This is a genomic window from Pseudooceanicola sp. HF7 (assembly GCF_011806405.1).
In the GTDB taxonomy this organism is placed as follows: domain Bacteria; phylum Pseudomonadota; class Alphaproteobacteria; order Rhodobacterales; family Rhodobacteraceae; genus Pseudooceanicola.
Map to the genome: position 1 here is coordinate 112550 of NZ_JAATOW010000003.1, position 110046 is coordinate 222595.

Genomic DNA, 110046 nt, shown 5'->3' on the forward strand with positions numbered 1-110046 from the left:
GGAGGGAACGACTTTCACGCCGTTGTCGTAGGTCTCGGTGTCGTTGATCTCCGGCTCGGTGCCTTCAAGCACGGCTTCCGCCATGTCCACGGCAACACCGGCAAGCTCGCGGGTGTCCTTGAACACGGTGGAGTACTGCTCGCCCGCGATGATCGACTTCACGGAGGGCAGCTCGGCGTCCTGGCCGGTGACGATCGGCATCTTCATGTCGCCGGAACCGTAGCCCACGCCCTTGAGCGAGGACAGGATGCCGATGGACAGGCCGTCGTAAGGGGCCAGCACACCATGCACCTGCTTGTCGGTGTAATAGGCGGACAGAAGGTTATCCATACGCGCCTGTGCCACCGCGCCATCCCAACGCAGGGTACCGACCTTCTCCATGCCGGTCTGGCCGGAGACGATGTTGATGGTGCCGTCGTCGATCAGCGGCTGCAGGACGGACATGGCGCCGTTATAGAAGAAGTAGGCGTTGTTGTCGTCCGGGGACCCGCCGAAGAGTTCCACGTTGTAGGGGCCATCGCCGAAGCGTTCCTTCAGGCCGTCCACAAGAGAGGTCGCCTGCAGGACGCCGACCTGGAAGTTGTCGAAGGTGGCGTAGTAGCTGACGTATTCGCTGTCACGGATCAGGCGGTCGTAGGAAATGACCGGGATGTCCGCGTAATGGGCATTCTCAAGAGCGTTCGACAGCGTGGTGCCGTCGATCGCCGCGATCACCAGCACGTCGACGCCGCGGGTGATCATGTTTTCGATTTGTGCAACCTGGTTCGGAATGTCGTCTTCCGCGTATTGCAGGATGGTGTCGTAACCAGCTTCCTCAAACTGGGCGACCATGGATTCCCCGTCAGAAATCCAGCGCGCCGAGGACTTGGTGGGCATCGCGATGCCAACGGTCTCGGCATAGGCGCCGGTGGACAGGATGAGAGCGGCGGCCGTGCTGGCCACGAGTGTCTTGAGAGTCATAGTGCTCCTCCACTACGTGCGTCCCCCAGCGGATGATCCGCCTTTCGCGCACTTGTTTCTCTTGGCTGGTCTCCTCAACCGCATACTGGCTATGCGTCAGGAGCATAACTGTAAAATGCAAATATTGCTGGAAACGATATCAAAAATGGTATGATGTGGGCGCATGGATCTGATCAGGCGGCTCAAACCCACGCATCTGCGGCTCATCGCGGAAATTGCCCAGCGGCAGAAGCTCCAGCTTGCCGCAGAGGCACTGGCGATGTCTCAGCCCGCGGCCAGCCGGATGCTGGCCGAAATCGAATCGGAAGCCGGGGCGCCGCTCTTCATCCGCCATCCCCGCTGGATGGAGCCCACCCCCATCGGCCTTGTCTTCCTGCGCCATATCCGGGTGATCCTGACCGAACTCGACAGCCTCCAGACAGAGGTGGAGAACCTCAACATCGGCCAGTCGGGCGAGGTCCGCGTGGGGGCCGTGACCGGCCCGGCGATGGGCTACCTCATGCCCGCCATCCGCAAGATCAAGGAAGAGGCCCCCGATATCGAGGCCACGATCGAGGTCGGCCCCTCAAGCCAGCTCGTGCGCGGCCTGAAAGAGGGGCGCTTCGACTTCATCATCGCCCGCCTGCCGACAGACGAGGATCACGGCGAATTCCGGGTCTACCCGGCGCGCTCGGAAGGGGTGAAGCTGATGGTGCGCTCCGGCCATCCGCTGGCCGGGCGGCGTGACCTGTCGCTGGAGGAGCTGGCGCGGTACGAATGGGTGGTGCAGGAACGCGGCTCCCCGATCCGCCGCGCTGTAGAGGCGGCCTTCTTGGAAACCGGCAAGGCGGTGCCGCGCAACGTCAACAACTCTTCCTCCCTGCTGGTGGTGCTGGCGCTGCTGTCGCGCTCTGACGTGATCTCACCGCAATCCGAAGAGGTGGCAGAGATCCTGACCCACGAAAGCCTGGGCGCGAAACTCTCGGTGCTGGACCTGAACCGGGACATCCGCGTGTCGCCCTATTTCGTGCTGGCCAATCGCGGCCAGCAATTGCCGCGCATCTCCGAACGGGTGCTTCAGGAGGTGCTGCGCCGGCTGTGATCGCCCCTCGCGCGCGACCTAGCCGCGCGCTGACCCCCTTGAACCAGCCGCTCTGGACCCCCGAAAAAGGGGGCGAATGCCGGTAAATGGCGACTTTTGCCATCTTGCCCGGGCGCGCAAGGTATTGGATTCATTGGGGCGGCCAGGAAAGTGCGAAAAGTGACGATACGGCAAGCTGGACAGGATTTCACACCCGTGAAACCCTGATTTGAAGCGGCCCTTGCAAGGTCCCAGTTCAGGCATACATGCCTGTCTTGACCAGACGCGTGATCCAGCGACGACAACGCGTAACCAGAGATTTCTCACACCGCGGGGCCTTCTACCTTGAACGACCAGATGTTTCAGCATTTGCCATTTTTGCCCGGCAATTGCGACATGGCGAAAGACATTGCCCTCCATGACTGGTCCTCCACCCCGCTCGGGCCGCTGGAAGACTGGCCCGTGGCCCTCAAGATCACCGTCAGCACCATGCTGAACTCTGCCTTCCCCAAGTGCCTGTGCTGGGGCGAAGAGCTGATCGTGATCTACAACGATGCCTTCCGCGCCATCCTGGACCGCAAGCACCCCTGCCTGGGCCAGTCCTTCCTGGATGTCTGGGCAGAGACCGTCGACTCCATCCGCCCGATCACGGAAAAGGCCATGCAGGGCCAGGCCACCTTCATCGAAGACTTCCGCATCGTCACCAACCGCTCCGGTGAAAGCCGAGAGGCCTTTTTCACCTTCTGCTACGGCCCGGTGCGGGATGAAAACGGCACGGTGCGCGGCATGCTCGATACCGTGGTGGAAACCACCGACAAGGTGCTGGCCGAACGCTCTGCAGAGCTGCGCAACCAGGAGCTGGTGCATCGCTCGCGCAATGCCTATGCGCTGGTCTCCGCGCTGATCAACCAGACCTTCCGGGGTTCCCTGCCGCCCGAGCAGATCAAGATGGCCCTGCAGGACCGCATCAGCGCGCTGGTGCGCGCCCAGGACACCCTGACAGAGGACAACGCCGCCGGCGGCCTGATCGAGGTCGTCGCCCTTGGCGCGCTGCAACCCTTCATGAACGACTCCCAGCGGGTCACGGTCTCCGGTCCGCGGATCCTGCTTGGCCGCGAACAGGTCATGGCGCTCAGCCTGGCGCTGCATGAGCTGGCGACCAATTCCACCAAGTACGGCGCGCTCAGCGCGGATGCCGGGCAGGTGGCGCTCAGCTGGGCGGTCGAAGGGCAGGGCGAGGGCACGCAGTTCCGGCTGGTCTGGCAGGAAAGCGGCGGGCCGGAGGTGGTCGCGCCCAAGGGCCAGGGCTTTGGCAGCCGGATCATCGCCGGCGTGCTGCCCAGCGCCTTCAGCGGCACCGTCAACCTGGAGTACGCGCTGCAGGGGCTGACGCTGCAATTGCTCAGCAATGCCGCCAGCCTGATCTCTGCCGATGACCGGCTTGCCGCCGATATCCGCCTGACCGGCGCCTAAGCCCACATCCCCCATCCATCTGACCGCGTCCCCCTGACCGCGTCCCCCTGACCGCGTCAGACCCGGGGCACTCTTGTGACAGGCCGCCGCGGATTTCGCGGCGGTTTCCGTTTCCCCTTGCTCCCCGCCTATACGCAGGCAAATCTTTGCCCGGCTTCGCGCCGGATCCGTTCCCGGACCCAGCCAGGCCGCCGGAACAGGACGCAAAGGACCCCCCATGAAGATCACCCTGACCCGAGGCGTCACCTTCCAGGTCTTCCCCCTGCTGCTTGGCCTGCTGCTTTTCGCGGCCTCGCTCTCTCCCTCGCTCATCCCGCGAAGCTGGGTCTTCGAAGGGGTGCTGGGCGGGGTGCTGACCGCCATCGGCTACCTGGTGGGGCGGGTGCTGCAACTGGCCTGGCTTGCCGCCGGTCTGCCCTCTCCGCGCTCGCGCAGCGCGCGGATCGCCCTGGTGATCTTTGCCATCCCGGTGCTGGTGCTCTGGATCTACGCGCTGTGGAACACCACGGATTGGCAGAACTCCATCCGTGCGCGGGTCGGCATGCCTCCGATCGAAAGCACGGACTGGACCAAGCTGCTGATCCTCTCCGTGCTGGTCTTTGCCGCCTGCTACCTGCTGGGGGTGCTGGTCTCCCTGCTGTTCCGGACGCTGCGCAATCGGCTTTACCGGATCATGCCGGCGCGCACGGCCAACCTGCTGGGGGTGCTGCTGGCCGTGGCGCTGCTGTTCGTCATGACCATGGACGGGCTGGTGCCCTTCGTCATCCGCACGCTCGACAGCTCCTACGAAGAGGCGCAGCGCCTGTTCGACACCGCCCCGCCAGCGCCCCGGGATCCGCGCCGCGCCGGCAGTGCCGAAAGCCTGGTGGGCTGGCAGCAGATGGGCCAGCCGGGGCGCGATTTCATCCAGAACGGCCCCGGAGCCGCGGCCATCACCGCCGTAACCGGGCGCCCCGCGCTGGACCCGATCCGCGTCTACGTGGGCCGCGCCCAGGACAATGATCCTCAGGTCCGCGCCCAGGTCGCGCTCAAGGAGCTGATCCGGCTGCAGGCCTTTGACCGCGCTGTGCTGGTGGTGGCCTCTCCCACCGGGACGGGCTGGCTTGACCCCAGCTCCTTCGATCCGCTGGAATATATCCATGACGGCGATATCGCCACGGTGGCGGCGCAATATTCCTACATGCAATCGCCCATGGCGCTGATCTTTGAAACCGATACCGGGCTGGACCAGGCCAAGGCCATGTTCACCACTGTCTACGACTACTGGAAGGACCTGCCGCCCGACAGCCGCCCCCGGCTTTATGTCCACGGCCTCAGCCTGGGGGCCTGGTCCTCCATGTATGCGGTGGACCTGCTGCGGATCTTCGACGATCCGATCCAGGGGGCCTTCTGGGTGGGCTCGCCCTTCCTGTCGACCAAGTGGCGCGATGCCACGGCGGCGCGCAACCTCGGCTCTCCCTTCGTTTCGCCCGAGGTGGGCGATGGCGCGCTGATCCGCTTCTTCACCCAATACGGCGGGCTTGAGCGCGCCACGGCGGACTGGGCGCGTATGCGGGTGATCTACCTGCAACATGCCTCTGACGGGATCGTCTTCTATGACCCGGCCTCGCTTTGGCGGGCGCCGCCCTGGCTGCGTGAACCGCCCGCGCCCGATGTCTCGCCTGAGATCCGCTTCCTGCCGATCGTCACCCAGTTCCAGCTGGCGATCGACATGATGCTCTCGCTGGGGATGCCGCTGGGCTACGGCCACAGCTACGCCCCGCGCGAATACCTGACCGGCTGGATAGAGCTGAGCGATCCCGCCAACTGGACAGATGCCGATACCGCCCGCCTGATGGAGCGCTGCTCCGGGCGCAGCGAAACCGGCTGCGACAACCGCTGACGCCTGAGGGCTGGCGAGATCGGAAAGGGCAGGGCGCGCGGGCAAGGCACCGTGCGCCCCGTTAATCTTCTTGCGATACCGACGTCCGCACCGACGCAATACCGACGTGATACCGACGCAATACAGACGTGGGTTAAGACGCCCCAATTGCCTGATTAACCAAGGAAAACATTATCTGAAGGCCTGTGGCGCGCAAATTCTTACCGCGCTGCCCCCTCAGAGGCCGTTAATCGCCCCGGACGGGGGCGGGCGGCGCCGTGTCCGGGGTGTCAAAGGGCCGAAAGCCCGGCGTTCGTGTTCAGCATGAACTGGGCAAAGATCGGGCTGCTGGCGGCCCCGATGCTGCGGGCGTTCTCGCCCACGCTGGCGGCCTCTACCCTCGGCGTGATCAGCCCGCGCGTGTCCTGGGTCACCAGGTAGCGGCGCACCCGTTCCACCAGCGCGTTGCGCACCTCGGGCGGGAAGGCCCCGTCGATCAGGATCGCCTCGAAATCGATGACCGAACAGACGGAAAGCGACGCCTTTGCAAGCTCTTGCGCGGTTGTGCCGATCCATGGCTCCACGTAGCGGCCCAGGCCGCTCCAGTCCTGGGGCTTGTGCCAGAGCACCTGCGGATCGATGCCCGCCTCGACCAGCCGTGCCTCAAGCAGGTGGATGGAGGCCGTGTCGATCAGCTGCTGGCTTTCGCCCAGCGGCCCGGTGGTCCGCATGGAGCCCAGCGCGCCCGCATTGCCTTGATTTCCCTCGAAAACCGTCCCATTCAGCGCCACGCCGCCGCCGATGAAGGAGCCTATGAAGAAATAGGCGTAATCGCGGAATTCCTGGCCCCGGCCATACAGGTGCTCCGCATGGCAGGCAGAGGTGGCGTCATTGACCACGAAGACCGGCAGATCGCAGAAGCCCGCGACTTTGCTGGCAAAGTCTATGTCCTTCCAGGAGCGGAACTTTTCCGCCGCCACACCGATCAGGTCATGCCAGCGCCACAGCTCGAAGGGGGTGCCGATCCCGATCCCGCAGACCCGCGCCCGCAGCGTCGGGGAAAGCTCTTGCATGAAGCCAGCTAGCCCCTCTTCAAGAAAGCCGAAGACCGCGTCGGGCATCGGGTAATCATAGGTGGTATAAACCTGCTTGCGCACCTGTCCCGCCAGGTCCAGCAGCAACAGGTCTGCACTTCTGCGCCCGATCTTCAGCCCGCAGGACAGGGCCCCGTCCGGGTCCAGCTCCATCGGGACAGAGGGCTTGCCGACCTTGCCGCGCACCGGCTCTCCCTTGCGCACCAGCCCGTCTTCTTCCAGCGCGCGCAGGATGGTGGACACCGTGGGCCGCGACAGCCCCGTACGCCGCGCCAGGTCGGCCCCTGACAGCGCACGGTGGCGTTGCAGAAGTGATAAGATCAATCGTTCATTATAGTCGCGAATGCCGCGCTGGTTCACACCCGCGCTGCGTTCCCTGAGATTGGCACCATCCATGTGGCCGACCATAGTTCTCCTCCCGCTGGTTGGGAAGATAGGGTGCTCTCCTTAGTTAGTAAAGTTTACTTACTAATTGACAGTGCCATGAGAATCGGGCCTCTTGGGCTGCAACCTGTAGGGGAGAGGACGTTGCAGGTTCCGGTGCGGAGACGCCCCGCATCCAGGCTCAAGACCGATTTCAATGGGAGGAAACCATGAAGAAGCTGATGACATGTTCGGCAGTTGCCCTGGCCACGATGGCCGGTGGCGCCTATGCGCAGACCAATGCCTGCCTGATCACCAAGACCGATACCAACCCGTTCTTCGTCAAGATGAAGGAAGGTGCTTCTGCCGCTGCGGCGGAGAACGGCATCAACCTGTCGACCTTCGCCGGCAAGTACGACGGCGATGTCGAAACACAGGTCGCGGCGGTGGAAACCTGCATGGCCTCCGGGGCCAAGGGCATCCTGATCACCCCCACGGACAGCCGCGCGCTGGTGCCGGTCATCACCCAGGCCCGCGAAGCCGGCGCGCTGGTGATCGCCCTCGACACCCAGTTCGAGCCCGCCGATGCGGCCGATGCCACCTTCGCCACGGACAACTTCAAGGCCGGTGAGCTGATCGGCCAATGGGCCAAGGCCACCATGGGCGCAGAGGCAGAGAACGCCAGGATCGCGCTGCTGGACCTGAATGCCTCTGAGGTTTCCGTGGATTACCAGCGCGATAACGGCTTTCTCAATGGCTTCGGCATCGACATCAAGGACCCCACCGACATCGGGGATGAGGACGATCCCCGCATCGTCGGCAACGATGTCACCGATGGCTCCCCCGATGGCGGGCGCACGGCGATGGAGAACCTCCTGCAGCTCGATCCCGATATCAACCTGGTCTACACGATCAACGAACCCGCCGCGGCTGGCGCCTACGAGGCGCTGAAATCCTTCGGCAAGGACGAGGGCGTGCTGATCGTCTCGGTCGACGGCGGCTGCCCCGGCGTGCGCGACGTGGCCGGCGGCGTGATCGGCGCCACGGCCATGCAGTTCCCGCTGCTCATGGCCTCCAAGGGGATCGAGGCGATCAAGACCTTCGCGGAAACCGGCGAGAAGCCGCAGAACAGCGACGGCCTTGATTTCTACAACACCGGGGTCGAGCTGATCACCGATCAGCCGGTCGAGGGTCTGCCCTCCATCACCTCCGAAGAGGGGCTGAAGAAGTGCTGGGGCTGAGCCTTGGCTGACACGGCCGGCGGGGCGCTCCTGCGCCCTGCCACCCCACCAATGGTTCACAATTTTGACGGAATCTGATGCCGCCGCTACGCTCGCCGGCGAGGGAGAGAGTCATGTCGGAAACGACCAAACCGGGCCACAAGGGCCAGGACTACGAACAGACGCTGGATCGCAGCGACGCGCGGGTGGCGGCCTTTGACCGCGGCCAGCATTCGCCGCTGGAGCGTGTGCAGCACGTCTTGCACAACAATCCGACGCTGGTGCCCGTCATCGTGCTGCTGGTCAGCCTGGCGGTCTTCGGACTGATCGCGGGCGGCAAGTTTTTCTCTGCCTTCAACCTCAGCCTGATCCTGCAACAGGTCTCCATCATCGGGATCCTGGCAGCGGCGCAATCGCTGATCATCCTGACCGCAGGCATCGACCTGTCGGTGGCGGCCATCATGGTGCTGATGTCTGTGATCATGGGCAACCTCGCGGTCTTCGCGGGCGTGCCGACCGGCATCTCGATCGTCATCGGGCTGATCGGCGGGGTGGCCGCCGGGGGCATGAACGGCTGGCTGATCACCAAGGTGAAGCTGCCGCCCTTCATCACCACGCTGGGCACCTGGTCGATCTTCTACGCGCTGCTGCTCTGGCTGTCCGGCGCGCAGTCCATCCGCGGCCAGGATATCGACGCCAATGCGCCCTTCCTCAAGATCTTCGGGGCCTCTTTCAACATCGGGGGCGCAAGGATCACGCTCAGCGCGCTGCTGATGATCGCGGTCTTCCTGGTGCTCTGGTACATGCTGAACAAGACCGCCTGGGGCCGCCACGTCTATGCCATCGGCGATGACAAGGAGGCCGCGCAGCTTTCCGGCATCCGCACGGACCGCACGCTGCTTTCGGTCTACGGGCTGGCCGGGCTGGTCTGCGCGCTGGCCGGCTGGGCCTCCATCGGGCGGGTCGGCTCCATCTCTCCGCAAAGCTTTTACGAGGGGAACCTGGACAGCATCACCGCCGTGGTGATCGGGGGCATCTCCCTGTTCGGCGGGCGGGGCTCCATCCTGGGGGCGCTCTTCGGGGCGCTGATCGTGGGGGTCTTCCGCTCCGGCCTGCGCCTGTCCGGTGTCGACGTGCTCTGGCAGGTCTTCGCCATCGGCTGGCTCATCATCATCGCGGTCGCCATCGACCAATGGATCAGAAGGGTTTCGGCATAATGAGCACACCTGTCGTCCAAGCCCGCGGAATCGTGAAGCGCTACGGCCACGTGACCGCGATCGACCACTCCGACTTCGAGCTCCGCAAGGGAGAGATCCTTGCCGTGATCGGCGACAACGGGGCCGGCAAATCCTCCATCGTCAAGGCGATCTGCGGCGCCACCGTCCCCGATGAGGGTGAGATCCTGATAGAGGGCAAGCCGGTGCGCTTCACCTCTCCGATCCAGGCGCGGGACATGGGGATAGAGATCGTCTACCAGAACCTCGCCCTGTCGCCGGCCCTGTCGATTGCCGACAACATGTTCACCGGCCGCGAGATCCGCAAGCAGGGCTGGATGGGCAAGTACCTGAGGATGCTCGACAAGCCCGCGATGGAGGATTTCGCCCGCGAGAAGCTGACAGAGCTTGGGCTGATGACCGTGCAGTCGATCAAGCAGCCGGTGGAAACGCTTTCGGGCGGTCAGCGCCAGGGCGTGGCCGTGGCGCGCGCGGCGGCCTTTGCGACGAAGTTCATCATCATGGATGAACCCACGGCGGCCCTGGGGGTCAAGGAAAGCCGCAAGGTGCTTGAACTGATCCAGGACGTGCGGGCGCGCGGCATCCCGATCATCCTGATCAGCCACAACATGCCCCATGTCTTCGAGGTCGCGGATCGCATCCACGTTCACCGCTTGGGCAAGCGCCTCTGCACCATCGACCCCAAGGACTACACCATGTCCGATGCGGTGGCCTTCATGACGGGCGCGAAGGAGCCCCCGTCAGAGCACGCCGCATGAGCACGGCCGAAGACAGGGCAGAGGCGCTGCTGGGCCCGGTCCTGGCCGCGCCACGCGCCGGGCGGCGGCGCCTGGTGGCGCTTGCCGGGCCGCCGGCCTCCGGCAAGTCCACCGTGGCAGAGCTGCTGGTGGCCCGCCTCAACGCGGCGGGATGCTCGGCGGCGGTGGTGCCAATGGATGGCTTCCACCTGGACAACCGCATCCTGGAACGGCGCGACCTGCTGGCCCGCAAGGGCTGCCCGGAAAGCTTCGATCACGGCGGTCTGCTGCGGCTGGTGCGCGCGCTGTCTGACAGCCCCCAGGTCTTCTACCCGATTTTCGACCGGGCGCGCGATATCGCCATCGCCGGCGCCGGAGAGGTGGCGGCGGACTGCGACACCCTGGTGGTAGAGGGCAACTACCTGCTTTACGACGCGCCGGGCTGGCGTGACCTGCAGCCCTGCTGGGATGTCTCCATCCGGCTGGACGTGCCCGAGGCCGTCCTGCATCGCCGTCTTGTCGACAGGTGGCTAGGCCATGGGCTCAGCCCCGATGCCGCGCGGGCCCGGGCAGAGGGAAACGATCTCCGCAACGCAAGGCTGGTGGCCGCTGCCGCGCTGCCGGCGGATGTGACCCTTTCGGGCTGAAAGGGTCTGGATCCTGCGCAAGTCATTGGAAGCGTAGGGATTAAGGTTCCGTTACCGCCGCGTCCGCAAGCCTGGCCTGCGGCGTTCGGTCCCCGCGCATCCCTGTCCCAAACAGCCCATCTTCCAGCTTGCGGAAGACCGCGCTAGGAAGGGGCCATGGCAGAGAACGACAAAAGCACATGTTGCGTGAAGGGCTGGGGCGCTGGCCGGGATACCGCTGTGGCGCCCGCCGGTTGGGCCGATCTGCCCCGGGCCGACCCGGCAGAGCAGCAGGCGCTGCGCGACGCGCTGGTGCCCATTCCCGGTGGGATCTTCGAAATGGGCACGCGCCACTCGACCTACCCGGAGGATCTGGACAGCCCGCGCCGCAAGGTCCGCGTCTCGCCCTTCCGCATCGGTGCCACCACGGTCACCAATGCGCAGTTCGCCCGCTTCATCGAGGCAACCGGCTATCGCACCGTGGCCGAAAAGGAAGGCTGGAGCTTCGTCTTCCACCTGCTTCTCGACCGGCCCGAGGACTGGCCGCTCAGCCCTGGCCGCCTGACCTGGTGGCGCCGGGTCGACGGGGCCTGCTGGGCCGCGCCCGAAGGCCCCGGCAGCGAGTGGCAGGACCGGCCGGATCACCCGGTGGTGCAGGTCTGCTGGTACGATGCCATGGCCTATTGCCAATGGTCCTGCCTGCGCCTGCCGCGCGAAGCGGAATGGGAGCGCGCCGCAAGGGGCGGACACGCCCGGCGCAAGTTTCCCTGGGGCAATGCCCTGACGCCCGAGGGGCGGCACATGATGAACGTCTGGCAGGGCGACTTCCCGAATGTGAACACCGCAGAGGACGGCCATGTCGGCACCGCCCCCGCGCGGTCCTATGAACCCAATGACTATGGCCTCTACGCCATGACGGGCAATGTCTGGGAATGGGTCGGGGATCGCTACGGCCCGCGCCCCGCGCCCGGCCGCATGCCAGAGGTCGATCCCGAGGGGCCCGATGAGGGCGCCTCCCGAATGCAGCGCGGCGGATCCTTCCTGTGCCATGCAAGCTATTGCGATCGTTACCACGTTCATTCCCGCACGGCGAACGACCCCGACAGCGCGACCAGCAACGCCGGCTTCCGGGTCGCCGCCTCTGCGTGATCCGAGTCGCCGGAGGTCCCGTTCGCAGGTGACGCGACAGGCCCTGCGATCAAGTCAGCAATAGAGCGGAAGGAAATGGGGCATAGGGCTTCGGACCACTGGCAAGCAGGGGTCCCGGTCTGGCCTGCGCAAACCGCCGGATCGGACCTGTTCGGTCACGATCTGCGGTTCAGCTCATAAGAGAGAAGTGGCTGGGGTGGTAGGATTCGAACCTACGGTACACTGTACCAAAAACAGTTGCCTTACCACTTGGCTACACCCCAACGTGGAGCGCTGATTACTCCGACATCGCGCGGGGTTCAACCCCTTTTCGAGCGAAAAATGCAGCTCTTTTTCATGCTGACCTCTGGGAATGTTCCGGCAGCGATGACAGGCCCAATGGACCCTGCGTCACTCGACGATCTCGTCCTTGCCCACACCCCAAAGAGCGGTCTTCGGGGCCCAGCCGGAATAGCCGGCGACAGAGACCTGGCACCAGTCGGCTTCGCATTCCTCAAGGTCCGCGATGACGCCTGCTTCCAGCTTGGCGGTCACGCGGGAATTGGCACCGGGGCGGAATCGCAGTTCCAGCAGGTTCTTCTCCACCAGCACGGTGCGGTGACCGGAGATCAGCGCGTAATGCACCCAGCCGCCCATGCCGTCATGGTCGCGGATTCGGCGCCAGTGGCCATATTCGGCGATGATCTCGACGGGCAGGCCCTTGCGCAGGAATTCCCAGTCGATCCGGTGAGTCTTGGACGGGCCGCGGCGCACGTTGGCGCGGCTTGATTTCATCGACACGAACCGGGGCAGGGGCAGGTTGGTCACCGGCCCGACAGAGGCCGCCGGCTCCGGCGCGGGCAGGGGGTCCTGCATCGCCAGAGAGGCGGATTGCTGCCCGTTTTCCGTGGCTTCCTGGGTCGGGCTGTCTGCCCCCTCCAGTCCCGGAACATCCGTTGCCGCCCAAAGGGTGGCCCCTGAGAACAGGGTCACTACCAGCGCGCATGCGCTTGTCCGCCAATGCCTCATGATCTTGCCTGCTCTGCTTTGCATGGGGGTTCTTGTGCCCCGCTGCTGTTTCCGTCACTTTGCCCCTGACCGCGCCGTTTGGGAAGACGCAGGAGAAGCTGAATGCCATCTCGACGCCTGACTGTTGTTGTTACGCGACGCCTGCCGGGACCGGTAGAGGCGCGCATGGCGGAACTGTTCAATTTCACGCCGGGCCCGGAAGGCCGCCCCATGAGTCGCGAGGAACTGGTAGAGGCCGTGCGCCATGCCGATGTCCTTGTACCCAACTTGCGCGATGAGATCGACCAGTCCCTTCTGGCCCAGGCCGGGGATCAGTTGCGCCTGATCGCCAATTACGGCGCGGGTGTGGATCATATCGATATCCAGACCGCACGCCAGCGCGGGATCCTCGTGTCCAGCACGCCGGACGTGGTGACAGAGGATACGGCGGACATGACCATCGCCCTGATCCTGGCGCTGCTGCGGCGCCTCCCGGAAGGCCTGGCCCTGATGCAGGGCGAAGCCTGGGAGGGATGGAGCCCCAATGCACTTCTGGGCTCCCGCATTGCCGGCAAGCGGCTGGGCATCCTGGGGATGGGACGGATCGGCCAGGCGCTGGCCCGCCGGGCCAATGCCTTCGGCATGCAGGTCCATTACCACAACCGCCGCCGCCTGCGCGAAGAGACCGAAGCGGATCTGAAGGCGCGCTACTGGGAAAGCCTTGACCAGATGGTGGCACGGATGGACGTGATTTCCGTCAACTGCCCGCATACCCCCTCGACCTTTCACCTGCTGAATGCCCGCCGTCTCAGGCTGATGAAGCCGGAAGCGGTGCTGGTGAACACCTCGCGCGGGGAGGTGATCGACGAGAATGCGCTGACCCGGATGCTGCGCGCGGGTGAGATCGCCGGAGCCGGCCTGGATGTATTTGGCGGACGGCGCGATGCGAACCCCCGCCTCAAGGCGCTGAACAACGTCGTGCTGCTGCCGCACATGGGCTCTGCCACGCGGGAAGGGCGGATCGAGATGGGCGAGAAAGTCATTATCAACATCAAGACCTTCGCGGATGGCCACCGCCCGCCGGACCAGGTCGTGCCGGGGGTCCTTTGACCCGCGCGGCCCCCGGCGCCTTCGCGCTTGTCCTGGCGCTGCTCTGCGGCTTCCTGGCCCTGACGCCCCGCGCCAACCCCCTGGTCACCACGGCAGAGAAGTACCAGCAGGAGATCGCTGTCGCCAGCGGGGCGACCTATATCTCTCTGCGGGCGATCAACGCCGCGCTCTCCTTTGCCCAGGATGTGGAGGTCGGCGGCTCCATGGGGCTGTCGGCCAACGTCCAGCCCTTCAAGTGGCTTGAGCCCATCGACGACACGGTCGAGCGGATCTCTGCGGCGATCTTCGCGGTGGCGGTGCTGACCGGCGTGCTGTCGATGTCCTTGGCGCCCGTGGCCTCGGTCGGCTTCGTGCTGCTGGCGGTCGCGCTGCTGACCCGCTGCGGCTGCGACATGGCCGTGGGATGGCAGCGCACGGCGCCCGGCCTGCGCCGCTTCGGCGGCTCTTGCGGGATGCTGGGCTTTGCCTTCGCCATCGGCCTGCCCTTTGCCTATGCCCTGGGGGTCTGGGGCGGCGACATCCTGACCGCCTCCGCCGCGGCAGAGGCCAACGCCGTGCTGGACCACATCGCGGACAATGCGCGGCTTCTGATCGGGCTGGATGACGGCGGTCTGGATGAACGCGGCTGGCGCGAAAGCATCGAGGCCTATCGCAATGCCGCCGGGGACCTCTGGGAGCAGGCCGATGAAATGCTCTCGGCCTCTCTGACGCTGGTGGGGATCTTCGTGCTGCGCATGGTGGTCCTGCCGATGGTCCTGCTGCTGGCGCTGGTCTCCATTACCCGCAGGATCCTGAGCGCCTGAACTGCGGCCTGAGCGCAGGCAGAGCGCCTGCGTCAGGACTGCCGGAACAGATCCCGCCCGCAGGCGCGAAAGGGCAGGGGCCCCTTTACCGTGTCGCGCCGGGCACCCAAAGCACATCGCCTGCGCCGCCATCATTGGCCGCGCGCGAGGCCACGAAGAACCAGTCGCTGAGCCGGTTGAGGTACTTCACCGCGACAGCGTTGCACTCCTCTTCCGCCATCAGCGCGACGGTCAGCCGTTCGGCCCGCCGGCAGACGGTCCGGCACAGGTGCAGATGCGCGGCCAGCGCAGAGCCGCCTGGCAGGACGAAGCTGCGCAGCGGCTGAAGGTCGGCGTTCATCGCGTCGATTTCCGCCTCCAGGCGATCGACCTGCGATGCGATCATCCGCAGCGGCTCATAGGGGGCTTCGGAATCCTTTTCCATGTTCGGGCGGCACAGGTCTGCGCCAAGGTCGAACAGGTCGTTCTGGATCCGTGCCAGCGCCGCGTCCATCTCGCCTTCGGCATGCAGTCGCGCCAGGCCCAGAGCGGCGTTGGTCTCGTCCACCGTGCCGTAAGCCTCGACCCGAAGAGAGGGCTTGGTCACGCGCGATCCATCGCCAAGCGCGGTATCGCCGGCATCGCCGGTGCGTGTGTAGATCTTGGACAGTACGACCAATTCAGCCTCCTTGTCGGATGAGAACGAACAGCAGGATCAGGACCACGGCCAGGAACTGGGCGATGATCCGCGCCTGCATGAGCTTGTTGGAGCGCTTGCTGTCGCCGCCCTTCGCAAAGTTTCCGATGCCGAGCATCAGGATCACGGCAACCAGAAGGACAGCGCCTCCGGCAACCAGGAACAGGGGATCATTGGCCATGGAAAGCTCCTCTCTCTGCCTCTGGATGTAGAGGTTGGCGGGCGGAAAGCGAACCCGAAAATGGGGTCAGGCGTTGCGGACCAGGCGGTCGATCAGCCGGGCCGGCAGCAGGCGGCGCATGGCGGCGGCGACATAGGTCGGTGTGGTGACCATGTAGCGCGGCTTGGGGCGGGGGTCTTCCAGGGCGCGGATCAGCTTGGCCGTCAGCGCCTCTGGACCCAGTTCGAAGCGGTCTTCCTTGCCCGCCGAAGGGCCACGCTTGTAGAGCTTGTCGAGCAACCCGTTGCGGTAATCCTCTGCACGGGCGGAGTTTTCCCAGTCCACCCAGCGTTCGAAGGCCTTGATGGCATTCTTGCGAAAGTCGGTGCGGATGGGGCCGGGTTCGATCAGGATGACGTGGATGCCAGAGCCTTCAAGCTCCACCCGCAGGGTATCGCTCAGCCCTTCCAGCGCGAACTTGCTGGCATTGTAGGGGCCGCGCCAGGGTGCGGCGACAAGTCCCAGCACCGAAGAGCAGTTGATGATCCGGCCGGTGCCCCGCGCGCGCATGGCGGGCAGTACGGCGCGGGTCAGTGCATGGGGGCCCATGAAGTTGGTCTCGAACTGGACGCGCATGGCCTCTCGGGGGATATCCTCGACCGGGCCGGGAATGGCGAAGGCACCGTTGTTGAAGACCGCGTCCAGCGCGCCGTCGGTACGCTCCAGCGCCTCGGCGGCGGCGTACTCGACGCTGTCCTGGTCGGCGTAGTCAAGCTGCAGGGCCTCGAAGCCCTCGTCCGCCAGGCGGGCAACGTCTTCCGGTTGCCTGGCAGAGGCAAGGACTCGCCAGCCGTGCTGGCGCAATCCGCGGGCGGCGTCCTGTCCGATCCCGGAGGAACAGCCTGTGATGAGAATGGATTTGGTCATGCCCTGTTGTGCCGGTCGCCGGCAAACAGGGCAAGGGGGCGGCAGCGCAAGCGGTCAGTCCGCAGAAGCGCTGACCAGCCAGTCGGCCATCCAGCCGGTGGCGCCGGCGGGCAGCTTCAGGTTCACCCAGTCGCCTTCGGAGCCGATGACTTCGACCTCAGCGCCCTTGGTCAGGGTGGAGACCACGGCGTAGTTGGTGCCCGGTCCGGTGCGCATGTTAACGCGGTTGCCGGTAACTTCGCGGATGTCCGCAGATTGGGCCGGCTCAGGGGCAGACGTGGTGGAGGTCGCTGCAAAGGACTTGGCGCGGGGCAGGTTGGACAGGCTCATCTGTTCGATCTTGGCCAGCATTTCCGGCGTCAGCACGTCCGAGCTGGTAGAGGGGAGGTCGTTTGTTCCGGCAGAAGCGCGGGTCACCATCGCGGGATCGGCGGGCTTGGCTGCCGGCGCAACCCGCTTGGCGGGGGGCGGCGTGGGCGATGCAGGGACCGTGGCGACGGCGGCGGTTGCGACCGGTGCCGCCTCCGCAGCATTGGCTGCCATCAGCGGCTGCGTGTCAGTTGCCCTGGTACGGGGGGCCGCTGCGCGGGATCCGTCCATGTTCTGGGCAACGGCTTCGAATGAACCGAGGGGCTCGAAATCCGATCCACCACTCAACTCATAGAAGACCAGGAACATGGCAGTGATGGAAAGAAGTAGGAACTTGTTCATGATAATCTCCGCGGCAGCTGAGAGACTAACTACCCTTATAGTAATCGGTTCCCTGAATACTTGATATCTTTCTCGGGCCGCCTTTGCGTGAGGGCTTCCAAAAGAGCCCGGTGAAGCGCATCTGGCGGCTTTACCCGCCTTGCTTGCACGAGTATCACAACCGTCATGACCGACACGCCTGAAGACCCCGATATCGGCCCCGAGCCCGGTGACATCCAGCTTGCCGAACCGCTGCGCCGCGCCATTGGCGAGCGCTACCTGACCTATGCGCTGTCCACGATCATGCACCGGGCCTTGCCGGATGCGCGTGACGGGCTGAAGCCGGTCCACCGCCGAATCCTCTACGCGATGCGAGAGCTGAAGCTGGCCCCGAACGGGCGCTTCCGCAAAAGCTCCAAGATTTCCGGCGACGTGATGGGCAACTATCACCCGCACGGGGACTCCGCGATCTATGATGCCATGGCCCGGCTGGCGCAGGACTTCAACGTCCGCTACCCGCTGGTGGATGGCCAGGGCAACTTCGGCAACATCGACGGGGACAACCCGGCAGCCTCGCGGTACACCGAAGCCCGGCTGACCGTGGTCGCCGAAGCCCTGATGGAGGGGCTGAACGAGAACGCGGTCGATTACCGGGACAACTACGACGGCACGCTGACAGAGCCGGTCGTGCTGCCGGCCTCCTTCCCGAACCTGCTGGCCAATGGCTCTTCCGGGATCGCGGTCGGCATGGCCACCAACATCCCGCCGCATAACATCGTCGAGCTGTGCAATGCCTGCCTGCATCTGATCAAGACGCCCGAGGCGCGCGACGACACGCTGCTGCAATATGTGCCGGGCCCCGATTTCCCCACCGGCGGCGTGCTGGTCGAAGCGCCGGAGAATATTGCCAAGGCCTATGCGACGGGCCGGGGCTCCATGCGGCTGCGCGCCAAGTGGCACAAGGAGGACCTGGGCCGCGGCATGTGGCAGATCGTGGTCACGGAGATCCCTTACCAGGTCCAGAAATCCAAGCTGGTGGAGCGGATCGCGGATCTGATCCAGACCCGCAAGATCCCCATCCTTGCCGATATCCGGGATGAAAGTGCCGAAGACATCCGCATGGTGCTTGAGCCGCGCGCCAAGACGGTGGATCCGGACGTGCTGATGAGCATGCTGTTCCGGAACTGCGACCTGGAAGTGAAATTCGCGCTCAACATGAACGTGCTGATCGACGGGCTCACGCCCAAGGTCTGCTCCATGAAGGAAGTGCTGCGCGCCTTCCTCGATCACCGGCGCGAGGTGCTGCAACGCCGCTCGCAGCACCGGCTGGAAAAGATCGACCACCGGCTGGAAGTGCTGGAAGGCTTCATCACCGCCTTCCTGAACCTCGACCGGGTGATCGACATCATCCGCTATGACGATGATCCCAAGCAGGCCCTCATGCTTGAGAACTGGGAGCTGAAGCGCGCCCGGGCGACCTCGGAAGCGGATTATGTCTCTCCCATCGGGATCGACGAACACGGTGAGCTCTCCGAAGTCCAGGCAGAGGCGATCCTGAACATGCGCCTGCGCTCCTTGCGGCGCCTGGAAGAGATGGAGCTTGTCCGGGAACGCGATGCGCTGATGGAAGAGCGCATGGGGCTCGAGGATCTGCTGGCCACGCCGGAACGGCAGTGGGACCGCGTCGCAGAACAGATCCGCGACACCCGCAAGGCCTTCGGCAAGGATTACCCGGGCGGCGCCCGGCGCACGCTGATCGAATCCGCCGCAGAGGCCGAAGAGGTGCCGCTGGAAGCGATGATCGAACGGGAGCCGATCACCGTTGTCTGTTCCAAGATGGGCTGGATCCGCGCGATGAAGGGTCATATCGACCTGGCCCAGCCGGAGAAGCTCAAGTTCAAGGACGGGGACGAGGGGCGCTTCCTCTTCCATGCAGAGACAACGGACAAGATCCTGGTCTTCGGTTCCAACGGGCGGTTCTATACCGTCCAGGCCGCCAACCTGCCCGGCGGGCGCGGCATGGGTGAACCCCTGCGGCTGATGGTCGACCTGCCCAACGAATCCGAGATCGTGGAGATGCTGATCCACCGCCCGGGCGAGAAGCTGATCGTGGCCTCTTCTGCTGGCGACGGGTTCCTTGTGGCCGAAGACGAAGTGCTGGCCCAGACCCGCACCGGGCGCCAGGTGCTGAACGTCAAGGACGGTGTGCGGGCTTTGCTGGCCAAGCCGATCTGGGGCGATCACGTGGCCTGCGTGGGCGAGAACCGCAAGGTGCTGGTCTTCGCGCTGGAAGAGATGCCGGAGCTGGGTCGCGGCAAGGGCGTGCGCCTGCAGAAGTACAAGGATGGCGGCCTGTCGGACCTGACCACCTTCGTTCTGGCGGATGGCCTGTCCTGGAAGGATCCGGCCGGTCGCACTCGGACAGAGCCCGACCTGGGCGAATGGCTTGGCAAGCGGGCAGGCACGGGCCGGATGGCGCCGCGCGGCTTCCCGCGGGACAACAAGTTCACCTGAACCGCCGCTGCTAAGGCAGAGCTGACCTGAAAAGCGCCCTGGATGAAAATCCGGGGCGTTTTCCTTTGTGCTCTTCGAGGTTCAGCATGGGGGCCGGATCACTCCCTAGGGCTGGCCTTCAGCCAGACACCCCCTTCGGGTCGCAGCGTGAGGATCATAACGGGCGCGGGCTGCTGCCCGGCAATGGCGGTGAAGCGGAACCTGGACAGCAGGGTCGCCAGGATGATCACCGCTTCCTGCAAGGCGAAACTGGCTCCGATGCAGATCCGGGGGCCATCGCCGAAGGGCAGGTAGCTGTAGCGCGCAATGGCCTTCCGGTCGGCGAAGCGCGCAGGCACGAAGTCATCCGCATCCTCCCAGAGCAGCCGGTTCCGGTGCAGCGCGTAGATCGGCAGGATCACCGTATCCCCGGGCCTGATGTCGCGGCCACACAGCCGGTCCCGCTTCTGCGCGGTCCGGGAGATGATGCCGGCGGGCGGATACAGGCGCAGGGTCTCGTCGATGATCTGCCGCGTCAGGGGCAGCGCCTCCACATCCTCCGCCGTCGCGGCACGGCCTTGCAGGACGCCTCTGGCTTCCTCGCCCGCGGCCTCCTGGATCTCTGGCGCGAAGGCACAGAGATAGAGCGCCCAGCCAAGGGTCAGGGCCGTGGTCTCATGCCCGGCCACGATGAAGGTCAGCAGGTTGTCGGCCAGTTCCCCGTCCGACATGCGCCGCCCGGTCTTGGGGTCCTGCGCGGCCAGCAGCAGGTCCATCAGGTCCGGGATCTCCGGCCCCTCGGGCCTCTCGCGCCGGGTGGCGATGGCGTCATCGGCCACGGCCTTCATCTGCTTCAGCACGGGGCCGGAAAAGACCCGTCCGGGGCGCGGGACCCAGTCCGGCAAGCCCAGGATATCGAAGAAGGAGACCTTGCCGGCGCTGGCGATATAGGTCTCGATCGCGCGGTGCACGCCGTCCCGGTCAAACATCTGCCCGCCGGAAAAGGTCACATCCGCGATCACCTCGTAGGTGGCGCGCACCATCTCCTCCGCCACGTTCACCGGGCGCCCTTCGGCCCCCGCGATGCGGTTTGCGGCCTGTTCGGCGGCCCGCATCATGACAGGGGCCAAGTCCGTGACGTGGCGATGGGAAAAGACTGGGGCCGCGGCGCGGCGTTGCCAGCGCCAATGGGCGCCCTCGGCGATGAAAAGGCTCTCTCCGATGGCCGGACGCAGGAGATTCTTGGTCACATCCGATTTCGGGTAATCCGCCACCCGGTCCAGCAGGACCTGGCGGATCGCCTCCGGATCCATCAGCATGTGCCAGCGGACCCCGACCTTGCCAGAGACGATGGGTTGCTTCACCGAGAGCTCCGGCAGGATCTCAAGCAGGTTGCGCCGCGCTGCCCTGAGCGATCCCAGCAGGCCAAGGGGCTGGGTCACCAATGGCACATGGACGGGCAGGGGACGGGGCGGGGCGGGAATGTCGGACACGGAAATCCTCCGGAATGGGGTGGTAGTCAACCTAGGTGCCCCCTGCCGTTAGGGCAATTCACCACTTCGCGCGCCAGCTTGCCACGGTGGGCGCAAATAGCTCTCCTGTGAATTGAAAAGAGGGGGGGCATCGGCTATGCCCGACGGACGCCGCGCAATTCTTTCCGGGGGTCCAATGCACCGCATCCGCTCTGTCACTCGTCTCCCCGCCGCCCTGGTCGCGGCATCCGTGCTTCTCCTGAGCGCCTGCACCTATTCCGAAGACCTGCACAAACCGCCGGTTCCCCTGGGGGACTTCCGTCTTGGTCACAACGTGGTCGTCGCCTCGAAGATGCGAAAGGGCCCGCTGTCCCGCCACGTCGAGGAAGAAGAGATGGTCCAGGCCGTCACCGCCGCCGTGGAAGAGCGCTTCCGCCGCTACGACGGCTCGGGCCTCTACCACCTGGGTATCTCCATCGAAGGCTACGTGATCGCCGCACCGGGCGTTCCGCTGCTGCTCAAGCCGCGCTCGGCGCTGATCACCAATGTCACGCTCTGGGATGACAAGGCGAACAAGAAGCTCACGGAAGAACCCAAGCGCATCGAGGTGCTGGAAAGCTTCAACGAAGAGACCTTCATCGGCTCCGGCCTGACCATGGCCCGCGAAGAGCAGCTGCAGAACGTCGCGCGCAATATCGCCAAGGAAATCCAGAACTGGCTGGAGGAAAACCCCCAGTGGTTCGAGGCCACCCCCGAAGAGATCGCCGCCGATGAGGCAGAGCGCGCTAAAGCCTCCTCCAGCGCAAGGAAGGACGCGCCGCGCTATTTCGGCGAAGGCGTGACCTATGATCCCGAGGCGATCCTGGCCGCCGAAGAGGCCGCCGAGGCAAAGGCCGAAGCCGCCGAGCGTGCAGCTGACGCAGCGGAACAGGGGAACGCCCTCGGGGCGGATCCGATCCTGCTTCCCGACAGCGCGGAATAGGCCGGCTCAAGGCCTGCGGCGCTCCCGGCAGGCCGGGGGCGCGCCTGCCGCGGGGGTGCGCTGCCATGCAGCGCTGCCCACAAGGTGCAACAGCCGGTATCTGAACGCCAAGAGATGCTTGATTTTCCCCTTGAGACTCAATAAATCGCGCTCCGAGTGAAATCGGGCCGATGGCCCCCAGACCACAAAGGCGCCTGACCATGGGTAAGGAAAAGTTTGAGCGCGGCAAACCGCACTGCAACATCGGCACGATCGGTCACGTTGACCACGGCAAGACGACGCTGACGGCGGCGATCACGAAGTACTTCGGTGACTTCCGCGCCTACGACCAGATCGACGGCGCGCCGGAAGAAAAGGCCCGCGGCATCACGATCTCGACCGCACACGTGGAATACGAGACCGAAGCGCGCCACTATGCGCACGTCGACTGCCCCGGCCACGCCGACTACGTCAAGAACATGATCACCGGTGCTGCCCAGATGGACGGCGCGATCCTGGTCGTGAACGCCGCTGACGGCCCCATGCCGCAAACGCGCGAGCACATCCTGCTCGGCCGCCAGGTGGGTATCCCCGCCATGGTCGTCTTCATGAACAAGGTTGACCAGGTCGACGACGAAGAGCTGCTCGAGCTCGTCGAGATGGAAATCCGCGAACTGCTCTCCGAGTACGACTTCCCGGGCGACGACATCCCCGTCATCGCCGGCTCTGCCCTGGCAGCGATGGAAGGCCGCAACCCGGAAATCGGCGAAGAGAAGATCAAGGAACTGATGGCCGCCGTGGATGAGTACATCCCGCAGCCCGAACGTGCCGTTGACCAGCCCTTCCTGATGCCGATCGAAGACGTGTTCTCGATCTCCGGCCGTGGTACGGTTGTGACCGGCCGTGTCGAGCGTGGCGTCGTGAACGTCGGCGACGAACTGGAAATCGTCGGCATCAAGGACACCAAGAAAACGACCTGCACGGGCGTGGAAATGTTCCGCAAGCTGCTGGATCGTGGTGAAGCAGGCGACAACGTCGGCGTCCTGCTGCGCGGCATCGACCGTGAAGGCGTTGAGCGCGGCCAGGTGCTGTGCAAGCCCAAGTCGGTCAACCCGCACACCAAGTTCGAAGCAGAAGCCTACATCCTGACCAAGGATGAAGGTGGCCGTCACACGCCGTTCTTCGCCAACTACCGCCCGCAGTTCTACTTCCGGACCACGGACGTCACCGGCACCGTTCAGCTGCCCGAAGGCACTGAAATGGTCATGCCCGGCGACAACCTGAAGTTCACGGTTGAACTGATCGCGCCGATCGCCATGGAAGAGAAGCTGCGCTTCGCTATCCGTGAAGGCGGCCGCACCGTCGGCTCCGGCGTCGTCTCCAAGATCATCGAGTGATGATCGCGCCGGGTGCGTGCCCTGCACGCACCTGACGGGACGCCGAAAAGGACGCGTGACACCGTCGCGGGTCCGGCAACAGATCCAAGGAGCGGTCCCCCGGGGGGCCGCTCTTTTTCATTGCGCGCTTGCAGGGCAGCGACACTGAGCGGGCTTATCCGTGGGGTGAATGCAAAAAACCTCCCCTGATCTGCGCGGAATGGCCATACTCCGGCTGGTAAAGGCGACGCTGCGGGACATGTCGCAGGACATCGGAAGGGGCTTACATGAGCGACTGCATCCATTGTGCCTATATCCTCGAGGGGCCGGAAAAAGGCCGCAGCCTCGATTCCCACCTCTTGGGGACAGAGCTGAAGGGGCCGGCGGTCACCTGGGCGCACCTGGACGACAAGGCGCCCGATGTGCGCGACTGGCTGGCAGAGAACCTGCCGTTCCTGGAGGACTGGGTACTGGATGCCCTGGCCCAGCCCAACGCGCATTCCAGGGCCACCACGGTGGGGGAGGGGCTGTTCATCGTCCTGCGCAGCATCAACGTGAACGACGGGGCGGATCCGCTGGACATGCTGGCCCTGCGGATCTGGGCGGACAAGACGCGGATCGTCACCCTGTCCAGCCACCCGATCGATGCGCTGGACGAGGTCACTCACCAGGTCGCCCATGGGGATGCGCCCTCTACCCCCGGTGCCTTCATCGCCGCGATCGTGCGGCGCCTGGCCGACCGGCTGGAGCCGGCCGTGCTGCGCCTTGAGGACCGGGTGGGCGAGCTTGAGGAAAAGGTCGTCAACGCCCCGGACCCCGCCCTGCGCCGCAACCTGGCAGAGCTGCGGCTGGATGTGGTCAAATTGCGCCGACACGCCCCCTCCCAGAAGGATGCGCTGCTGGCCCTGCTGCATTGCGACAGCAAGATCCTGGCCCCGGTCGACCGCCGCGAGATCGCGGAGAATCAGGCGCGGATCAGCCGGTTGTCGGATTCCGTCGACCAGGTCCGTGATTCCCTGGTGGTGCTGCGCGACGACCTGAGCGGCCAGCTCGAGGATCGTCTGAACCGGCACATGTACACGCTGGCGCTGGTCTCTGCGATCTTCCTGCCGCTGATGTTCGTCACAGGTCTGCTCGGCATCAACGTGGACGGGATACCGGGCGCGCGCAGCGTCGATTCCTTCTGGGTGGTGACCGGGGGGCTGGTGCTTTTCGCCGGTTTCCTGGTGGCCATCCTGCGCTGGTTCCACTGGATGGAGTGACCCTGGCCCTGCCTTCCCGCAGGGAATGAGAAAAACCGCCTGATCCGGTGCAGTTGCTATTGATCTTCACCGCCCGCTGTCATATCCCGACGCACGGCCTAGGGGTATAGCTCAGTTGGTAGAGCATCGGTCTCCAAAACCGAGGGTCGTGGGTTCGAGTCCCTCTGCCCCTGCCAGTATCTTCCGAACATCGTGATACATGGCGCCTGGCCTGTCAGCGCCGCCCGGTGCCCGGCGCGCCGCGGCATTGGTCGCTGGCACCGATGACGCCAAGCCCCGCTTGAAATGCCTCGCATTGCGGCGTATGTCAGCCCGAACCGCGCGGGCACAGGCCCGTCTGAAGAGAAACCGAACCGAGGATGCCGAAGATGGCGAACCCGCTGCAATTCATCCAGCAGACCCGCGCCGAGATCGGGAAGGTCACCTGGCCCACCCGGCGCGAGGTTGTCCTGACGACGATCATGGTCTTCGTCATGGCCACGCTGACGGCTATCTTCTTCGCCCTCGTGGACCTGGGCATCCGCTCCGGCCTGCAGGGTATCCTCAGTCTTTTCGGCTAAGCCCGGGCCGCTAGGCCGGGTCAGGCTTGCAAGGGGCGGCGCATCTTTGTATGTGACGCCCTGTTCCCCTTGATCTGGCGCGCGGCGATTCGAGTCTCGCGCCGATTTTCTATTGGGGCAGCTGATTTGGGGGCGGGTTGTCGCCTGTCCCGACACGGAAGAAACCGGCCTTCGGGCTGCACGGAACACAAGGGTCGTTGCGACATGGCAAAACGGTGGTACTCGGTCTCGGTTCTCTCGAACTTCGAGAAGAAGATCGCCGAGCAGATCCGGACGAGCGTCGAAGAGAAGGGTCTTGAGGATCAGATCGACGAAGTGCTCGTGCCGACCGAGGAAGTGATCGAAGTGCGTCGTGGCAAGAAAGTGACCGCCGAGCGTCGCTTCATGCCCGGCTACGTGCTGGTGCACATGGAAATGTCCGACGCGGGCTACCACCTGATCAACTCGATCAACCGCGTCACCGGCTTCCTGGGCCCGCAAGGCCGCCCGATGCCGATGCGCGACGCAGAGGTGAACCAGATCCTGAACCGTGTCCAGGAAGGCGAAGAAGCCCCGCGGACGCTGATCCACTTCGAAGTGGGCGAGAAGGTGAAGGTCAACGACGGGCCGTTCGAAGATTTCGACGGCATGATCGAAGAGGTCGACGAGGACAACCAGCGCCTCAAGGTCTCCGTTTCGATCTTCGGCCGGGAAACCCCGGTCGAGCTGGAATTCACGCAGGTCTCCAAGCAAGGCTGACCTGGGCGAAGGTGGGGTCGCACCCACCCTGCGGGGTAATGCCCCGTTCATACGTGGGAGGCGAGGCGGTCGCGACCGTCGGACCTGACCACGCACAACAGACCCGGAGGGCGCGCCCGAAGGGTCAGGCGCAGGGTGGGAGCGATCCCACCGTTTCTGCGCGATGAACAAAGGAGAAGGCCCATGGCCAAGAAACTCGTCGGCAGCCTGAAGCTGCAGGTGCCTGCCGGTCAGGCAAACCCGTCCCCGCCCGTCGGCCCCGCACTGGGTCAGCGCGGCATCAACATCATGGAATTCTGCAAGGCGTTCAACGCCAAGACGCAGGAAATGGAGCCCGGTGCGCCGTGCCCGACCGTGATCACCTACTACCAGGACAAGTCCTTCACGATGGACATCAAGACGCCCCCCGCGTCTTACTATCTGAAGAAGGCTGCCAAGCTGAAGTCCGGTTCCCAGACCCCGGGCAAGGCAACTGCTGGCACCGTGACCGCCGCTCAGGTGAAAGAGATCGCCGAAGCGAAAATGAAGGATCTGAACGCCAACGACATCGAAGGCGCAATGCAGATCATCCTGGGCTCCGCCCGCTCCATGGGCATCGAGGTTAAGTAAGATGGCAAAGTTCGGTAAACGTACCCGCGCCGCTCGCGAAGCCTTCGCCGGCAAGGAAGACATCACCGTCGAGGAAGCCGTTGCACTGGTGAAAGCCAACGCAACCGCCAAGTTCGACGAAACCGTGGAAATCTCGCTGAACCTCGGCGTCGACCCCCGTCACGCAGACCAGATGGTCCGCGGCGTGGTCGGCCTGCCGAACGGCACCGGCAAGGACGTGCGCGTTGCCGTCTTCGCCCGTGGCCCGAAAGCGGAAGAAGCCCAGGCAGCTGGTGCGGACATCGTTGGCGCAGAAGACCTGATGGAAGCCATCCAGGGTGGCAAGATCGACTTCGATCGTTGCATCGCCACCCCGGACATGATGCCCGTCGTCGGTCGTCTCGGCAAAATCCTGGGCCCGCGCAACCTGATGCCGAACCCCAAGGTCGGCACCGTGACCATGGACGTCGCTGACGCCGTGAAAGCGGCCAAGGGCGGCGAAGTCCAGTTCAAGGCAGAGAAAGCCGGCGTCGTGCACGCAGGCGTCGGCAAGGCTTCCTTCGACGAAGCCAAGCTGGTCGAGAACGTGCGCGCCTTCGTGGACGCCGTCTCCAAGGCCAAGCCGTCGGGCGCCAAGGGTGCCTACCTCAAGAAGGTCTCCCTGAGCTCCTCCATGGGCCCGGGCGTCTCCGTCGACGTGACCTCCGCCACCGGCAACTGATAAGACTTCAAGTGAATTGAGAAAGGCGGCTCCCTGGGGCCGCCTTTTTCGTTTGGGGCAGGGGGCTGGCTGCTCAGCTCGGTGAATTGCCGATGTCTGCGCAGGTGTCTTCCAGTTCCGCGCTCTTGTGGCGGGCCTGTTTCAGGGCCTTGTCCAGCGCCACCCCGTCGATGGCGGCCGATGTGATCGTCTGCATGTTGTAGGTCGCCACCAGGGCCGTGCCCCGCATCAGGTCGCGCGACAGCGCCAGCACCGCCAGGTAGTCCAGGTGATTGCCCAGCATTCCGGATCCGTCCTCGTCCCCACCGGCCGCATTCTCGCGGCAGGCCTCCACATCCACGCTGATGAAGGACCGGCAGACGGTGGGGCGGGCGTCATAGGCGCGGCACAGGCGGGTCTCGGGGTCCAGCGCGGCGCAGGCATTGGCGTTCCAGGCGCGGCCATCGGGCTGCCCTGCAAGCGGTGCCAGCGCGCCATGCAGCTGGACCGCCTCGGCCTCCGTGATCAACCCGCCGTCGCCCTCCAACAGGATGCAGCAGAAGGCGCATCCTTCCGAGCAGGCGGCCTCCCGCAGCTGCTCGGGCTCTTCGGCGCGGATCTGCGCGCCGGTCATCTCCGCCAGCTTCTGCGCCACGGCGCCGGAGGCGATGTCCCCCGCCAGGGCGCGGGCCGGGCGGCCCTCTGCCTCAGCCGTGGCAAGATAGGCATCCAGCAGGCGGCGTCCGCGATCCTCAAGGAACCTGGGCATGCCACGGGCCCGGGCGCGCAGCAGTTTCCGGCGCAGGGCAGGGATCCCGCTGAGGGACCGCGCCCCGGGTTTCGCTGATTTTGCCGCCATTTCCTGCCTTTCCTGGGTGGGACGTCACTTCTGCGATGCCGCTTGTCTGATGTGCTGCAAGGCAGTACACTATCTCTCGGTTCGGAAGAATAGGTATCCCGGCTGCGCAGTCCAGCGTGGCTGTGGTCCGCCGTTGCATCAGTCACCCTATTTTTACACTTCACATCCCCGCACAAACCGCTTAGATACGCGCTTTGTCGGGCCGTCCGGGATTCGGACGGTTCGGCGATTCGTCCGAGACGGTGGGTGGCTGCATCCGTGGCCATAATTCCTGCCTGAGACGGGATAAGACCAGATTTCTTCGGATTCCGCGTCAGCGGCGCCCGGGGCGACCTTGGTGGACCCGTTACGGACCCGCTTGCCGGGACGTTCGTTCCGGCAGAACTGAGCCGGAGGGTCTGACCCTCCCTGATTGGAGTGAAACTGTGGATAGAGCCCAGAAAGAGAAAGTGGTCGACGAACTCGGCCAGATCTTCGAAAGCTCTGGCGTTGTGGTGGTTGCACACTACACCGGCCTCACGGTTGCCGAGATGCAATCGCTTCGTGCCAAAGCCCGTGAGGCTGGCTCGAGCGTGCGTGTCGCCAAGAACAGGCTCGCCAAGATCGCCCTGGAAGACAAGCCCTGCGCAAGCATTGCTGATCTCCTATCGGGCATGACTGTGCTCACCTACTCCGAGGACCCCGTGGCAGCAGCCAAGGTGGCCGAGGACTTCGCCAAAGAGAACAAGAAGTTCGAAATCCTTGGCGGTGCAATGGGTGAGAACGCTCTGGACCGGTCCGGTGTCGAAGCCGTGTCGAAAATGCCTTCGCGCGACGAGCTTATCGCTCAGATCGCTGGCATGCTCGGCGCGCCCGCTTCCAACATCGCCGGTGCAATTGGCGCCCCTGCTTCGAATATCGCCTCCATCCTGTCCACGATCGAGGACAAGGCTGCGGCGTAAGCAACCAAGAGACCGGCGTAGGGTTGAATGCCTTAACGTTGGAACACATCTAGAGATACGGAAAGAGTCACAATGGCTGATCTGAAAAAACTGGCTGAAGAGATCGTTGGTCTGACGCTTCTCGAAGCACAAGAACTGAAAACCATCCTCAAAGACGAGTACGGCATCGAGCCCGCCGCTGGCGGCGCCGTCATGATGGCTGGCCCCGCAGACGGCGCAGGCGCCGCTGCTGAGGAAGAGAAAACCGAGTTCGACGTCATCCTGAAGTCGGCCGGCGCTTCCAAAATCAACGTCATCAAAGAAGTCCGCGGCATCACCGGCCTGGGCCTCAAAGAAGCCAAAGAGCTGGTCGAAGCCGGCGGCAAGGCTGTCAAAGAAGGCGTGTCCAAGGACGAAGCCGAAGAGATCAAAGGCAAGCTGGAAGCAGCTGGCGCCGAGGTCGAAGTCAAGTAAGCACCTTCCCGTGGGTATCCTCACGGGATTGTCATCGCAGGGGTTCGCCCTGTGCGGTAGCTGAAAACAGGCTGAACGCGGACATCCGCGTTCAGCCGAACCTGTCTCAGAGAGGGCTGATGCCAGTTTTCTCTAAGGGAGGTTCTCGGATCGGGAGACCACCATTGGGCCGGTGGTCAGGCATTGATCCGAACTCCTGTCTCGCAGGGACGCGAGCGCCGGTGCCCCGACGGTGCGCGCTTCCGATGAGAAACGAAAGGTGACGTCCGTCATGGCTCAGACCTATCTTGGTCAGAAACGTCTTCGCAAATACTACGGTAAAATTCGCGAAGTCCTTGAAATGCCGAACCTCATTGAGGTTCAGAAAAGCTCCTACGAACTCTTCCTGAAATCCGGAGACCAGATCGATCCCGCCGATGGCGAAGGGATCAAGGGTGTCTTCCAGTCGGTTTTCCCGATCAAGGATTTCAACGAAACGGCTGTCCTGGAGTTCGTGAAATACGAGCTTGAGAAGCCGAAGTACGACGTTGACGAATGCATGCAGCGTGACATGACCTACAGCGCCCCGCTGAAGGTCACGCTGCGCCTGATCGTGTTCGATATCGACGAGGACACCGGCGCCAAGTCCGTCAAGGACATCAAGGAACAGGACGTCTTCATGGGCGACATGCCCCTGATGACCCCGAACGGCACCTTCATCGTGAACGGCACCGAACGTGTCATCGTGTCCCAGATGCACCGCTCGCCCGGCGTGTTCTTCGACCATGACAAGGGCAAGACCCACTCCTCGGGCAAACTGCTCTTTGCCTGCCGCATCATTCCCTACCGTGGCTCCTGGCTGGACTTCGAGTTCGACGCCAAGGACATCGTCTTTGCCCGTATCGACCGCCGCCGGAAGCTTCCGGTGACGACCCTGCTCTATGCCCTGGGCATGGATCAGGAAAGCATCATGGATGCTTACTACAACACGGTGACCTATACCTACCGCCGGGGCCAGGGCTGGGTTTCCAAGTTCTTCCCCGAGCGTGTGCGCGGCACCCGCCCGACCTTCGACCTGGTCGATGCCGACAGCGGCGAGATCATCGCCGAAGCCGGCAAGAAGGTGACTCCGCGCGCCGTCAAGAAGCTGATCGACGAAGGCAGTGTCTCCAACCTGCTGATGCCCTTCGACCGCATCGTCGGCAAGTTCGTGTCCAAGGACATCATCAACGAGGAAAACGGCGCCATCTACGTGGAAGCCGGTGATGAGCTGACCGTCGAATACGACAAGGAAGGCGAGTTGATCGGCGGGACCGTCAAGGACCTGATCGATGCCGGGATCACCGAGATCCCCGTGCTGGACATCGACAACATCACCGTGGGCCCGTACATGCGGAACACCATGGCGATGGACAAGAACATGAACCGCGACACCGCGCTCATGGACATCTACCGCGTCATGCGTCCGGGTGAGCCGCCGACCGTCGAAGCCGCGTCTTCGCTGTTCGACACGCTCTTCTTCGACAGCGAGCGCTACGATCTTTCCGCCGTTGGCCGCGTGAAGATGAACATGCGTCTTGCGCTTGAAAAGCCCGATACCCAGCGGACCCTCGACCGCCAGGACATCGTTCAGTGCATCAAGGCACTGGTCGAACTGCGCGACGGCAAGGGCGAGATCGACGACATCGACCACCTCGGCAACCGTCGTGTGCGTTCGGTCGGCGAACTGATGGAAAACCAGTACCGCGTCGGGCTGCTCCGCATGGAGCGCGCGATCAAGGAACGTATGTCCAGCGTCGAAATCGACACGGTCATGCCGCAGGATCTGATCAACGCCAAGCCGGCAGCCGCCGCAGTGCGCGAATTCTTCGGCTCCTCGCAGCTGTCGCAGTTCATGGACCAGACCAACCCGCTGTCCGAAGTGACGCACAAACGCCGCCTCTCGGCGCTTGGCCCGGGCGGTCTGACCCGCGAACGTGCCGGCTTCGAGGTGCGTGACGTTCACGCCACCCACTACGGTCGTATGTGCCCGATTGAGACGCCGGAAGGCCCGAACATCGGTCTGATCAACTCGCTGGCAACCTTCGCCCGCGTGAACAAGTACGGCTTCATCGAGACCCCCTACCGTACCGTGAAGGACAAGCAGGTCACCGACGAGGTGCACTACATGTCCGCAACGGAAGAACAGCGTCACGTGGTGGCCCAGGCCAACGCATCGCTGGACGCCGAGGGCAAGTTCACGAACGAGATGGTCAACACCCGTCAGGCCGGCGAATACACGCTGACCCCGACGGAAAACGTGGACCTGATCGACGTGTCGCCCAAGCAGCTGGTCTCGGTCGCGGCCTCGCTCATTCCCTTCCTCGAAAACGATGACGCCAACCGCGCTCTGATGGGCTCGAACATGCAGCGTCAGGCGGTTCCGCTTCTGCGGGCCGAGGCGCCGCTGGTCGGCACCGGGATCGAGGAAGTCGTGGCACGGGATTCCGGCGCGGCCATCATGGCCAAGCGCGGCGGGATCATCGACCAGGTGGATGCGCAGCGGATCGTGATCCGCGCGACGGAAGACCTCGAGCTCGGCGATGCCGGGGTCGATATCTACCGCATGCGCAAGTTCCAGCGGTCGAACCAGAACACCTGCATCAACCAGCGTCCGCTGGTGAAGGTGGGCGACAAGGTCGTGAAGGGCGAAGTCGTTGCAGATGGTCCGTCCACCGACATGGGGGAACTGGCGCTCGGCAAGAACGTCATCGTCGCCTTCATGCCCTGGAACGGCTACAACTACGAAGACTCCATCCTGATCTCCGAGCGTATCTCGCGCGATGACGTCTATACCTCGATCCACATCGAGGAATTCGAAGTCGCCGCACGTGACACCAAGCTTGGTCCGGAAGAGATCACCCGCGACATCCCCAACGTCGGCGAGGAAGCCCTGCGCAACCTCGACGAAGCGGGTATCGTCTACATCGGTGCCGATGTGGAACCGGGCGACATCCTGGTGGGCAAGATCACTCCGAAGGGCGAAAGCCCGATGACGCCGGAAGAAAAGCTCCTCCGCGCCATCTTTGGTGAAAAGGCCTCGGACGTCCGTGACACCTCGCTGCGCGTCAAGCCGGGCGATTACGGGACTGTCGTGGAAGTGCGCGTCTTCAACCGCCATGGCGTTGAGAAAGACGAACGTGCGCTTCAGATCGAACGCGAAGAGGTCGAGCGCCTTTCCCGCGACCGTGACGACGAACTCGCGATCCTGGACCGCAACATCTATGCCCGTCTGAAGGACATGCTCCTGGGCAAGGTGGCCGTGAAGGGCCCCAAAGGCGTCAAGGCCGGCTCCGAAATCACCGAAGACCTGCTCGGCATGCTGTCGCGCGGTCAGTGGTGGCAGCTGGCGCTGGAAGACGACAAGGAGGCCCAGATCGTCGAAGCCCTGAATGAGCAGTACGAGGTGCAGAAGCGCGCCCTGGATGCCCGTTTCGAGGACAAGGTCGAGAAGGTCCGTCGTGGCGACGACCTGCCGCCGGGCGTCATGAAGATGGTCAAGGTCTTCATCGCCGTGAAGCGCAAGCTTCAGCCGGGCGACAAGATGGCCGGTCGTCACGGGAACAAGGGTGTGGTTTCGCGCGTGGTGCCGATGGAGGACATGCCGTTCCTCGCGGATGGTACCCCGGTCGACTTCTGCCTCAACCCGCTGGGCGTGCCGTCGCGCATGAACGTCGGTCAGATCCTTGAAACCCACATGGGTTGGGCTGCACGCGGCCTGGGTCTGAAGATCGACGATGCCCTGGGTGACTATCGCCGTTCCGGCGACATGACCCCGGTGCGTGAAGCGCTGCGCATCGCCTATGGCGACGACGTCTACGAGGAAGGCTTTGCCGGCATGGAAGAGAACGAAGTTCTCGACGCCGCCGGCAACGTGACCCGTGATGTGCCGATCGCGACTCCGGTCTTCGACGGCGCCAAGGAGGCGGATGTGAACGACGCGCTGCAACGCGCCGGCTTCGACACCTCCGGCCAATCGGTCCTGTTCGACGGTCGCACCGGCGAGCAGTTCTCCCGGAAGGTCACCGTGGGCATGAAGTACCTGCTCAAGCTGCACCACCTTGTCGACGACAAGATCCACGCACGTTCCACTGGCCCGTACTCCCTCGTCACCCAGCAGCCGCTTGGTGGTAAGGCGCAGTTCGGTGGTCAGCGCTTCGGTGAGATGGAAGTCTGGGCCCTCGAGGCCTACGGCGCCGCCTACACCCTGCAGGAGATGCTGACGGTCAAGTCCGATGACGTGGCCGGCCGGACCAAGGTCTACGAAAGCATCGTCAAGGGCGAGGACAACTTCGAAGCGGGCGTTCCGGAGAGCTTCAACGTGCTCGTGAAGGAAGTCCGCGGCCTCGGCCTGAACATGGAACTCCTGGACGCAGAGGAAGAGGAATAAGCCCCTCGGACGGTAGGTTTCTCCCACTCTGCGCCAACGGCGTAGGGTGGGTGCCAACCCACCTCCGGCCGCTGCCCTCTCCAACGCTCCCTCATTGAGGAAAAAGACATGAACCAGGAACTGACGAACAACCCGTTCAACCCGCTGACCCCGCCGAAGGTCTTCGACGAGATCAAGGTGTCGCTGGCGTCTCCCGAACGGATCCTTTCGTGGTCCTACGGCGAGATCAAGAAGCCCGAGACGATCAACTACCGGACCTACAAGCCCGAGCGGGACGGCCTGTTCTGCGCGCGCATCTTCGGTCCGATCAAGGACTACGAGTGCCTCTGCGGCAAGTACAAGCGGATGAAGTATCGCGGCGTCGTCTGCGAGAAATGCGGCGTGGAAGTCACGCTGCAGAAGGTCCGCCGCGAACGCATGGGGCACATCGAACTGGCCGCGCCCGTGGCGCATATCTGGTTCCTCAAGTCGCTGCCGTCGCGCATCGGCCTGATGCTGGACATGACCTTGCGTGACCTCGAGCGTGTGCTCTACTTCGAAAACTACGTTGTCATCGAGCCGGGTCTGACGGACCTGCAATACGGCCAGATGATGACCGAAGAAGAGTTCATGGATGCCCAGGACACCTACGGCATGGACGCCTTCACGGCGAACATCGGTGCCGAGGCCATCCGCGACATGCTCGCCCAGATCGACCTCGAATCCGAGGCCGAGCAGCTTCGTGCGGACCTCGCCGAAGCCACGGGTGAACTGAAGCCCAAGAAGATCATCAAGCGTCTGAAGGTCGTTGAATCCTTCCTCGAGTCGGGCAACCGCCCCGAGTGGATGATCATGACCGTGATCCCGGTCATCCCGCCCGAGCTGCGCCCCCTGGTGCCGCTGGACGGTGGCCGCTTCGCGACCTCCGACCTGAACGACCTCTACCGCCGGGTCATCAACCGAAACAACCGTCTGAAGCGTCTGATCGACCTTCGTGCGCCCGACATCATTGTGCGTAACGAAAAGCGGATGCTGCAGGAATCCGTCGACGCCCTGTTCGACAACGGTCGTCGCGGCCGGGTCATCACCGGTGCCAACAAGCGCCCGCTGAAGTCCCTGTCCGACATGCTGAAGGGTAAGCACGGTCGTTTCCGGCAGAACCTTTTGGGTAAACGCGTCGACTTCTCCGGCCGTTCGGTCATCGTGACCGGCCCGGAACTGAAGCTGCACCAGTGTGGTCTTCCCAAGAAGATGGCGCTCGAGCTCTTCAAGCCCTTCATCTACTCGCGCCTGGAGGCCAAGGGCCTGTCCAGCACCGTGAAACAGGCGAAGAAGCTGGTCGAGAAAGAGCGCCCCGAAGTCTGGGATATCCTCGACGAGGTCATCCGTGAGCACCCGGTTCTGCTGAACCGCGCGCCCACGCTGCACCGTCTTGGCATCCAGGCCTTCGAACCCACGCTGATCGAAGGCAAGGCCATCCAGCTGCACCCGCTCGTCTGCTCGGCATTCAACGCCGACTTCGACGGTGACCAGATGGCTGTCCACGTGCCGCTGAGCCTTGAGGCCCAGCTGGAAGCCCGCGTCCTGATGATGTCGACGAACAACGTTCTGTCGCCCGCAAACGGCGCGCCGATCATCGTTCCGTCGCAGGACATGATCCTTGGCCTCTACTACACCACGATTGCCCGTGACGGCATGAAGGGTGAAGGCATGGTCTTCTCCTCCATCGACGAGGTCCAATACGCGCTGGATACCGGGGCCGTGCACCTGCACGCCAAGGTCACCGCGCGCATTCCCCAGATCGATGAGGAAGGCAACGAGGTCTTCGAGCGCTTTGAAACGACCCCGGGCCGCGTGCGCCTGGGTGAGCTTCTGCCGATGAACGCCAAGGCACCCTTCGAACTGGTCAACCGCCTTCTGCGGAAACGCGAAGTGCAGCAGGTCATCGATACCGTCTACCGTTACTGCGGTCAGAAGGAATCGGTCATCTTCTGTGACCAGATCATGCGCATGGGCTTCCGCGAGGCCTTCAAGGCCGGGATCTCCTTCGGCAAGGATGACATGGTCATCCCCGACAACAAGTGGTCGATCGTCGAGGAAACCCGGACCCAGGTCACGGACTTCGAACAGCAGTACATGGACGGCTTCATCACCCAGGGTGAGAAGTACAACAAGGTCGTCGATGCCTGGTCGAAGTGCAACGACAAGGTCACCGAGGCCATGATGTCCACCATCTCGGCGGTCAAACATGACGAGGCCGGTGCTGAAGAAGAGCCGAACTCGGTCTACATGATGGCCCACTCCGGTGCGCGTGGCTCCGTGACGCAGATGAAGCAGCTGGGCGGGATGCGCGGCCTGATGGCGAAGCCGAACGGCGACATCATCGAGACCCCGATCATCTCGAACTTCAAGGAAGGTCTGACCGTTCTTGAATACTTCAACTCCACCCACGGTGCCCGTAAGGGTCTGTCGGATACGGCTCTGAAGACCGCGAACTCCGGTTACCTGACCCGTCGTCTTGTCGACGTGGCCCAGGACTGCATCGTGCGTGAGCACGATTGCGGAACCGAGCGCGCGATCACCGTCTCCAACGCCGTCAACGACGGTGAAGTGGTCGCCACCATCGGTGAGCGTATCCTGGGCCGTGTCGCGGCAGACGACGTGATGCGCCCCGGTACGGATGAGATCCTTCTCAAGAAGGGTCAGCTCATCGACGAACGCACCGCGGACATGATCCAGGACGCCTCCGTCCAGTCCATGCGCATCCGCTCGCCCCTCACCTGTGAGGCCGAGGACGGCGTCTGCGCCATGTGCTACGGTCGTGACCTTGCACGCGGCACCATGGTCAACCAGGGTGAGGCCGTCGGCATCATCGCGGCCCAGTCCATCGGTGAACCCGGCACCCAGCTGACGATGCGGACCTTCCACATCGGCGGCGTTGCGCAGGGTGGCCAGCAGTCCTTCCTGGAGTCCTCCTCCGACGGTACCGTCGAATTCGAGAACGCCAACCTGCTGGAAAACTCTGCCGGTGAAACCCTGATCGTCGGCCGGAACATGAAGCTCCGGATCATCGACGAACATGGTGAGGAACGTGCGTCCCACAAGCTGGGCTACGGCACCAAGCTCTTCGTCAAGCATGGCGAGAAGATTGAGCGCGGCGCCAAGCTCTTCGAATGGGACCCCTACACGCTTCCGATCATCGCCGAGAAGAAGGGTACGGCCCGTTACGTGGACCTGGTGTCCGGTATCGCCGTGCGCGACGAGACCGACGATGCGACCGGCATGACCCAGAAGATCGTGATCGACTGGCGTGCCGCTCCGAAGGGCAACGAGCTGAAGCCGGAAATCCTGATTGTCGATGCGGATGGCGAACCCGTGCGCAACGATGCAGGCAACCCGGTGACCTACCCGATGTCCGTGGATGCGGTCCTGTCTGTCGAAGACGGCCAGGAAATCCAGGTCGGCGATATCGTCGCGCGGATCCCGCGGGAAGGCGCGAAGACGAAGGACATTACCGGTGGTCTGCCGCGTGTGGCCGAACTCTTCGAAGCCCGTCGTCCCAAGGACCACGCCATCATCGCAGAGATCGACGGCTACGTTCGCTTCGGTCGCGACTACAAGAACAAGCGCCGGATCACGATCGAGCCTGCGGATGAAAGCCTGGAGCCCGTGGAATACATGGTGCCCAAGGGCAAGCACATCCCGGTTCAGGAAGGCGACTTCGTTCAGAAGGGCGACTACATCATGGACGGCAACCCCGCGCCGCATGACATCCTTGCCATCATGGGTGTCGAAGCGCTGGCTGACTACATGATCGACGAAGTGCAGGACGTCTATCGACTGCAGGGTGTGAAGATCAACGACAAGCACATTGAGGTGATCGTTCGCCAGATGCTGCAGAAGTGGGAGATCCTCGACTCCGGCCAGACGACGCTGCTCAAGGGCGAGCACGTCGACAAGGTCGAATTCGACGAAGCCAACGCCAAGGCCGAGGAAAAGGGCCAGCGCCCGGCTTCCGGTCAGCCGATCCTTCTGGGGATCACCAAGGCATCGCTGCAGACGCGGTCCTTCATCTCGGCGGCCTCCTTCCAGGAGACCACGCGGGTCCTCACCGAAGCCTCGGTGCAGGGCAAGCGCGACAAGCTTGTCGGCCTAAAGGAAAACGTCATCGTGGGTCGCCTGATCCCCGCCGGGACCGGTGGCGCAACGCAGCGCGTGCGCAGCATTGCCGGCGCCCGCGACAATGTCGTGGTCGAGGCACGGCGTGACGAGGCCGCGGCAGCGCTTGCGGCTCCTTCCGCCGAAACGCCCCAGGTCGAGACCTTCGTCGAGACCCCGGAAAGCGGCGAGTAAGCCAGCTTCAAAACCTTTCGAAAGGCCCCCGCATCGTCGGGGGCCTTTTGCGTTTCTGCCCCCCTCGCCTGACGGACCGGCCTGGGCGGGGCAGGGACTGCGGCCTCTTGCGCCCGGTGGTGGCTCAGCGGTGCTCCAGCCCCACCCAGACGCGCCTTCCGCCTGCGGACAGGGCAGGGGGCAGCCGGGATCGCACGGCCCTCGGTGACCCGGGTTTGCGCCCTTCGGCTCAGCAAGCGATTGCACCGCGCCGCGTTTCTGCTAAAGCGCGGGGAAAGACCCGGATGGACCGCCCAGCATGAGCGACAATTTCAAGGCCGCGTTTCTCATGATGGCCTCACTGGCCATGCTCTCCGTCAACGACGCCTCCATCAAGGCGGTGGCGCTGGCCGTGCCCCTTACCCAGATCGTCATCCTGCGCAACGGCGTGACCACGGCTGTCCTGCTGGGGGCGCTGCTCTGGACCCGCAAGACCGCGCGGCTGTCACGCGGCGACCTGGCCCTGGCGCTTCTGCGCGGCGTGGGAGAGGCCGGGGCGGCCTGGTTCTACCTGCTGGCACTGGTCGCCATGCCTTTCGCCAACGTGGTGGCCATCGTGCAATCGGCCCCGCTGGTGGTGACCCTTTCGGCAGCACTGGTGCTGCGTGAAAAGATCGGCTGGCGGCGGCTGCTGGCGATCGTGGCGGGCTTCATGGGCGTCCTGCTGATCGTCCGGCCAGGCGGGCAGGGCTTTGATGTCTTCTCGCTCTACGTGCTGGCCTCGGTGGGCTTCATCACCCTGCGGGACCTGGCGACCCGAAAGCTCTCGCGCGAGGCGCCGGCGATGATGGTGACCGCGATCACCTCTGCGCTCGTGCTGCTTTTCTATATCCTGATCGGCCTGGGCCAGCCCTGGCAGCCGATGACGGGCGGGCAGCTGGGCCTTGTCCTGCTGGCCTCGGGCTTCGTGCTGGGCTCCTACCTGACGGCGATCGCCGCCATGCGGACCGGAGAGATTGCCTTCGTGTCGCCCTTCCGTTACACGGCGCTCCTCTGGGCCCTTCTGCTGGGCCTGGTGCTTTTCGGGGAATGGCCCGACATGATGACGCTGGCCGGCAGCGCGGTGATCGTGGCCTCCGGCCTGTTCACCCTCTACCGCGAACGCAAGCGCGCCGAGCCGGGGCAGGACCAGGACCAGGACCAGGTCTCGGGCTTCTCCGAAGCGGCCGAGCCTCCCGGCAGTCCGGTCCGTCCGGCGGCGGGGACGGAGCTGTCCGAACCGGCCCCGGCAGCGCCAGAGGCAAGCAGGGCAGGGCGCGGCGGCTGATGTGCCGTGGCGCCACGGCGCCCGCATCGTTCAGGTCTTGTTGACAACCCTGCCGACTCCCCCTATACGCGCCCCAATCAGGCGAGGGGGCCGCCCCTTTGCCTTCCAGGTTTGAAGTGGTCAAGATCCGGGCGCACTGCCCCGATCCTCTGGAAAACCCACCGCGTCGACCCCCGTCAACATGGGGCGGATGCGGTTTTTTACGTTGCGCGCAAGCGTGGCGAAAGTTTCTACGGCGCCTGCCAGCGCCCCAGGAACAGACCGTGTGAAAGCGCGGCAGGAACCGGTTCCGGCGGACGCGCCGGGGACCATTGGAAGGAAACCGCATGGGGACGGCCCCTCATGCAGCACATGTGTTAGAGACGGGAAAGTAACCCTATGCCTACGATCCAGCAGCTGATCCGCAAGCCGCGGCAGCCCAAAGTGAAGCGCTCCAAGTCCATGCACCTGGAGCAGTGCCCGCAAAAGCGTGGCGTCTGCACGCGCGTTTACACCACGACCCCGAAGAAGCCGAACTCCGCTATGCGGAAGGTGGCCAAGGTCCGTCTGACCAATGGCTACGAAGTCATTTCCTACATCCCCGGTGAAAGCCACAACCTGCAGGAGCACTCCGTTGTGCTTATCCGCGGCGGCCGGGTGAAGGACCTTCCGGGTGTCCGTTACCACATCCTGCGCGGTGTGTTGGATACCCATGGGGTCAAAGATCGTAAGCAACGCCGTTCGAAGTACGGCGCGAAGCGTCCGAAGTAAGAGGATCAACAGATGTCCCGCCGTCACGCCGCCGAAAAGCGCGAAGTTCTGCCCGACGCCAAATATGGCGATCGCGTGCTGACCAAGTTCATGAACAACCTGATGATCGACGGCAAGAAGTCGGTCGCAGAGAAAATCGTCTACAACGCGCTGGATCGCGTTGAAGGCAAGGTGAAGCGCGCGCCCGTGGAAATCTTCCACGAAGCGCTCGACAACATCAAACCCTCGGTCGAGGTTCGCTCGCGCCGTGTGGGTGGTGCCACCTACCAGGTTCCCGTCGAAGTGCGCCCAGAGCGCCGCGAAGCCCTGGCAATCCGCTGGCTGATCAACGCGTCCCGCGCCCGCAACGAGAACACGATGGAAGAGCGCCTTGCAGGTGAACTTCTGGACGCCGTGAACTCCCGCGGTTCCGCCGTGAAGAAACGCGAAGACACCCACAAGATGGCCGACGCCAACAAAGCGTTCAGCCACTACCGCTGGTAACCCCCAACGCCCGAAAGGCAGAGGCTCACAATGGCACGCGCATATCCGCTCACGCGTTACCGCAACTTCGGCATCATGGCTCACATCGATGCTGGCAAGACGACGACGACCGAACGTATTCTGTACTACACCGGCCGTTCGCACAAAATCGGTGAAGTCCACGACGGCGCCGCCACCATGGACTGGATGGAGCAGGAGCAGGAGCGCGGGATCACGATCACGTCCGCTGCGACCACGACCTTCTGGCAGTGGCAGGAAGATCCGACCGCTGAAGGGACCGATGACACGAAGTTCCGCTTCAACATCATCGACACCCCCGGCCACGTCGACTTCACCATCGAAGTTGAACGTTCGCTGGCCGTCCTCGACGGTGCGGTCTGCCTTCTCGACGGCAACGCCGGCGTTGAACCCCAGACCGAAACCGTGTGGCGTCAGGCTGACCGCTACAAGGTTCCGCGGATCGTCTTCGTCAACAAGATGGACAAAATCGGCGCTGACTTCTTCAACTGCGTGAAGATGATCAAGGACCGTACCGGCGCGACTCCCGTTCCCGTGGCAATGCCCATCGGCGCGGAAGATCAGCTGGAAGGCACCATCGACCTGATCACCATGGAAGAATGGGTCTGGAAGGGCGACGACCTCGGCGCTGGCTGGGTCCGTCAACCGATCCGTGACGAGCTGAAAGATCTGGCCGACGAATGGCGCGCCAACATGATCGAGAACGCCGTCGAAATGGACGACGACGCCATGGAAGCCTACCTGGAAGGCGAAGAGCCCGACGTGCCGACCCTGCGGAAACTGATCCGCAAGGGCTGCCTGTCGCTGTCCTTCGTTCCGGTCCTGGGCGGTTCCGCGTTCAAGAACAAGGGCGTGCAGCCCCTGCTGAACGCCGTGATCGACTTCCTGCCCGGCCCCCTCGACGTGCCTGCCTACATGGGCTTCTCCCCGGATGATGAAACGGAAACCCGTAACATCGCACGTTCCGCGGACGACGACGCACCCTTCGCCGGCCTGGCATTCAAGATCATGAACGACCCGTTCGTTGGCTCCCTGACCTTCACCCGGATCTACTCCGGCGTGATGAAGAAGGGTGACTCGATCCTGAACTCCACCAAGGGCAAGAAAGAGCGCATCGGTCGTATGATGATGATGCACTCAAACGATCGCGAAGAGATCGAAGAGGCCTTCGCAGGCGACATCATCGCGCTGGCCGGTCTGAAAGAGACCACCACCGGTGACACGCTCTGCGCCCAGAACGGCCCTGTCGTCCTCGAAACGATGACCTTCCCCGATCCCGTGATCGAGATCGCCGTCGAGCCGAAGACCAAGAACGACCAGGAAAAGATGTCTGCGGGCCTGGCCCGTCTGGCAGCAGAAGACCCCTCCTTCCGCGTGGAGACCGACCTCGAGTCCGGTCAGACCATCATGAAGGGCATGGGCGAACTTCACCTGGACATCCTGGTCGACCGCCTGAAGCGCGAATTCAAGGTCGAGGCCAACATCGGTGCGCCGCAGGTGGCATACCGTGAAACGATCTCCAAGGAAGTCGAGCACACCTACACCCACAAGAAACAGTCGGGTGGTTCGGGTCAGTTCGCAGAGGTCAAGCTGGTCATCACCCCAACGGAGCCGGGCGAAGGTTACTCCTTCGAATCCAAGATCGTTGGTGGTGCGGTTCCCAAGGAATACATCCCGGGTGTCGAAAAAGGGATCAAGTCGGTCATGGACTCCGGTCCGCTGGCAGGCTTCCCGGTCATCGACTTCAAGGTTGCCCTGATCGACGGTAAGTTCCACGACGTTGACTCCTCTGTCCTCGCCTTCGAAATCGCTGCTCGCATGGGCATGCGCGAAGGGATGCGGAAAGCCGGCGCCAAGCTGCTGGAACCGATGATGAAGGTCGAAGTGATCACGCCGGAAGAATACACCGGTTCGATCATTGGTGACCTGACCTCCCGTCGTGGCCAGGTCTCTGGTCAGGAACCCCGCGGTAACGCCGTGGCGATCCAGGCATTCGTGCCGCTGGCCAACATGTTCGGCTACATCAACAACCTGCGCTCCATGTCCTCGGGCCGCGCGCAGTTCACGATGCAGTTCGACCACTACGACCCGGTTCCGGCCAACATCTCTGAAGAAATTCAGTCCAAGTACGCATAAGCAGCGGTGCGGGGGAGACCCCGCACCCTACACCCCCCGTAGGGTGCGTCGCAGACGCACCGCCAGAAAGACAGGAGGCCTATCATGGGCAAGGAAAAGTTTGAGCGCGGCAAACCGCACTGCAACATCGGCACGATCGGTCACGTTGACCACGGCAAGACGACGCTGACGGCGGCGATCACGAAGTACTTCGGTGACTTCCGCGCCTACGACCAGATCGACGGCGCGCCGGAAGAAAAGGCCCGCGGCATCACGATCTCGACCGCACACGTGGAATACGAGACCGAAGCGCGCCACTATGCGCACGTCGACTGCCCCGGCCACGCCGACTACGTCAAGAACATGATCACCGGTGCTGCCCAGATGGACGGCGCGATCCTGGTCGTGAACGCCGCTGACGGCCCCATGCCGCAAACGCGCGAGCACATCCTGCTCGGCCGCCAGGTGGGTATCCCCGCCATGGTCGTCTTCATGAACAAGGTTGACCAGGTCGACGACGAAGAGCTGCTCGAGCTCGTCGAGATGGAAATCCGCGAACTGCTCTCCGAGTACGACTTCCCGGGCGACGACATCCCCGTCATCGCCGGCTCTGCCCTGGCAGCGATGGAAGGCCGCAACCCGGAAATCGGCGAAGAGAAGATCAAGGAACTGATGGCCGCCGTGGATGAGTACATCCCGCAGCCCGAACGTGCCGTTGACCAGCCCTTCCTGATGCCGATCGAAGACGTGTTCTCGATCTCCGGCCGTGGTACGGTTGTGACCGGCCGTGTCGAGCGTGGCGTCGTGAACGTCGGCGACGAACTGGAAATCGTCGGCATCAAGGACACCAAGAAAACGACCTGCACGGGCGTGGAAATGTTCCGCAAGCTGCTGGATCGTGGTGAAGCAGGCGACAACGTCGGCGTCCTGCTGCGCGGCATCGACCGTGAAGGCGTTGAGCGCGGCCAGGTGCTGTGCAAGCCCAAGTCGGTCAACCCGCACACCAAGTTCGAAGCAGAAGCCTACATCCTGACCAAGGATGAAGGTGGCCGTCACACGCCGTTCTTCGCCAACTACCGCCCGCAGTTCTACTTCCGGACCACGGACGTCACCGGCACCGTTCAGCTGCCCGAAGGCACTGAAATGGTCATGCCCGGCGACAACCTGAAGTTCACGGTTGAACTGATCGCGCCGATCGCCATGGAAGAGAAGCTGCGCTTCGCTATCCGTGAAGGCGGCCGCACCGTCGGCTCCGGCGTCGTCTCCAAGATCATCGAGTGATGATCGCGCCGGGTGCGTGCCCTGCACGCACCTGACGAGACGCCGAAAAGGACGCGTGACACCGTCACGGGTCCGACCGGATCGGGACGAAAAACGGCGGGGGAAACCCCGCCGTCTCTCATCCCGCAAAATAACGGAATTAGGGTCTGGACAGCGCGTCCTTTCCCATCTATTCCGCGCCAATTCCAAACGGCGGGCCGCCCTTGCCTGGCATAGCCAACAAGGGTCCGCCGTGGGTTCGACGAGGGGCAGAGATGACCTCTGCTCGTCCTATCAACTCCTACGCCGCGAAAGGCTGACACAATGAGCCAAACTATTCGCATCCGGCTGAAGGCATTCGATTACCGCGTCCTGGATTCCAGCACGCAGGAAATCCTGAACACGGCGAAGCGCACCGGCGCAACCGTCCGTGGCCCGATCCCGCTGCCCAACAAGATCGAGAAGTTCACGGTTCTCCGTGGTCCTCACGTTGACAAGAAATCTCGCGACCAGTTCGAGATCCGCACCCACAAGCGGCTCCTGGATATCGTGGATCCGACCCCGCAGACGGTGGACGCGCTGATGAAGCTCGACCTCGCCGCCGGCGTGGATGTCGAGATCAAGGTGTAAGGGAGGCAACTGAACATGCTGCGTTCCGGTATCATCGCAAAAAAAGTGGGTATGACTCGCCTCTTCATGGAAGACGGCAAGCAGATCCCCGTCACCGTCCTGCAAATGGACAAGCTTCAGGTCGTCGCTCAGCGTACTGCTGACGATCATGGCTACACCGCCGTCCAGCTGGGCGCCGGCACGGCCAAGGCCAAGCGGACCTCCCAGGCCATGCGCGGTCACTTCGCCGCGGCCAAGGTGGAGCCCAAGCGGAAAGTCGCGGAATTCCGCGTCGACCCGGAGAACCTGATCAACGTCGGTGAAGAAATCACCGCCGATCACTACTTCGAAGGTCAGTTCGTGGACGTCTCCGGCACCTCGATCGGTAAAGGCTTCGCCGGTGGCATGAAACGCCACAACTTCGGCGGCCTGCGCGCCTCTCACGGCGTGTCGATCTCGCACCGTTCCCACGGTTCGACCGGTCAGTGTCAGGATCCGGGCAAGGTCTTCAAGGGCAAGAAAATGGCCGGCCACATGGGTGCCGTCCGTGTCACCACGCAGAACCTGCAGGTCGTCAAGACCGACAGCGAGCGTGGCCTGGTCTTCATCAAGGGCGCCGTTCCCGGCTCCAAAGGTGGCTGGGTGACCGTCAAGGACGCCGTCAAGAAACCGTTCCCCGAGAACGCGATCCTGCCGGCAGCCCTGAAATCCGCCGCTGAAGAAGCCAAGCGTCTTGCAGACGAGGCCGCAGAAGCAGCCGCAGCAGAAGCCGCAGCAGCGGAAGAAGCAGCAGCAGCAGAAGCAGCCGCCGCTGAAGAGGCCGCTCTGAAAGAGGCCGAGGCTTCGATTGAAGCCGAGAAGAAGGAAGGCGAAGAATGAAACTCGACGTGATCAAACTGGACGGCTCGAGCGCCGGTTCCGTCGATCTCGGCGACGAGATCTTCGGCCTGGAGCCGCGTGCGGACATTCTGCACCGCGTGGTTCGCTGGCAGCGCAACAAGGCGCAGGCCGGTACCCACAAGGTCCTGACCAAGTCCGAGGTGTCCTATTCCACCAAGAAGATCTATCGCCAGAAGGGCACCGGCGGCGCACGTCACGGCTCCCGCAAGGCACCGATCTTCCGCTCCGGTGGTATCTACAAGGGCCCGACGCCGCGTTCCCACGGCCACGAGCTGCCGAAGAAATTCCGCAAGCTCGGCCTGAAGCACGCCCTGTCTGCCAAGGTGAAGGACGGCTCGCTCGTCATCATCGACACGGCGGAATCGGACGGCAAGACCGCAGCTCTGGCCAAGCAGGTTAAGAACCTGGGCTGGAAACGTGCTCTGATCATTGACGGCGCTGCCGTCAACGAAGGCTTCGCCCGCGCCGCCGCCAACATCGACGGCCTGGACGTGCTGCCTTCCATGGGCGCAAACGTGTATGACATCCTGAAGCGTGACACCCTGGTGCTCACCAAGGCAGGTGTCGAAGCTCTGGAGGCTCGCCTGAAATGAGTGCCAAGGCAGAACATTACGACGTGATCCGCAAGCCGATCATCACCGAAAAAGCGACCATGGCTTCCGAAGCCAACGCGGTTGTCTTCGAAGTGTCGATCGACTCCAACAAGCCGCAGATCAAGGAAGCCGTCGAGGCCCTGTTCAACGTCAAGGTGAAGGCCGTGAACACGTCCGTCACCAAGGGCAAGGTCAAGCGTTTCCGCGGTCAGCTCGGCAAGCGGAAAGACGTCAAGAAGGCCTATGTGACCCTTGAAGAGGGCAACACGATCGACGTGACCACCGGTCTCTGATCGTGGCGGTGGGATCGCTCCCACCCTACGCAAGTCTCAAAGCCCTCCGCCAACCGGCGGGGGGCTTTCCTTTTTGCGGGGCAGGGCCCCTTGACCAAGAGGCAATGATGATCCCCTGGGAAGAACTGGCCACCGCACGCGCCCCCGAAGGCGACATCCTGCGCTTGTTCCGGCGCGGCACGGAATATTCCATCCGGTTGGGCGATGGGAACGAGCTGATGAACAGCCGTCTTGGTGGCTCTGAAATCGCGCTCTCCACGCTCTCCTTCGACCGCCTGGGCGCACGGTCCGCGCCCCGGGTGCTGATCGGCGGGCTGGGCATGGGCTTCACCCTGCGCGCCGCACAGGAGGTCGCGCCGGCCGATGCGGTGCTGGTCGTCTCCGAGGTCGTGCCGGAGCTTATCGGCTGGGCGCGGGACGAGATGTCGGCGGTCTTCGGGGATTGCCTCTCCGATCCGCGGGTAGAGCTGCGCCCCGGCGACGTGGTGCAGGAGATCGCCGGCGCGACCGCCGAATGGGATGCCATCCTGCTGGACGTGGATAACGGCCCGGACGGGCTGACCCGCGACGGCAATGACGCCCTTTACGGAGAGGCCGGCCTGGCCGCCGCCCACCGCGCGCTGACGCCCCGTGGCGTGCTGGCAATCTGGTCAGCGCATCCCTCCCAGCCCTTCACCAAGCGCCTGGCGCGGGCGAATTTCGACGTGAAGGTCGAAAGCGTCAGGGCAGGGCGGAGCAAGCGCGGCTCCCGCCACACGGTCTGGACGGCTGTGCGCAAGGGGCAGTAGCGCACGCACCGGCCGCCTCCCGGGTAACGGGATCGTGCGGCAAAGACCGGTATGCGCCTGTGCACATTGCGCCGGGACGACCAGGGCATACCTAAGGTGAAACGGGTGACAACCCGCAGAACCGAAGGAGTAGCCCCATGGATTTCAAGGATAAGGTCGTTCTCATCACCGGCGCCGCCGGGGGTATCGGCATCGCCGCCGCGCGCAAGTTCGCAGCCCAAGGCGCCAAGCTGGCGCTGGTCGACCTGAAGCTGGAGGCGCTTGAGAAAGCCGCCGAGGGGCTGGACGGGGCGCTGCTGCTGACCGCCAACGTGGCAGAGGAAGCCGACGTTAAGGCCTATGTCGACGCGACGGTCGAAAAGTTCGGCCGCATCGACGTCTTCGTGAACAACGCTGGCATCAACGGCGAGTTCAAGAACATCGAGCACCAGACGGTCGAGAACTACACCAACGTGCTCAACATCAACGTGGTCGGCGTGGCCATGGGCCTGAAGCACGTGGTGGCACAGATGAAGAGCCAGGGCGGCGGGGCGATCGTCAACACGGCCTCCAACGGCGGCCTGCTGGGCGCGCCGGGCATGAGCGCCTACGTGGCCTCCAAGCACGCGGTCATCGGCATCAACAAGTCCGTGGCGCTGGAAGCGGCGGGTGACAACATCCGCGTCAACGCGGTCTGCCCCTCGGGCGTGGACACCCAGATGATGCGCTCGATCGAAGAGCGCGCCACGGCCAACGGCGCCGAGAACCCGCGCGAGACCTTCGAAAGCTCCGTGCCCCTGGGCCGCTACGCCGAGGCCGACGAGATCGCGGACCTGATGCTCTTCCTGGCCTCTGACAAGGCCAGCTTCATCACCGGCGCATACTACCGGATCGACGGCGGCGGCGGCGCGACCTCTGTCTGAGGCGGAAAAGGGGGGTGCCGCGACTTGAGGCGCTCCCCCTTGCCACCCCCCATACCCCCTGCTATACGCGCCCAATCACGTGGCCCCGGGATTCGTTCCGGGGTCTCGTGTTTGTTGAGCCGGGGACCTTCGGGGCCCTAAACTTCGGGTAGTGTGTCAGCGACGGGCCTTCCAACCGTCCGGCAAATACCCAATACATAGCCGCCCAACGTGCCCCGCAGCCCTGCGATAGGGTGGGGCAAACGAAGGCGGCGCTTGCTAAACGGAAGACAGAAAGCATGGCACTTAAGTCGTATAAGCCGACGACGCCGGGCCAGCGCGGGCTGGTGCTGATCGACCGTTCGGAGCTGTGGAAAGGACGCCCCGTCAAAGCCCTCACCGAGGGTCTGACGAAATCGGGCGGCCGGAACAACACCGGACGGATCACGTCGCGCCGCCGTGGTGGCGGGGCAAAACGCCTCTACCGGATCGTTGACTTCAAGCGGAACAAGAAAGACGTCGAAGGCGTCGTGATGCGGATCGAATATGACCCGAACCGCACCGCCTTCATCGCGCTGATCCAATATGTCGATGGCGAACAGGCCTACATCCTGGCGCCGCAGCGTCTGGGCGTCGGTGACAAGGTCGTCTCCTCCCAGAAGGCCGACATCAAGCCCGGCAACGCAATGCCCTTCTCCGGCATGCCGATCGGGACGATCGTCCACAACATCGAGCTGAAGCCCGGCAAGGGTGGCCAGATCGCACGCGCCGCGGGCACCTACGCCCAGTTCGTCGGCCGTGACGGTGGTTACGCCCAGATCCGGCTGAGCTCGGGTGAACTGCGCATGGTTCGTCAGGAATGCCTGGCCACCGTCGGTGCGGTTTCCAACCCCGACAACAGCAACCAGAACTTCGGTAAAGCGGGCCGCATGCGGCACAAGGGCATCCGCCCCTCCGTGCGTGGTGTCGTGATGAACCCGATCGACCACCCCCATGGTGGTGGTGAAGGCCGGACTTCGGGTGGTCGCCACCCGGTTACCCCCTGGGGTAAGCCGACCAAGGGTGCGAAAACCCGCAAGAACAAGGCAACGGACAAGTACATCATCCGTAGCCGTCACGCGAAGAAGAAGGGTCGCTAATCTATGGCACGTTCTGTTTGGAAAGGCCCCTTCGTTGACGCTTACGTCCTGAAGAAGGCCGAAGCGGCACGCGAAAGCGGTCGTAACGAAGTTATCAAGATCTGGTCGCGTCGCTCGACGATCCTGCCCCAATTCGTGGGTCTGACGTTCGGTGTGTACAACGGCCACAAGCACATTCCTGTCAACGTCTCGGAAGACATGATCGGTCAGAAGTTCGGTGAATACTCCCCGACGCGGACCTATTACGGTCACGCCGCGGACAAAAAAGCGAAGCGGAAGTAAGTCATGGGCAAGGAAAAGAACCCCCGCCGCGTGGCTGACAACGAAGCTATGGCAAAAGTCCGCATGCTTCGCACCAGCCCGCAGAAACTGAACCTCGTCGCTGCGATGATCCGCGGCAAGAAGGTCGACAAGGCCCTTACGGACCTGACCTTCTCCAAGAAGCGGATCGCTCAGGACGTCAAGAAGTGCCTGCAGTCCGCGATCGCCAACGCCGAGAACAACCACCAGCTCGACGTCGACGAACTCGTCGTTGCCGAAGCTTACGTGGGCAAGAACCTCGTGATGAAACGTGGCCGTCCGCGGGCACGTGGCCGTTATGGCAAGATCATGAAGCCGTTTTCGGAACTCACCATCCTGGTGCGTCAGGTCGAGGAGCAAGCCTAATGGGTCAGAAAGTCAATCCGATCGGCATGCGCCTCCAGGTCAACCGCACCTGGGACTCGCGCTGGTACGCCGATAGCAAGGATTTCGGCGATCTTCTTCTGGAAGACGTCAAGATCCGTGAGTTCATCAAGACCGAATGCAAGCAGGCCGGTATTGCCCGCGTGATCATCGAACGCCCCCACAAGAAGTGCCGTGTGACCATTCACACAGCGCGTCCGGGCGTGATCATCGGCAAGAAAGGCGCCGACATCGAGGTGCTTCGCAAGAAGCTCGCCAACATGACGGATTCGGAACTGCACCTCAACATCGTCGAGGTCCGCAAGCCCGAGCTTGACGCACAGCTGGTCGCAGAGAACATCGCTCAACAGCTCGAACGTCGTGTGTCCTTCCGTCGCGCCATGAAGCGTGGCGTGCAGAACGCAATGCGCATGGGTGCCCTGGGTATCCGGGTCAACGTCGCAGGCCGCCTTGGCGGTGCTGAGATCGCCCGGACCGAATGGTACCGCGAAGGCCGTGTGCCTCTGCACACCCTGCGCGCCGACATCGACTATGCTCACGCCGAAGCCACCACCCCCTATGGTATCATCGGGATCAAGGTGTGGATCTTCAAAGGCGAGATCATGGAGCACGATCCCGCGGCGCGTGATCGCAAGGCACAAGAGCTGCAAGACGGTCCCGCACCCCGCGGCGCCGGCGGCGGCCGCCGTGATCGCGACCGGTAAGGAGACAGAAAAATGCTTCAACCGAAACGCACCAAGTTCCGCAAGCAGTTCAAGGGCCGGATCAAAGGCGAAGCCAAAGGCGGCTCCGACCTGAACTTCGGGACCTTTGGCCTGAAAGCGGTCCAGCCCGAGCGTGTTACCGCACGCCAGATCGAGGCTGCTCGTCGTGCCATGACGCGCCACATGAAGCGTCAGGGCCGTGTCTGGATCCGGATCTTCCCGGATGTTGCCGTGACCTCCAAGCCCACCGAAGTTCGGATGGGTAAGGGTAAAGGTTCCGTCGATTACTGGGCCGCCAAGGTCAAGCCGGGCCGCGTGATGTTCGAGATCGACGGTGTTTCCGAGGAAGTCGCACGCGAAGCGCTGCGCCTTGCCTCCATGAAACTGCCGATCAAGACCCGCGTCGTCGTCCGCGAAGACTGGTAATCCCGCGCATCGCCCCGTGCGATGCCAGGACCTGATCAAGAAGCCCCCGCCCTTGCCGGCGGGGGCTTTTCCAATTCTGACGCACCCTTCGGGAGGGTTCCTTGCCCCGTTACAAGATGCAGTTCACCGGCTCCGGCTTTTCCCTGCCGCAGGGGGATCGGTTCACCGTCAATGTCGTGCTGGATGCCGAGGATGAAGAGGCCGCAGAGGCCCGCGCGCGCCTGATGATCTACAGCGCCTGGACCCGGCAGGGGCATGCCGCGGCCTTGGGCGATCAGCGCCCCGATCTGACCCGCAGCGACACCGGCAAGGGCACCGGCCTTGGCGCCCGCCTGGCCAGGCCCGGTCTTGGCGCTTTCGCCTTTTCCCGCAGCCGCTGACGCTCATCGCCTAAAGGCGCGGGCATTTGCCCGGTTCCCTTCGTCCCGTCCCTGGATTACCAGCGGGCAAACCCCTCCTGCAGGAGACCACCCATGGCCGATATCCGTTCTCTCTTCGTCACCCGTCTCTACCGCGCGCCGCTTGCGGAACTGGGCACCGCCCCGGATCCCGCGGAACTGGCTGAAAGTTGCTATTCCATCGCCGAGGACGACGATGCCGGCAATGAATGGTGCGAGGAAAACGACTACCCCGGCTATACCTCCTATGCCTCGCTGACCGATCTGCCCTGGCGCTTCCCGATCTTCGGCGACCTGGTGGCGCTGATCGACAAGCATGTCGCGGCCTTCGCAGAGGACCTCGGTTTCGACCTGGGCGACCGGGAGCTGAAGCTGGAAGACATCTGGATCAACATCCTGCCGGAGGGCGGCACACACGGCTCTCACATCCACCCGCATTCGGTGATCTCGGGCACGACCTACGTGGCGATGCCCGAAGGCGCCTCCGCGCTGAAGCTGGAAGATCCCCGCCTGCCGATGCTGATGGCCGCCCCGACGCGCCGCAGGGATGTGCGAGAGGAGCTCAAGAGCTTCATCTACGAAAAGCCCGCCGTCGGGGACATCCTGCTCTGGGAAAGCTGGCTGCGCCACGAGGTGCCGATGAACATGGCCGAAGAAGAGCGCATCTCCGTCAGCTTCAACTACAAGTGGGAGTGAGCAGCGGTCCGGACCGTTTTACGGTCCGGCAAACGCTCCTGTGGAGCGTTTGAGCTGCGAACGGGCGGAGCCCTCCACCGATCGGTACACCCTCCGGCGACTTGTCTGGGTGCCTTCGCCCCCCAAACCCCTTACTCCACGCAGTCCGCCGCGTAGCTCCGCGTGCCCTCTGCATCATCGGTGACCGTCAGGCCCCAGGGCAGGCGCTCCGGGCCGCAGGTCATGTCCAGGACGTCGTAGATCGCCGCGCTGCTGAAGGCGCGTCCGGCGCGGCCCGACAGCCTCTTGCCGCTGTCCTCTGCCCGGACGGTGATGTGATGCGCGGGCAGGGGGCCCTCCGGGGCACCGCAGCCCGCCAGCGTTGCGGCCGCAAGGACCAGGGCGGGCAGGGAAGGGCGCATGGCAGGTTTCACGGGGCGGCTCTCATCAGGGCAGATGCCGCAAGCTGACCGCTGAAGGCCGCGCGCTGCAAGCCGCGGGTAAAGACAGGGTTAACCGACCCCCGCCTCCTTTCGGACCGATGCACCGGGGGCATGGCTGCCGCCCGGTCGCGCCGAAGCGCGAAAGGCTTGTGGGAAAGGGCTTGTCATCACCATGCTGGGGGCGTATAGGCAGCGCTCATTGTTCTGACATAACCCACCGGATTCGCGGGTTACCCCTCACAGGGCCCGCCGGTGCTAGGAAGGAAAGGTAAGCGATGAGCATTCAAGAGCTCCGCGACAAGACGCCTGACCAGCTCAAGGAAGAGCTGGCAGAGCTGAAGAAAGCACAGTTCAACCTGCGCTTTCAGCAAGCCACTGGCCAACTGGAAAACCCCGCACAGATGCGTGCCGCGCGCCGTCAGGCCGCCCGCGTTCTCACCGTGCTGAATGAAAAAGCTGCTTCTGCAGCGGCTTCGGAATAAGGGAAGACCCAGATGCCCAAACGTATCCTTCAAGGCGTCGTGACCTCCGACGCGAACGCTCAGACCGTCACCGTGTCCGTCGAACGTCGTTTCACGCACCCGGTTCTGAAGAAGACCATTCGTAAGTCGAAGAAATATCGCGCTCACGATGAGGCAAACACCTACAAGACAGGTGACACGGTCCGCATTCAGGAATGCGCACCGAAATCGAAGACGAAACGCTGGGAAGTGATCGCCAGCTGATCGGCCATCGGGGTGTGCGCCTGGCGCATGCCCTTTACCGTGAAAGCCGGGCAACATTGACCGGATCAATCGAAACCGAGGGGCGCCCATCCGGGCCAACCCCGAAGGTCGGGAGAAAACCACATGATCCAGATGCAGACCAATCTGGATGTCGCTGACAACTCCGGCGCTCGCCGGGTGCAGTGCATCAAGGTTCTGGGTGGTTCCAAGCGTAAGTACGCTAGCGTGGGCGACATCATCGTCGTCTCCGTGAAGGAAGCCATCCCGCGCGGTCGCGTTAAGAAAGGGGACGTCCGCAAGGCCGTCGTCGTACGCACCGCCAAGGAAGTTCGTCGTGAAGACGGCACCGCGATCCGTTTCGATCGCAACGCCGCCGTCATCCTCAACAACAACAATGAGCCCGTCGGTACGCGTATCTTCGGCCCGGTTGTTCGCGAGCTGCGCGCCAAGAACTTCATGAAAATCATTTCGCTGGCTCCGGAGGTGCTCTGATGGCTGCGAAACTTAAAAAAGGCGACACGGTCATCGTGCTCACCGGCAAGGACAAGGGCAAGACTGGCGCAATCGCTTCCGTCGACCCCAAATCCGGCAAGGCCGTCGTCGAAGGCCTGAACATGGCCATCCGCGCAACCCGCCAGTCGCAAACCCAGCAAGGCGGCCGCATTCCCAAGGCGATGCCCATCGCCCTGTCGAACCTGGCCTACGTCGATGCGAACGGCAAAGCGACCCGCGTTGGCTTCAAGACCGAAGACGGCAAGAAAGTCCGCTTCGCAAAAACCACGGGGGACGTGATCGATGCTTGATGCAGAAAACTACACCCCGCGGCTGCGGACGGCTTTCGCCGAAACGATCAAGCCTGCTCTGAAAGAAGAGTTCGGCTACAAGAACGACATGCAGATCCCGCGTCTGGACAAGATCGTTCTGAACATCGGCTGCGGCGCTGAAGCGGTCCGGGATTCCAAGAAAGCCAAATCGGCCCAGGAAGACCTGACCACCATCGCCGGCCAGAAGGCCATCGTCACCAAGGCGAAGAAGTCCATCGCTGGCTTCCGCGTCCGTGAAGACATGCCTCTTGGTGCCAAGGTCACTCTCCGTGGCGACCGCATGTACGAATTCCTTGATCGTCTGATCACGATCGCGATGCCCCGTATCCGCGACTTCCGCGGCGTTTCGGGCAAATCGTTTGACGGCCGTGGCAACTACGCCATGGGCATCAAGGAACATATCGTCTTCCCCGAGATCAACTTCGACAAGGTCGATGAAGTCTGGGGTCTCGATATCGTCATCGGCACTACCGCCGCCACCGACGCAGAAGCGAAGGCACTGTTGAAAGCATTCAACATGCCTTTCAACAGCTGATCGCGCGAGGGAGATTGAGTAATGGCTAAGAAATCCATGATCGAGCGCGAAAAGAAACGCCAGCACCTGGTGGAACAGTACGCTGCGAAGCGTGCCGCGCTGAAAGAGATCATCTACGACCAAGAGAAGCCGATGGAAGAGCGTTTCCGCGCCTCCCTGAAGCTGGCGAAACTGCCGCGCAACAGCTCGGCTACCCGGCTGCACAACCGTTGTCAGCTGACCGGCCGTCCCCACGCTTACTACCGTAAGCTGAAGGTGTCGCGGATCATGCTGCGGGAACTGGGCTCGAATGGCCAGATCCCCGGTCTCGTGAAGTCCAGCTGGTAAGGAGGGCATAGATAATGAACGATCCTATCGGCGATATGCTCACCCGTATCCGTAACTCTCAGATGCGCGGCAAATCCGTGGTCTCCACGCCGGCTTCCAAGCTGCGCGCATGGGTCCTGGATGTGCTGGCGGACGAAGGGTACATCCGCGGCTACGAAAAGGGCACTGATGCCAACGGTCACCCGACCCTTGAAATCAGCCTCAAGTACTACGAAGGCACCCCTGTCATTCGCGAACTGAAGCGTGTTTCCACGCCCGGCCGTCGCGTTTACATGGGCCGTGATGACATCCCGCAGGTCCGTCAGGGCCTGGGTGTGTCGATTGTCTCCACGTCCAAGGGCGTGATGTCGGATGCAGCAGCTCGTAGCCAGAATGTTGGCGGCGAAGTTCTCTGCACCGTCTTCTAAGGAGGTCTGGAATGTCTCGTATTGGTAAGAAACCGGTCGAGCTGCCCTCTGGCGTTACTGCCAGCGTGTCCGGCCAGACCGTCGAAGTGAAGGGCCCGAAAGGGACCCACAGCTTCACCGCCACCGACGATGTCAACATCGTCCTGGAAGACAACACCGTCACGGTGAGCCCCCGCGGCTCGTCCAAGCGGGCGCTGCAACAGTGGGGCATGTCCCGCACTGTGGTGGCCAACCTGGTGACCGGTGTCTCCACCGGCTTCAAGAAAGAGCTCGAGATCACGGGTGTGGGTTACCGCGCTCAGGCTCAGGGCAACATCCTGAAGCTTAACCTCGGTCTCTCCCACGAGGTGAACTTCCCGGTTCCGGAGGGCGTCACCGTGACGACCCCCAAGCCGACGGAAGTCATCATCGAGGGTACGGATCTGCAACTCGTCGGCCAGGTCGCGGCAAACATTCGCGAATGGCGGAAGCCGGAGCCCTACAAGGGCAAGGGCATCAAGTACAAAGGCGAGTTCATCTTCCGTAAGGAAGGCAAGAAGAAGTAAGGAACGCGAAAATGGCAAAAAGCAAAAGGGATCTGTTCCTGAAACGCCGCCTGCGCGTTCGGAACAAACTGCGCGCGGTCAACGCCGGCCGTGTGCGTCTGTCGGTACATCGTTCGAACAAGAACATCAGCGTCCAGCTGATCGACGATGTGCAGGGTGTCACACTGGCATCCGCCTCCACCCTGGAAGCGGACCTGGGCGTAATCGGCAAGAACAACCTCGAGGCGGCCCAGAAAGTGGGCGCCGCGATCGCCGAACGCGCAAAGAAAGCCGGTGTGGAAGAGGCCTATTTCGACCGTGGTGGTTTCCTCTACCACGGCAAGGTCAAGGCCCTGGCAGATGCAGCCCGCGAAGGCGGTCTGAAACTCTGATCGTGGCGGCGGGCCTTCGGGTCCGCCGTGACGTTTCCGCCGCGTAGGGTGGGTGCAAACCCACCGTGCCGGCCAAAGGTGGGGTTCGCCCCACCCTGAGAGAGAGGGCGCCCATCGCGCCCCGATGATCCGGGAGACGCCGCTTACGTCAGTGCGCCTCACCTGGGTTGGAAAAACCGGGCGGTCAACGGACACGCCCTGAAGTGAAAAGGAATTGCCTCATGGCAAGAGATGACAACCGGGGCCGCCGCGACCGCGACGAATCTCCGGAGTTTGCAGATCGCCTGGTTGCGATCAATCGTGTGTCCAAGACCGTCAAAGGCGGTAAGCGTTTCGGCTTCGCCGCGCTTGTCGTCGTTGGTGACCAGAAGGGCCGCGTCGGCTTCGGCAAAGGCAAGGCGAAAGAGGTCCCCGAGGCCATTCGCAAAGCCACCGAGCAAGCCAAGCGCCAGATGATCCGCGTTCCCCTGCGCGAAGGCCGCACCCTGCACCACGATATCGAAGGCCGTCACGGCGCCGGTAAAGTGGTCATGCGGACCGCTCCGCAAGGTACCGGGATCATCGCAGGTGGTCCGATGCGTGCCGTCTTCGAAATGCTCGGCGTCCAGGACGTCGTTGCAAAGTCTGTCGGGTCGCAAAACCCCTACAACATGATCCGCGCCACGCTCGAAGGTCTGCAGAAAGTGGCTTCGCCGCGTTCCGTCGCCCAACGTCGCGGCAAGAAAGTGGCTGACATTCTGCCCGCTCGTAACGAGGCCCCGGCCGAGTCGAGCCAGGTCGCAGAAGAGGCGTAAGGAGTCACAAACATGGCAACCATCGTCGTCAAACAGATCGGTTCCCCGATCCGTCGCCCCGCCAAGCAGCGTCAAACGCTGATCGGCCTGGGCCTGAACAAGATGCACAAGACCCGCGAACTGGAAGACACCCCTTCCGTGCGCGGCATGGTGAAATCGATCCCTCACCTGGTCGAGATCATCGAAGAAAAAGAGTGATCCAGTGACGTCGCCCCAGCCGGGGTAACCGACCTGATAACTCAAGACGCCCCGGTCCCAGGATCGGGGCGTTTTTCGTTTGTCTTCCCGCCCCCTGCTTCTGCATTATTCCCGATGGGGAGCAACTCTGGCCATTTTTCCAGGGGAGGAGAGGCAGATGCCGCTAAGTTACCGGCTGGATGCCGAAGATCGCGTGGTGGCGCTCGGGGGAGCGTGGAACCGCATGTCGTGGGAAAACGGCGGCCCCGATGATGCCAGCTCCAATGTGCTGGACCACAGCCTCTGGCGCTTCATCTCGGATCCGGCGATGTCCGGCTTCCTGCGGCAGGTCTTTCAACTCAGCCGCGATACCGGGCAGGCCGCCACGCTGGATTACCGCTGTGATGCGCCGGGCCTGCTGCGGTATTACCGCATGATCGTGACGCCGAAATCGGATGGCATCCTGGTGGTCGATCACGAACCGCTGGCCGAGGCCCTGGCCTGCACATCCATCAGGCTGCCCCCCGGGGAAAGCGCGGTCCGGATCTGTGGCCAATGCAGCCGTGTCGCGCTCAAGGGGTGGCACTGGCGCCGCTTCCCGGCGCTGCCCAGGCCGCGCGACCTGCCCCGCAAAGTGGTGCTCTGCAATGACTGCCGGAACCCGTCGCGCGATCCGGCCGACGCTTCCGCGTCGACCCGCCCCTGATCCTGCCCGCCTGATCCAGAGCCAAGCCCCGGCCCGCAGGGCGGGGCGCTTACGGGCGTGTTCCGGCGCGCGATTGGCCCCCGGCGACTGCCGTCTTGACCCGGTGGCGCGGATCGCGGACGCTTGGCCTGTCATCTCAAGGAATAAGCGCGTGCTCCGGTTCTCAATCCCCCTCATGCTTCTTGTCGGCCTTGCCGCCTGCGCTCCCCGCCCGGAAGGGCAGGAGGTGCTGCGCAGCGACCCCAGGGTCTCCGGCGGGGTAGGGGTGCAGGTCGGCCCGGATGGCGTGCGCCCAAGCGCCGGCGTGGGCGTCTCTGTCTGCAACAACCCCAGCCCCTTCCATATCGGGATCGGCGGGGGTGTCGGCGGCCTTGGGGTTGGCATTTCCTGCTAGGCCGGGCTGCCCGCGCGCCCCGCTTTCGGGGCTGACACCGCGGCAGGGCGCTCACGGGGACGTGCAACCAAGCGGGCGGCGCAAGCCCCGGTTGTCGCAGCCGCATCAGGGGGGCGGCGCTGCCCTTGCATCGCAGGGCGGCAAGCTCTATACGCCCCCGGTGGCCCATTGGGCACACGGAATCAAAACCAAGAAAAGCCGAGTCCGCCCCATCAGCTTCGCGGGGTGTTTCCGGCAAGGAGAAGCAAGATGAAACTGAACGAACTGCACGACAATCCCGGTGCAACCACCAAGAAAAAACGCGTTGGTCGCGGCCCCGGCTCCGGCAAGGGTAAGATGGGTGGCCGTGGTATCAAGGGTCAGAAATCCCGTTCGGGCGTGGCGATTGCCGGCTACGAAGGCGGCCAGATGCCCCTCTACCAACGCCTGCCCAAGCGTGGCTTCAACAAGCCGAACCGCAAGAAATTCGCAGTCGTCAACCTGGGCATGATCGAGAAATTCGTCGAAGCCAAGAAAATCGACGTCTCCGCACCGATCACCGAAGACGTGCTCGTGGCCTCCGGCCTGGTGCGCCGCAAGCTGGACGGTGTCCGCATCCTGGCAAAGGGTGACGTGACCTCCAAGCTGGCCCTCGAAGTGACCGGCGCCTCGAAGGCAGCTGTCGAAGCTGTCGAGAAGGCAGGCGGGTCGCTCAAGGTGGCAGCAGCCGCCGCGGAATAAGGTTGTGGGCGGCGCTTGCGCCGCTTACATATCCTACGAGTTTTCCAGACACGCCGCCTGAGCCGGGAAACGGCCCTGGCGGCGTTCCTACATAAGAGAGAGCCTTATGGTATCTGCAGCAGAACAGATGGCGGCCAACACGTCATGGGGCGCGCTCAGCAAGGCGAAGGATCTCCGTAACCGGATCCTCTTCACCATCGCGCTGCTGATCATCTGCCGCCTGGGCACCTATATCCCGGTTCCCGGCATTGACGGCACCGCGCTGCGCCAGTTCATGGAAGGGGCGGGCCAGGGCATCGGCGGCATGCTCTCCATGTTCACGGGTGGCGCGCTTGGCCGGATGGGTATCTTTGCCCTCGGCATCATGCCCTACATCTCCGCCTCCATTATCGTCCAGCTGATGGGCGCCATGGTTCCCGCGCTCGAGCAACTCAAGAAAGAGGGCGAGCAGGGCCGTAAGAAGATGAACCAGTACACCCGCTACGGCACGGTGCTGCTGGCCACGCTGCAGGCCTATGGCCTGGCCGTGTCCCTGGAAGCGGGGGACCTTGTCTCCGATCCCGGTATCTTCTTCCGCATCGAATGCGTGATCACCCTGGTGGGCGGCACGATGTTCATGATGTGGCTGGGCGAACAGATCACCGCGCGCGGCGTCGGCAACGGCATCTCGCTGATCATCTTCGTCGGCATCATCGCGGAAATCCCCGCAGCCCTGGCACAGTTCTTCGCCTCGGGCCGCTCCGGCGCGATTTCCCCGGCGGTGATCGTGGGGGTCATCATCATGGTGGTGGCCGTGATCGCCTTTGTGGTCTTCATGGAACGCGCACTACGCAAGATCCATATCCAGTACCCCCGCCGCCAGGTGGGCATGAAGGTCTACGACGGCGGCTCCAGCCACCTGCCGATCAAGGTGAACCCGGCGGGCGTGATCCCGGCGATCTTCGCCTCCTCGCTGCTGCTGCTGCCGGCCACGCTCTCGACTTTCTCGGGCTCCGATACCGGGCCGATCATGTCGACCGTGCTGGCCTACTTCGGCCCCGGCCAGCCGCTCTACATGCTGTTCTTCGTCGGCATGATCGTCTTTTTCGCCTACTTCTACACCCACAACGTCGCCTTCAAGACCGACGATGTGGCTGACAACCTGAAGAACCAGAACGGCTTCGTTCCGGGCATCCGTCCGGGCCAGAAGACTGCCGCCTATCTCGAGTACGTGGTCAACCGCGTCCTGGTCCTGGGCTCTGCCTACCTGGCAGCCGTCTGCCTCCTCCCAGAGGTCCTAAGGTCGCAGTTCGCGATTCCCTTCTATTTTGGTGGCACGTCTGTCCTTATTGTGGTCTCCGTGACGATGGACACGATTCAGCAGGTGCAATCGCATCTTCTGGCGCATCAATACGAAGGGCTGATCGAGAAATCGCAGCTGCGCGGTAAGGGAAAACAACGCCGCAAAGGGAGAGGGGCAGCACGCCGATGAACATTATTCTTCTTGGACCGCCGGGGGCCGGCAAGGGCACCCAGGCGAAAATGCTTGTGGAAGAGCGCGGGATGATCCAGCTGTCCACCGGGGACATGCTGCGCGCCGCGCGGACCTCGGGCACGGAAATGGGCAACAAGGTCGCGGCCGTCATGGACGCCGGTGAGCTTGTCACGGATGAGATCGTGATTGGCCTGATCCGCGAGCAGATGGAAGCCAACCCCGATGGCGGCTTCATCTTCGACGGCTTCCCCCGCACGCTGGCCCAGGCCGACGCGCTGGAAGACCTGATGAAGGAAATGGGCCAGACCCTGGCCTGCGCCGTCGAGCTGCGCGTCCGCGACGAGGTCCTGGTGGAACGTATCGTCAACCGCGCCAGGGAGGCGGCTGCAGCCGGCCAGCCCGTGCGCGCCGACGATAACGAGGAAAGCCTGAAGACCCGTCTGATGGAATACTACAAGAAGACCTCGCCGCTGCTGGGCTACTACCACGCCAAGGGCAAGCTCAAGCGCGTCGACGGCCTGGCAGAGATGAAGGTCGTCAAGGCCTCCATCGGCGCGATCCTCGACTGATCCGCCTGGACGGCCAATGTCTTGTTGAAAGCGGCGCCCCCGGGCGCCGTTTTCCGTTTCAGGGGGCGCGGCCCGGCCCGCTCGCAGAGCAGAGCAGGGGGGGCACGGGGCAACACTCCGCGCCTTCGCGCCACATGCGAACAATCGCCCCTTGTATCCCGCGAAAGGCGAGTGTACCCGTCAGGGCACTGAGTTATTGAAATGGGGTTGACCTCACGGGCGATCCCCCATACCCAGCCCTATCTCGGAGGGACGCCGATTCCATCGTCCCCCTTCGAATCCGCCGAATACGACCCTGGCCCGCTGGCTGATGCCTCGGGCCATGTGTTGTGAAAAAAGGTTCTGGAGTTACGGAACCGCAACAAGAGGAAAGAGATCATTGGCACGTATTGCCGGCGTTAACATCCCGACTGCAAAGCGGGTACCCATCGCCCTCACCTACATCACCGGCATCGGTCCGGCTTCCGCGAAAAGCATCTGCGAAGCCGTGAACATCGATGCAACCCGCCGCGTCAACGAACTGTCCGACGCCGAAGTGCTCGCCATCCGCGAACACATCGACGCGAACTTCACCGTTGAAGGCGACCTGCGCCGTGAGACGCAGATGAACATCAAGCGCCTGATGGACCTCGGCTGCTACCGTGGCCTGCGTCACCGTCGCAACCTGCCGGTCCGCGGTCAGCGTACCCATACCAATGCTCGTACCCGCAAAGGCCCCGCAAAGGCCATTGCCGGCAAGAAGAAGTAAGGGGAGCGCACAGATATGGCACGTGATACCCGTCGTGGGGCCAAGAAAAAGGTCTCCAAGAACATCGCAGCTGGCGTCGCACATGTGAACTCCAGCTTCAACAACACCAAAATCCTGATCTCCGACGTTCAGGGCAACGCCATCTCCTGGTCCTCCGCAGGGACCATGGGCTTCAAGGGTTCGCGGAAATCGACCCCCTACGCCGCCCAGATGGCTGCCGAAGACGCCGGCAAGAAGGCGCAGGAACACGGCGTGAAAACGCTGGAAGTCGAAGTCCAGGGCCCCGGCTCCGGTCGTGAATCGGCTCTGCGTGCTCTGGCTGCCGTCGGCTTCAACATCACCTCGATCCGTGATGTGACCCCGATCGCACACAACGGTTGCCGTCCGCCGAAGCGTCGTCGCGTCTGATCCGGAACGGTTTTTTCTGGAGGCCGCGCGATTGCGCGCGGCCTCCATTTCGTCATTTTAACCTCGGGAGTCCTGACCTTTCGATCATGGGGACAGGGCAAGCATGGAGGGACGCATGATCCACAAGAACTGGGCCGAACTAATCAAACCGACGCAGCTTGACGTAAAGCCGGGCAATGACCCGATGCGTCTGGCGACCGTCGTCGCGGAACCGCTGGAGCGTGGCTTCGGCCTGACGCTGGGCAACGCGCTGCGCCGCATCCTGATGTCCTCGCTTCAGGGCGCCGCCATCACCAGCGTTCAGATCGACAACGTGCTGCACGAGTTTTCCTCCGTGGCCGGTGTTCGTGAAGACGTGACCGACATCATCCTGAACCTCAAGGGTGTCTCCCTGAAGATGGACGTCGAAGGGCCCAAGCGCCTGTCGATCTCTGCCAAGGGTCCGGGTGCCGTCTCCGCTGCCGATATCGCGGAAACCGCCGGCATCGAAGTGCTGAACAAGGATCACGTGATCTGCCACCTCGATGAGGGCGCGGATCTCTACATGGAACTGACGGTCAACACCGGCAAGGGCTATGTGGCGGCTGACAAGAACAAGCCGGAAGATGCTCCCATTGGCCTGATCCCGATCGACGCGATCTACTCGCCGATCAAGAAGGTGTCCTATGACGTGCAGCCGACCCGTGAGGGCCAGGTGCTCGACTACGACAAGCTGACGCTGAAGGTTGAAACCGACGGTTCCGTCTCTCCGGATGACGCCGTGGCCTATGCCGCGCGGATCCTGCAGGACCAGCTCTCCATCTTCGTGAACTTCGAAGAGCCGGAAAGCGCCTCCCGCCAGGACGACGACGACGGGCTGGAATTCAACCCGCTGCTGCTCAAGAAGGTCGACGAACTCGAGCTTTCCGTGCGCTCCGCGAACTGCCTCAAGAACGACAACATCGTCTACATCGGCGATCTCATCCAGAAGACCGAAGCGGAGATGCTGCGCACTCCCAACTTTGGCCGGAAGTCGCTCAACGAGATCAAGGAAGTGCTGTCCGGCATGGGCCTGCACCTCGGCATGGATGTCGAGGACTGGCCGCCAGACAACATCGAAGACCTGGCCAAGAAGTTCGAAGACCACTTCTGAGCTTTTGGGTCGTAGCCGGTACGGTGGGGTCTCCCCGCCCAATGGAAAACCGGCGCGGCCGCTGAAGATTGCGCAGGGTGGGTGAAGCCCACCTTGCCGCCAGACGGACAGTGAAAGACCCGCGGAGGGGACCCCGGAATGGGCCCCCTCCCACCCTCCAAACGGTTAAGGGTTTCTTACCCCCACCGGGCGGAGCGCACCGACGTAATACCGATGTGATACCGACGTAAAACAGACGTTGCACCGACGTGCATTTCCGGGCTATCAGCCCGGCCACCAGACTGGGCATTCCGCCCCAAGGAGAGCGTCCCCCACGCAGGGCCGCCGGACAAAGCAAAACCGCCCGTAGAGGGCATTTCGGAGTAAGACATATGCGTCACGCAAAAGGCTACCGCCGCCTGAACCGCACCCATGAGCACCGCAAGGCGCTCTTCGCGAACATGGCTGGCTCGCTCATCGAGCACGAACAGATCAAGACCACCCTTCCCAAGGCGAAGGAACTGCGTCCGATCGTTGAAAAGCTGATCACCCTCGCTAAGCGCGGCGACATCCACGCCCGCCGTCAGGCCGCGTCCAAGCTCAAGCAGGACGCCCTGGTTGCCAAGCTCTTCGAAGTGCTCGGCCCGCGCTACGCCGAACGTCAGGGTGGCTACATCCGCATCATGAAAGCTGGCTTCCGCTACGGTGACATGGCGCCCATGGCGATCATCGAATTCGTCGACCGCGACCTGGACGCCAAGGGCGCTGCCGACAAGGCCCGCGTTGAAGCCGAAGAAGCCCTGGAAGACTGATCTTCCGCTTCTCGCTCACGCGCGATTGATTTCGACCCCCGGTCTTTTGAAGGCCGGGGGTCTTGCGTTTCCGCCCCCAAGCGCTTGCTTTCCCCCCAGCGGCTTCGCATATGTTCGAAGCGCCTCCAATTCCGGGAAAGGCCTCATGCAGCAATCTTTTCTTCGCCCCGTCCTGACCATGGCCCTGATCGCCACGCTTGCCACCGGCGGTGGGGGTGGTGCCGCCCTGGCGCAGGACAAGGTGCCGGAATCTCAGGCGGAAATCTCTCTCAGCTTCGCGCCGCTGGTGAAACAGGCCGCTCCGGCGGTGGTCAATATCTACGCCAAGCGGATCGTTGAATCGCGCCAGAGCCCCTTTGCCTCCGATCCCTTCTTCTCGCAGTTCTTCCGCAACCTCGGCCCCTCCCGGCCACAGGTGCAGAACTCGCTCGGCTCCGGAGTGATCCTCAGCGATGACGGGATCGTGGTGTCCAATTACCACGTGGTCGGCGACGCCGATGAGATCCGCATCGCGCTCAACGACCGACGCGAGTATGATGCAGAGGTGTTGCTTGCCGATCCCTCCGTCGACCTGGCGATCCTGAAGCTGAAGGACGCGCAGGACCTGCCCCATCTTGAGCTGCGCGACAGCGACAGCGTCGAGGTGGGTGAACTGGTGCTGGCCATCGGCAACCCCTTCGGCGTCGGCCAGACCGTGAGCTCCGGCATCGTCTCCGGCCTTGCGCGGTCCGGCGCGGCAGCGGGAGCAGAGCGCGGCTATTTCATCCAGACCGATGCGCCGATCAACCCGGGCAACTCGGGCGGCGCGCTGGTGGATACCAAGGGCAACCTGATCGGGGTGAACACCTCCATCCTGTCCCGCTCGGGCGGGTCCAACGGCATCGGCTTCGCCATCCCCGCCGCGCTGGTGCGCCAGTTCGTGGCCCAGGCGAGAGAGGGCAAACCGGCCTTTGAACGCCCCTGGGCCGGCATGTCCGGGCATTCCGTGGATACGGACATGGCCGGTGCGCTTGGCCTGGACCATCCCGAAGGTTTGGTGATCGACGGGATGCACGCCGAAAGCCCCTTTGCCGTCAAAGGCTTCCAGCCCGGTGACGTGATCCTTGAGGTCGATGGCCTGCCCGTCTCCAGCCCGGCTGAAATGGTGTTCCGTATGTCCGTCAAGGGCCTGGGCGGGGACGCCCGGATCACCCGCCTGCGCGACGGCAAGCGGGACGAGGTGACGGTGCCGATGAAGGCCGCCCCCGATCTGCCCGCCCGCGATCCGGTGGAAACGGATGGCCGCGGCCCGATCCCCGGCATGACCCTCGTGACCGTGAACCCCGCCGTCATCGCCGAATTCGGCCTGCCGCTCGCCACTGAAGGCGCGCTGGTGCAGACCCCCGGCCAGGTCGGCCAGCGGGCCGGTCTGCGCGCCGGCGACGTGCTGCTTGAGGTGAACGGCAAGGATGTCCTGACGTCCCGCGACGCGGACAAGGCCCTGTCCGACAGCGCCCGCTCTCTGCGCCTCGACGTGCTGCGCGAGGGGCGCAAGGTCACCATGCGGTTCAGGCTCTGAATGGCGGATCTCTTTGACAGTACGCCCGAAGGGGCGCCTGCCGGAAACGGCACGCCGGAGGGGGCAGAGACCTCCGGCGCGCCGCGTCCCCTGGCGGATCGCCTGCGCCCGACGGCCCTGAACGAGGTCATCGGCCAGAGACAGGTGATCGGTCCGGATGCGCCGTTGACGGTCATGCTGGAAGCCGGCAGCCTGGGCTCCATCATCTTCTGGGGGCCGCCGGGCACCGGCAAGACCACCATCGCCCGTCTTCTGGCGCATGAGACGAAGCTGCATTTCGTCCAGATTTCCGCGATCTTCTCAGGGGTTGCCGACCTCAAGAAGGTGTTCGAGACCGCGCGCCAGCGCCGCCGGGCGGGGCAGGGGACCCTGCTGTTCGTGGATGAGATCCACCGCTTCAACAAGGCTCAGCAGGATGGCTTCCTGCCGCACATGGAAGACGGCACCATCCTTCTGGTGGGCGCCACCACCGAAAACCCCAGTTTTGAGCTGAACGCGGCACTTCTGTCGCGCGCGCAGGTCATGGTGCTTGAGCGGCTCTCGGACGAGGACTTGGAACAGCTGACCAGCCGCGCGGAGGAGATCCTTGGCAAGCCCTTGCCCCTAACGCCAGAGGCCCGCCTGGCGCTGCTGAACATGGCCGATGGCGATGGCCGGGCCCTGCTGAACCTGATCGAACAGGTCGCCGCCTGGAAGGTCGCCGCCCCGCTGGATCAGGAGGCGCTGGCAAAGCGGCTCATGCGGCGTGCGGCCAAGTACGACAAGTCCGGCGAAGAGCATTACAACCTGATCTCCGCCCTGCATAAATCCGTGCGGGGCAGCGATCCGGACGCGGCGCTCTACTGGTTCGCGCGGATGCTGGAAGGCGGAGAGGACCCCCGCTTCCTGGCCCGCCGCATCACCCGCATGTCGGTCGAGGATATCGGCCTGGCCGATCCCCAGGCCCAGACCATCTGCCTGGACGCCTGGCAGGTCTACGAACGCCTTGGCAGCCCCGAAGGGGAACTGGCCCTGTCTCAGGCGCTGGTCTACCTGGCGCTGGCGCCCAAGTCGAACGCCGGCTACGTGGCCTACAAGCAGGCCCGCGCCACGGCCCGCAAGACCGGCAGCGCCATGCCGCCCCACCACATCCTGAACGCCCCCACGCGGCTGATGGAGGAACAGGGCTACGGCAAGGGCTACGCCTATGATCACGACGCCGAGGATGGCTTTTCGGGGCAGAACTACTTCCCCGACGGCATGAAGCGGCCAGAGCTCTACCAACCCGTTGAACGGGGCTTCGAGCGTGATTTGCGCAAGCGTCTGGACTATTTCGCTAAGCTTCGCGCCAAGCGGGCCGGCGAAGAAGAGCGCTAAGCTTGACTCGGCCGCATATGCAGGCGACAGACGCGCCATGTTTCTAACCGTCCTTCAAGTTGCAGCGGGCGGGGCCATAGGGGCCTCGTTGCGCTACCTCTCCGGTGTGGGAGTCGTTCGCCTGTTCGGCAGCGGCCTTTCCATGCCCCTTGGCGTTCTGTTCGTGAACGTCTTCGGCTCATTCCTGATGGGCTGCCTGGTGGTGATTGTCGGGCACAAGGGCTGGGGGCATTGGAACCCGTTCCTGGCCACCGGCATCCTGGGCGGTTTCACTACATTTTCCTCTTTCTCGCTTGAGGCCCTGACCCTCTGGGAACGCGGAGAGCCCGCCCTGGCGGCGCTTTACGTCGGTCTCAACGTTGCCGTTTCCCTGGTGGCGATCGTGGCAGGAACCTATGCGATGCGCACGATGGTGATGGCATGAGCGGTGTTCAGACGATCTCTATTCCCGAGGCGGACAGCGGAATGCGGCTGGACCGCTGGATGCGCCGCACCTTCCCCCAGCTCACCCAAGGCCGGATTGAGAAGATGTGCCGCAAGGGCGAATTGCGCGTCGATGGCGGGCGGATAAAGTCCAACCATCGGCTCGAGCCGGGCCAGCAGCTGCGCGTGCCCCCGATCCCCGTGGACGAGGCCCCCAAGGCCCCCTCGGAACCGCGCGTGTCGGATGATGATGCCAAGATGATCCAGGGCTGCGTGATCTACCGCGACGACCATATCATCGCGATCAACAAGCCGCCCGGCCTGCCCGTGCAGGGGGGCTCCAAGCAGACCCGCCACGTCGATGGCCTCGCCGAGGCGCTGAAGTTCGGCTACGACGAAAAGCCCCGCCTGGTTCACCGGCTGGACAAGGACACCTCCGGCCTGTTGCTGCTGGCGCGGACACGGCAGGCGGCGCAGAAGCTCACGGCGGCCTTCCGGTCCCGCGAGACGCGCAAGATCTACTGGGCCGTGGTGGCCGGTGTGCCGACGCCCTACATGGGCACGATCACCTTTGGGCTGGTCAAGGCCCCCGGCCATGGCAAGGGCGGCGAGGGCGAGAAGATGCTTTGCGTCCATCCCCGCGACATCGACAAAACCCCCGATGCCAAGCGCGCCGTGACCGATTACGCCAACCTCTGGCGGCTGGGCCAGCGGGCCACCTGGGTGGCCCTGGTTCCCGTCACGGGCCGTACCCACCAGCTGCGGGCCCACATGGCAGAGATGGGCCACCCGATCATCGGGGACGGCAAGTACGGCGGCTCCGGCCAGGAGAACCTGGGCGATGGCTGGGGGGCACAGCTGGGCGGGGATATCTCTCGCAAGCTGCACCTTCATGCGCGCCTGCTGCGGCTGACCCATCCCTTCACCGGCAAGCCGCTGGAGCTTGAGGCAGAGTTGCCCGATCACATGCGGCGCAGCTGGGATCATTTCGGCTGGTCCGAAAAGGATGTGCGCAAGGATCCCTTCGACCTCGACGAACCGCTCTGAGGGCTTCATGACGCAACAGACGACCGAACCACGCCTGATCATCTTCGACGTGGATGGCACGCTTTCGGACAGCCAGGGCGATATCGCCGGCGCCATGGCCCAGGCCTTCCAGTCCCAGGACATGACCCCGCCACCCCATGACGCGGTGCTCTCCATCGTGGGGCTGTCGCTTGAGGTGGCCATGCCGCGCCTGGCGCCAGAGGCGGACGAGGCGACCTGCATCGCGCTGGTGGCGGCCTACAAGCAGGCCTACATGCAGCGCCGGCTAGAGGCCGGCGCGGCGCATTCACCGCTTTACCCCGGTATCCGCGAGCTGCTGGACCAGCTGGCGGCAGAGCCGCAGACGATCCTGGGCATCGCCACGGGCAAGTCCCGGCGCGGACTTCTGGCGCTGCTGGAAAACCACGGGCTTTCGGGCATGTTCCACACCATCCAGGTCGCGGACGATCATCCCTCCAAGCCGCATCCCTCCATGGTGATGACGGCCCTGATGGAGGCCGGCGTGCCGGCAGAGCGCGCGGTGATGATCGGGGACACGAGCTTTGACATCGACATGGCCCGCGCGGCGGGCGTCGCTTCCATAGCGGTGGGCTGGGGCTATCACCCGGCCACGGCGCTGGAGGCCGCGGAAGGGCAGGCGGCAGACATGGCCGCCCTGCGCAGTGAAATCGACCGGCTGACAGGAGGCCCGGCATGAGTGAATGGAAAGCGCGCCGATTCTGGAAAGCGGCAGACGTCGCGGAAGCGGATCAGGGTTACACGGTGCACCTGGACGGGCGTCCGGTGAAAACCCCGGCCAAGGCGGCGCTGATCCTGCCCAGCCAGGCGCTGGCGCAGCGCATCGCAGCCGAATGGGACGCGCTGGAAGAGGCCATCGATCCGACGCTCATGCCCTTCACCCGCACGGCCAATTCCGCCATCGACAAGGTCGCGGTGCAAAAGCCCGAAGTAGCAGAGATGCTGGCGGAATATGGCGACGCAGACCTGCTGTGCTACCGCGCGGATGCGCCGGTTGAGCTGGTTCAGCGCCAGGCCGCGGCATGGGACCCGATGCTTGACTGGGCCGCGCAGCACCTGGGCGCCCGGCTGCAGCCGCGCACCGGCGTGATTCACGAATCCCAGGATCCGGAGGCGGTCGCCGCACTCGCCTCTCGCGTGCATGACATGAATGCCTTCGAACTGGCCGCATTCCACGATCTGGTCAGCCTCACCGGGTCTCTGGTGCTTGGTTTTGCCGCATTTTTGGACGCCGCCCCCACGTTGAACATCTGGAATGTGTCCCGGATCGACGAGACCTGGCAGGAAGAGCAATGGGGCGCAGATGAGGAAGCCCAGGCCGTTGCAGAGACCAAAAAGGTCGCTTTTCTACATGCCAAAAGCTTCCTGAACCTGCTGCAGGACTGAATCCTCGGCACTTTTGTCCAAGACGTGTTGCACTGCAGCGAGGATCCCGCGCATTTGCGCGGGATTTTTGCATTTGGGGGTTCCGGCGCGCGGGGGCCGTAACGGCAATGGTTTAGTTTTCGTTATGACGCACTTGACCCGATGCGATGAATAAGCCCACAGTTTAGGCACTGTTAAGGGGGAGCACCCTTGACCAGTTTCGCCCCCGGCTTGCATTGGCCGGAAACCGCTGATCGAAAAGGCGGACAATCAGGAAGAGGTAAACATGAAAAAAACCGTATTTCTTGGCGCGCTGACCGCTGCAGGTCTGGCCGCCGGAGCTGCCGGCGCTACCACGCTTGAAGACGTGAAGGCACGCGGCACCCTGAACTGCGGCGTCTCCACCGGGCTCGTGGGCTTCTCTGCCCCCGACGCGAATGGCGAATGGACCGGCTTCGATGTCGCACTCTGCCGTGCCGTGGCCGCCGCCGTTCTGGGCGATCAGACAGCTGTCGAATTCGTGCCGACGACCGGCAAGACCCGCTTCACCGCGCTGGCGTCCGGCGAAATCGACATGCTGGCCCGTAACACCACCTGGACCTTCTCCCGTGACGTGGACCTCAAGTTCACCTTCAACGGCGTGAACTATTACGATGGTCAGGGCTTCATGGTGCCCAAGGCGCTTGGCGTGTCCTCGGCAAAAGAGCTGGACGGCGCCACTGTCTGCATTCAGACCGGCACCACCACCGAGCTTAACCTGGCGGACTTCTTCCGGGTCAACAACATGGGCTACGAGCCGGTCCCGATCGAGACCAACGCCGAAGCCCAGCAGCAATTCCTGGCCGGTGCCTGTGACGTCTACACCACCGACGCATCCGGTCTTGCCGCAACCCGTGCCACCTTCGAGAACCCCGGCGATTACGCGATCCTGCCGGAAATCATCTCCAAGGAGCCACTCGGCCCGCTTGTCCGCCACGGCGACGACGAATGGGGTGACATCGTGACTTGGACCCTCAACGCGCTGATCGCGGCTGAAGAACTGGGCATCACCTCCGCCAACGTCAAGGACATGTCCTCGGCTGCCACCGACAACCCCGAGATCAACCGTCTCCTGGGTTCTGAAGGCAACCTGGGCGAGATGATCGGCCTGAACGCCGACTGGGCCGTGATGGCCATCTCCGCAGGCGGTAACTACGGTGAGATCTTCGAGAAGAACATCGGCGAGAACACCCCGATCGGCCTCGCGCGCGGTCTGAACGCGCTCTACACCGACGGCGGCCTGCTCTACACGCCTCCGTTCCGCTAAGAACATCGAAGAGGGCGCGGCTTGCCGCGCCCTCTTTGCCAAAGGGCCCAGCGGCCTGAATGACCGGTTAACCGCGCGCAGACGCTCCTCAAGAAACGACCGGATCACGGGGAACACCTACAATGACAACGCTTACTGATCCGCCGGCGGAATCGTTCAAGCTATCCATGCTTGTCTACGACACCCGGTACCGTTCAATCACATTTCAGATCGTCGCGCTTGTCGCCTTCCTGACCTTGGTGGGCTGGCTGGCGAACAACACGATCCAGAACCTGGCGGACCTGGGCAAGGAACCGTCCTTTGCCTTCATGACCGACCCGGCCGGGTATGACATCAACCAGCGGCTGATCGAATACTCCTCCCAATCCACTCATTTGCGCGCGGCTTTCGTCGGGCTGCTGAACACGCTGCTGGTCGCGGTGCTGGGCTGCGCCACGGCAACGGTCGTCGGCGTCATCGTCGGGGTGCTGCGCCTGTCGGGCAACTGGCTGATCGCGCGCCTCATGACGGTCTACGTGGAGATGTTCCGCAACGTGCCGGTCCTGATGTGGATCGTGCTGGCCATGGCCATCCTGATCGAGACCCTGCCGGCGCCAAGCGCCTTCCGCGGGGATGACCCGGCAGCCACGATGAAGGTCTTCGACAGCGTCGCCTTCACCAACCGCGGCGTCTACATCCCCGAGCCGCTCTTCTCCCGCGGTCTTGGCGACATCAGCGTCTTCGGCGCCTTCGGGATCAGCCTGGACCTGATCGCCATCCTGCTGGTGCTGGGCGTGTCGATCTTCATTTCCAAGCGTATCGGCAAGAAGGCCGATGCAACCCAGGAAGCCACGGGTATCCGTCCGCGCACCTGGCATCTGCGCACTGCCGTCATCATCCTGCCCACCGCGCTACTTCTGTTGCTGCTGGGCTTCCACTTCGGCTACCCCGCGCTCAAGGGCTTCAACTTCCAGGGCGGCACGCACCTGCGCAACTCCCTGATCGCGCTCTGGCTGGCCCTGTCGCTTTATACGGCGGCCTTCATCGCCGAGAACGTCCGGGCCGGGATCCTTGCGGTTTCCAGCGGCCAGACAGAGGCCGCCGCGGCCCTTGGCCTGCGCCCCAAGCGGATCATGTCGCTGGTGGTCCTGCCCCAGGCGATGCGCGTCATCATTCCGCCGCTGATCTCTCAATACCTGAACCTGACCAAGAACTCCTCGCTCGCGATCGCGGTGGGGTACATGGATATCACCGGTACGCTGATGGGGATCACCCTCAACCAGACCGGCCGTGAGCTTGAGACCGTGCTGCTGGGCATGCTGATCTACCTGCTTATCAGCCTCAGCATCTCTGCCGTGATGAACTGGTACAACAACCGCGTGAAACTGGTGGAGCGTTGAGATGAGCAATACACATGCTGATACCGTCCTGTATGTCCGCGACACCATGCTGCCGCAGTCGGAGCCCCCGGCCTCGACCATCGGTCCGGCGGGCTGGGCCAAGCAGAACCTGTTCTCAGGCTGGCTGAACACATTGCTGACGGTCGTTTCCGCGGCCTTCGTGGTCTTCCTGCTCTACCGGCTTCTGCCCTGGTTCATCTCTCCGACCTGGGGGTCTGACTCCCTCTCGTCCTGCCGCGCCCTCTTCGAGGAGATCGGCAGAGATCACGAAGGCGCCTGCTGGGGTGTCATCCGGGATCGCTGGCAGCAGCTGCTGTTCGGCTTCTACCCGGCAGAGCTTTACTGGCGCCCGATCCTGTCGCTGATCCTGCTGATGGTCGCCCTGGCGCCCGTGCTGTTCGTGGGCAAGGTGCCGGCCAAGATGCTGATCTTCTCCGTGATCTATCCGTTCATGCTGCCCTGGCTGCTCTGGGGCGGCACGGTCTGGATGCCGATCGCGGTGATCGCGGGCTTCGGCGTTGGTTACCTGGTGTTCAAGCTGGTGGCCAAGGTCGGCCCCGGCGGGCTGGCGGCCATCGTCGCGACCCTGGCGACCGTCCTATGGTGGCTCTTCCTGACAGCCCCCGTGGCCTATGGGCTTGCCTCCGTCCTGCCGCTGGCGCTGGAGCCCGTGGCCTCGCGTCAATTCGGTGGCTTCATGCTGTCGGTGACCATCGGCGTCGTGGCCATTGCCTGTTCGCTGCCCATCGGGATAGTTCTGGCGCTTGGCCGCCGGTCCGATCTGCCGCTGGTGAAATGGCTCTGCGTCGGCTTCATCGAGTTCATTCGCGGCGTGCCGCTGATCACGCTGCTCTTCGTGGCCTCTGTGCTGCTGAACATCTTCCTGCCGCCGGGCACCAACTTCGACATCATCCTGCGCGTCATGATCATGACCACGCTCTTCGCTTCGGCCTACATGGCAGAGGTGATCCGGGGTGGCCTGGCCGCCCTGCCGAAGGGCCAGTACGAAGGGGCCGACAGCCTGGGCCTGGACTACTGGCAGGCGCAGCGGCTGATCATCATGCCCCAGGCGCTGAAGATCTCGATCCCCGGGATCGTGTCGACCTTCATCGGCGTGTTCAAAGATACCACGCTGGTGTCGATCATCGGCCTTCTGGACCCTCTGGGCCTGGCCAATGCGATCCGCGCCGATACCGACTGGAACGGCATCTACTGGGAGCTCTTCCTGTTCATCGGCGCCGTCTTCTTCATCTTCTGTTTCTCCATGTCCCGCTACTCGATGTACCTGGAGCGCAAGCTTCAGACCGGGCACCGCTAAGAGAGAGTCTGACCAATGACTGACACCGCTTTCGATACCGCGCCCGCTGTCGACCCCACCGCCATGAAGGTCTCTGATGAAGTCGCCATCGAGATCTCCAACATGAACAAGTGGTACGGCACCTTCCACGTCCTGCGGGACATCAACCTGACCGTGAACCGCGGCGAACGGATCGTTGTCGCGGGGCCGTCGGGCTCCGGCAAATCGACGATGATCCGCTGCATCAACCGGCTGGAAGAACACCAGGCGGGCAAGATCGTCGTCGACGGGACCGAGCTGACATCGGACCTGAAGAACATCGACAAGGTGCGCTCCGAGGTTGGCATGTGCTTCCAGCACTTCAACCTCTTCCCGCACCTGACGATCCTGGAAAACTGCACGCTGGCGCCGATCTGGGTGCGCAAGACACCCAAGAAGGAAGCCATCGAAACGGCGATGTACTTCCTGGAAAAGGTGAAGATCCCCGATCAGGCCAACAAGTACCCCGGCCAGCTTTCGGGTGGTCAGCAGCAGCGTGTGGCGATTGCCCGGTCGCTCTGCATGAAGCCGCGGATCATGCTCTTCGACGAGCCGACCTCGGCCCTTGATCCGGAGATGATCAAGGAAGTGCTCGATACCATGATCGAGCTGGCACAAGAGGGCATGACTATGATCTGCGTCACCCACGAGATGGGCTTTGCCCGCCAGGTCGCAAACCGCGTGATCTTCATGGACCAGGGCCAGATCGTGGAACAGAACGAGCCGGAGGAGTTCTTCAACAACCCGCGCTCGGAACGTACGAAGCTCTTCCTCAGCCAGATCCTTGGCCACTGAGGTCGGAACAGCCTACCGGCACACATCAGCCCGCGAGGGCAGGGGACACGGCGCGGATCTTCCGCGCCGTTTTCCGTTGTGCCCGTTTTCCGTTGTGGCGGTCAGTCCCGCCCAGTCTCCGGCTGCCGCGCAAACACCCTTTTCGCGATGGTGAGGGCGTTCACCGTGGCCGGGAAGCCCGCGTAGACAGAGACCTGCATCAGGACCTCCGTGATCTCTTCGCGGCTCAAGCCGGTGTTCAGGGCTGATTGGATATGTGCCTCAAGCTGCGGTGACGCGTTGCCCATGGCCGCCAGCACGGAGATCGTCGCGATCATCCGTTCGCGCATCCCAAGGCCGGGGCGGGAGTAGATATCCCCGAAGGCAAATTCATGCACCATGTCCGCGAAATCCGGCGCGATGTCCGCCAGAGCCTGCGCCTGGGCCTCTCCAGCCTCGCGGTTCAGCGCGTCCAGCACGGCCTTCCCTCGGTCTTTCCGTGTCTGGCTCATGCTGTGCGTCCCGCTGCTCAGGTCTTCAGGTCATGTGGTGTGACGAAATCCAGGACCCGCGCCTGACCGAAGTCGAGATCGGGCCAATCAGGGACCTCTGCCACCAAGGTAGCGCCGGTCGGGTAATCCAGGAAGTGCTGGTGTCCCGGCATCTTTGACAGGATGCGTTCGGCGAACTCCCCGATCCCGGGGTTGTGCGCGATCAGAAGCACCGCCTTGCCCCGCGCGGCGCGCAGGGAGGACAGCAGCACCGACGAGCCGGCCCCGTAGAGCCGGGCGTGACGCTCGGGCTCAAGGTCCAAGGCAAGCCCGGCAAAAGTCCGCTGCGTGCGCAGCGCCGAGGAGACGAGCGCCTGGTCCGGCAGATGTCCCTGCGCCCTCAGCCAATCGCCAAGTGCGCTGGCCGATGTCACGCCCCGCGCGTTCAGAGGCCGGTCGTGATCAGGCAGCGTGGGATCGCCCCAGCCGGACTTCGCGTGACGCATGAGGATGAGCTTGGGCATCAATTCCTCCGAAAGGCGCGCATGTGAAAAGCCGATTGCCGATCCAGCCGCGGGTAGCCCTGGCCAAAGGGGCAGGCGTGGCGGACCAGGCAGCCGTAGGTCATGCAGTCACGCCCCTCCGGCCTGCTGAGCCAGTCCTTGCAGCGCTCCGTGTCATAGCCCCGCTGGGTCAGCGCCCCGACGGGGCAGGCCGTGGCGCAGGGGGCGGGGCAGGGCGCACAGGGCGATGGCAGCGGCGGGGGCAGGCCAACCGCCCAGTCCAGCGCCAGCGCCGCCCGGAAGGACAGCCAGAGCCCGGCCTCACGGTGTGCCAGCATCCCCACCGGAGAGCCATGCGCCCCACCGCTGGCCTTCGCCCAGGCCAGGAAGGGCTGGGCCGTGTCGAAAGGGTAGTAATCCATCGCGTCGATTTCATCGGCCCATTTGCCGACGATCCGCAGCGTGTAGCGGTCATAGGGATCGGGCCGCCCGTCCAGCATCTCATCCGAGGCCTCGAAGCCTTCGTAGAAATCCGGTTCGAGCGGCGAGAGCAGCAGCAGCGTGCGCGTGCCGGGCTCAAGCCCCGGCGCATCGGCGCAGGCGGCCTCTCCCATGGCACAGAGGATGGTCAGGTTCCGGGCCTTTGCCTCGGCCTGGAGGGCGTGGAAGGCAGGGCTGCCGTCACTCGGCACGAATCAACGAGCCCGCACCATGTTCGGTGAAGAGCTCCAGGAGAACCGCGTTGGGCGCGCGCCCATCCAGAATCACCACGGCCCGCACCCCGCCCTCGATGGCGTCCAGGGCGGTCTGGGTCTTGGGAATCATGCCGCCGGCGATGGTGCCTGCTGCGGTCATCTCGCGGATCTGGGCAGAGGTGAGAGAGGTCACGACCTCTCCTTCCCCGTTCTTCACGCCGGCGACATCCGTCAGAAGCAGCAGGCGATCGGCCCGCAGCGCGCCCGCCACGGCCCCTGCGGCCGTGTCGCCGTTGACGTTGAAGGTCTCACCGTTGCGGCCCATGCCGATCGGCGCAATGACGGGGATGATATCGCTGCGGAACATCGAATGCAGGATCGTCGTGTCCAGCACATCGGGGGTGCCGACCAGGCCCAGTTCCGGGTTTTCCTGGCGGCAGATCATCAGGTTGGCGTCCTTGCCGGACAGGCCCACGCCCTTGCCGCCCTCTTCGTTGATCGCCTGGACGATCCGCTTGTTGACCTGGCCGGACAGGACCATTTCGACCACTTCCATGGTCTTTTCATCCGTCACGCGCTTGCCGTTGACGAAGTCGCTTTGCACGTCGAGCTTCTTGAGCATCTCGTTGATCATCGGGCCGCCGCCATGGACGATCACGGGGTTCACGCCGACCTGGCGCATCAGCACGATGTCACGGGCGAAGCTCTGCATCGCGTCCTTGTCGCCCATTGCGTGACCGCCGAACTTGACGACGACGATGGCACCTTCATATCGCTGAAGATAGGGCAGCGCTTCCGAAAGGGTGCGGGCGGTGGCGATCCAGTCTTGGTTCATGGCTGTCTGCTTCTTCATCTTCGGGCTCCGGTGCGTCCTTGGCTTGATACGCGCTGTGGCTGGCGCTGCCAAGTGCATGGCATGTAGCGTAGAAAAACGATTTCAAGGGGGGTGCCATCACCCCTGAGTGAGCACGACAGCGGACGGCCAAGTGCCGCTTATCCGTGGGGTTCGCTTGCGCTTCTTCTGGCCGATGACTCCACGGTCATCATCTCTCCCATGGAACTCTGCCCGGTTTCGGGATGTTTATCCATCGGAACGCGGTTCAACACGCGTTGAAAGAGCGGCGGGTCATCACTGGCTCGCCAAAAGGGCTGAGGCGCCCTTGAGCAAAAACGAAGGAGATTTCAATGCTTCGCACGAAGATCATCGCCGCCACCGCGGCCACCTGCGCCCTCGCGGCACCCGCTTTCGCAGGCTCCATGAACCCCGCACCTGCTGATCCGGTTGTTCCCGCACCGGTCGTTCCGGTCTACAGCACCGGCGCCGACTGGACCGGCGGCTACGTCGGTTTGAACATGGGCTACGGCGATCTGTCCGCCGGCAGCGCATCCTCCGACGGCCTGGTTTACGGTATCCAGGGTGGTTACGACCACGACTTCGGCAACTTCGTCCTGGGTGGCGAGCTTGAGTACCAGGGCAACGACATCTCTTCCAGCAACGGCCTGTCGCTGGACAACACGATGCGCGCCAAGCTGCGTGCTGGCTACGATGCCGGCCCGGCCCTGATCTACGGCGTCGTCGGCGCAGTGAACGCAGACAGCAACGTTGGCTCCGACACGGGCTACACTGTTGGTCTGGGCGCTGAATACATGGTGACCGACACGGTCAGCGTGGGTGCAGAATACCTCTACGACGATATCTCGGACTTCAACGATTCCGGCACGGATTACACCGGCAACACCGTTACGGCCCGTGTGAACTACCGCTTCTGATAGCGTCGCGAAGATCACGGAAAGGTCCGGCATCGAAAGGTGCCGGGCCTTTTCTTTTGCCCGGAAACTGGCGAAGGTTTTAACGAATAACGGCAGCATTCCGCCGTGTTTCATGAACTTTTCGGGAGTTCATGCGTTCATTAAGCATGACCAGAGAAAAACGCCATAGATCACCCCATCTTGCGCCGGTCGTTACAGCGGCGATATGCGCCACGGCGTTCGCCACCTCGGCTGCGGCGAATGACTCCAACTGGACAGGCCCGTATATCGGCGGCAACATCGGTTGGGTTCTCGACGGGCCAGAGGACGGCTTGGGCAAAAGCCTGCATCTTGGTTACAATCGGCAGATGAACAACACGGTCATCGGCCTTGAGCTCGAACACAGCCGCACCGATATCGGAACCTCTGCCGGGCCCATTGACAAGGTTTATCGCCTGAAGACCCGCGCCGGTTATGCCGAAGACCAGATGTTCTATTACGGCGTCGTGGGCTTGGCGCGGATGGAAGGTTTCTTTGGCCAGGAAGAGGCTTACGTCGTGGGTCTGGGCGTCGAATACGACCTTCAGAACGATTTCTCGATCGGCACAGAGTTCCTGTACCACGGGATTTCCGATTTCAATGACAGCGGTGAAAGTCTGGGGATCAATACGCTCACGGTCCGGGCCACCTGGAACTTCTGAACATCTCCAAAATCAATCGACGCAGACCCTAACGCAGTGGATAGCGCGCCGTCTTGAGCGCGCTTCAACTCATTGCCCGTTCAGACAAGGTCTGGCTCAGATCAGGCCTGCGATGATCGCCCGCAGGGTTTCGATGCCATCACCCTTTTCTGAAGAGGTCAGGACCAGCTCGGGGTAGGCTGCCGGGTGCTTGGCAAGGGCGCCGCGCACCTGTTGCAGGACCGCCGCGCGTTCCTTTTCCTTCACCTTGTCGGCTTTGGTCAGCACGCATTGGAAGGTCACTGCGGAGCTGTCGAGCAGCTTCATGATCTCTTCGTCCACCGCCTTCACACCATGACGCGCATCAATCAGCACGAAGGCACGGCGCAGGCTCTGGCGGCCCGACAGGTAGCTTTTGAGCAGACGCTGCCACTTCTCCACCACGTGGAGCGGCGCATTCGCATAGCCATACCCCGGAAGGTCGACCAGGTAGCGTTCCTCTCCGAGGGTGAAGAAGTTGATTTCCTGCGTGCGGCCCGGCGTGTTGGAGGCGCGCGCGATGCCCTTGCGCCCCGTCAGGGCGTTGATCAGGCTGGACTTGCCCACGTTGGAACGCCCGGCAAAGCAGACCTCGATCCGGTCGGCGTCGGGCAGGCCATCCATGGCGACCACGCCCTTCACGAAGTCCACTGGCCCGGCAAAGAGCAGGCGGCCTTTTTCGGCAGTATGGGAATCGGGCGTTTCGGCCAGGTTGAATGCAATCTCAGTCACAGGATCCGGACCTCCGCGCCCGTCGAAATCTGTCCGCTCTCCACAACCCTGGCCTTCACGCCAAAGTCGATGTGTCCCCAGTGCTTGCGCAGGGTCCGAAGCGTATTCGTGTCTTCTTCCCCGGTATCGGGGTTCACCTGGGTTGCCCGGCAGCGATCGATCCTCTCGACCACCTCCAGCACGGCCCCGCCTACGGCCAGCCGTTTGCCCACCAGGTCAAGCTCTTGCCAGGGCTCCCAGCCCTCTACCCAGAGATTGCCACGAAAGCGGCGCGGGTCGAGAGGTTTTTCACAGGCCTCGGCGAGGGCCGCAAGCGAGGCGGTGCCGAGGATAGAGAGGCAAGCGTAATTCGCGTCGCTCATGCCCTCTTTTGGCGCCTTGATCAGGCCGGCAATGGCCGGTCGTTCGCTGGGCCAGAGGGGGCGAAGCCAGTCCGCCAGCAGCTCACCCTGGGTGGCAGGGTCAATCGCAAGCGGGTCGGTATCGGGATGCTCAAGGTGGATCCGGCCATCTTCCAGGGTGCGCGCCGTGATCGCCATGAGGCGTGGTCCCTGGCAGCCGCGTGCAAAGTTCAGGCAGCGCTGCCAGGTGCCGGTGTCGACGGTGTCGCCGACACCCATGGCCCAGGCCCGGTCACCGGGCAGGGGCCGTTCTGCGGTCAGCGCCGCGCCATCCAGTTGCTCGGCTCCGATACCCTTGATCGGATGCCGCCAGATCTGCGCGACGCTGGCCATTCACTTCTTGCCTTCGTTGGCAGCCGCGGCCTTCTTCTTGCGTTTGAAGGAGCCCTTGATGTTGCCGAAGACGTCCGGTTTGAACCCGTGGCTCCGCATGATCAGGTACTGCTGGATGAAGGTGATCGTGTTGTTGGTGATCCAGTAGAGCACCAGCCCGCTGGCGAAGTTGCCCAGCATGAACATGAAGACCCAGGGCATCCATGCAAAGATCATCTGCTGCGCGGGATCGGTGGGTGCCGGATTCAGTTTCTGCTGCAGCCACATCGAGATGCCCAGAAGGATCGGCAGGATGCCGAGGTTCAGGATCGACAGGAAGCTGTCCGGGGGCAGGGCGTCCCAGGGAAGCAGGCCGAAGAGGTTGATGATCGAAGTGGGATCCGGCGCGCTCAGGTCATGGATCCAGCCCAGCCAGGGCTGGTGACGCAGTTCGAGCGTGACGAAGATCACCTTGTAGAGCGAGAAGAAGATCGGGATCTGCAGGAGGATCGGCAGGCAGCCCGCGGCGGGGTTCACCTTTTCCTTCTTGTAGAGCTCCATCATCTCTTTCTGAAGCTTCTGGCGGTCGTCGCCGGCGCGCTCCTTCAGTTTCTCCATCTGGGGCTGCAGTTCCTTCATCTTCGCCATGGAAGCGTAGGATTTGTAGGCCAGCGGGAAGAGCAGGGCTTTCAGGAAGATCGTCATCGCGATGATCGACCAGCCCATGTTGCCGATGAAACCGTGAAGCCAGTGAATCAACCAGAAGATCGGCTTGGTCAGGAAGAAGAACCAGCCCCAGTCGATCGCGTCGATGAAGCGGGTCACGCCATCGGCTTCGTATTCCTTGATGGTTTCCCATTCCTTGGCGCCGGAGAAGAGCTGCGTGTCGATGTCCAGCGTCTCGCCCGGGGCGATCTCTGCCGTGCTCAGAACGGCTTCGGTCTGGTAGACATCCTGGGTGGGGTAGTACTTGACCGTGGAGCGGAAGGGCTGGTCACCGGGGATCAGCGTCGACATCCAGTAGTGTTCGGTGAAACCGATCCAGCCGCTTTCGCTGACTTCGATCCGGCTGGCGGGGGCGCCTTCGCGGTTGTCGAAGTCAAGGTCGTCCATCTTCTTGTAGGTTTCTTCCTCAAGCTCGCCATCCGACATGCGGATCAGGCCTTCGTGCACAACGAAGTAGCTTTGCAGGTCGGACGGCAGGCCGTGACGGCGCAGAAGGCCGTAGGGCCGCATGGAGACAGCCGCATCGCCGGTGTTCTCGACCGACTGGCGGATCGTGAACATGAACTTGTCATCAACGGAGTAGGTCTGACGGAAGATCAGGCCGGCGCCGTTGTCCCAGACCAGCGTGACGGGGCTGTCCGGGGTCAGCGTCTCGCCGCTTTCCAGTTCCCAGGGGGTGTTCGCACCGGGCACGGCCTCGGCATCGACGTTGGTTCCGGGGATCCAGCCGTAGAGCGTGTAATAAGCGTCTGTCGTGCCCTGCGGATTGAACAGGCGCACGTCGGGGCTGCCGGGCTCAAGCGTCTGGCGGTAGTTTGTCAGCGCCAGGTCGTCGATCCGCCCGCCGGTCAGCGCAATGGAGCCCTCGAGGCTCGGCGTTTCGATCTGGACACGGGGGCTGTCGGCCAGGGGGGTGTCGCCCAGGGTCGCGGTGTTCGCCGCGCCGTCGGCTTCGGTGCCGGGCGTGAGCCTTGCGCCGGTGCCGCCTGCGGACGGGTCGCTGCCCTCGCTCTGGCTCGCGGTCAGTTCAGGAGCCTGATCCGGAGCCTGGTCCTGGGGTGGAAAGATGAGGAACCAGGCGATCACCACGATGAAGCTGAGCACCGTGGCCAGGATAAGGTTCTTGTTCTGATCGTCCATCGCGATGCGTTACCTTTGGTATTTGCCGTATGGGGTGGTCTTTGGGGGTTCAACCTGCCGCAAGGCCAAAGGTCAAGGGGCAACCCCCCGTCGGAGGCCTTGCAGATACAGGATTCTGGCCCGCGCGCCAACAGAAGCCGGGTCAATGCGGGTTCCGTCGTGCCCATGCCCGCGTCGGGCCAAGTCCCGGCGCCGCAACGGGTTCAGCGTTCCAACGGTATTGGCGCCGCACCAGCGCGCGGGATTGTGAATGACGTGATCTGGGGATCGGGACGTCGCCCCGACAAGTTGAGCTCGCTGAGTCTCTGCGGGCCGTTGGCCCAGATCAGCGGAATGACAGGCCGCCGAAGGTGCGGGCGAAACGCACTGGGGCAGGGGAATCCTGTCGCGCGGCGGGTAGGGGGCAAGCTCCTGCTGATGGTCAGGTGGCGCTGATTTCGCGCCCCTTCAAGTGTCAGGTTCCGGCACCACGCCCGAACTTCGGAGCTTCCGACAGGCTTGCATGATGCGCCCGGACCCATTCCGCCGTCTGGTCGAAGGGCATGGGGCGGGCGATCTCATATCCCTGCACATGGTTACAGCCAAGCTGCGCGAGCATCGTGTGTTCGCCGGCCGTTTCCACGCCTTCTGCAAGGGTGGACAGGCCCAGCCGTTCCGCCATCGTCAGGATGGCAGAGACCATGCGCTGCTGCTCCGGATCGCGATCCACCTTCATCACGAAGCTGCGGTCGATCTTCAGCCGTTCGACAGAGAAGCGCCGAATGGAAGAGATGGAGGCATGGCCCGTCCCGAAGTCATCCAGGTCGATCCGGCAGCCGAGCTCTGCCAGGGCGTTGATATTGCGGGAAACCACGTCGTCCGGCGAGGAGGCGACGACGGTTTCCAGGACTTCTACGGCCAGCCGGTCCGGCGTCAGGCCGTAGCGATCCAGCTGCCAGCGGACCTTTTCGACCAGCCGGGGATTGCGCAGCTCTTCCGTGGCGAAGTTCACGCCGACCTGGGGCACGTTCACCCCGGCCTGGTCCCAATCTCGAAGCGCCTGAAGGGCGGCAACCAGCATGACATCGCCCAGCCGCTCCATCTGGCCGGATTGCTCCACCAGTGGAATGAACTCCGCCGGAGAGATCATGCCCCGTTCCGGGTGGCACCAGCGCGCCAAGGCCTCGAACCCGGTGACAAGGCCGGTATCGGTAGAGACCTGGGGCTGGAAAAAGGCTACGATCTGCTCCGCTTCCATCGCTGCGGCGACCTCATCCGCCATGAGGGAGCGTGCCTGCTGTCGCCGCCGCATATCCGCAGAGAAGGAGCGTATCGCCGAGGGGCCGAACCGCATGGCTTCGCGCAGCGCCGTATCGGTCGCACAGACCAGTGCGGCGCCGGTCGGCATCGGGCTGCGCGCGCCCAAGCAGAAGCCGATCGAACAAGAGACATAGACCGTGGTCGCATCCAGGCTCATCGGTTCCTGGACCGCGGCCTGCAGACGCGCGGAAAGCTGGATCATCTCTTCCAGGTCCAGCCGAGTGACCGGGGCTATGGAAATGCCGAAGCCGGCCTCACTGATCTTGCAAAGGACATCTCCGTCCCGCAGGACCTTTCGCAACCGGCCTGCCGTGCGATTGAGCAGATTGTCCGCTGCGGCATTTCCGTAGCGTTCGGCAAAAATGGCGAAGTCATCAAGTTGCAGCATCAGGCAAGCGGTTCGGCGCGGAGAGACCTCCTGCACCTGCAGGCCGTGATCGGCTGCGCGCTCAAGGGTGTCGCGCAGGCCCAACCCGGTGGTTGCATCGCGCGGCCGATGAGGGGGCAGGCCGTCCTCCTTCGGGGCAGCAAGAAGCACCAGCGCCAGCGGCAGGGCGAGGGCGGTCAGGATCAGCGCCATTTCCCCGGCTACCCAATAGGCAACAAGGCACAGGGCCGGCAGAAGCGCCAACATCCAGGGCTCTGACAGGCTGCGCCGCAGACGGGCGACGATCCTCGAGTTATCCTTGCGCTGGCGATCCACCATTTCAGCCTGTCCCAATACGGTCTTGGGGCAAGCTAGGACCAGAAGTTCAACAGCGGTTTAACGCAGGTCGGGAATTCCGTCCTCGTCGTCCTGTTTGGGGTTGAGGGTCAGACCGGCAAAATCGAAAAGCTTGGGATCCAGAAGGTGCGAGGGCCGCGTGTTGGTCAGCGCCTTGAACATCTTCTGGCGGCGCCCGGGGGCGTTCTTTTCCCAGCCATCAAGAAGCTGCTTCACCTGCTGACGCTGCAGGCCGTCCTGGCTGCCGCACAGGTCGCAGGGGATGATCGGATAGTTCATCGCCCGGGCAAATTTGTCGCAATCCTCTTCGGCCACATGGGCAAGCGGGCGATAGAGGAACAGGTCGCCCTCTTCGTTCACCAGCTTCGGCGGCATGGTGGCCAGCCGGGACCCATGGAAGAGATTCATGAAAAACGTCTCGAGGATATCGTCACGGTGATGGCCCAGGACCACGGCCGTGCAGCCTTCTTCCCGCGCGATGCGGTAAAGGTTTCCCCGGCGCAGACGCGAGCAAAGCGCGCAGTAGGTCCGGCCCGCCGGCACCTTGTCCATCACGATGGAATAGGTGTCCTGGAACTCGATCCGGTTGGGCACGCCCATCTTTTCCAGGAACTCGGGCAGGACAGTGGCGGGAAAACCCGGCTGACCCTGATCGAGGTTGCAGGCCAGAAGCTCCACCGGAAGAAGGCCGCGCCACTTCAGTTCATGCAGGACCGCCAGAAGGGTGTAGCTGTCCTTGCCGCCGGACAGGCAGACCAGCCACTTCGCGTCGCGTTCGATCATACCGTATTGTTCGACGGCCTCGCGGGTTTGGCGCACGATCCGCTTGCGGAGCTTCTTGAACTCCGTCGTCTGGGGGGCACCGTGGAAGAGCGGATGGATCTCGTCGCTATCGTCCAGCATGGGCAGGGTCTCCGGGTGTCTGGCCCGGTGGGGGACCCGCCCGGGATGATCGTTACGTCTTTAGCAGAAGGAGGTCGGCGGAAACAGGGCGCCGAACGGCCTAGTCCGGGACATCGTCCACGCCCATGCCGCCCCAGGGGTGGCACCGCCCGACGCGCCTGAGCGACAGCCAGAAGCCCTTTGCAGCACCGTGTTTCTCAAGCGCTTCCAGGATGTAGGCGGAGCAGGTCGGATCGTAGCGGCAATTATAGCCCACCCAGGGGGAAAAGATCAGCCGATATGCGCGAATTGGCAGGGACAGAACCCAGGCAGCCGGCTTCATGACCGCTCTCCGGCAGATCCGTGGATCTTGCGAAGGGCCTGTTCCAGGTCCTGCACGAGCAGGGCAAAGTTGCGCTCCGCCGTGGCATCCTTGCGCCCGATCAACACGTAATCCCAGCCGGGGTGACCGTGGGTCGGCAGTACCTGGCGGGCGATCTCTCTGAGGCGGCGCTTGGCGCGGTTGCGGGCCACGGCATTGCCGACCTTCTTGGAGCAGGTGAAGCCCACCCGCACCACGCCGTCTTCGGCACGCTTGCGCGCTTGGACCATCATCGCCGGCGTGCCCTGCCGCTTGGCGCGCGCCGCCAGCAGGAAATCACTGCGCTTGGTCAGCACGTTCAGCACGCCGGAGCGGCGACTGCCGGGCAGGGAGGTGTCCGCGCATAGAGAAACCGCCGAAGCCTGCCCCGGTGCTTCCGCTTTTGCGGTCTCGGGAAGGGCTTTCGGCGGTGTCATCATTTCCGAACCTCTTCAGGCGAAGAGGGCCAAGACGCTCTTACGCGCTCAGCGACTTACGGCCGCGTGCGCGACGGGCGTTCAGGATCTTCCGGCCGGCCTTGGTGGCCATGCGGGACCGGAAACCGTGGCGCCGTTTGCGGACCAGGTTCGAAGGTTGATAGGTGCGTTTCATCGCTCCGTCTCCGTTTCATTGCCGCCGGGCACGCCCCGCGGATTGATCTTAGCCCTGAACGGCGGCGGCTCTTTCAGAGCAGCGTCACTGAGCAGGGCAGTGGGCAAAGCGGGAGCAATCCGGGAATCGCCCCGTGGCCCGCGCATTTCGAAGCCCGGTCTATAAGTAGGCCCTGCACCTTTGTCAAACCCGTGTACCCCGTTTGGGACATAATTTTCCGGCCCTGACAGGCTGGTGCGACGGGACGGAGGCGGGTGGTGAAAAGGTGCCGTTTTCCCCGCCTTGCGTCAACGCAGAGGCCACGCGGGGCGAGGTGGGCGGCAAGAATCCCCGATGCCCCTTCAAAATCGGCGAGAAAAGCTCATATTCCCGGCATGATAATGGCTCACCTGAGTGTTACGAAAATTGGCAAATCCGTGACTAACCTTTACGATTCGCAATTCCGTAGCGCCCGACACCGGGCCCTGGTATTTTAGGCCGCGCATATGTTCCGTTCGCTTTCTGGCCGTTTCCTGATCCTCACGGTGATCTTCGTGATCCTGGCAGAGGTCCTGATCCTTGTCCCCTCCGTCGCGCGAGTGAGAGAGGACTACCTGCTGTCGCGCCTTGAACGGGCCCAGATCGCCTCTCTTGCGCTGCTGGCCGATGACATGATCAGTTCCGACCTTGAGCAGGAGCTGCTGAAGAATGCCGGTGTCTACAACGTCGTTCTGCGTCGCGACGAAGCCCGCCAGCTTGTCCTGTCCTCTGAAGTGCCGGGCCCGGTGACGGCAACCTATGACCTGCGTGACCCGACGGCGATCCAGCTGATCCGGGATTCGCTCTACCAGCTCTTCCAGCCGGAGAACCGCGTCATCCGCGTGATCGGCAACCCGGTGCGGGAAGCCGGGCTGGAGATCGAGGTTACCATGTCCACCAACCCCTTGCGCAACACGATGCTGGAAAGCGCCGGAAGCATCTTTCTTCTCTCGGCGATCTTCTCTGTCGTGACGGCCTTCCTGCTCTTCTTCTCCGTGCGCAGCGTGATCCTGAAGCCGATCAAGGGTGTGATCGGCCATATGCATGTCTATGCGCAGGATCCCGAGGACGCCCGGCGCATCATCGAACCCTCTGCCTCTCTGCGGGACCTGCGCGAGGCAGAGATCGCCCTGCATGATCTGCAGACGCAATTGACCGGAGCGTTGCGCCAGAAGGAACGCCTTGCCCAGCTTGGATCCGCCGTGGCCAAGATCAGCCATGACCTGCGAAACATCCTGACATCCGCCCAGCTCTTTTCCGACAGGCTTGAGGGGAGCGACGATCCCACGGTCAAGCGGCTGGCCCCGAAGGTGGTATCCTCGGTATCTCGGGCGGTGAACCTTTGCGAAGCGACCCTGGCTTTTGGCAAGGCCGAGGAACCGGCGCCCCGGCTGGCGCAGGTGTCGCTGATCGATATCGTCGGTGACGTGATCGACAGCGAACGCCTTGCGGTGGGGGAGGACGATATCTCTTTCGCCGAGGATATTCCTGCAACGATGCGCCTGCGTGCGGATCCAGAGCAGCTCTATCGCGTGATCTTCAACCTGGTGCGCAACGCCCGGCAGGCGATCGAAAGCTCGGGCGAGGGCGGAGAGATCGCCGTGGGCGCCGAAGAAAGCAACACACACTGGCTGATCCGAATCTCCGATACCGGGCCGGGTCTGCCCCCCAAGGCGCAGGAGAATCTTTTTACGCCGTTCCAGGGTGGTGCCCGGAAGGGGGGGACCGGCCTGGGCCTTGTCATCTCTGCGGAACTGGTGCGTGGGCACGGCGGACAGATCGAACTGGAAAGGACAGGGCCGGAGGGAACGGTCTTCCTGGTGCTCTTGCCGAAAGAGATTACGCACCTTGGTTTGGCGGCGCGCTGAGCTCCGCCATCCTGCGGTTTGAAAGAAATTTGCGGGGTCACGTCGGGTAAATCCGGATTTTGCTCTTGCATACCCCCGGGCCAGATTGTACATCGCCCAAACGCGCTCCGATAGCTCAGCTGGATAGAGTACTTGACTACGAATCAAGGGGTCGGGGGTTCGAATCCTCCTCGGAGCGCCATTATTTCCATCCAGCTGCAGATCACGCGACACGACTGGCCTTGAGGTCAGGTGTCTGAATTTGCAGGCGGAAATTCCAGCACACTTCCATAGTTGTTTCGCGTTCCAATGGCATGAGCCGCCTGGCGTAGTCGCGCCATGATAGGCACCGCGCCGAGCAGGGCTTGGCTATGTCCTCGATCCTCTTTTGGGAAACTGCGGATCCGGGGTAGGCTGCTGGCATGAGTATGGCAGCCTTTGCCGTACCTCGACCTGCAGGGGAGAGTTCTATGAAGATGCCTTTGATCGCGACCGCCTGTGCCCTTTCGCTTCTGTGCGCGGGTGGCTCACCGGTTCTTGCCGCCAGTTTCGACTGCGATGCGGCGGGCCTCAGCCCGAATGAACAGACAATCTGCGGCAACCGTACGCTTGATGACCAGGATGTGGAGATGGCGACGATGTACACCTTCCTGGTCGGCCTCTTCGCAATGGGCCAGGCCGGAGAAATGCGGGACCAGCAAACCGCCTGGCTGAAACAGAGAGAGGCCTGCGGCACGGATGTGGCCTGCATCAAGGCCGCCTATGACACGCGGATCGCCCAGCTTCAGAAGGCTTACGATGCGATAGACAAGCCGATCTGAGTGATCTGCCGGGTTTCGGTCGAAAATGCCGCGAAACGCCGGTGTTTCATCCTAAGGTGGAAAAATACGTTGAAATCTCGTGCTTTGCGGGCTGATGTGGGTTGAGGATGACCTTGGGGTAGCTGGGTGGCTTCCCCGGGTCGCAATCGAACATCCGCAAGCGGGGGCGCCTCATGGGCTTTATCGATTCCATTTTTAATCTCATCAATGATCTCACCTGGGGATGGGCGCTGGTGCCGTTCCTGGTGGTGCTGGGGCTTTTCTTCACCGCGGCCAGCGGCTTTGCACAGTTTCGTTTCTTCAAGCGCATGTTTGGCGTTCTCACCGGGGATGACGATTCCGCCGACCCCAGCAAGATCAGCGCGCGAGAGGCGCTTCTGGTCTCTGTCGGCGGGCGCGTGGGCGGTGGAAACATCGCAGGCGTTGCGGTGGCCATCACGGCAGGGGGGCCGGGAGCGGTCTTCTGGATGTGGGCGATTGCACTGGTCGGCATGTGCTCTGCCCTGATCGAGGCGACCCTGGCACAGCTTTACAAGCGCACGGAGCCCAACGGCGATTACCGCGGCGGGCCGGCGCGTGCGATCACCTACGGGCTGGGGGAACACTACCGCTGGCTGGCCGTGATCTACGCGGTCTGCCTGATCGCCTCCTTCGCCATCGGGTTCAACGCCTTCCAGGGCAATACCGTGGCCGGGGCCGCGCTGGACAGCGTCGGCATCCCGCGGATCTACACTGGCATCGCGCTGGCCATCGCCACCGGGTTCATCGTCTATGGCGGCATCCATCGCATCGCCAAGGCCGCGGATGTGATCATCCCGGTCATGGCCATCGGCTACATCGGCATGGCGGTGGTCATCATCCTGCTCAACATCACCTCGCTGCCCGGTGTCATCCTGGACATCGTCGCCAATGCCTTCGGCTTCCGCGAAGCGGTTGCAGGCGGCATGGGGGCGGCGATTGCCCAGGGCCTGCGGCGCGGGCTCTTCTCAAACGAGGCCGGCTTGGGCTCCGCACCCAACGTGGCGGCGACGGCCTATGTGAAGCACCCCGTCAGCCAGGGCATCACGCAGAGCTTCTCCGTCTTCATCGACACGATCATCATCTGTTCCTGCACGGCCTTCGTCATCCTGCTTGGCGATGTCTACCAGCCGGGGGCCGAGGGAGTGGACGGCGTGGCGCTGACCCAGCAAAGCATCGTGGGGCACCTGGGGGCCTGGGCGAAGTACTACCTGACAGCGGCGATCCTGCTCTTCGCCTTCTCCTCGATCATGTACAATTACTACCTGGGTGAGAACGCGCTGGACTTCATGACGGACAACCCGACAGCGATCCACGTGCTGCGGGTCGCCATCATCGGCATCGTCTTCCTTGGGGCCGTTGCTCCCGGTGCGCAGGCGGTCTTCAGCTTCTCCGATCCGATGATGGGCATCCTGGCCGTGGTCAACCTTCTGGCGCTCATGATGCTGTTCCCTGTGGCCCTGCGGGTGATCCGGGACTACCGCGAACAGCTTGCCGCTGGCGTGAAGCGCCCGGTCTTCGATCCGGCCAAGTTCCCGGACCTAGAGACGGACCCGACCGCCTGGCCTGACGCCAAGTAGACAGCTTCGGACAGCCGAAGACGAATTCGGAGCCCTCGTGTGAAAGCGGGGGCTCCTTTCCGTTTCCGGCAACAGCCCCGCGCCCGGGACAGAGCCACCTTGGCCCCGCCACCGGGATAGTCTAGCGTCCGGCCTGACACAATGGGCAGAGCAAGGGGACCTGCGATGGAGATGAGCGACATGCGGGTGATCCGCGCGGACAAGGCAAGCGTCTTTCAGGCGCTGCTTTCGGCAGACACGCTGAAAGACTGCGTACCCGGCGCGCAAGAGGTTACCGGCACGCCGGAAGAGGGGTTCAACGCCGTCGTGGTGCAAAAGGTCGGCCCAGTTAAGGCCACCTTCAAGGGCGTCGTGACCGTCTCTGACCTTGTGGAGAACGAGGCCCTGACCCTTACGGGCGAAGGCAAGGGCGGGGCCGCGGGCTTTGCCAAGGGCAGCGCCTCTGTCACGCTCAACGAGGTGCCGGAAGGGACGGAGCTGAGCTATGTCGTCGAGGCGAAGATCGGGGGCAAGCTCGCGCAGCTGGGCAGCCGTATCATCGACGGCTTTGCCAAGAAAATGGCGGATCAGTTCTTCACCCGGTTCCAGGAAAAGGTCGAAGGCCCTTCCGATGACAGCGAAGAGGCTGCGGGCTGAGGCCGGACGAGACGGGGAAGGCCCGGGCTGGCCGACCCGCTCTTTGACCATGAGTTTTGGCCTGACAGGCTGGCAATAGGGTAATTGCGCGCCATATGGCGGATGGCTGTGTGAATTCGCGCAATGCAATGCTGTTGCGCGAGGGTTATGTGCATGGGCGGCGCCTTCCGGGCGCTGATCATAAAGAAGGGGGCCGCATGACTGCTATCCTGAAGATCCGCGATCTAGAAAAGACATATGATGGCGGGTTCCAGGCGCTGAAGGGCGTGACACTGGATATCGAAGAAGGAGAGATCCTTGCGCTGCTTGGCCCGAACGGGGCCGGCAAGACGACCTTGATCTCTACCGTATGTGGCATCACCGTGCCCACCGGTGGCTCTGCCACCGTGTCGGGCCATGACGTGCAACGTGACTATCGCAAGGCCCGCGCAGAGATCGGGCTGGTACCGCAGGAAATCAACCTCGAACCTTTCAGCATCGTGGAGAACAACCTGCATCTCTCACGTGGGTTGTTCGGCAAGCGCCGGGATCCGGCCACCGTTGAACGCGTGCTGAAACAGCTGTCCCTCTGGGATAAGCGCAAGAACCGGGTGCATGAGCTTTCCGGTGGCATGAAACGCCGCGTTCTGATCGCAAAGGCCTTGGTCCATGAGCCGCGGGTGCTGTTCCTTGATGAGCCCACCGCGGGCGTGGACGTGGCCCTGCGCAAGGACATGTGGGAAACGGTTGCCCAGCTCAAGGCCGACGGGGTGACGATCATCCTGACGACCCACTACATCGAAGAGGCAGAGGCCATGGCCGACCGGGTCGCCGTGATCCGGAAGGGAGAGATCCTGATGGTGGAGCCGACCTCGGAACTCATGCGACGTCTTGGCCGCAAGGAGCTGCGCATCGACCTGCGTGAACCGCTTTCCGAGGTGCCGCAGGCCCTTTCGGAATATGAACTGGAGCTGGCCGAAGACGGGCTGGCCCTGACCTACAGCTATGACACGCAGGCTGACCGCACCGGGATCGCCGGGCTGATGCGGGCGCTGTCCGACAACGGCATCATCCTCAAGGATATCCAGACCCGCCAGAGCTCTCTCGAGGACATCTTCGTGGACCTGGTTTCTGAAGAGGAGGAAAGCGCATGAACACGGCGGCAATCAAGGCGATCTATCTCAACGAGATGTCGCGCTTCTTCCGGACGATCGGGCAAAGCTTCATCTCTCCGGTGATCTCGACCTCGCTCTACTTCGTGGTCTTCGGCGCGGCCATCGGCTCGCGGATCCAGGAAGTGGAGGGCGTGCCCTACGGTGCCTTCATCGTGCCGGGGCTGATCATGCTTTCGGTGATCATGCAGTCGATCTCCAACGCCAGCTTCGGGATCTATTTCCCGAAGTTCATCGGCACCGTTTTCGAAGTGCTTTCCGCCCCCGTGAACTTCATGGAGATCACCTTGGGCTACGTGGGCGCTGCGGCGACGAAATCGCTTTTCATCGGTTTGGTGATCCTGGGCACGGCCTCTCTGTTCGTGGACCTGACCATCGAGCATCCCTTCGCCATGGTCGCGTTCCTGATCCTGACCTGTCTGAGTTTTGCACTCATGGGCTTCATTGTCGGGATCTGGGCGAAGAACTTCGAGCAGCTTCAGCTTGTGCCGCTGTTGATCGTGACGCCGCTGGTCTTCCTGGGCGGGTCTTTCTACTCGGTCACGATGCTGCCGCCTTTCTGGCAGACAGTCACCCATTTCAACCCGGTTCTCTACCTGATCTCGGGATTCCGCTGGGCCTTCTTCGGGGTGGCGGATGTGCCGGTGGGCATCAGCCTTGGCGCGATCGCGATCTTCTTCCTGGTCTGCCTGACCACGGTCTGGTGGATCTTCCGCACCGGCTGGCGCATTCGCGACTGAGCGGGGGAGGGGGCGCTGCCCCCACCTCGCCTTGCGAGGTTCCCCCGGAGTTTACAGGCAAGAAGAAAGAGCCGGGGCCTGTTTCAGGCCCCGGTTCTTTTTGTTGAGCGGATGCGGACGACCGGGTGTGCCGGAAGGTGCCAGGTCGCGAATGCCATCGTGGTGGAGGCGGCAGCGCGAAGAGGGGGCTAGTCTATGGCTGCCTCAATTCGTGGGCACAGCCTCAGGCATTGGTGTGGAAGTGATCGTAGATCGTCTCTGCCAGGCTGTCGGAGATGCCATCGACGGCCTTCAGATCGGCCAAGTTGGCGCGGCTCACGGCCTTGGCGGACCCGAAGTGCGCCAGCAGGGCCCGCTTGCGGGTGGAGCCGACGCCGGGCACATCGTCCAGTGGGTTGGCAGAGATCTGCTTCGCCCGCTTGGCGCGGTGGGTGCCGATGGCAAATCGGTGCGCTTCGTCCCGCAGGCGCTGGATGAAGTAGAGCACGGGGTCATTCATGCGCAGGGCAAAGGGGCGCTGGCCGGGACGGTGGAACTCTTCCTTGCCGTGGTCACGGTCAACGCCCTTGGCTACGCCGACCATCGGCAGTTCAGGCACCCCCATCTCTTCCAGGATTTCCTGCACCGCAGAGACCTGACCTGCACCGCCGTCGATCAGCAGCAGGTCCGGCCAGAGGCCCTTGTCACGGGCCGGGTCCTCTTTCTGCAGGCGGGTGATGCGGCGGGTCAGGACCTCTTTCATCATGCCGAAGTCGTCACCGGGCGTCAGCTCGTCCCCGCGGATGTTGAACTTGCGGTACTGGCTTTTCATGAAGCCTTCCGGTCCGGCCATGATCATGGCGCCCACCGCATTGGTGCCCTGGATGTGGGAGTTGTCGTAGACCTCGATCCGGGCCGGAGTGGTTTCCAGGCCAAAGGCCTCTGCCACGCCTTTCAGCAGCTTGGCCTGGGTGGCGCTTTCGGCCATGCGGCGGCCAAGGCTTTCCTTGGCATTGCGCAACGCGCCCTCGATCAGCTCGGCCTTTTCACCACGCTGGGGCACGAGGATCTCTACCTTGCGGCCTGCCTTGCCGGAGAGCGCATCCGCCATGAGATCCGCGTTCTCGATCGGATGGGAGAGCAGGATCTGCCTGGGCGGCTCCTTGCCGTCATAGAACTGGCCCATGAAGGCTTCGAGAACCTCGGCCTCTTCCACGTCGGCGCCGGCGCGCGGGTAGAAATCCTGGTTGCCCCAGTTCTGGTTGGCCCGGATGAAGAAGACCTGCACGCAGGCCTGGCCATGTTCCATGTGCAGGGCGACGATATCGGCCTCGGCGGTGCTGCGCGGGTTGATCCCCTGGGCGCTCTGCACCTGGGTCAGGGCGCGGATCCGGTCGCGCAGGGCGGCGGCCCGTTCAAACTCCATGGCCTCGGACGCGCGCTGCATTTCGCTTGCCAGTTTCTCCTGCACGCCGGTGGTGCGTCCCTGAAGGAAGCGTTCGGCATCCTGCACGGAAGCCGCGTAATCGCTTTCCGAGATCTCGCCCGTGCAAGGGGCAGAGCAGCGTTTGATCTGGTAGAGCAGGCAGGGCCGGGTCCGGCTTGAGAACATGGAATCCGAGCAGTTGCGCAGCAGGAAGACCTTCTGCAGCTGGTTCAACGTCCGGTTTACCGCGCCGGCACTGGCGAAGGGGCCATAATAGTTGCCCTTGGTCTTCTTGGCGCCCCGGTGCTTTCGGATCTGCGGGAAGTCATGATCCTTGGCGACGAGGATGTTTGGAAAGCTCTTGTCGTCTCTCAGCAGCACGTTGTAGCGCGGCTTCAGCTGCTTGATGAGGTTCTGTTCGAGCAGCAGCGCTTCCGTCTCTGTCCGCGTCGTCAGGAACATCATGGAGGCCGTTTCGCGGATCATCCGGGCGATCCGCGCAGAATGACCAGAGGGCCGGGCATAGTTGGAGACCCGCGCCCGCAGGTTCCGCGCCTTGCCGACGTAGAGGACACGCGCCTGTGCATCCAGCATCCTGTAGACGCCGGGAGAGTTATCCAGCGTCTTCAGATACGCCTGGATCAGCGCATGGCCCGTGAGGGCTTCGTTGGTCTCTGGGGGCTGGATTCTGTCCATTTTCTATCTCTGCCCGATTCTCCGTACTGCCTGCAAATTTCCACCACTTGGCACAAGGTCAAACCTGTCCCCTTATTCTGTGGATAACTCTGGGGGTATTATTGGGGGATCGACGAAAATCCCTTGTTTCATGGTGCTTTCCTCGTCGTGTCTAAAAAATAGGCTCTTTTTCAACTGTTTGATTTTGCTCAATAAATTTATTTCTGAAATGCAAATCACTGAAAACATTGATATTTTGGTAACGGACTCGTAACGCTTTCATGACCCGTGCAAAACTTTCCGCAGGGTGGGGCCAAAGATCGCTATTCCACACCCTGAACATCCGGGGTTTGCCAGGCCAGATGCTGCCCGCCATCCGTGCAAATGAGCTGTCCGGTGACCCCTGGAGCGGTCAGGAAATAGAGCAGCGCGCCGGTGATGTCCTCAGGGTTTGAGCCCCGCTGCAGCACGGTGTTGTCGCGCTGGTGCTGGAAGTGTTCCTTTGACTGCCGCGCGCCCTGAAGTGTCGGCCCGGGGCCAATCGCATTGATGCGGACCCTTGGGGCCAGGGCGCGGGCGGCGGTCTGGGTAAAGGCCCAGAGACCCATCTTTGAAATCGTGTAGCTCATGAACTCCGGCGTGAGCTTGTGGACACGCTGATCCAGCAAGTTGACCACAAGGCCGCGGGCCTTGGGTTCGTCGCGCAGATCCATGTCCGGATCGGGCACTTGTTCAGCGAACTTCTGGGTCAGCAGGAAGGGTGCGCGCAGATTGGCCTCCATGTGCATGTCCCAGCTGTCCCGCGTGGCGGAGCGGATATTGTCGTATTCAAAGACGGAAGCGTTGTTCACAAGGCATGTCAGGGGGCCGCCCAGCCGTTCGGCGGCCTTGTCGACCAGTGGCGCGACCTCTTCTTCCCGTGTCAGGTCAGCCTGCAGGATCGCGGCATTGCAGCCCTTGGCGCGAATGGTCTCGGCAAGGGCCAGCGCGGCCTCTTCGGAAGAGTTGTAGTGAATCGCGACGTCGAGCCCTTGATCTGCCAGGGCCAGGGCCATCGCCTGGCCCAGCCTGTGTGCGGCTCCGGTTACCAATGCACGGCGCATGTTCCCTCCCTAGTAAAGCACCATTCCGACATATACCGCATAAAGCGCAGTCAGCCCCACCCCTGCAAGGCGAGTTATATTTCTATGCATGAATACGAAGGGGATGAGAACCAGGCTCGCCCCAAGCATGACCCAAAGATCAAAGCGCAGAAGGCTCGCGTCGACGGGCAGGGGACCGACAAGTGCGGTGATGCCAATGATGCCCAACAGGTTGAACATGTTGGAGCCGATGACATTGCCAAGCGCGACATCCGCCTGCCGCCGGATGGCAGCGATGACAGTGGTTGCCAGTTCGGGCAGGGAGGTGCCTATCGCGACCAGGGTCAGCCCGATCACCGTGTCACTGACCCCGGCGCGGCGGGCGATCTCCGAAGCGCCATTGACAAGCAGGTCCGCGCCGATGGGCAAGCCGATCAGGCCGAGCACCAGAAAAAGTACGATCCAGAGCCAGCGCATGCCCGGATTGGCGCCTTCAGGCAGTTCTTCTGCCGCGCGGTCCGCACGCCGATGGCTGAGCGCGTCGCGTGCCTGCCCGAAAAGGATGGCTGCCAGCATGGCTAGCAGGACAAGCCCGGAGATCAGATCGAAACTGCCGCGGAAGGCCAGCAGGACGAAGATCGCGGAGGCCCCAAGCATCGTCAGGTAGCTCTGCTTGACGTCGTGATCCCCGGTTTGAAGGCCGGCCATCATGGCCGGTATGCCCAGCACCAGAAGGATATTGGCGACGTTCGACCCGACCACGTTGCCAAGCGCTAGGCCCGGCTGGTTCTCCAGCACGGCGGAGATGGAGATCAGCAGCTCAGGGGCTGAGGTCCCGAAGGCGATGATCGTCAGGCTGACGATCAGGGCGGGCACGCCAAGGCGGAGCGCCAGGTTCACGGCGCCGCGAACCAGAAGATCCCCGGCGACCACAAGCAGGACCAGGCCGGCGATGGCCATCAACCAGGCGGCCATTCAGCGCCTCCCCTTGCAGGGGCAGGGCCCCTTTCCAATACGATGACGTCCGCAGGACGGACAGGTAAGTGACTTCTTCCGCTTCATGCCCGGCACGTTGAGCTTGCCGAACATCGCCAGCACGCCCATGCCGACGAGAAAGAGAATGACGACTTTCAGGATCACGTCAGAGGCCGAAACGCGCGAAGGCTGCGCGTTCCTCGATGGCGATAAGGCTGTCATTCAGAACGCTGGCGCCAAGGCGGCTGAGAAGCCCGCGCTTGCGGCCGTAGGTGCGGAAGCGAACCTTGTCTCCGAAGCGTTCCTTCATCAGCGGAACCATGTGGCCGATCCCATCGCTGAGCCCCATCGCCTGGGCGCGCTCGCCCAGGAAGACCTCTCCGGTGAAGAGCTTCGGCTCTGGGGCAAGGCGTTCGCCGCGGCGGGATTTGACGTATGTGATGAAGGCGCCGTGGATATCTTCCAGGTGGCCCTTCAGGCGGGCGACATCCGCTTCTTCCTCGGGTCGGAAGGGGTCAAGCATGCTCTTGCTTTCGCCGGCGGTGTAGACACGCCGTTCGATCCCCTGACGGGCCAGGAAGACATGGGCGCCGAAGCCCGAGGATATCACGCCGATGGATCCCAGGATGGAGCTTTCGTCCGCGTAGATCTCGTCAGCGGCGCAGGCCAGCCAGTAGCCGCCCGATGCCGCGACATCTTCGACGAAGGCCACGACGGGCACGTTCTTTTCCTCTGACAGCCGCCGGATACGGGCCGCGATCAGTGAGCTCTGCACGGGCGATCCGCCTGGCGAATTGATCTGAAGCGCCACCATGCTAGGTTTTCCTTTTCGGAAAGCCTTTTCGATGATGGGGGCCAGCCCCTCGTCGCTCAAGCCGCCGCGGGTGCCGGCGGCAATCATGCCGTTCAGGCGGATGACAGAGACGACAGGCGCGCGGCGCGATTTCAGGGAGAGCCAATTCATCATGAGCCAGCATGTAAGCCTCGCAACCGGACGGGGCAAGGGCGCGGGCGGCGGCTTGACCGGAAATTGCCGCTGACCGATGGGCCGGCTGCCACCGATCCCGAAGAGCCGGCGACCGCTGCTTGAGCGGAGAGGCCCGAAGGGTATGCAATCGCGCTTTCGCGTTGTCGCGAGGAAGGATAGATAGAGGCCATGACTATCACTCTGCCCAATATGCTTACAATGCTGAGGCTGCTTGCGGCCCCCGGTATTGCGCTCTGTTTCCTGGCTTTGCCCCGTCCTGCGGCGGACGCCTGGGCCCTAGGTATCTTCGTCGTCGCCTCCCTGACGGATTACGTTGACGGCTATCTCGCGCGGTCCCTCGACCTGGTGACCAAGCTTGGAACGATGCTGGACCCGATCGCCGACAAGGCGATGGTAGTGATCGCTCTGGCGGTCCTCATGCATTATTCCTCCCTGTCTGAGCTGCTCATCCTGCCCGTCGCGCTGATCCTCTTCCGGGAGGTCTTCGTTTCCGGTTTGCGGGAATACCTGGGCGACACGGCGGGTCTGCTGAAGGTCACCAAGCTGGCCAAGTGGAAGACCACGGCGCAGATGGTGGCGATTGCCGTACTTCTTGCGCAGGGCATTGCAGAGCACCAGCTGGGCGAAGCCATCTTCGGGCTGGACAACGACACGGTGAAGGGGATCGTGGCCGGTACGTCAGAGGACCAGGGCCACCTTGGCATGCTTCTTACCTTCAGCGAGTGGCTGGCCCGCGCCGGTGTGCTTCTGCTTTGGCTGGCGGCGGCGCTGACCGTGATCACCGGGGCCGATTACTTCCTCAAGGCGCGGCCACATCTCAAGGACGAATGATGTCTGAAGGATTGACCATGGACGTGCTCTATTTCGCCTGGGTCCGGGAACGGATCGGCGTACCGAAGGAACGCGTGCAGACAAGCGCTGCCACGGTGCAGGAGTTGGTTGCGGAGCTGCGTGGGCGCGAGGAACGCTATGCTTTGGCCTTCGCGGATCTAGACGCCCTGCGGGTTGCCGTGGACCAAGAACTCTCCGAATTCGATGCCTCTTTGGCCGGCGTGCGCGAAGTGGCCTTCTTCCCGCCCATGACGGGGGGCTAGGATGTCTGGCAAGCGTTCCGCCCCGGAGATCCGGGTTCAGCCCGCCCCCTTCGATCCTGGTGCGGTCCTGTCCGAGTTCACTGCGAAGGCGGCCTTGGCTGGGGCAGGGGCCCTTGTCAGTTTCACCGGCCTGGTGCGTGATATCCCCGGCGCAGAGACCCTTGATCACATGGAGATCGAGCATTATCCGGGAATGACGGAAAGCGCGCTTACATCGATCGCGGAAGAGGCAATGACCCGCTGGGCGGTTAGTCCGGTGCTGATCCTACACCGCTTCGGGACCATGCGTCCCGAAGAACCGATCATGATGGTGGCAACCGCTTCTGCCCACCGGCAGGACGCCTTCCTGGCCGCTGATTTCCTGATGGATTACCTGAAAAGCCGCGCGCCCTTCTGGAAGAAGGAAGTGACCACCGGCGGCACGGCCTGGGTCGCCGCGAAAGACAGCGACGAACACGCCCTCAAGCGCTGGTCCGAAGACTAGTCAAGGGGCTGGGCAAAGGCCCAATCAGTCTTGCTGGTGTGTCTTGCCAAGCTGCGCGCGCAGATCTTCGGCTTCCGAGCGGGCCTCGCGCAGGCCATCCATGGTCGCGCGCAACTCTGCTTCTGTCTGGGACAGCTGGTTGGTCAGGTCCGCTTCGCGCTGCTCAAGGTAACTGATCGCTTGGTCGCGGGTTTCCTCTGCATCGTGCAGTTCCTGCGCCATCCGGTCCAGTTCGCCCATGTCGGCGGTATCCACCTTGGTAAACCGGTGGATCAGCCAATAGGCAAACCAGCCGAGGCAGAAGGCCACGAACAGGATGATCGCCGTGGCTATGATAAATTCGTTCCTGTTCACCTATGCCGTCCCCTGACATCTGCCCAAGGCTTGCGTGCGCGGCCTTGGAAATACGTGCTTTGCGGCCCGTGACGCTGGCCGCCGGTCCGCCCTTATTGCCTGTCCCCACAGGCCGGGCTCAATCGGTGGTGCCGACGTCCTCTGCTTCGTCGGTCCCGGTCTGTTCCTCTGAATCAGCGGTTCCCTGATCGGTCTCGTCCTCTGTTTCCGGGCTCTCCTCTGCCGCGTCCGCAGCTTCGGTGGCGTCTGCGATCAGGCGGAACTCGATCCGGCGATTGGCTTCGCGCCCTTCAGCTGTCCCGTTGTCCGCGATCGGATCGCTTTCGCCGAAGCCGTTGGCCTCGAAAGTACGGGTCAGGACACGCCGCATCCGAAGCTCGTTCAAAACGGCCTGAGCGCGGTCATTGCTGAGGGAGAGGTTCATGGATTCCCGTCCCTGGCTGTCCGTATAACCCGCGATCTCCAGCGGAAGTTCCGGACATGTCTTGAGAATTTCGGCCAGATCGTCAAGCAGGGCGCGGCTGTCACTGTCCACGGTCGCGGAGCCCGGTTCGAAATTGATCTTCTTTTCGCCCTGGAGGGCGTTGATCTGGGCGATGCACTCTTCAGGCGTAGGAAGGGCCGCCGATGGATCAAGTTTCTCCTGGTAGGTCACGTCGATCTGGAACTCCGCACCCTCGCCAAGCCGTGCGCCGAACAGCTGGGCGATATCCGCGCTTGCATCCTCATTGCCTGTATTGCCGCGGATCTCAACCGAATCCGGGGTGACGGTGACAGCGCCGTTGGCAAGGCGGGACAGTGCGTCGAGTGCCGCCAGAACCCGGATCGACCAGCCTTCGGGAAGGTCTTCATCAAGCCGGGCGGCGGTATAGATCCGGTCGCTTCCAAAGCGCGCCTTGGCCAGGGATTCGGCTGCATTGCGCATCACTTCGTCCGGGACACGTCCGCGCAGTTGCACCTGGCCTTCCGGGCTGAGCGTGGCAAGGAACTCCGGCGGGCCTTCTTCTTCCTCCTCGGGCAGTTCGGGCAGAACCGCGTGCAGGGCGAAGACATCGGGCAGGCTGTTTTCCAGCTCACCTAGAACTTCATCGAAGCGGGCCTGGGGGGTACCTTCCTGGGCGATAAGGCTGATATCGGCATCAGAGAGGGTCACGGAGCCGCCGCCAAGCTGCCCCACGGCCAAGATGGCCTGCGATGCGGCGCGTCCCCACTCGGATGAGGGCACACCAAGGCCGATCGTGCAGCGCGGGGTGGATTTCAGGCCTGCCTCGGCGGCCGCGGCAAGGATGCGGTCCCGGGCGCCCTCGGTGTCGGCTGAGCAGGCATCGAAACGCGCGCCATCCGCGTCCACCACGAAACGCAGGGTAAAGGGGGCAATGATCGGGCGCGGCGCAGAGATCTCTGTCTCCAGCTCGATCTCGGTTCCTGCCAGGCTGCGCAGTTCGCTTTCCATCTGGCGCTTCTCCGGCATGGAGTTGCTCATGGCGGTGACGGCGACGTTATTGGCAGAGAGAGAGATCTTGGAACGCGGCAGATCGGCGAGAGCTTCCACAGCGAAATCCACCGTGCGGGCCCAGCCCCTGGGGGTGGCGTAATCGGCAGTTTGCAGCAGGTCGGAGACATCAGTGACGCCCTCGAGCCGGGCAATTCGGCGCACTAGGGCCTCGCGGTCCATGGCCGCCGGCACGAGGCCAATCAAGGAGATGTCGCGGTCGTTGCGCAGAATCTCGATGGAGAAATGCGGTGCGCTCAGCCCGGTGCCAGCTTCCACGGACATCTGATCGATCACGCGAGAGGCATCTACGACCGTACTTGCCGCGGTCTTTGCCCGGAACCGCTGGGCCTCGTCCGGGGCCGTGCCGGTCAGGATGACCTGCAACCCGTTGGCTTCCACCTCGGCCCAGCCAAGGTTCTTCACATCAAGCGCGGTGCGAATCCCGATTTCAGAGGCATCCTCTACCTTGCCTACGGCGAAACCGGCCGCAACGAGGCTTCCGGCGGCCGCAACTGCAAAAGTTCCGGCGAGAATGGCTATTGAGGATACGCGCATGAATTGGCCGCGGGTCGTTGAGTTTCGGCCTTGTGTCTAGAGTGCAAATGCCGGGCTTGCAATCAAAGCAGGATGGCACAGGCGAAAAACGGCAGTGGCAGCAGCGCGGCATCCCTGTTCGACCGGAAGAGGCGCAGCAAGCCGTCATTGTCTTCGCCGTCGTAGCTGCGCAGTTGCCAGAGCATGTGTGCCCCCATGCAGTACAGCCCGGCAAGCGCCACGAAAGAGGCCAGCGTCTGCCCCGACAGGGCCGTCAGGACGGCCAGGCTGAGCAGGATCATCGTGCCGATAAGGAAGCGCGACAGCCAGAGAGGCGTGCGCTCCATGAACAGGCGGGCGGTGGATTTCACCCCGATCAGCGCATCATCTTCCTTGTCCTGGTGGGCGTAGATCGTGTCGTAGAACAGCGTCCAGAAGATGCCCCCGACGTACATGATCACCGCGGGCCAGGCCAAGCTGCCGGTATGGGCCGTCCAGGCCAGAAGGGCGCCCCAGTTGAAGGCCAGGCCCAGGAAGATCTGCGGCCACCAGGTGAAGCGCTTGGCGAAGGGGTAGACGCAGACCGGCAGTAGGGAAATCACCCCAAGCAGGATGGCCATGGGCGGGAAGGTCAGCAGGATGGCGAAGGCGACCAGCGCCTGGATGATCATCCAGGCCGCAGCTTGCTTGGCGCTGACCTGGCCCGACGGGATGGGACGCGACCGCGTGCGCTCCACGGCGCCGTCGAAATCCCGGTCGGTGATGTCGTTCCAGGTGCAGCCCGCGCCGCGCATCAGCATGGCCCCCAGCCCGCATCCGATGAAGATCCACAGGTCCTGCCAGCGCGGCTGCCCGTCATGGGCCATGGCCAGCAACAGTGCCCACCAGCAGGGCAGCAGCAGCAGCCAGGTCCCAATCGGGCGATCCGCCCGGCTGAGCCGCAGGTAGGGGCGTGTCCAGGCGGGGGCGTGGATATCGACCCAGTTGCCCTTGACGGCATCCGAGACCTGTCCCTCTGGTGTCGTGTCGCGGCTGGTCATATGTAGTCCCCATGGATGCTGCAAAGATCAGGCTCTATGTAGAGCACCCGCTGGCCGAAGGGCAAACCGTTCTGCTGGACCGGGACCAGGCGCATTACCTCTTTGGGGTCATGCGGCTGACCGCAGGCGCGCCGGTTGCGCTTTTCAATGGAACGGATGGCGAGTGGCAGGCAGAGGTGACCGCCGCAGGCAAACGCGGTGGCGAACTGACCTGCCGCAGTAGGTCACGGGACCAGTTGTCGCCCCCGGATCTCTGGCTTCTCTTCGCGCCGATCAAGAAGACGCGCACCGATTTCATCGTGGAAAAGGCGGCAGAGATGGGTGTGGCCCGGATCCAGCCGGTCCAGACCGAGTTCACCAATGCAGAGCGTATCCGCCGCGATCGCCTTCAGGCCCATGCGGTTGAGGCGGCCGAGCAATGCGGCAGTACCTATATCGCGGAGGTGGCGGAGCTTCAGCGCCTTGACCGCCTGCTTGCCGATTGGCCTGCGGATCGTCAGCTGATGTTCTGTGACGAGGCCTTTGCCGATGCTTCTTACGGAACGCCCGACGGTGCGCCGCGATCCCTTGAGGACGCGCCGAAGGGGGAATGGGCCATCCTGATCGGGCCCGAAGGCGGGTTTTCAGAGGCCGAGCGCAGGCGGCTGCACGGATTGCCCTTTGCCTGGCCGGTCCAGCTGGGGCACAGGATCCTGCGGGCCGATACCGCGGCCGTGGCGGCCCTGACGCTCTGGCAGCTGAAGCTGGGGGAGTGGTGATGCTGCGCGTCGCCGCATCTGAAGATGCCGCTCTGATCGAGGGGTTTCTTTCCGGGTACCCTGAAACATCCATGTTCCTGCGCGGCAACCTTGCCGCCCATGGCATCGGGGACACCGCGGATCCGCAGGCCACGGATTTCTTCCTGTGGTTTGAAGAAGACGAACTGAGAGGTGTCGTGGGCCTGACGCGCTCCGGCTTTCTGATGTGCCAGATGCCGGGGCAGGGGGATGCGGCTTTCGCAGCGGTGGCGAAGGCGCTGGAGGGCCACCGGATCGTGGGGCTGACCGGTGCGGCGGACCAGGCAGAACGCTTCCTGGCGGCCCTTGGTCTTGATCCGCACCTGAGGGTGAACCACGTGGAACCGCTCTACCGGCTCGAACTTTCGAGCCTGGCGACGGCCCCGCTGATCTGTCGTCCGGCAGAGCAATGGGAAATTCCGATGCTGACGGAGTGGTTTGCAGAATATGAGACCGATACTGGGCTGGCCCCTCTGGATCCGGAAGAACTGCGCACCGGAGCGATTGCGCGGGCGGAACGCGCGGCTGGCCATCCCGATTGCCGGCTCTTGATGGAAAAAGGGCGGCCGGTGGCCATGGCCGCGCTCAACGCCCGCGCGGGCGACCATGTGCAGGTCGGGGGTGTCTTCACGCCGCGCGATTATCGCAACCGGGGATACGGGCGGCAGGCGACGCAGGCCTTGCTGCTGCATGCCCGCTCTCAAGGGGCGCGCGTGGCGTTCCTGTTTGCCAACAACCCGGCGGCGGCGCGCGCCTACGAGGCCATCGGTTTTCGGCAAATCGGCGAGTACCGTGTTGCGCTGACGAATGCGCCTGTCGCGCTGGAGGTCTCATGATCCGTCCTGAACTTCGGCAGCAGATCACACGATGGCGCGAGGCGCTCGTTGGGCTGGCGGTTCTGTGCCTTGGTCTTTTCTGGCTCATTTCCAGTTTTGGCCTGCTGCGATGGATCGGTGTCGTGGTCGCGCTTGGTGGCGGCGCTCTGGTCTTTGCCGGGATCCAGCGCGGGCGTTTCCGGGGGAAATCCGACGGGCCCGGAGTGGTGGAAATCCGCGAAGGCCAGATCGGCTATTTTGGCCCCTTCACCGGCGGCGCCGTCGCCCTGACTGAAATGAACAGGCTGGCGCTGGATGCCGGCGCGACCCCGCCCAGCTGGCGGCTTAGTCAATATGGCCAGCCCGACCTGCTGATCCCGCTCAATGCCGAGGGCGCGGATGCGCTCTTCGATATCTTCGCAGCCCTGCCCGACATCCGGACGGGGCGCCTGGTGACAGAGGTGCAGCGCGCCAGTACCGGGCAAAGCGATGCCAACGTTGTCATCTGGGATCGCGCCCGGCTTCGCCTGAACTGAGCCAGGCGGACGCAGGCACCTTCCATTGACACTCGGACGAAATCGGTTTTGATCAGGACCTCATGACCCGGCCAACTTCGGCAGCAGTCCCAGGAAAAGACGCGGAGCTCCCCATATGTCCATCCCCCAATCCGGCGGCGGTCCGATCGAACGCCATGAACAAATGGCGGAATACCTGGCCGAGGGCTGCAAGCCCAAGGAAGACTGGCGCATCGGTACGGAGCACGAGAAATTCGGCTACTGCAAGGACAGCCTGAAGCCGCTGCCCTACGAGGGTGAGCGCTCCATTCATGCCGTGCTGTCCGGCCTGCGTGACCGCTACGGGTGGGAGCCCGTGGAAGAGGGCGGCAAGCTGCTTGGTCTGCAGAAGGACGGCGCCAATGTCTCGCTTGAGCCCGGCGGCGCGCTGGAGCTCTCGGGCGCTCCGCTCGAGACCATCCACCAGACCTGCGACGAGGTGAACGAGCACCTTAAGGAAGTGAAGAGCATCGCCGACGAGATCGGCGTGGGCTTCATCGGTCTCGGTGCCGCGCCAACCTGGAGCCATGAGGAAATGCCCCTCATGCCGAAGGGCCGCTACAAGCTGATGGATGCCTATCAGAACCGCGTCGGGACCACCGGCACCACCATGATGCGGCGCACCTGCACCGTGCAGGTGAACCTCGATTTCGGCTCTGAAGCGGACATGGTGCAGAAGATGCGCGTGGCGCTGGCGCTGCAGCCCGTGGCCACGGCGCTTTTCGCCAATTCGCCCTTCTTCGAGAACAAGCCCAACGGCATGAAATCCTACCGCTCCTGGGTATGGCGCAACATGGACGCAGCACGCACCGGCATGCTGCCCTTCGTCTTTGAAGAGGGCTTCGGCTTCGAGGCCTGGGTGGAATATGCGCTCGATGTGCCGATGTACTTCGTCTACCGCGATGGCAAGTACATCAACGCCTTGGGACAGTCCTTCCGGGACTTCCTGAAGGGTGAATTGCCCGCGCTGCCGGGTGAGACGCCGACGCTCAGCGACTGGGCCGACCACCTGACGACTCTCTTCCCCGAGGCGCGGCTGAAGAAATTCATCGAAATGCGCGGCGCCGATGGTGGGCCCTGGCGGCGGCTTTGTGCGCTGCCGGCCTTCTGGGTCGGCCTGACCTATGACCAGGGTGCCCTTGATGCGGCTTGGGACCTGGTGAAGGGCTGGACGCCAGCCCAACGTGAGGCGATGCGGGTTGCGGCCGCCGACCAGGCGCTTCAGGCGGAAGTCGACGGGATCCGTATGCATGATCTGGCGCGTGAAGTGCTGGACATTGCAGAGGGCGGCCTGAAGGCCCGGGCGCGCCCCGGCGCCGGTGGGCTGATCCCTGATGAAACGCATTTCCTGAACGCACTGCGCGAAAGCGTGGAAAGCGGCAAGGTGCCCGCGGATGAGCTTCTGGATGAATACAACGGCCCCTGGGACCAGGATGTGACCAAGATCTTCGGCCAGTACAGCTATTGAAGCAATCGGATCAGGATTGGCAGGGGGCGGTGTGAACCGCCCCTTTTTGCTTTCTGCCGACTGGTGTCACGCGGCTTCGTTAACGGAAGCGGGCATCGGGTCCGGACCGAAACGGTTGGGACCTTCGGTGCCCGGGCGGGCGTACCAGACCACCAGAATGATCCAGCCGATGACCGGGATGATGCCCAGCAGAATCCACCAGGCGGATTTGTCGATATCATGCAGACGGCGCCCGGCGACGCAGATGCTGGGCAACAGGATCGCCAGCGCGAAGAGGCTGGAGAGGATGTCGAAGATCCCGAACTTGCTCGGATCGCCGGCAAGGATGGACAGGACGATGTTCACGATCGCGCAGCCCAGCCAGAACCACCAGAATTCAGACCGCACGGCGCGACCGGAAATGACGGCGTAATTCGACAGGACGGATCTTATGGATTCGCCAAAGGTCATGCTTCCCCCGAAAAGAGGAGCCTTATGACTTGCGGCCGATCCGGGGCTCCGTTCCTGCGATCAGCCGTTGGATGTTCGCGTGATGGCGGATGAAAATCAACAGCGCCAACAGAATGCACAGGATAACGGCATCGCTCCGCCCCAGTAGAACAGCCCAGACGGGGCTGAGCGCCGCCGCGGTCAGGGCCGACAGGGAAGAGTAGCGCAGCACCGCTGCCATCACCGCCCAGGTCGCGCAACAGGCCAACCCGATTGGGAAGGAAAAGGCCAGCAGGGTTCCAAGGAAGGTGGCCACGCCCTTGCCGCCCCGGAAGCCCAGCCACACAGGGAAGCAATGCCCCAGGAAAGCAGCGAAGCCCGCGATCTGGACCGCGTCTTCGGGGGCAAGGGCCCGGGCGATCAGCACGGCTGCCGCGCCCTTGCCGCTGTCCAGGATAAGGGTCGCAAGCGCCGCGCCCTTGTTGCCGGTCCGCAGCACGTTGGTCGCGCCGATATTGCCGGACCCGATCTCTCTCAGGTCACCCAGGCCAAGGGCGCGGGTGATAACGATCCCGAAGGGCACCGAGCCCAGCAGGTAGCCAAGCAGGGCTGCCAGCAGCAGGACGAGGGGAGGGGACACAAGCTCCGGCATCAGAATTCCGCTCCGTGGACTTGGACGCCGTTGACCCAGGTGGCCCGCACCTTGCCCTGCATGCGGGCGCTGTCGAAGGGCGTGTTCTTGGATTTGGACTTCATCTTGAAACGGTCGAGCACGAAGGGCGCATCCGGATCGAACAGCACCAGATCCGCCGGCGCGCCAACGGCCAGTCGCCCACAATCAAGCCCCAGCCGTTTTGCCGGGTTCAGGGACAGCGCCCTGAACAGCACAGGCAATGTCAGATCCCCGGCATGGACCAGCCGCATGGCGGCGGGCAGTAGCGTTTCAAGCGCCACGGCACCAGAGGCGGCCTCTTCAAACGGCAGGCGCTTGCTTTCCTCGTCCTGCGGAGTGTGCATGGAGGAGATGATGTCGATCAGGCCGGAGGCCACGGCCTCTACCACTGCCTTGCGGTCATCTTCGGAGCGCAGCGGCGGCTTGACCTTGAAGAAGGTGCGATAGTCGGCAACGTCGTATTCGTTCAGCGTCAGGTGGTGGATGGAGACGCCAGCGGTCACGTCCAATCCGTTCTTCTTGGCACGTTCCAGTGGGGGCAACGCACGGGCCGTGGTCACCTGGTCGAAGTGGTACTTCGCGCCGGTCATCTCAAGCAGGGAGATGTCCCGATCGATCCCCATGCGCTCAGCCATGGGAGAGGCGGCAGGAAGCCCGCGCAGGGCGGCGAATTTTCCGGTGGTGGCGCAGGCCCCGGCAGAGAGGCCAGGTTCCTGGATATGGCCGATGACCAGCGCGCCGCGAGCGCGGGCGTAGGTGAGCGCCCGGGACAGGACCTTGGTATTCGTGACGACGTGGTCGCAGTCCGTGAAGGCGACGGCACCCGCGTCCAGAAGGAAGCCGATCTCCGTCATTTCGCGGCCGTCACGCCCTTTCGTCAGGGCCGCCATGTGCAGCACCTTGACCGGCGAATCCTCTCGCGCGCGACGAGAGACGAATTCCAGCGTTTCAGGGTTGTCGATGGAGGGCAGCGTATCGGGGCGGGTCACGATAGTGGTGACCCCTCCCGCCGCGGCTGAGGCGCCAGCGGTGCCGAAGCTTTCCTTGTGGCGTTCGCCCGGCTCGCAGACCTTGACGCCGATGTCGACGATGCCCGGCGCAAGGCAGAGCCCGCGGCAATCAATCACGTGGTCGGCAGCGGCCTGTTCGGCCTCGGCCCCGGTGGCAAGGATCTTGCCATCTGCCATCAGAAGGCTGCCCAGGTCGGCGATCTCCGCTTCCGGGTCGATAAGTCTCGCGTTGGTCAGAAGCGTCGTCGTCATTGGCGGGCCTTGGCAGGGATGAACTCCCGCCCGCTATAAAGCAGATCGGCCCCGGGGTGTAGGCGCGAAATCGAGTCTCAGAGCAGCCAGAGCGCGATGGCCACCAGCGCGAGGAGCACGCCAATCCCCAGAACGAGGGAGGCGATCCAGGCGCGGCTTCGTGGGGTCGGTCCCATTGGCGGCACGGCGGCGGGGGCCCCGATGCCGGACGCGGCGATGGAATGAAGCGGGGCTAGGCCGATGGCGCTGCGCTCGGCCTCGTATCGGCCCACCAGGCTCATGCCCCTGGGAAGGACCACGTCCTGGTTTCGACCTTCGGAAACGCGACCACGCAGCAGGACCACAGGGCCTTGCAGCGCGTTCAGGCTGGACTTGTCCTGCGTAACGGCCGCCGCATTCAGTCCCATGCCATCGGTCAGATAGGCGGCCAGACCGATCCCTGTCAGGTCTTCGGGGTTGATAAGCTCCACCTGCTTGGCCTGATCATCCGGCAGTCCCAGCAGATCCGCCGCCGTCGCACCAGCGGCGCCATTCAGACGGCGGGGCGAAAGAAGAGCGGCCATCTCTGGCGCTTCGGGATCGGTCGCGATCACGAAAACCGCATCGCGATCCGTCGGCTGAAGCTTCAGGACATCCGTTCCGGCAAGTTCCGGGGTCATGGCGCGCCTCCTCTATCCTGCCGGGCTGATGCCCGACGTCGTGAACCTAACCGGCCAGACGCCCGGTAAGTTCCGCGCCCGGAGGTCAGGCCGCTGCCGCGCGGCGTTCCTGCAGGTTGCGCGCCAGAAGCTCCATCGCCGCCATGCGCACGGCCACGCCCATTTCAACCTGCTCCTGA

General features: G+C 63.5%; 119 protein-coding genes and 3 tRNA genes (2 of these 122 only partly in view). 87 read left to right on the plus strand and 35 right to left on the minus strand.

Annotated features, from left to right (window positions below):
• Window positions 1-960, minus strand: the 5' portion of a protein-coding gene (chvE, locus tag HCZ97_RS01905; protein ID WP_167686983.1) for a multiple monosaccharide ABC transporter substrate-binding protein. The gene continues 87 nt to the left of window position 1, outside the view; the window shows 960 of its 1047 coding nt (coding positions 1-960); its start codon is at window positions 958-960; the stop codon falls past the left edge of the window.
• Window positions 961-1123: 163 nt separating this feature from the next.
• Between chvE and HCZ97_RS01910 the strand changes: the two genes are divergently transcribed.
• The 3 genes from HCZ97_RS01910 (at window position 1124) to HCZ97_RS01920 (ending at window position 5375) form a co-directional block, all read left to right on the plus strand.
• A complete protein-coding gene (locus HCZ97_RS01910; protein WP_167686984.1) occupies window positions 1124-2041 on the plus strand; it encodes a LysR family transcriptional regulator in 918 nt (305 codons plus the stop codon).
• A 375-nt stretch (window positions 2042-2416) separates the two neighbouring features.
• The gene (locus tag HCZ97_RS01915) at window positions 2417-3493 is read left to right on the plus strand and encodes an HWE histidine kinase domain-containing protein (RefSeq protein ID WP_167686985.1); all 1077 of its coding nucleotides are present in this window, start codon (window positions 2417-2419) and stop codon (window positions 3491-3493) included.
• Window positions 3494-3710: 217 nt separating this feature from the next.
• Window positions 3711-5375: an alpha/beta-hydrolase family protein gene (locus HCZ97_RS01920; RefSeq protein WP_167686986.1), complete on the plus strand. Its 1665-nt coding sequence runs from the start codon at window positions 3711-3713 to the stop codon at window positions 5373-5375.
• Between the two features lie 269 nt (window positions 5376-5644).
• Here HCZ97_RS01920 and HCZ97_RS01925 read toward each other — a convergent pair whose 3' ends face one another.
• On the minus strand, window positions 5645-6844 hold the full coding sequence (locus tag HCZ97_RS01925; protein ID WP_167687162.1) for an ROK family transcriptional regulator: 1200 nt from the start codon (window positions 6842-6844) through the stop codon (window positions 5645-5647).
• 197 nt (window positions 6845-7041) lie between these two features.
• Between HCZ97_RS01925 and HCZ97_RS01930 the strand changes: the two genes are divergently transcribed.
• The 5 genes from HCZ97_RS01930 to HCZ97_RS01950 all read left to right on the plus strand — a co-directional run bounded on the left by HCZ97_RS01930 (window position 7042) and on the right by HCZ97_RS01950 (window position 11778).
• Entirely contained in the window at window positions 7042-8052 is a 1011-nt protein-coding gene (locus HCZ97_RS01930; protein ID WP_167686987.1) for a sugar ABC transporter substrate-binding protein, read from the plus strand.
• Window positions 8053-8165: 113 nt separating this feature from the next.
• Window positions 8166-9248 carry an ABC transporter permease gene (locus tag HCZ97_RS01935; protein ID WP_167686988.1) on the plus strand — a complete coding sequence of 361 codons (1083 nt, stop codon included), beginning with the start codon at window positions 8166-8168 and terminating at the stop codon, window positions 9246-9248.
• Window positions 9248-10024, plus strand: coding sequence for an ATP-binding cassette domain-containing protein (locus tag HCZ97_RS01940; protein ID WP_254871296.1), 777 nt, complete (start codon window positions 9248-9250; stop codon window positions 10022-10024). The genes HCZ97_RS01935 and HCZ97_RS01940 overlap by 1 nt, the downstream gene beginning before the upstream one ends.
• A complete protein-coding gene (locus HCZ97_RS01945) occupies window positions 10021-10650 on the plus strand; it encodes a nucleoside/nucleotide kinase family protein (protein WP_167686990.1) in 630 nt (209 codons plus the stop codon). Before HCZ97_RS01940 ends, HCZ97_RS01945 begins: the two co-directional genes overlap by 4 nt.
• A gap of 156 nt (window positions 10651-10806) precedes the next feature.
• Entirely contained in the window at window positions 10807-11778 is a 972-nt protein-coding gene (locus HCZ97_RS01950) for a formylglycine-generating enzyme family protein (RefSeq protein WP_167686991.1), read from the plus strand.
• A gap of 188 nt (window positions 11779-11966) precedes the next feature.
• Here the strand turns inward: HCZ97_RS01950 and HCZ97_RS01955 are convergent.
• Together HCZ97_RS01955 and HCZ97_RS01960 are read right to left on the minus strand one after the other, a co-directional pair.
• Window positions 11967-12041 (minus strand) — tRNA-Gln (locus HCZ97_RS01955).
• Window positions 12042-12168: 127 nt separating this feature from the next.
• Entirely contained in the window at window positions 12169-12633 is a 465-nt protein-coding gene (locus tag HCZ97_RS01960; RefSeq protein ID WP_254871305.1) for an SH3 domain-containing protein, read from the minus strand.
• A gap of 255 nt (window positions 12634-12888) precedes the next feature.
• Here HCZ97_RS01960 and HCZ97_RS01965 point away from each other — a divergent pair, with 255 nt between their 5' ends.
• Together HCZ97_RS01965 and HCZ97_RS01970 are read left to right on the plus strand one after the other, a co-directional pair.
• A complete protein-coding gene (locus tag HCZ97_RS01965; protein WP_167686992.1) occupies window positions 12889-13875 on the plus strand; it encodes a D-glycerate dehydrogenase in 987 nt (328 codons plus the stop codon).
• Window positions 13872-14678, plus strand: coding sequence for a hypothetical protein (locus HCZ97_RS01970; RefSeq protein WP_167686993.1), 807 nt, complete (start codon window positions 13872-13874; stop codon window positions 14676-14678). The genes HCZ97_RS01965 and HCZ97_RS01970 overlap by 4 nt, the downstream gene beginning before the upstream one ends.
• A gap of 85 nt (window positions 14679-14763) precedes the next feature.
• Here the strand turns inward: HCZ97_RS01970 and HCZ97_RS01975 are convergent, their stop codons facing one another.
• From HCZ97_RS01975 to HCZ97_RS01990, 4 genes are all read right to left on the minus strand, one after another.
• Window positions 14764-15336, minus strand: a complete 573-nt coding sequence (locus HCZ97_RS01975; RefSeq protein ID WP_167686994.1) for a cob(I)yrinic acid a,c-diamide adenosyltransferase — start codon at window positions 15334-15336, stop codon at window positions 14764-14766.
• Between the two features lies 1 nt (window position 15337).
• Window positions 15338-15535, minus strand: coding sequence for a twin transmembrane helix small protein (locus HCZ97_RS01980; RefSeq protein ID WP_167686995.1), 198 nt, complete (start codon window positions 15533-15535; stop codon window positions 15338-15340).
• 66 nt (window positions 15536-15601) lie between these two features.
• Complete coding sequence (locus HCZ97_RS01985) at window positions 15602-16441, minus strand: SDR family NAD(P)-dependent oxidoreductase (protein ID WP_167686996.1); 840 nt, start codon at window positions 16439-16441, stop codon at window positions 15602-15604.
• A 54-nt stretch (window positions 16442-16495) separates the two neighbouring features.
• Window positions 16496-17152, minus strand: coding sequence for an SH3 domain-containing protein (locus tag HCZ97_RS01990; RefSeq protein ID WP_167686997.1), 657 nt, complete (start codon window positions 17150-17152; stop codon window positions 16496-16498).
• Between the two features lie 165 nt (window positions 17153-17317).
• Between HCZ97_RS01990 and HCZ97_RS01995 the strand changes: the two genes are divergently transcribed.
• Window positions 17318-19645, plus strand: coding sequence for a DNA topoisomerase IV subunit A (locus tag HCZ97_RS01995; protein ID WP_167686998.1), 2328 nt, complete (start codon window positions 17318-17320; stop codon window positions 19643-19645).
• Between the two features lie 98 nt (window positions 19646-19743).
• On the opposite strand, the gene HCZ97_RS02000 is transcribed toward HCZ97_RS01995, so the two are convergent.
• The gene (locus HCZ97_RS02000) at window positions 19744-21108 is read right to left on the minus strand and encodes a cytochrome P450 (RefSeq protein ID WP_368484310.1); all 1365 of its coding nucleotides are present in this window, start codon (window positions 21106-21108) and stop codon (window positions 19744-19746) included.
• A gap of 184 nt (window positions 21109-21292) precedes the next feature.
• Between HCZ97_RS02000 and HCZ97_RS02005 the strand changes: the two genes are divergently transcribed.
• From HCZ97_RS02005 to rplA, 8 genes are all read left to right on the plus strand, one after another.
• On the plus strand, window positions 21293-22078 hold the full coding sequence (locus HCZ97_RS02005; RefSeq protein ID WP_175581610.1) for a hypothetical protein: 786 nt from the start codon (window positions 21293-21295) through the stop codon (window positions 22076-22078).
• A 200-nt stretch (window positions 22079-22278) separates the two neighbouring features.
• Complete coding sequence (tuf, locus tag HCZ97_RS02010) at window positions 22279-23454, plus strand: elongation factor Tu (protein ID WP_167687000.1); 1176 nt, start codon at window positions 22279-22281, stop codon at window positions 23452-23454.
• Between the two features lie 266 nt (window positions 23455-23720).
• Window positions 23721-24695 (plus strand): CorA family divalent cation transporter, encoded by a 975-nt coding sequence (locus HCZ97_RS02015; protein ID WP_167687001.1) that lies wholly within the window; start codon window positions 23721-23723, stop codon window positions 24693-24695.
• Window positions 24696-24795: 100 nt separating this feature from the next.
• Window positions 24796-24871: transfer RNA gene (locus HCZ97_RS02020), tRNA-Trp, on the plus strand.
• Between the two features lie 192 nt (window positions 24872-25063).
• Window positions 25064-25255, plus strand: coding sequence for a preprotein translocase subunit SecE (secE, locus tag HCZ97_RS02025; RefSeq protein ID WP_167687002.1), 192 nt, complete (start codon window positions 25064-25066; stop codon window positions 25253-25255).
• Between the two features lie 204 nt (window positions 25256-25459).
• On the plus strand, window positions 25460-25993 hold the full coding sequence (nusG, locus tag HCZ97_RS02030) for a transcription termination/antitermination protein NusG (protein ID WP_167687003.1): 534 nt from the start codon (window positions 25460-25462) through the stop codon (window positions 25991-25993).
• Window positions 25994-26176: 183 nt separating this feature from the next.
• The gene (gene rplK, locus HCZ97_RS02035; protein WP_167687004.1) at window positions 26177-26602 is read left to right on the plus strand and encodes a 50S ribosomal protein L11; all 426 of its coding nucleotides are present in this window, start codon (window positions 26177-26179) and stop codon (window positions 26600-26602) included.
• 1 nt (window position 26603) lies between these two features.
• On the plus strand, window positions 26604-27302 hold the full coding sequence (gene rplA, locus HCZ97_RS02040) for a 50S ribosomal protein L1 (protein WP_167687005.1): 699 nt from the start codon (window positions 26604-26606) through the stop codon (window positions 27300-27302).
• 73 nt (window positions 27303-27375) lie between these two features.
• Here the strand turns inward: rplA and HCZ97_RS02045 are convergent, their stop codons facing one another.
• The gene (locus HCZ97_RS02045) at window positions 27376-28140 is read right to left on the minus strand and encodes a YkgJ family cysteine cluster protein (protein ID WP_167687006.1); all 765 of its coding nucleotides are present in this window, start codon (window positions 28138-28140) and stop codon (window positions 27376-27378) included.
• A 425-nt stretch (window positions 28141-28565) separates the two neighbouring features.
• Here HCZ97_RS02045 and rplJ point away from each other — a divergent pair, with 425 nt between their 5' ends.
• The 22 genes from rplJ (at window position 28566) to HCZ97_RS02155 (ending at window position 52317) form a co-directional block, all read left to right on the plus strand.
• A complete protein-coding gene (gene rplJ, locus HCZ97_RS02050) occupies window positions 28566-29081 on the plus strand; it encodes a 50S ribosomal protein L10 (protein ID WP_167687007.1) in 516 nt (171 codons plus the stop codon).
• Window positions 29082-29153: 72 nt separating this feature from the next.
• Window positions 29154-29534 carry a 50S ribosomal protein L7/L12 gene (gene rplL / locus HCZ97_RS02055; protein ID WP_167687008.1) on the plus strand — a complete coding sequence of 127 codons (381 nt, stop codon included), beginning with the start codon at window positions 29154-29156 and terminating at the stop codon, window positions 29532-29534.
• Window positions 29535-29805: 271 nt separating this feature from the next.
• Window positions 29806-33942 (plus strand): DNA-directed RNA polymerase subunit beta, encoded by a 4137-nt coding sequence (gene rpoB / locus HCZ97_RS02060; protein WP_167687009.1) that lies wholly within the window; start codon window positions 29806-29808, stop codon window positions 33940-33942.
• Between the two features lie 108 nt (window positions 33943-34050).
• Window positions 34051-38274, plus strand: a complete 4224-nt coding sequence (gene rpoC / locus HCZ97_RS02065) for a DNA-directed RNA polymerase subunit beta' (RefSeq protein ID WP_167687010.1) — start codon at window positions 34051-34053, stop codon at window positions 38272-38274.
• Window positions 38275-38572: 298 nt separating this feature from the next.
• Window positions 38573-39580, plus strand: coding sequence for a DMT family transporter (locus HCZ97_RS02070; RefSeq protein WP_167687011.1), 1008 nt, complete (start codon window positions 38573-38575; stop codon window positions 39578-39580).
• A gap of 378 nt (window positions 39581-39958) precedes the next feature.
• Entirely contained in the window at window positions 39959-40330 is a 372-nt protein-coding gene (gene rpsL, locus HCZ97_RS02075) for a 30S ribosomal protein S12 (protein WP_097145475.1), read from the plus strand.
• 12 nt (window positions 40331-40342) lie between these two features.
• Window positions 40343-40813 (plus strand): 30S ribosomal protein S7, encoded by a 471-nt coding sequence (rpsG, locus tag HCZ97_RS02080; protein ID WP_167687012.1) that lies wholly within the window; start codon window positions 40343-40345, stop codon window positions 40811-40813.
• Between the two features lie 30 nt (window positions 40814-40843).
• Entirely contained in the window at window positions 40844-42967 is a 2124-nt protein-coding gene (fusA, locus tag HCZ97_RS02085; RefSeq protein ID WP_167687013.1) for an elongation factor G, read from the plus strand.
• Window positions 42968-43051: 84 nt separating this feature from the next.
• The gene (gene tuf / locus HCZ97_RS02090; RefSeq protein ID WP_167687000.1) at window positions 43052-44227 is read left to right on the plus strand and encodes an elongation factor Tu; all 1176 of its coding nucleotides are present in this window, start codon (window positions 43052-43054) and stop codon (window positions 44225-44227) included.
• 303 nt (window positions 44228-44530) lie between these two features.
• A complete protein-coding gene (rpsJ, locus tag HCZ97_RS02095) occupies window positions 44531-44836 on the plus strand; it encodes a 30S ribosomal protein S10 (RefSeq protein ID WP_010137465.1) in 306 nt (101 codons plus the stop codon).
• A gap of 15 nt (window positions 44837-44851) precedes the next feature.
• Entirely contained in the window at window positions 44852-45694 is an 843-nt protein-coding gene (gene rplC / locus HCZ97_RS02100; RefSeq protein ID WP_167687014.1) for a 50S ribosomal protein L3, read from the plus strand.
• Window positions 45691-46308, plus strand: coding sequence for a 50S ribosomal protein L4 (gene rplD, locus HCZ97_RS02105; RefSeq protein WP_167687015.1), 618 nt, complete (start codon window positions 45691-45693; stop codon window positions 46306-46308). Before rplC ends, rplD begins: the two co-directional genes overlap by 4 nt.
• Window positions 46305-46601 carry a 50S ribosomal protein L23 gene (locus tag HCZ97_RS02110; protein WP_167687016.1) on the plus strand — a complete coding sequence of 99 codons (297 nt, stop codon included), beginning with the start codon at window positions 46305-46307 and terminating at the stop codon, window positions 46599-46601. The genes rplD and HCZ97_RS02110 overlap by 4 nt, the downstream gene beginning before the upstream one ends.
• Before the next feature lie 107 nt (window positions 46602-46708).
• Entirely contained in the window at window positions 46709-47389 is a 681-nt protein-coding gene (locus tag HCZ97_RS02115) for a spermidine synthase (protein ID WP_167687017.1), read from the plus strand.
• Window positions 47390-47526: 137 nt separating this feature from the next.
• On the plus strand, window positions 47527-48291 hold the full coding sequence (locus HCZ97_RS02120; RefSeq protein WP_167687018.1) for an SDR family NAD(P)-dependent oxidoreductase: 765 nt from the start codon (window positions 47527-47529) through the stop codon (window positions 48289-48291).
• A gap of 278 nt (window positions 48292-48569) precedes the next feature.
• A complete protein-coding gene (gene rplB / locus HCZ97_RS02125) occupies window positions 48570-49409 on the plus strand; it encodes a 50S ribosomal protein L2 (protein WP_167687019.1) in 840 nt (279 codons plus the stop codon).
• 3 nt (window positions 49410-49412) lie between these two features.
• Window positions 49413-49691 (plus strand): 30S ribosomal protein S19, encoded by a 279-nt coding sequence (rpsS, locus tag HCZ97_RS02130; RefSeq protein ID WP_008281873.1) that lies wholly within the window; start codon window positions 49413-49415, stop codon window positions 49689-49691.
• Between the two features lie 3 nt (window positions 49692-49694).
• Entirely contained in the window at window positions 49695-50075 is a 381-nt protein-coding gene (gene rplV, locus HCZ97_RS02135; protein WP_167687020.1) for a 50S ribosomal protein L22, read from the plus strand.
• Window positions 50075-50797, plus strand: a complete 723-nt coding sequence (gene rpsC / locus HCZ97_RS02140) for a 30S ribosomal protein S3 (protein ID WP_167687021.1) — start codon at window positions 50075-50077, stop codon at window positions 50795-50797. The genes rplV and rpsC overlap by 1 nt, the downstream gene beginning before the upstream one ends.
• 12 nt (window positions 50798-50809) lie before the next feature.
• Window positions 50810-51223: a 50S ribosomal protein L16 gene (rplP, locus tag HCZ97_RS02145; RefSeq protein ID WP_167687022.1), complete on the plus strand. Its 414-nt coding sequence runs from the start codon at window positions 50810-50812 to the stop codon at window positions 51221-51223.
• Window positions 51224-51324: 101 nt separating this feature from the next.
• Window positions 51325-51603 carry a hypothetical protein gene (locus tag HCZ97_RS02150; RefSeq protein ID WP_167687023.1) on the plus strand — a complete coding sequence of 93 codons (279 nt, stop codon included), beginning with the start codon at window positions 51325-51327 and terminating at the stop codon, window positions 51601-51603.
• 93 nt (window positions 51604-51696) lie between these two features.
• Window positions 51697-52317, plus strand: coding sequence for a 2OG-Fe(II) oxygenase family protein (locus HCZ97_RS02155; RefSeq protein ID WP_167687024.1), 621 nt, complete (start codon window positions 51697-51699; stop codon window positions 52315-52317).
• Between the two features lie 131 nt (window positions 52318-52448).
• Here the strand turns inward: HCZ97_RS02155 and HCZ97_RS02160 are convergent, their stop codons facing one another.
• Window positions 52449-52718 (minus strand): hypothetical protein, encoded by a 270-nt coding sequence (locus HCZ97_RS02160; protein ID WP_167687025.1) that lies wholly within the window; start codon window positions 52716-52718, stop codon window positions 52449-52451.
• A 296-nt stretch (window positions 52719-53014) separates the two neighbouring features.
• On the opposite strand from HCZ97_RS02160, the gene rpmC reads away from it, so the two are divergent.
• The 30 genes from rpmC to HCZ97_RS02310 all read left to right on the plus strand — a co-directional run bounded on the left by rpmC (window position 53015) and on the right by HCZ97_RS02310 (window position 74969).
• Window positions 53015-53221, plus strand: a complete 207-nt coding sequence (gene rpmC / locus HCZ97_RS02165) for a 50S ribosomal protein L29 (RefSeq protein WP_167687026.1) — start codon at window positions 53015-53017, stop codon at window positions 53219-53221.
• Between the two features lie 12 nt (window positions 53222-53233).
• Window positions 53234-53464 (plus strand): 30S ribosomal protein S17, encoded by a 231-nt coding sequence (gene rpsQ, locus HCZ97_RS02170; RefSeq protein WP_167687027.1) that lies wholly within the window; start codon window positions 53234-53236, stop codon window positions 53462-53464.
• 123 nt (window positions 53465-53587) lie between these two features.
• Window positions 53588-53956: a 50S ribosomal protein L14 gene (gene rplN, locus HCZ97_RS02175; RefSeq protein WP_005621870.1), complete on the plus strand. Its 369-nt coding sequence runs from the start codon at window positions 53588-53590 to the stop codon at window positions 53954-53956.
• Window positions 53956-54267 carry a 50S ribosomal protein L24 gene (rplX, locus tag HCZ97_RS02180; protein ID WP_167687028.1) on the plus strand — a complete coding sequence of 104 codons (312 nt, stop codon included), beginning with the start codon at window positions 53956-53958 and terminating at the stop codon, window positions 54265-54267. The genes rplN and rplX overlap by 1 nt, the downstream gene beginning before the upstream one ends.
• Window positions 54260-54823, plus strand: coding sequence for a 50S ribosomal protein L5 (rplE, locus tag HCZ97_RS02185; protein WP_167687029.1), 564 nt, complete (start codon window positions 54260-54262; stop codon window positions 54821-54823). The genes rplX and rplE overlap by 8 nt, the downstream gene beginning before the upstream one ends.
• A gap of 21 nt (window positions 54824-54844) precedes the next feature.
• Complete coding sequence (rpsN, locus tag HCZ97_RS02190) at window positions 54845-55150, plus strand: 30S ribosomal protein S14 (RefSeq protein ID WP_167687030.1); 306 nt, start codon at window positions 54845-54847, stop codon at window positions 55148-55150.
• Between the two features lie 14 nt (window positions 55151-55164).
• On the plus strand, window positions 55165-55557 hold the full coding sequence (rpsH, locus tag HCZ97_RS02195) for a 30S ribosomal protein S8 (RefSeq protein WP_167687031.1): 393 nt from the start codon (window positions 55165-55167) through the stop codon (window positions 55555-55557).
• 11 nt (window positions 55558-55568) lie between these two features.
• A complete protein-coding gene (rplF, locus tag HCZ97_RS02200; RefSeq protein ID WP_167687032.1) occupies window positions 55569-56102 on the plus strand; it encodes a 50S ribosomal protein L6 in 534 nt (177 codons plus the stop codon).
• 11 nt (window positions 56103-56113) lie between these two features.
• Complete coding sequence (gene rplR, locus HCZ97_RS02205) at window positions 56114-56473, plus strand: 50S ribosomal protein L18 (RefSeq protein WP_167687033.1); 360 nt, start codon at window positions 56114-56116, stop codon at window positions 56471-56473.
• Between the two features lie 221 nt (window positions 56474-56694).
• Entirely contained in the window at window positions 56695-57267 is a 573-nt protein-coding gene (gene rpsE / locus HCZ97_RS02210; RefSeq protein ID WP_167687034.1) for a 30S ribosomal protein S5, read from the plus strand.
• Window positions 57268-57279: 12 nt separating this feature from the next.
• On the plus strand, window positions 57280-57465 hold the full coding sequence (gene rpmD, locus HCZ97_RS02215; protein ID WP_167687035.1) for a 50S ribosomal protein L30: 186 nt from the start codon (window positions 57280-57282) through the stop codon (window positions 57463-57465).
• 157 nt (window positions 57466-57622) lie between these two features.
• Window positions 57623-58150 (plus strand): hypothetical protein, encoded by a 528-nt coding sequence (locus HCZ97_RS02220; RefSeq protein ID WP_167687036.1) that lies wholly within the window; start codon window positions 57623-57625, stop codon window positions 58148-58150.
• Between the two features lie 151 nt (window positions 58151-58301).
• Complete coding sequence (locus tag HCZ97_RS02225) at window positions 58302-58544, plus strand: hypothetical protein (protein ID WP_167687037.1); 243 nt, start codon at window positions 58302-58304, stop codon at window positions 58542-58544.
• A gap of 249 nt (window positions 58545-58793) precedes the next feature.
• Window positions 58794-59264: a 50S ribosomal protein L15 gene (rplO, locus tag HCZ97_RS02230; RefSeq protein ID WP_167687038.1), complete on the plus strand. Its 471-nt coding sequence runs from the start codon at window positions 58794-58796 to the stop codon at window positions 59262-59264.
• A 106-nt stretch (window positions 59265-59370) separates the two neighbouring features.
• Window positions 59371-60735 (plus strand): preprotein translocase subunit SecY, encoded by a 1365-nt coding sequence (gene secY / locus HCZ97_RS02235; protein WP_167687039.1) that lies wholly within the window; start codon window positions 59371-59373, stop codon window positions 60733-60735.
• A complete protein-coding gene (locus tag HCZ97_RS02240) occupies window positions 60732-61307 on the plus strand; it encodes an adenylate kinase (RefSeq protein WP_167687040.1) in 576 nt (191 codons plus the stop codon). Before secY ends, HCZ97_RS02240 begins: the two co-directional genes overlap by 4 nt.
• A 379-nt stretch (window positions 61308-61686) precedes the next feature.
• Window positions 61687-62055, plus strand: a complete 369-nt coding sequence (gene rpsM, locus HCZ97_RS02245) for a 30S ribosomal protein S13 (protein ID WP_167687041.1) — start codon at window positions 61687-61689, stop codon at window positions 62053-62055.
• 15 nt (window positions 62056-62070) lie between these two features.
• Window positions 62071-62463, plus strand: a complete 393-nt coding sequence (gene rpsK / locus HCZ97_RS02250) for a 30S ribosomal protein S11 (protein ID WP_097145506.1) — start codon at window positions 62071-62073, stop codon at window positions 62461-62463.
• A gap of 115 nt (window positions 62464-62578) precedes the next feature.
• Window positions 62579-63595, plus strand: coding sequence for a DNA-directed RNA polymerase subunit alpha (locus HCZ97_RS02255; protein WP_167687042.1), 1017 nt, complete (start codon window positions 62579-62581; stop codon window positions 63593-63595).
• A gap of 371 nt (window positions 63596-63966) precedes the next feature.
• A complete protein-coding gene (gene rplQ, locus HCZ97_RS02260; protein WP_167687043.1) occupies window positions 63967-64386 on the plus strand; it encodes a 50S ribosomal protein L17 in 420 nt (139 codons plus the stop codon).
• A 178-nt stretch (window positions 64387-64564) separates the two neighbouring features.
• Window positions 64565-65944 carry a trypsin-like peptidase domain-containing protein gene (locus tag HCZ97_RS02265; protein WP_254871306.1) on the plus strand — a complete coding sequence of 460 codons (1380 nt, stop codon included), beginning with the start codon at window positions 64565-64567 and terminating at the stop codon, window positions 65942-65944.
• On the plus strand, window positions 65945-67300 hold the full coding sequence (locus HCZ97_RS02270) for a replication-associated recombination protein A (RefSeq protein ID WP_167687045.1): 1356 nt from the start codon (window positions 65945-65947) through the stop codon (window positions 67298-67300).
• A gap of 37 nt (window positions 67301-67337) precedes the next feature.
• Complete coding sequence (crcB, locus tag HCZ97_RS02275; protein ID WP_167687046.1) at window positions 67338-67724, plus strand: fluoride efflux transporter CrcB; 387 nt, start codon at window positions 67338-67340, stop codon at window positions 67722-67724.
• Window positions 67721-68770 carry an RluA family pseudouridine synthase gene (locus HCZ97_RS02280; RefSeq protein WP_167687047.1) on the plus strand — a complete coding sequence of 350 codons (1050 nt, stop codon included), beginning with the start codon at window positions 67721-67723 and terminating at the stop codon, window positions 68768-68770. The genes crcB and HCZ97_RS02280 overlap by 4 nt, the downstream gene beginning before the upstream one ends.
• Window positions 68771-68777: 7 nt before the next feature.
• Window positions 68778-69467, plus strand: a complete 690-nt coding sequence (locus HCZ97_RS02285; RefSeq protein ID WP_167687048.1) for an HAD-IA family hydrolase — start codon at window positions 68778-68780, stop codon at window positions 69465-69467.
• Window positions 69464-70174: an ATP12 family chaperone protein gene (locus tag HCZ97_RS02290; RefSeq protein ID WP_167687049.1), complete on the plus strand. Its 711-nt coding sequence runs from the start codon at window positions 69464-69466 to the stop codon at window positions 70172-70174. Before HCZ97_RS02285 ends, HCZ97_RS02290 begins: the two co-directional genes overlap by 4 nt.
• A gap of 265 nt (window positions 70175-70439) precedes the next feature.
• On the plus strand, window positions 70440-71459 hold the full coding sequence (locus HCZ97_RS02295) for an amino acid ABC transporter substrate-binding protein (RefSeq protein WP_167687050.1): 1020 nt from the start codon (window positions 70440-70442) through the stop codon (window positions 71457-71459).
• A 122-nt stretch (window positions 71460-71581) separates the two neighbouring features.
• Window positions 71582-72838 carry an amino acid ABC transporter permease gene (locus HCZ97_RS02300; protein ID WP_167687051.1) on the plus strand — a complete coding sequence of 419 codons (1257 nt, stop codon included), beginning with the start codon at window positions 71582-71584 and terminating at the stop codon, window positions 72836-72838.
• Between the two features lies 1 nt (window position 72839).
• Entirely contained in the window at window positions 72840-74156 is a 1317-nt protein-coding gene (locus HCZ97_RS02305) for an amino acid ABC transporter permease (protein ID WP_167687052.1), read from the plus strand.
• A gap of 63 nt (window positions 74157-74219) precedes the next feature.
• On the plus strand, window positions 74220-74969 hold the full coding sequence (locus HCZ97_RS02310; protein WP_167687164.1) for an amino acid ABC transporter ATP-binding protein: 750 nt from the start codon (window positions 74220-74222) through the stop codon (window positions 74967-74969).
• Between the two features lie 101 nt (window positions 74970-75070).
• On the opposite strand, the gene HCZ97_RS02315 is transcribed toward HCZ97_RS02310, so the two are convergent.
• Genes HCZ97_RS02315 through argB form a run of 4 tightly spaced genes read right to left on the minus strand, consistent with a single transcriptional unit; the run spans window position 75071 to window position 77490 of the window.
• Entirely contained in the window at window positions 75071-75460 is a 390-nt protein-coding gene (locus tag HCZ97_RS02315) for a carboxymuconolactone decarboxylase family protein (protein WP_167687053.1), read from the minus strand.
• A 17-nt stretch (window positions 75461-75477) separates the two neighbouring features.
• Entirely contained in the window at window positions 75478-75963 is a 486-nt protein-coding gene (locus HCZ97_RS02320) for a histidine phosphatase family protein (RefSeq protein WP_175581611.1), read from the minus strand.
• Window positions 75963-76634 carry a ferredoxin gene (locus tag HCZ97_RS02325; RefSeq protein WP_368484307.1) on the minus strand — a complete coding sequence of 224 codons (672 nt, stop codon included), beginning with the start codon at window positions 76632-76634 and terminating at the stop codon, window positions 75963-75965. The genes HCZ97_RS02320 and HCZ97_RS02325 overlap by 1 nt, the downstream gene beginning before the upstream one ends.
• A complete protein-coding gene (argB, locus tag HCZ97_RS02330) occupies window positions 76624-77490 on the minus strand; it encodes an acetylglutamate kinase (RefSeq protein ID WP_167687055.1) in 867 nt (288 codons plus the stop codon). The genes HCZ97_RS02325 and argB overlap by 11 nt, the downstream gene beginning before the upstream one ends.
• A gap of 332 nt (window positions 77491-77822) precedes the next feature.
• Here argB and HCZ97_RS02335 point away from each other — a divergent pair, with 332 nt between their 5' ends.
• Both HCZ97_RS02335 and HCZ97_RS02340 read left to right on the plus strand, forming a co-directional pair.
• A complete protein-coding gene (locus HCZ97_RS02335) occupies window positions 77823-78407 on the plus strand; it encodes an outer membrane protein (RefSeq protein WP_167687056.1) in 585 nt (194 codons plus the stop codon).
• Between the two features lie 146 nt (window positions 78408-78553).
• The gene (locus tag HCZ97_RS02340) at window positions 78554-79087 is read left to right on the plus strand and encodes an outer membrane protein (protein WP_167687057.1); all 534 of its coding nucleotides are present in this window, start codon (window positions 78554-78556) and stop codon (window positions 79085-79087) included.
• Between the two features lie 96 nt (window positions 79088-79183).
• Here HCZ97_RS02340 and yihA read toward each other — a convergent pair whose 3' ends face one another.
• From yihA to rpmH, 8 genes are all read right to left on the minus strand, one after another.
• Window positions 79184-79837 carry a ribosome biogenesis GTP-binding protein YihA/YsxC gene (gene yihA / locus HCZ97_RS02345; RefSeq protein ID WP_167687058.1) on the minus strand — a complete coding sequence of 218 codons (654 nt, stop codon included), beginning with the start codon at window positions 79835-79837 and terminating at the stop codon, window positions 79184-79186.
• Window positions 79834-80571 (minus strand): MOSC domain-containing protein, encoded by a 738-nt coding sequence (locus HCZ97_RS02350; protein ID WP_167687059.1) that lies wholly within the window; start codon window positions 80569-80571, stop codon window positions 79834-79836. The genes yihA and HCZ97_RS02350 overlap by 4 nt, the downstream gene beginning before the upstream one ends.
• Window positions 80572-82416 (minus strand): membrane protein insertase YidC, encoded by a 1845-nt coding sequence (gene yidC, locus HCZ97_RS02355; protein ID WP_167687060.1) that lies wholly within the window; start codon window positions 82414-82416, stop codon window positions 80572-80574.
• A gap of 454 nt (window positions 82417-82870) precedes the next feature.
• A complete protein-coding gene (locus HCZ97_RS02360) occupies window positions 82871-84436 on the minus strand; it encodes a putative bifunctional diguanylate cyclase/phosphodiesterase (protein ID WP_368484308.1) in 1566 nt (521 codons plus the stop codon).
• Between the two features lie 42 nt (window positions 84437-84478).
• On the minus strand, window positions 84479-85342 hold the full coding sequence (ttcA, locus tag HCZ97_RS02365; RefSeq protein ID WP_167687062.1) for a tRNA 2-thiocytidine(32) synthetase TtcA: 864 nt from the start codon (window positions 85340-85342) through the stop codon (window positions 84479-84481).
• 100 nt (window positions 85343-85442) lie between these two features.
• On the minus strand, window positions 85443-85664 hold the full coding sequence (gene yidD, locus HCZ97_RS02370; RefSeq protein ID WP_167687063.1) for a membrane protein insertion efficiency factor YidD: 222 nt from the start codon (window positions 85662-85664) through the stop codon (window positions 85443-85445).
• A complete protein-coding gene (gene rnpA, locus HCZ97_RS02375) occupies window positions 85661-86119 on the minus strand; it encodes a ribonuclease P protein component (RefSeq protein ID WP_167687064.1) in 459 nt (152 codons plus the stop codon). The genes yidD and rnpA overlap by 4 nt, the downstream gene beginning before the upstream one ends.
• A gap of 40 nt (window positions 86120-86159) precedes the next feature.
• Complete coding sequence (gene rpmH, locus HCZ97_RS02380; protein WP_048599009.1) at window positions 86160-86294, minus strand: 50S ribosomal protein L34; 135 nt, start codon at window positions 86292-86294, stop codon at window positions 86160-86162.
• Window positions 86295-86779: 485 nt separating this feature from the next.
• Here rpmH and HCZ97_RS02385 point away from each other — a divergent pair, with 485 nt between their 5' ends.
• From HCZ97_RS02385 to HCZ97_RS02415, 7 genes are all read left to right on the plus strand, one after another.
• A complete protein-coding gene (locus tag HCZ97_RS02385) occupies window positions 86780-88180 on the plus strand; it encodes a HAMP domain-containing sensor histidine kinase (RefSeq protein ID WP_167687065.1) in 1401 nt (466 codons plus the stop codon).
• A gap of 104 nt (window positions 88181-88284) precedes the next feature.
• Window positions 88285-88361: transfer RNA gene (locus HCZ97_RS02390), tRNA-Arg, on the plus strand.
• A 268-nt stretch (window positions 88362-88629) separates the two neighbouring features.
• Window positions 88630-88980 (plus strand): lysozyme inhibitor LprI family protein, encoded by a 351-nt coding sequence (locus tag HCZ97_RS02395; RefSeq protein WP_175581612.1) that lies wholly within the window; start codon window positions 88630-88632, stop codon window positions 88978-88980.
• A gap of 173 nt (window positions 88981-89153) precedes the next feature.
• Window positions 89154-90578, plus strand: coding sequence for a sodium:alanine symporter family protein (locus HCZ97_RS02400; RefSeq protein WP_167687066.1), 1425 nt, complete (start codon window positions 89154-89156; stop codon window positions 90576-90578).
• A gap of 165 nt (window positions 90579-90743) precedes the next feature.
• Window positions 90744-91214, plus strand: coding sequence for a CoxG family protein (locus HCZ97_RS02405; RefSeq protein ID WP_167687067.1), 471 nt, complete (start codon window positions 90744-90746; stop codon window positions 91212-91214).
• 197 nt (window positions 91215-91411) lie between these two features.
• Window positions 91412-92347 carry an ABC transporter ATP-binding protein gene (locus tag HCZ97_RS02410; RefSeq protein WP_167687068.1) on the plus strand — a complete coding sequence of 312 codons (936 nt, stop codon included), beginning with the start codon at window positions 91412-91414 and terminating at the stop codon, window positions 92345-92347.
• The gene (locus tag HCZ97_RS02415; RefSeq protein WP_167687069.1) at window positions 92344-93105 is read left to right on the plus strand and encodes an ABC transporter permease; all 762 of its coding nucleotides are present in this window, start codon (window positions 92344-92346) and stop codon (window positions 93103-93105) included. The genes HCZ97_RS02410 and HCZ97_RS02415 overlap by 4 nt, the downstream gene beginning before the upstream one ends.
• 223 nt (window positions 93106-93328) lie before the next feature.
• Here the strand turns inward: HCZ97_RS02415 and uvrC are convergent, their stop codons facing one another.
• The 4 genes from uvrC to HCZ97_RS02440 all read right to left on the minus strand — a co-directional run bounded on the left by uvrC (window position 93329) and on the right by HCZ97_RS02440 (window position 98209).
• Window positions 93329-95206: an excinuclease ABC subunit UvrC gene (uvrC, locus tag HCZ97_RS02420; RefSeq protein WP_167687070.1), complete on the minus strand. Its 1878-nt coding sequence runs from the start codon at window positions 95204-95206 to the stop codon at window positions 93329-93331.
• 302 nt (window positions 95207-95508) lie between these two features.
• The gene (locus tag HCZ97_RS02425; RefSeq protein ID WP_167687071.1) at window positions 95509-96288 is read right to left on the minus strand and encodes an SDR family oxidoreductase; all 780 of its coding nucleotides are present in this window, start codon (window positions 96286-96288) and stop codon (window positions 95509-95511) included.
• Window positions 96289-96297: 9 nt separating this feature from the next.
• Window positions 96298-97242, minus strand: coding sequence for a calcium/sodium antiporter (locus tag HCZ97_RS02430; RefSeq protein WP_167687072.1), 945 nt, complete (start codon window positions 97240-97242; stop codon window positions 96298-96300).
• A gap of 166 nt (window positions 97243-97408) precedes the next feature.
• Window positions 97409-98209, minus strand: coding sequence for a S49 family peptidase (locus tag HCZ97_RS02440; RefSeq protein WP_167687074.1), 801 nt, complete (start codon window positions 98207-98209; stop codon window positions 97409-97411).
• A gap of 189 nt (window positions 98210-98398) precedes the next feature.
• Between HCZ97_RS02440 and pgsA the strand changes: the two genes are divergently transcribed.
• From pgsA to HCZ97_RS02455, 3 genes are read left to right on the plus strand one after another with little or no spacing between them, the layout of a single operon-like run.
• Entirely contained in the window at window positions 98399-99061 is a 663-nt protein-coding gene (gene pgsA / locus HCZ97_RS02445; RefSeq protein ID WP_167687075.1) for a CDP-diacylglycerol--glycerol-3-phosphate 3-phosphatidyltransferase, read from the plus strand.
• Between the two features lie 17 nt (window positions 99062-99078).
• Window positions 99079-99324: a molybdopterin converting factor subunit 1 gene (gene moaD / locus HCZ97_RS02450; RefSeq protein ID WP_167687167.1), complete on the plus strand. Its 246-nt coding sequence runs from the start codon at window positions 99079-99081 to the stop codon at window positions 99322-99324.
• Window position 99325: 1 nt separating this feature from the next.
• The gene (locus HCZ97_RS02455) at window positions 99326-99808 is read left to right on the plus strand and encodes a molybdenum cofactor biosynthesis protein MoaE (RefSeq protein WP_167687076.1); all 483 of its coding nucleotides are present in this window, start codon (window positions 99326-99328) and stop codon (window positions 99806-99808) included.
• Between the two features lie 24 nt (window positions 99809-99832).
• Here the strand turns inward: HCZ97_RS02455 and HCZ97_RS02460 are convergent, their stop codons facing one another.
• The 3 genes from HCZ97_RS02460 to ubiA all read right to left on the minus strand — a co-directional run bounded on the left by HCZ97_RS02460 (window position 99833) and on the right by ubiA (window position 103231).
• Window positions 99833-100162, minus strand: coding sequence for a hypothetical protein (locus HCZ97_RS02460; RefSeq protein ID WP_167687077.1), 330 nt, complete (start codon window positions 100160-100162; stop codon window positions 99833-99835).
• 118 nt (window positions 100163-100280) lie between these two features.
• Window positions 100281-102212, minus strand: a complete 1932-nt coding sequence (locus HCZ97_RS02465) for an OmpA family protein (protein ID WP_167687078.1) — start codon at window positions 102210-102212, stop codon at window positions 100281-100283.
• A gap of 62 nt (window positions 102213-102274) precedes the next feature.
• The gene (gene ubiA / locus HCZ97_RS02470; protein WP_167687079.1) at window positions 102275-103231 is read right to left on the minus strand and encodes a 4-hydroxybenzoate octaprenyltransferase; all 957 of its coding nucleotides are present in this window, start codon (window positions 103229-103231) and stop codon (window positions 102275-102277) included.
• A gap of 11 nt (window positions 103232-103242) precedes the next feature.
• Between ubiA and HCZ97_RS02475 the strand changes: the two genes are divergently transcribed.
• The 4 genes from HCZ97_RS02475 to HCZ97_RS02490 all read left to right on the plus strand — a co-directional run bounded on the left by HCZ97_RS02475 (window position 103243) and on the right by HCZ97_RS02490 (window position 106844).
• The gene (locus HCZ97_RS02475) at window positions 103243-103989 is read left to right on the plus strand and encodes a 16S rRNA (uracil(1498)-N(3))-methyltransferase (RefSeq protein ID WP_167687080.1); all 747 of its coding nucleotides are present in this window, start codon (window positions 103243-103245) and stop codon (window positions 103987-103989) included.
• A gap of 71 nt (window positions 103990-104060) precedes the next feature.
• Entirely contained in the window at window positions 104061-104843 is a 783-nt protein-coding gene (locus HCZ97_RS02480) for a GNAT family N-acetyltransferase (RefSeq protein ID WP_217701712.1), read from the plus strand.
• On the plus strand, window positions 104840-105358 hold the full coding sequence (locus HCZ97_RS02485) for a hypothetical protein (protein ID WP_167687082.1): 519 nt from the start codon (window positions 104840-104842) through the stop codon (window positions 105356-105358). The genes HCZ97_RS02480 and HCZ97_RS02485 overlap by 4 nt, the downstream gene beginning before the upstream one ends.
• A gap of 115 nt (window positions 105359-105473) precedes the next feature.
• The gene (locus HCZ97_RS02490) at window positions 105474-106844 is read left to right on the plus strand and encodes a glutamate--cysteine ligase (RefSeq protein ID WP_167687083.1); all 1371 of its coding nucleotides are present in this window, start codon (window positions 105474-105476) and stop codon (window positions 106842-106844) included.
• A 66-nt stretch (window positions 106845-106910) separates the two neighbouring features.
• Here HCZ97_RS02490 and HCZ97_RS02495 read toward each other — a convergent pair whose 3' ends face one another.
• From HCZ97_RS02495 to HCZ97_RS02515, 5 genes are all read right to left on the minus strand, one after another.
• Complete coding sequence (locus HCZ97_RS02495) at window positions 106911-107294, minus strand: DUF805 domain-containing protein (protein WP_167687084.1); 384 nt, start codon at window positions 107292-107294, stop codon at window positions 106911-106913.
• 22 nt (window positions 107295-107316) lie between these two features.
• A complete protein-coding gene (gene plsY / locus HCZ97_RS02500) occupies window positions 107317-107925 on the minus strand; it encodes a glycerol-3-phosphate 1-O-acyltransferase PlsY (protein ID WP_167687085.1) in 609 nt (202 codons plus the stop codon).
• On the minus strand, window positions 107925-109208 hold the full coding sequence (pyrC, locus tag HCZ97_RS02505) for a dihydroorotase (protein ID WP_167687086.1): 1284 nt from the start codon (window positions 109206-109208) through the stop codon (window positions 107925-107927). The genes plsY and pyrC overlap by 1 nt, the downstream gene beginning before the upstream one ends.
• 77 nt (window positions 109209-109285) lie before the next feature.
• Window positions 109286-109867 (minus strand): hypothetical protein, encoded by a 582-nt coding sequence (locus HCZ97_RS02510; protein ID WP_167687087.1) that lies wholly within the window; start codon window positions 109865-109867, stop codon window positions 109286-109288.
• An 85-nt stretch (window positions 109868-109952) separates the two neighbouring features.
• Window positions 109953-110046, minus strand: the 3' portion of a protein-coding gene (locus tag HCZ97_RS02515; protein ID WP_167687088.1) for an aspartate carbamoyltransferase catalytic subunit. It continues 854 nt past the right edge of the window; the window shows 94 of its 948 coding nt (coding positions 855-948); its start codon lies off the right edge, out of view — the gene reads right to left on this strand; it ends in the stop codon at window positions 109953-109955.

Coding starts and splice junctions, on each gene's coding strand:
- HCZ97_RS02305 (WP_167687052.1), top strand. CDS start 72,840: ATGAGCAATACACATGCTGATACCGTCCTGTATGTCCGCGACACCATG.
- rpsJ (WP_010137465.1), top strand. CDS start 44,531: ATGAGCCAAACTATTCGCATCCGGCTGAAGGCATTCGATTACCGCGTC.
- HCZ97_RS02045 (WP_167687006.1), bottom strand. CDS start 28,140: ATGGCGGCAAAATCAGCGAAACCCGGGGCGCGGTCCCTCAGCGGGATC.
- rpsH (WP_167687031.1), top strand. CDS start 55,165: ATGAACGATCCTATCGGCGATATGCTCACCCGTATCCGTAACTCTCAG.
- moaD (WP_167687167.1), top strand. CDS start 99,079: ATGGACGTGCTCTATTTCGCCTGGGTCCGGGAACGGATCGGCGTACCG.
- HCZ97_RS02395 (WP_175581612.1), top strand. CDS start 88,630: ATGAAGATGCCTTTGATCGCGACCGCCTGTGCCCTTTCGCTTCTGTGC.
- HCZ97_RS02465 (WP_167687078.1), bottom strand. CDS start 102,212: ATGCGCGTATCCTCAATAGCCATTCTCGCCGGAACTTTTGCAGTTGCG.
- rpsN (WP_167687030.1), top strand. CDS start 54,845: ATGGCTAAGAAATCCATGATCGAGCGCGAAAAGAAACGCCAGCACCTG.
- HCZ97_RS02005 (WP_175581610.1), top strand. CDS start 21,293: ATGCACCGCATCCGCTCTGTCACTCGTCTCCCCGCCGCCCTGGTCGCG.
- secY (WP_167687039.1), top strand. CDS start 59,371: ATGGTATCTGCAGCAGAACAGATGGCGGCCAACACGTCATGGGGCGCG.
- tuf (WP_167687000.1), top strand. CDS start 43,052: ATGGGCAAGGAAAAGTTTGAGCGCGGCAAACCGCACTGCAACATCGGC.
- rplB (WP_167687019.1), top strand. CDS start 48,570: ATGGCACTTAAGTCGTATAAGCCGACGACGCCGGGCCAGCGCGGGCTG.
- rplA (WP_167687005.1), top strand. CDS start 26,604: ATGGCAAAGTTCGGTAAACGTACCCGCGCCGCTCGCGAAGCCTTCGCC.
- rpsL (WP_097145475.1), top strand. CDS start 39,959: ATGCCTACGATCCAGCAGCTGATCCGCAAGCCGCGGCAGCCCAAAGTG.
- HCZ97_RS01925 (WP_167687162.1), bottom strand. CDS start 6,844: ATGGATGGTGCCAATCTCAGGGAACGCAGCGCGGGTGTGAACCAGCGC.
- ttcA (WP_167687062.1), bottom strand. CDS start 85,342: ATGCTGGACGATAGCGACGAGATCCATCCGCTCTTCCACGGTGCCCCC.
- yidC (WP_167687060.1), bottom strand. CDS start 82,416: ATGGACGATCAGAACAAGAACCTTATCCTGGCCACGGTGCTCAGCTTC.
- rnpA (WP_167687064.1), bottom strand. CDS start 86,119: ATGACACCGCCGAAAGCCCTTCCCGAGACCGCAAAAGCGGAAGCACCG.
- rplO (WP_167687038.1), top strand. CDS start 58,794: ATGAAACTGAACGAACTGCACGACAATCCCGGTGCAACCACCAAGAAA.
- rpmH (WP_048599009.1), bottom strand. CDS start 86,294: ATGAAACGCACCTATCAACCTTCGAACCTGGTCCGCAAACGGCGCCAC.
- HCZ97_RS01930 (WP_167686987.1), top strand. CDS start 7,042: ATGAAGAAGCTGATGACATGTTCGGCAGTTGCCCTGGCCACGATGGCC.
- HCZ97_RS02490 (WP_167687083.1), top strand. CDS start 105,474: ATGTCCATCCCCCAATCCGGCGGCGGTCCGATCGAACGCCATGAACAA.
- HCZ97_RS02270 (WP_167687045.1), top strand. CDS start 65,945: ATGGCGGATCTCTTTGACAGTACGCCCGAAGGGGCGCCTGCCGGAAAC.
- rplF (WP_167687032.1), top strand. CDS start 55,569: ATGTCTCGTATTGGTAAGAAACCGGTCGAGCTGCCCTCTGGCGTTACT.
- yidD (WP_167687063.1), bottom strand. CDS start 85,664: ATGAAGCCGGCTGCCTGGGTTCTGTCCCTGCCAATTCGCGCATATCGG.
- rpsC (WP_167687021.1), top strand. CDS start 50,075: ATGGGTCAGAAAGTCAATCCGATCGGCATGCGCCTCCAGGTCAACCGC.
- rpsE (WP_167687034.1), top strand. CDS start 56,695: ATGGCAAGAGATGACAACCGGGGCCGCCGCGACCGCGACGAATCTCCG.
- argB (WP_167687055.1), bottom strand. CDS start 77,490: ATGAAGAAGCAGACAGCCATGAACCAAGACTGGATCGCCACCGCCCGC.
- HCZ97_RS02240 (WP_167687040.1), top strand. CDS start 60,732: ATGAACATTATTCTTCTTGGACCGCCGGGGGCCGGCAAGGGCACCCAG.
- HCZ97_RS02430 (WP_167687072.1), bottom strand. CDS start 97,242: ATGGCCGCCTGGTTGATGGCCATCGCCGGCCTGGTCCTGCTTGTGGTC.
- HCZ97_RS02070 (WP_167687011.1), top strand. CDS start 38,573: ATGAGCGACAATTTCAAGGCCGCGTTTCTCATGATGGCCTCACTGGCC.
- HCZ97_RS01985 (WP_167686996.1), bottom strand. CDS start 16,441: ATGACCAAATCCATTCTCATCACAGGCTGTTCCTCCGGGATCGGACAG.
- HCZ97_RS02510 (WP_167687087.1), bottom strand. CDS start 109,867: ATGACCCCGGAACTTGCCGGAACGGATGTCCTGAAGCTTCAGCCGACG.
- HCZ97_RS01960 (WP_254871305.1), bottom strand. CDS start 12,633: ATGCAGGACCCCCTGCCCGCGCCGGAGCCGGCGGCCTCTGTCGGGCCG.
- pgsA (WP_167687075.1), top strand. CDS start 98,399: ATGACTATCACTCTGCCCAATATGCTTACAATGCTGAGGCTGCTTGCG.
- HCZ97_RS02340 (WP_167687057.1), top strand. CDS start 78,554: ATGACCAGAGAAAAACGCCATAGATCACCCCATCTTGCGCCGGTCGTT.
- HCZ97_RS01990 (WP_167686997.1), bottom strand. CDS start 17,152: ATGAACAAGTTCCTACTTCTTTCCATCACTGCCATGTTCCTGGTCTTC.
- HCZ97_RS01940 (WP_254871296.1), top strand. CDS start 9,248: ATGAGCACACCTGTCGTCCAAGCCCGCGGAATCGTGAAGCGCTACGGC.
- HCZ97_RS01920 (WP_167686986.1), top strand. CDS start 3,711: ATGAAGATCACCCTGACCCGAGGCGTCACCTTCCAGGTCTTCCCCCTG.
- HCZ97_RS01935 (WP_167686988.1), top strand. CDS start 8,166: ATGTCGGAAACGACCAAACCGGGCCACAAGGGCCAGGACTACGAACAG.
- HCZ97_RS02310 (WP_167687164.1), top strand. CDS start 74,220: ATGAAGGTCTCTGATGAAGTCGCCATCGAGATCTCCAACATGAACAAG.
- HCZ97_RS02475 (WP_167687080.1), top strand. CDS start 103,243: ATGGATGCTGCAAAGATCAGGCTCTATGTAGAGCACCCGCTGGCCGAA.
- HCZ97_RS02265 (WP_254871306.1), top strand. CDS start 64,565: ATGGCCCTGATCGCCACGCTTGCCACCGGCGGTGGGGGTGGTGCCGCC.
- HCZ97_RS01995 (WP_167686998.1), top strand. CDS start 17,318: ATGACCGACACGCCTGAAGACCCCGATATCGGCCCCGAGCCCGGTGAC.
- HCZ97_RS01980 (WP_167686995.1), bottom strand. CDS start 15,535: ATGGCCAATGATCCCCTGTTCCTGGTTGCCGGAGGCGCTGTCCTTCTG.
- rplE (WP_167687029.1), top strand. CDS start 54,260: ATGCTTGATGCAGAAAACTACACCCCGCGGCTGCGGACGGCTTTCGCC.
- rpoB (WP_167687009.1), top strand. CDS start 29,806: ATGGCTCAGACCTATCTTGGTCAGAAACGTCTTCGCAAATACTACGGT.
- ubiA (WP_167687079.1), bottom strand. CDS start 103,231: ATGACCAGCCGCGACACGACACCAGAGGGACAGGTCTCGGATGCCGTC.
- HCZ97_RS02160 (WP_167687025.1), bottom strand. CDS start 52,718: ATGCGCCCTTCCCTGCCCGCCCTGGTCCTTGCGGCCGCAACGCTGGCG.
- HCZ97_RS02415 (WP_167687069.1), top strand. CDS start 92,344: ATGAACACGGCGGCAATCAAGGCGATCTATCTCAACGAGATGTCGCGC.
- rplK (WP_167687004.1), top strand. CDS start 26,177: ATGGCCAAGAAACTCGTCGGCAGCCTGAAGCTGCAGGTGCCTGCCGGT.
- HCZ97_RS02485 (WP_167687082.1), top strand. CDS start 104,840: ATGATCCGTCCTGAACTTCGGCAGCAGATCACACGATGGCGCGAGGCG.
- pyrC (WP_167687086.1), bottom strand. CDS start 109,208: ATGACGACGACGCTTCTGACCAACGCGAGACTTATCGACCCGGAAGCG.
- HCZ97_RS01965 (WP_167686992.1), top strand. CDS start 12,889: ATGCCATCTCGACGCCTGACTGTTGTTGTTACGCGACGCCTGCCGGGA.
- HCZ97_RS02155 (WP_167687024.1), top strand. CDS start 51,697: ATGGCCGATATCCGTTCTCTCTTCGTCACCCGTCTCTACCGCGCGCCG.
- rplD (WP_167687015.1), top strand. CDS start 45,691: ATGAAACTCGACGTGATCAAACTGGACGGCTCGAGCGCCGGTTCCGTC.
- rpmD (WP_167687035.1), top strand. CDS start 57,280: ATGGCAACCATCGTCGTCAAACAGATCGGTTCCCCGATCCGTCGCCCC.
- rplP (WP_167687022.1), top strand. CDS start 50,810: ATGCTTCAACCGAAACGCACCAAGTTCCGCAAGCAGTTCAAGGGCCGG.
- HCZ97_RS02120 (WP_167687018.1), top strand. CDS start 47,527: ATGGATTTCAAGGATAAGGTCGTTCTCATCACCGGCGCCGCCGGGGGT.
- plsY (WP_167687085.1), bottom strand. CDS start 107,925: ATGCCGGAGCTTGTGTCCCCTCCCCTCGTCCTGCTGCTGGCAGCCCTG.
- HCZ97_RS02320 (WP_175581611.1), bottom strand. CDS start 75,963: ATGCCCAAGCTCATCCTCATGCGTCACGCGAAGTCCGGCTGGGGCGAT.
- rplV (WP_167687020.1), top strand. CDS start 49,695: ATGGGCAAGGAAAAGAACCCCCGCCGCGTGGCTGACAACGAAGCTATG.
- HCZ97_RS02480 (WP_217701712.1), top strand. CDS start 104,061: ATGTTCCTGCGCGGCAACCTTGCCGCCCATGGCATCGGGGACACCGCG.
- uvrC (WP_167687070.1), bottom strand. CDS start 95,206: ATGGACAGAATCCAGCCCCCAGAGACCAACGAAGCCCTCACGGGCCAT.
- HCZ97_RS01915 (WP_167686985.1), top strand. CDS start 2,417: ATGGCGAAAGACATTGCCCTCCATGACTGGTCCTCCACCCCGCTCGGG.
- HCZ97_RS02315 (WP_167687053.1), bottom strand. CDS start 75,460: ATGAGCCAGACACGGAAAGACCGAGGGAAGGCCGTGCTGGACGCGCTG.
- rpsS (WP_008281873.1), top strand. CDS start 49,413: ATGGCACGTTCTGTTTGGAAAGGCCCCTTCGTTGACGCTTACGTCCTG.
- HCZ97_RS02220 (WP_167687036.1), top strand. CDS start 57,623: ATGCCGCTAAGTTACCGGCTGGATGCCGAAGATCGCGTGGTGGCGCTC.
- HCZ97_RS02350 (WP_167687059.1), bottom strand. CDS start 80,571: ATGGCCAGCGTCGCGCAGATCTGGCGGCATCCGATCAAGGGTATCGGA.
- rplR (WP_167687033.1), top strand. CDS start 56,114: ATGGCAAAAAGCAAAAGGGATCTGTTCCTGAAACGCCGCCTGCGCGTT.
- HCZ97_RS02255 (WP_167687042.1), top strand. CDS start 62,579: ATGATCCACAAGAACTGGGCCGAACTAATCAAACCGACGCAGCTTGAC.
- HCZ97_RS01950 (WP_167686991.1), top strand. CDS start 10,807: ATGGCAGAGAACGACAAAAGCACATGTTGCGTGAAGGGCTGGGGCGCT.
- HCZ97_RS02280 (WP_167687047.1), top strand. CDS start 67,721: ATGAGCGGTGTTCAGACGATCTCTATTCCCGAGGCGGACAGCGGAATG.
- rpsQ (WP_167687027.1), top strand. CDS start 53,234: ATGCCCAAACGTATCCTTCAAGGCGTCGTGACCTCCGACGCGAACGCT.
- rplQ (WP_167687043.1), top strand. CDS start 63,967: ATGCGTCACGCAAAAGGCTACCGCCGCCTGAACCGCACCCATGAGCAC.
- rplC (WP_167687014.1), top strand. CDS start 44,852: ATGCTGCGTTCCGGTATCATCGCAAAAAAAGTGGGTATGACTCGCCTC.
- rpmC (WP_167687026.1), top strand. CDS start 53,015: ATGAGCATTCAAGAGCTCCGCGACAAGACGCCTGACCAGCTCAAGGAA.
- HCZ97_RS02455 (WP_167687076.1), top strand. CDS start 99,326: ATGTCTGGCAAGCGTTCCGCCCCGGAGATCCGGGTTCAGCCCGCCCCC.
- HCZ97_RS02290 (WP_167687049.1), top strand. CDS start 69,464: ATGAGTGAATGGAAAGCGCGCCGATTCTGGAAAGCGGCAGACGTCGCG.
- fusA (WP_167687013.1), top strand. CDS start 40,844: ATGGCACGCGCATATCCGCTCACGCGTTACCGCAACTTCGGCATCATG.
- nusG (WP_167687003.1), top strand. CDS start 25,460: ATGGCAAAACGGTGGTACTCGGTCTCGGTTCTCTCGAACTTCGAGAAG.
- secE (WP_167687002.1), top strand. CDS start 25,064: ATGGCGAACCCGCTGCAATTCATCCAGCAGACCCGCGCCGAGATCGGG.
- crcB (WP_167687046.1), top strand. CDS start 67,338: ATGTTTCTAACCGTCCTTCAAGTTGCAGCGGGCGGGGCCATAGGGGCC.
- HCZ97_RS02285 (WP_167687048.1), top strand. CDS start 68,778: ATGACGCAACAGACGACCGAACCACGCCTGATCATCTTCGACGTGGAT.
- HCZ97_RS02110 (WP_167687016.1), top strand. CDS start 46,305: ATGAGTGCCAAGGCAGAACATTACGACGTGATCCGCAAGCCGATCATC.
- HCZ97_RS02405 (WP_167687067.1), top strand. CDS start 90,744: ATGGAGATGAGCGACATGCGGGTGATCCGCGCGGACAAGGCAAGCGTC.
- HCZ97_RS02300 (WP_167687051.1), top strand. CDS start 71,582: ATGACAACGCTTACTGATCCGCCGGCGGAATCGTTCAAGCTATCCATG.
- rpoC (WP_167687010.1), top strand. CDS start 34,051: ATGAACCAGGAACTGACGAACAACCCGTTCAACCCGCTGACCCCGCCG.
- HCZ97_RS02495 (WP_167687084.1), bottom strand. CDS start 107,294: ATGACCTTTGGCGAATCCATAAGATCCGTCCTGTCGAATTACGCCGTC.
- HCZ97_RS02335 (WP_167687056.1), top strand. CDS start 77,823: ATGCTTCGCACGAAGATCATCGCCGCCACCGCGGCCACCTGCGCCCTC.
- HCZ97_RS01910 (WP_167686984.1), top strand. CDS start 1,124: ATGGATCTGATCAGGCGGCTCAAACCCACGCATCTGCGGCTCATCGCG.
- HCZ97_RS02440 (WP_167687074.1), bottom strand. CDS start 98,209: ATGATGAATTGGCTCTCCCTGAAATCGCGCCGCGCGCCTGTCGTCTCT.
- tuf (WP_167687000.1), top strand. CDS start 22,279: ATGGGTAAGGAAAAGTTTGAGCGCGGCAAACCGCACTGCAACATCGGC.
- HCZ97_RS01945 (WP_167686990.1), top strand. CDS start 10,021: ATGAGCACGGCCGAAGACAGGGCAGAGGCGCTGCTGGGCCCGGTCCTG.
- HCZ97_RS02385 (WP_167687065.1), top strand. CDS start 86,780: ATGTTCCGTTCGCTTTCTGGCCGTTTCCTGATCCTCACGGTGATCTTC.
- HCZ97_RS02015 (WP_167687001.1), top strand. CDS start 23,721: ATGAGCGACTGCATCCATTGTGCCTATATCCTCGAGGGGCCGGAAAAA.
- HCZ97_RS02115 (WP_167687017.1), top strand. CDS start 46,709: ATGATCCCCTGGGAAGAACTGGCCACCGCACGCGCCCCCGAAGGCGAC.
- HCZ97_RS02410 (WP_167687068.1), top strand. CDS start 91,412: ATGACTGCTATCCTGAAGATCCGCGATCTAGAAAAGACATATGATGGC.
- rplL (WP_167687008.1), top strand. CDS start 29,154: ATGGCTGATCTGAAAAAACTGGCTGAAGAGATCGTTGGTCTGACGCTT.
- HCZ97_RS02425 (WP_167687071.1), bottom strand. CDS start 96,288: ATGCGCCGTGCATTGGTAACCGGAGCCGCACACAGGCTGGGCCAGGCG.
- HCZ97_RS02295 (WP_167687050.1), top strand. CDS start 70,440: ATGAAAAAAACCGTATTTCTTGGCGCGCTGACCGCTGCAGGTCTGGCC.
- rpsK (WP_097145506.1), top strand. CDS start 62,071: ATGGCACGTGATACCCGTCGTGGGGCCAAGAAAAAGGTCTCCAAGAAC.
- rplN (WP_005621870.1), top strand. CDS start 53,588: ATGATCCAGATGCAGACCAATCTGGATGTCGCTGACAACTCCGGCGCT.
- HCZ97_RS02400 (WP_167687066.1), top strand. CDS start 89,154: ATGGGCTTTATCGATTCCATTTTTAATCTCATCAATGATCTCACCTGG.
- rplX (WP_167687028.1), top strand. CDS start 53,956: ATGGCTGCGAAACTTAAAAAAGGCGACACGGTCATCGTGCTCACCGGC.
- rpsG (WP_167687012.1), top strand. CDS start 40,343: ATGTCCCGCCGTCACGCCGCCGAAAAGCGCGAAGTTCTGCCCGACGCC.